Here is a 110841-nt window from a genome sequence, read left to right on the forward strand (position 1 = left end):
GTACGTGAGCTGGGTTCAGAACGTCGTGAGACAGTTTGGTCCCTATCTGCCGTGGGTGTACGAAGCTTGAGAGGATCTGTCCCTAGTACGAGAGGACCGGGATGGACACACCTCTGGTGGACCTGTCATGGCGCCAGCTGTGCAGCAGGGTAGCTAAGTGTGGAATAGATAACCGCTGAAAGCATCTAAGCGGGAAACTAACCTCAAAACAAGGCTTCGCCGAGAGCCGTAGTAGACCACTACGTTGATAGGCCAGGTGTGGAAGTGCGGCGACGCATGTAGCTTACTGGTACTAATCGCTCGATCGGCTTGATCGTTCTTAGTTGAACTCATGGGCGCTCTGGTTTGAGCTTCCCAGACATTGATGTCTTCACTGCATCCGTTTCGTTGACCTGGTGGCTATGCCGAGGAGTCCCCACCCGATCCCATTCCGAACTCGGTCGTTAAGCTCCTCTGGGCCGATGGTACTTCGTCTTAAGGCGCGGGAGAGTAGGTCGCCGCCAGGTCTACCAAACGGATGCACGTTCAGACCCTTCAATCACGATCACCGACACCGGCTTCGCCGCGGGGTGGAGCAGCCCGGTAGCTCGTCAGGCTCATAACCTGAAGGTCACAGGTTCAAATCCTGTCCCCGCACCCAAATATCGAAGGCCGTCCTGCGAATGCAGGGCGGCTTTTTTGCGTTTGGGGCCGGCGAAAGCCCGCGGCCGTCAAGGCGACGCAACAATCGGCCGGTATCTGACCCGTTCGGCTTTCGAATGGGGGATTCCTTGGCGAGATATGTTTGGGCGAGCCTGATCTGGCTCGGCGTTTTCCTGGCTTCCGCGGCCGGCGCGCAGGCCGCGCCGCCGCCGCAGCCGAAGCTCGTCGTGGCCCTCGTCATGGACCAGTTTTCCCTCGAGCTGTTCGAACGCTATCGGCCGACCTTCACCGGCGGGCTGAAGCGGCTCTCCGACGGCTGGTCCTTCGCCGGCTACCAGAGCCATGGGGCGACCGAGACCTGCCCCGGCCATTCCACCATCCTGACCGGCGACCATCCGGCCCGCACCGGCATCGTCGCCAACAACTGGTACGACCGCGCGACCGGCTCGAACGTCTACTGCGTGTCCGTCCGCGGCGTGGCCGATCTCACCGCCAGCGGCTCGGCGCTGCTTCGGGTGGACACCCTGGGCGACTGGCTGAACGCGCAGAAGCCGGGCTCGCGCTCGTTCGCGGTGTCCGGCAAGGATCGCGCGGCCATCATGATGGGCGGCCACCACGCCGACGCGGTCTACTGGTGGGCCAACGGCGTCGGCTTTTCGACCTCCCAATACGCCGGGCCGGCCACCGACGAGGTGCTGGCGCCGGCCAAGGCGTTCAATGACAAGACGTTCGCGGCCTGGCGCGCGACGCCGCCCAAGCTCTGGCCGGCCGAATACCCGGATCGCTGCAAGGCCCTGGAGACGCCGCACACCTTCGGGCGCTACGCCTCCGCCGGCGCCCTGCCGCCGCCGATGTCCGAGGGCGCGGAACTGACCGACCTCAACGCGGTCGAAGGCGTGTTCGCCGACCAGCTGCGCGTCTCGCCGCTGTTCGACCCGCTCACCCTGGCCTTCGCCGAGGACATTGTCGAAAGGCGGAAGCTGGGCCGCGGTCCAGGCGTGGATCTGCTGGCCGTCAGCCTGTCGGCCACCGACCACATCGGCCACCGCTATGGCAACGGCGGCCCGGAGATGTGCGTCCACCTGGCGGTGCTGGACGCCGCCCTCGGGCGTTTCTTCGACCAGCTCGACGCGATCGGCGCACCCTATGTCGTGGTGCTGACGGCCGACCATGGCGCGGTGGATGCGGCGGAGCGGCTGGAAACGCCGGCCGAGCGCGTCGACGTCTACCGGGTGGTCGGCGGCCTCAGCGCGCATCTTCGCGAGCGGTTCGACCTGGCCTACGACCCGCTGGCCAACAACGACGCGCGCCAGATCATCCTCAACCTCGGCCCGGCCGACGAGCCCAAGCGCCAGGCCATGATCGACGAGGCGCTGGCCTGGCTGAAGGCCAGACCCGAGGTGGCCGAGGCCTATTCCGCCGAAGAGATCGCCAAGGCGGCCCCGCCCGTCGGCAAGCCGGTGACCGACCTGACCATGGCCGAGCGCTTCAACGAGAGCTACGACCCCGAACGGAGCGGCGACATCATGGTGGCCTACCAGGAGCGGGCGAGCCTGGGCGTTCCGCTGTCGCCGGCCGACAACGTCGCCGGCCACGGCTCGCCCTGGGATCACGACCGCCGCGTGCCGATCCAGTTCTGGTGGCCCGGCGTCGAGGCCGAAGCCGGCTCCGCGCCGATCGAGACCGTCGACATCGCCCCGACCCTCGCGGCCATGATCGGCGTCTCGCCGCCGGCGGTCGACGGCCGCTGCGTCGAGCTGGGGCAGGGCTGCCCGCGCTAGCCCGCCAGCGGACGAGAACGCGCCGCCGCCCCTTCCCGGGCCGGGACGGGGCGGCGGTCGGTCTCTCCTACGCCTGGTTCAGCAGCGCCGTGGCCTCGTCCAGCCGCGCCGCATAGGCCTTCAGGGCGTCCGCGGTGACGCCGATATAGGTGGTCACGTCGTCCCAGCGCTCCTGCTCGATCGCCTCGCGCACGCCCGGCAGGGTCTTGGCGCCGTAGCCGGAGTAGCGCCCGGGCGCGTCGATCATGTTCTTGTACCAGGGCCGGCCCGGCAGGCCCTTGTCGTTCAGGAGGGTCTGGCTGATCGAGCCCATGATCGCCTGCAGCTTGGCGGCCTTGGCCGCCGAAAGCCCGGCGCCCTTGGCGGCGAGCGCCGCATTATAGGCCTCGGCGCTCTTGGTCAGGCCCGCCACCGCCGTGTCGAGCGGCGCGAAGTCGAAGGCCGGAACCGGCTTCAGCGGCGTCGGATCGGCGTGCGACAGCGTCGGGTCCGACGCCAGCTCGAACGCGTGGTCGGCGAGCAGCTTGGCCTGCGCCTGCGCGGCCTCGCGCTTGGTGTCGGCCAGCTTCTCCACCTCGCCGACATAGCGCGCCATCGTCGAGGCCATGTCCGCCGGGTCCTGCAGGGGCAGGGTCGAGTCGGCCGCGGCGATCACCGCGTGGCCCACGGTCTGCGACAGCACCTTTCCGTAGACGAAGCCCGGATCCATGAACTTGGACTGGTGCTCGAAGGTGTCGTAGCGCGAGTGGTAGACGCCGCCGCCGGGCGTCTCGCCGCCGAAGCCCAGGTTCAGCGTGGCCACGCCCAGATGGTCGGCGAACGAGGAATAGTCCGACCCCGAGCCCAGCGGGCCGAGCGGCAGCGCCGAGGACGGATCGGCGGCCGCCTTGGCCATGGCCTTCACCGAAGGCGGCGCGCCGGGGGCGGCGGCTTCCACCATCAGCCTGGCCCGCGCCCGCTCGGTGACCGGCGCGTTGGTCTCCGGATCGGTGACCGTCGCGGCGGTCGTGGTGATGAACTTCGCCAGGTCCGGATGGCCCGAGGCGTGCAGATAGCCGCGCCCGTTGCCGTCGGTGTTGATGTAGATGATCGCCTTCTCTTTCAGCTCGTCGGCGTGCGTCTCGGCCCATTCGGTGGAGCCCAGCAGCATCGGCTCCTCGCCGTCCCAGCTCGTGTAGACGATGGTGCGCTTGGGCTTCCAGCCGGCCTTCACCAGCGCGCCGAGCGCCTTGGCCTCGTCCATCAGCGCCACTTGCCCCGAAAGCGGATCGCCCGCCCCGAACACCCAGCCGTCGTGGTGGTTGCCGCGCACCACCCACTGGTCGGGCCAGGTCGAGCCCTTGAGGGTGGCGATCACGTCGTAGACGGGCTTGAGGCTCCAGTCGGACTTGACGGCCAGGTGCACGGGCGGGCCGCCCGATCCCACGCGGTAGGTGATCGGCAGCGCGCCGCGCCAGCTTTCCGGCACGACCTGGCCGTCCATCGCCGCCATCAGCACCTGGGCGTCGCCGTAGGAGATCGGCAGGGCGGGGATCTTCAGCACGCTGGCGGCCGTCTCCCGCGTCAGCCGCTTGGCGTCCTTGGTCGCGCCCACGCCCGGCGTCAGCGGATCGCCCGGATAGATCATCATGTCCATGGCCGAGCCGCGCTGGATGCCCTGCGGCGGGCGCATCGGCCCGTCCGGATAGACCGCTTCCTGCGCATAGCCGTCGTCGGCCGGGTCGGAATAGATGATGCAGCCGATCGCGCCGTGATCCTGCGCCAGGCGCGGCTTCAGCCCGCGCCAGACCTTGCCGTAGCGGGCGATGACGATCTTGCCCTTCACGCTCACGCCCATCCGCTCGAGGTCCTTGTAGTCCTCGGGCGTGCCGTAGTTGACGTAGACCAGCGGGGCGGTGACGTCGCCGTCGCCCTGATAGGCCAGATAGGCGGGCAAGGCCGGATCCTTGGCCGTGGCGCTGGTGTCGCCGGGGATCGGCTTCTCCTGCAGGGTCGCCGTGAACGGCTTCGGCCCCAGCATCTCCACCGTCTCGCTGATCGGCGTGGGGAAGAGCACCTCGAAGGTCTCGATGCGGGCGTCCCAGCCCCACTTGCGGAACTGCTCCACCTGGAACTCGGCCAGGAACTTGTCGTGCGGCGATCCCACATGGTTGGGCTCGGCGGCCATCAGCTTCATCCAGTCGCGCTGGTCGTCGGCGCTCAGCTTGGCGTCGAAGCTTGCGTTGAGGTCGGTCGGCGGCCCCTTCGCCTGCGCCACGCTCGCGCCCATCGGCGCGGCGAGACCGGCCGCGATAATCAGGGCGATCAGCGGGCGTTTGGACAGGTTGATCATGGGGGCATCCTCCTCAGACTGGCGGCGCCTCGCCGGGCGCCGTGGTGATCCGGCGTGCAAGGCTCGGCGCTCGGCGCACTGGTGGCAACCTTTGATCAGCGGGCTCGCGCCGGCTGTTGTTCTTGATGATCTTGGGCGCGTTTTGGGCGAACTGGTTCGAATTCGAGCGCGCTGCGCGTCGGCCTGATCAAAATCCGTCTCGCCCGGGGCCGGGCCGCCCCGCCCACCGATGCTCAGGACTTGGCGCGGAAGACGACGTATCGCGCGGCCGTGAAGTTCCACATCAGCACCGTGCCCGTGGCGATCACCTGGGCCAGCAGGTAGGGCAGGCCGGCGCGGGCGAGGCCGCCGACGATCAGGGCGTTCAAGCCGAGGCCCACCAGGCCGACCGCGATGAACTTGAACAGGCCCGCGCCGAAGTGCGGCTGGTGGCTGAAGGTGTAGCGGCGGTTGAGCGTGTAGCTGACGGCCGCGGCCACGGCGAAGCCGGCGCTGGTCGCCGCCACCAGCGGCGCGTGCGCCAGCTCCACCAGCGAGATCAGGATCGAATAGTGCACCACCGTCGCCACGACGCCGACCGAGGCGAACCGCAGGAATTCATGCGCCAGGCGGCGCAGGCGCGGATTGTCGGCGAGGAGGGGCAGGGGCGGCATCGGGCGCAATATGGTCCAGACCCGGGCCCGCCGTCATCAACAGAGCTTGACCGTCCAGAAACTTTGTCGCGCGGGCCCGCGGCCCGGCGGGACAAATGGAAAGGGCCGGCGTTTCCGCCGGCCCTCCCACGTTCGATGAACGCGCGATCAGCGCTGGGCCAGCTTGGCCGAGTCGGTCGCGGCCATTTCGCCGGCGCCGTACACCTTGGCCATCGCGGCCTTGACCGTGTCCTTCTTGCAGCGGCCGTAGGCTTCCAGCCGGAAGCTCTCGCTCGAGGTCGCCCGCAGGCACACGCTGCGCGCGGCGGCGGTGATGTCGGACTGGATCTGTTCGGGGGTCTTCGACGTCAGCGACACGCGGACTTCGTGGGCGCTCGCGGGGACGGCGATAGCAGCGGCGACGGCCGCCAGAGCAACAAAACGAACCATTTTTTGCATTCCCGGAAAGGGGGTTGAGATCAACCACCTCCCGGCGCGTTCCTCCGGCCGTGATCTCAACTGAACGTCGATCACTTTGCCTGAGGCGTGAAATGCCGCCGTTCGCGGGCCGCATCAAGCGAAGATTTTGCGATGCAGCATTGCGATGTTGCGGTGCGGCGCAATTGGGCGCCGCTGTCTGTCCGCTAGGCGCCGGTGATCCAGTCGCCCGTCAGGCTCGACAGGGTCACCCCCACCAGGATCATCTGTCCGCCGCCGGTCATGTCGATGACGACGTCCGCGCCCACCTGGCTGACGGTATAGGTCGTGCCGGCGTCCACCAGCACGCTGTCGCCTTCCGCGCGGCTGAAGTCGATCACGCGGTCGATCCCCGCGTCGCCGGAGGTGTGGAAGGTGTCCGCGCCGGCCCCGCCGGAGATGGTGTCGTCGCCCTTGTCGCCCGAGAGCCAGTCGTTGCCGTCGCCGCCGGAAAGGCTGTCGTTGTTCTGGCCGCCGCGCACCCAGTCGTCGCCGGCGCCGCCGTACACGGTGTCCAGCCCCATGTTGCCGTTGACCACGTCGTTGCCGTCGTCGCCGTAGAGCAGGTCCTGGTCCTTGCCGCCGACCACCCAGTCGTCGCCCGCGCCGCCGTGCGCGGTGTCGTTGCCGGCGTTGCCGTTGATGTTGTCGAAGTCGGCGCCGCCCTGGATCACGTCGTTGCCGTCTTCGCCGCGCAGGTAGTCCTGGCCGAGGCCCCCGGACAGGCTGTCGTCGCCCGCCCCGCCGCGCAGGGTGTTGGCCACGTCGTTGCCGGTGATGGTATCGTTCCCCGAGCCGCCGATCGCGTTCTCGATCACCGTCGAATAGGCGATGCCGACGTTGTTCGACCAAGTGTAGGGGCTCTGCGCCAACTGGGTGGCGATGAAGTCGGAGGCCCAGCCGTACTTGCTGCTCCAGTAGGCCACCTGGTCGGCCTCCGACCAGTAGCCGATGCTCGAATAGGCCCCCGGCGTCAGGTCCACGATCGAGCCGCGGGTGAAGTTCGAAAGGTCGAACGTGTCGTTGCCGCCCGCATCGTAGATCGCCTGTACCCACGCGTTCGACTGCGACCAGGTGTAGGTGGTGTCGCCGGCCTCGGTGTTCGGATCGGCGCCGTAGCGCGCCTGGATCGCGGCGATGTCGTAGACCATCGGCGTCGACGGGTAGACCTCCGTCGGAACCGACTGGATGCCGGTCTGGGTCGTCTCGAAGGTCCAGTGAACGTAGCTGTCCCCGTCGGTGTACGACATCACCGTGTTGTTGATGTTGTCGTAGTCGGTCGGCAGGGTCGCGCCGTCTTCGAAGGGGTGCTTCAGGCCCAGCGCGTGGCCGAGCTCGTGGATCAGCACCATGTAGTCGTAGCTGCCCTCGGCGAAGGTCGAGGAGCCGTGGTTGTAGTCGATCCAGACGTCGCCCTGGTATCCCGTGCCGGTCCCCGAGCCCTGGTAGGGCGGGGCGTAGGCGTAGCCCCACACGTTCTCGCCGGCCAGGGAGTCGGTGTTGGTGAACGCCACGCGGATCTGGCCGGGCTCGGTGTCGCTCACCTGCACCAGGTCGATCGCCACCAGCTTGTCCCAGGCCGCCACCGCCTCGGCGAAGCGCGTCACCTGGAACGCGCTCAGGGTGGCGTATTCGGCCTGGTAGGGCTCGTCGCTGGGGCCGTAGCCCGACCACACGCTGGTCGCCGTGGCGGCGCTCCAGGTTACGGTCGATCCGCTCCAGTACTGGTTGGCGTAGAGCAGCGAGTTTACGATCGTGCTCTGGTCCGGAGCGGCCATCCAAGATCCTCAAAGGTGGGGCGGCGAGCGCCACGCCCGTACAACGCGGTCAATCTGCCACGGACAGGACTTGTCCGCCTAGCCGCAGCGGCGACGCAGTGTCCATCGGACGCTTCTGTTCAGTCTGGTCGCGACTGGTGAACAGTCCTTGAAAGTTTCGTCCACGCTGGACTGACGCAACGGCGCTTTCCGACTACTGAAACCGATGCCCGCGATTCCTCCGCCGACCGACGTCGAAGTCGTCATCGTCAGCCCGCCGCGACTGCCGCCCGCTCCGGGCGACGCGGCCTTCGCCGTGGAGCGGCTCGGCCAGCAGGCGCTGGCCCTCGCGCCTCGTCTGGATGACGCGCTGAAGCGGTCGCCCGGCGTCTCCCTGTTCCGCCGCACCGGCAGCGACGCGGCCAATCCCACGATCCAGGGCGTTTCGCTGCGCTCGATCGCGCCCTCCGGCGCCGGCCGCGCGCTGGTCACCCTCGACGGCGCGCCGCAGAACGATCCCTTCGGCGGCTGGGTGATCTGGTCGTCGCTGCCGCCCGAGGGTCTCGCCGGCGTCAGCATCGTGCGCGGCGCGGGCTCCGGGCCCTACGGCGCCGGGGCGCTGACCGGCGTCGTCGCCCTGGAGGAGCGTCCGGCCGTGGACGGGCTCCAGGCGCTGGAGGCTTCCGCCGGGTCCTGGGAGTCCTACCGCCTGGCCATGGCCGGCGGGACGAAGGGCCTGTTCCTCACCGCCGCCGGCTCCACCACCGAGGGCTACACGCCGGTGCGCGGCGCGGCGCGCGGCGCGGCCGATACGCGCGCCGACCTGCATGACGTCTCCGCCTCCGGCCGCTTCCAGCACGAGTTCGGCGACGCCGTCGCCGCCGTGCGCCTCGGCGTCTATCAGGAGCGCCGCGGCGCCGGCCTCGAGGGCGCCAATTCGCTCGATCGCGGCGCCTCGGCCGCCGTCTCGGTCGCCCGGGCGCCGACGCCCGACGCCGGCGGCTGGCGCGCCCAGGCCTGGCTGCGCTCCAGCGACCTGCACAACACCTCCGCCGCCGTCGCCGCCGACCGCTCCTCCACCACGCCGGCCAACGACCAGTATTCGACGCCGGCGGTCGGCTGGGGCCTGAACGCGGCCTGGCGCTCCCGCCTGGCCGATTTCACCTGGGAGCTGGGCGCCGACGCCCGCTTCGCCGAAGGCCGCACCCACGAGCGTTTCCGCAACCTGGGCTCCGGCTTCACCCGCGGCCGCGAGGCCGGCGGCCGCACCGCCGTGGGCGGCGTCTACGCCGAGGCGACCCTGGCCAGGGAGCGGCTGATCCTCACCGGCGGGGCGCGGGTGGACGCCTGGTCCAACACCGGCGCGGTCCGGCGCGAGACCGACCTTTCCACCGGCGCGCTGCTGCTCGACCAGGGCTCGGCCGACAACTCCGGCGTCACCCCCACCGGCCGCCTCGGGGCGCGCTACCGCCTTGTCGAGGGCCTGTGGCTGCGCGGCGCGGCCTACGCCGGCTTTCGCCCGCCCACGCTCAACGAGCTGCACCGGCCGTTCCGCGTCGGCAATGACGTGACCGAGGCCAATGCGGCGCTGAAGCCGGAGACGCTCTACGGCGCCGAGATCGGCCTGCAAGGCGAGGGCCAGGCGCCCTGGTCGCTCACCGCCTTCTACAACCAACTGCAGGACCCGATCACCAACGTCACCATCGGCGTGGGGCCGGGAACCTTCCCGGTCGCGGGTTTCATCCCGGCCGGCGGCGTGCTGCGCCAGCGCCAGAACGCCGGGTCCATCGAGGCCTGGGGGCTGGAGGCGAACCTAGCCTGGGACGTCTCGCCCCAGCTCTCCTTGCGCGCCGCGGCCTCGGCGACCCATGCGCGGGTCGACGGCGGCGCTTCCGCGCCCCAGCTCACCGGCAAGCGCCCGGCCCAGACGCCGGAGGTCACCGCCACCGCCGGCCTCGACTGGTCGCCGCTGGAGCGGCTCACCCTGTCCGCCGACGCGCGCTACGAAAGCATGCGCTACGAGGACGACCTCAACAGCCGCAGGCTCTCGCCCGGGGTGGTCGTCGACGCCCGCGCCGCCTGGAAGGTGCGCCAGGACGCCGAGGTCTATCTGGCCGTCGACAACCTCGCCGACACGGACCTGGAAGTGGCCGAGACCGCCACCGGCGTGGAAAGCTACGCCGCCCCGCGCGCCGTCAGGGTCGGCTTCTCCCTGAGGCGCTGAAAGCGGCCGGCGGCTATTCCGCCGGCGTCTTGGCGCTGTCGGCCTGCACCGCGGCGGTGATCGCCTCGACCAGCTCGGGGCGGATGTTCTGCGCGCCCTTCTCCATCATGTGCTGGGCGATGCGCGCGCCCACCGCCGCCTGCATGGCGGCGGTGAAGGTGGTCTTGTTCTCGCCCACCCAGGCCATCGAGGCCTCGCGGTTGACGTTCAGCTCCTGGAAGCGCGGCGCCACATAGCGCGCGATCAGCTCGTAGGAGCGCTTGGTCGCCTCCCAGGGCGCCCAGTTGTGCGCCATCAGCAGGAAGCAGCCGAAGCCGCCGGACTGGTCGGCCAGTTGCTGGATGCGCGCGGCCGCGTCGTCCGGCGTGCCGATGATCGCCATGCCGCTGTCCACCATGGCCGCGACCGGGTCGCTCACGCCCTCGGGCACCAGCGGCAGGTTGGCGATCTCCTTGAAGTAGTAGATCCACTTCTCCAGGCCGAAGCGCACGTCCTCCATGGCCTTCTCGCGGGTCTCGGCGATGTGCATCGGCCCCACCAGACGCCAGGCCGAGCGGTCCATGGTCTGGCCGAACTCGGCGGCCCGCTCCTCGGCGATCGCCCAGTTGGAGGCCAGGGCGTTGAACGCCGCCGTCGAGGTCGCGCCGATGGAGAGCAGGCCCGCCCCGTGCTTGCCCGCCGCCCGCGCGCCGGTGGGTGAGACCTGGCTGGCGACCGCGATCTCCACGCCGGGCCGCGAATAGGGCGTCATCTGTAGGCGCGCGTTGATCAGCTCGAACCACTCGCCCTTGTAGGTCACCGTCTCGCCACGCAGCAGCGGGACCAGCACGTCCAGCGCCTCGTCCATCCGGTCGCGCTGCTTGGCCACCGGAATGCCCATCAGGAACGCGTCGGACACCAGCGAGCCGGGGCCGACGCCGAACATCACCCGCCCGCGGGTCATGTGGTCGAGCTGGTTGATGCGGTCGGCCAGCATCATCGGATGGTGGTAGGGCAGGGACGACACCCCCGTGCCCAGGCGGATGTGCTTGGTGCGCTCGGCCGCTGCGGCGATGAACACCTCCGGCGAGGCGATCAGCTCATAGCCGGCCGAGTGGTGCTCGCCGATCCAGGCTTCGTCGTAGCCGAGCTTGTCCATCCACTCGACCAGCTCCATGTCCCGGTGCAGGGCCAGGGTCGGGTTCTCGTCGACCGGGTGGAAGGGCGCGATGAAGGCGCCGAAGCGCAGCTTGGGTCCGAACACGAATACCTCCCTGGAGCGCGGGCCGCGCCTTATCAGCGATCACCATAGCCGCGCGCTGCGGCGCTGCGCCAGATGCCGTCACGGCAATTCATGCTAGGGAGCGGCGCTCGAAGAGGCACGCCGAAGAGACACGGTTTGAACTATCGCCACGCCTTCCACGCCGGCAATTTCGCCGACATCGTCAAGCACGCCGCCGTCCTGGCCGTGCTGGAGCGCCTGACCGGCGCCAAGGGCCCGCTCAGCGTGATCGACACCCACGCCGGCCGCGGACTCTACGACCTGGCCGGCGCCGACGCGCGCCGTTCCGGCGAGGCGCGGGAGGGAATCCTGCGGCTGATGGACGAGGCCGCAGCGCCCGCCGCCTACGGTCCGCTGAAGGCCGCCGTGCGCGAGCTGAACGGCGCCGGCCCGGTCCGCCGCTATCCAGGTTCGCCCTGGCTGATCGCCCGCGCTCTGAGACCTGGCGACAGCTATCTGGGCTGCGAGCTCAATCCCGAGGAGCACGGCGCCCTGCGCGCGGCGCTGGGGGATCGGCGGGGCGTCGAGACGCTGCGCGCCGACGGCTTCGCCGAGGCGCCGGTCCGCTGCCCCGCCCGGGGCGCGGCGCTGGTGCTGATCGACCCGCCGTTCGAGAAGCCCGACGACTACCGCCGCATCGTCGAGACGGTCCGGGCCGTGCGCGCGCGCAACGCCGCGGCGGTCGTCGCCATCTGGCTGCCGTTGAAGGACCTGGAGACTTTCGACGCCTTCCTGCGCGACCTGGAGGACGCCGAGCCCGGCCCGGTGCTGGTGGCCGAGACGCGCATGCGCCCGCTCTCCGATCCCATGAAGATGAACGGCTGCGCGATGGTGTTCGTGAATGCGCCCGCCGGTCTGGAGGCCGACCTCGCCGACATCTGCGCCTGGCCCGCCAAGGCCCAGGGCGAGGGCGGCCAGGGCAAGGTCTGGCGGCTCTGACGCCGGTTTGATCACGCCGCCGCCGCAGTTCGCCTTTTGCGGTTGCGAGATCATCGGCTATGCTGTGCTGCACCGCACAATTCAGCGCAGATGCAGGAGCCGCCTATGGTCGAGTTTTCTGGCATGTGGAAGGAGCGGGCCGACGCGCTCGCGAAGTTGGAAACCGCGATGCGGCTTCCTGTTGGCGCGGTTTCACCGCTTTGGATGATGTTCGCCGGCGCCGCCTCGGCCGGCGTGGCCTACTGGTGGATGGCGCGCCTGGCCAAGCCCGTGAACCTGGAGGCGCTGATGGCCATGCCCCGGCGCCTGCCGCTGCTGGACGTCGCGCCCGCGGTGGACGCCGAGATCGAGACCGAAGCCCTCGAAGCCGAGGCCTTCGCGCCGGAGCCCGCCCCCGAGCCGGTGGTGGAGGAGCTCGCTCCTGCTGAGCCCGAGGCGCCCGAGCCCGCGGCGATCGTGGTCGAGGCGCTCGCCGAGGTCGTCGAAGTGGTCGCCGAGCCCGTGGTCGAGGCCGCTCCCGAGGTCGCCGAGCCGGTGGTGGAAGCCGCGCCCGAGCCCGCCGCGCCCGAAGCCGCCGTGGTCGAGCCGCCCGCGCCGGTCGAGGCCGCTCCCGCGCCCGTCGCCGAGGCCCCTGCGCCCGAGCCGGTGAAGGCCGCGCCCGCCAAGTCCGCCGCCGCCAAGCCGGCGACGACCAAGGCCGCCGCCGCGTCCAAGCCGCCGGCCAAGAAGAAGCCCGCCGCCGCCAAGCCGAAGGCCGCCGCCAAGCCCGCCTCGGAGAGCTAGTGGCGGCGCGCGCGCCGAGCGCGTAAGCATCTGGCCTCGAAGACGGGGCGGGAGGCGGCGCGGTCCTGGGCGTGAAGCGTGCGTTCGACATCCTGATCGCCACGGCGGCGCTGGCCTGCCTGTGGCCGCTGCTGCTGGCGATCGGCCTGATGGTGCGGGCGGATTCTCCGGGACCGGCCCTGCACTGGTCGCGGCGGGTGGGCCGCGACAACGTCATCTTCCGCATGCCCAAGTTCCGCACCATGCGGATCGACACGCCGGACGTGGCCACCCACCTGCTGGAGGATCCCGATCGCTGGATCTCCCCGCTCGGCCGCATCCTGCGCCGCACCAGCCTGGACGAGTTGCCCCAGCTCTGGAGCGTGCTCGTGGGCGACATGAGCCTGGTGGGCCCCAGGCCCGCCCTCTTCAACCAGGACGACCTGGTGGCCCTGCGCACCGAGGCCGGCGTCCACCGCCTGCGCCCGGGCGTCACCGGCTGGGCCCAGATCAACGGCCGCGACGAGCTGCCGATTCCGGAGAAGGTGCGCCTGGACGCGGCCTATCTGCAGCGCCGCTCCATGGCTTTCGACCTCTTCATCATCCTGCGCACGTTCTCTTCGGCGGCGAAGGGCGCGGGCGTCAGCCACTGAGCGCGCCGATCACGCACCTTTGGTCTCAACCTTCACCGGGCGGATTGACGCTGTATCGAACCGCCGGGCAATCTCGCGCGCCTGAGCCAAGACGCAGGAAAGGTGAGTGGATGACCAAGCTTACAGGCGGACGGCGTTTCGGATGGGTGGTCGCGGGCGTGCTTGTCGCGGCGAGCGCGAGCGCGGCTCTGGCGGCCACGGCGGCCCAGAACGCGGTTTCCGCGCGGCAGGAGAACTTCAAGCACCTGGGAGGCGCGTTCAAGACCATCAACGACGAGCTGAAGGGCGGCTCGCCGGACATGGCCAAGATCGGCGCCGCCGCGGCCCAGATGGATCAACTCGCCGCCAAGGTTCCGACCTGGTTCCCGAAGGGAAGCGGCGTGGAGTCCGGCGCCAAGACCCGCGCCCTGCCTGAGGTCTGGTCCGACGCCGCCGGCTTCGCCGCCGCCGAGCGCAACCTCCAGACCGAGGCGGCCAAGCTCGACAAGGTCGCCTCCAGCGGCGATCTGGCGGCCCTGCGCGCCCAGGTGAAGGCCACCGGCGGAACCTGCAAGTCCTGCCACGACAAGTACCGCGCGCCGGAGAAATGACCGACGCCGTCGCGCCCGCCGTCCGCGGCCGGCTCTGGGACCTGCCCACGCGGGTGACCCACTGGTCGCTCGTCGGCTTGGTGGCGTTCTCCTGGTGGTCGGCCGAGACCGGCCACATGGATTGGCACCGCTGGTCCGGCTACACGGTCCTGGGCCTGCTGGTCTTCCGCCTCTTCTGGGGCTTCGCCGGCTCGTCCACGGCGCGCTTCGCCAGCTTCGTGAAGGGGCCGGGCGCGGTGCTCGCCTATGCGCGCACGCTCGGGCGGCGCGAGCCGTCCGAGAGCGCGGGCCACAATCCGCTGGGCGCGCTCAGCGTCATCGCCCTGATCGCGGCCCTGATCGCCCAGGTGGTCTTCGGCCTCTTCGCGGTGGACGTCGACGGCCTGGAGTCCGGGCCGCTGTCGACCTTCGTCGATTTCGACACCGGCCGCGTGTTCGCCGAGCTGCACGAAACGAGCTTCAACATCCTCGTCGTCCTGATCGGGCTGCACCTGGCGGCGATCGCCTATTACCTCGTCTACAAGCGCGAGAACCTCGTGCGGCCCATGGTCACCGGCTGGCGGGCGTTCACGTCCGCCGCGCCGCAGGTGCGCTTCGCGCCGGCCTGGCTGGTCCTGGTCGGGATCGTCCTGGCCGTCGCGGTCGCCTGGTTCGTGGCCAAGGGCCTGAGGATCTAGCGGCGGCTCAGCCCGCCGCGTCGCGCAAGCAGCTCAGCCAGGCGTCCTCGCGCGCCTTCTCGGCGTCGCGCAGGGCGGCCTCGGCGTCGCGCACCGCCGCGTCGTGCTTGCGCCATTCCAGCACCGCGCCTTCACGGGCGGAGCGGGCCGCCTCCATGGTGGGGAAGCGGGCCAGCACCGCGCGCACGCTGTAGGTCACCGGCGGGCCCACGGTTTCGCGGTCGGGGTAGAAGCCCGTGACCGAGTCGCCGGTCTCCGTCTCCACGTGGAAAACGTCGGCCCAGCCCGCGTGGTGGCGCATCAATGCCCAAGGCCGTTCGATCCCTTTGCTCACCGCATTCTCCTTAGAACCTCGCCGAATCCGTCGCCGGTCGGCCGGTTGCAAACTAACGCGCCGTCGTGACGGGTCCAACGCCGCCGCGCCGATTTCCGCTTTGCCATAGTTCAGGTTCCATGGAAAAGCTCGGTCATTGCATTGATCCATTTCATTGATGCTTGGAGCGATCATGACGGATTTCGTCGTCGGCGCCCGGTTCTGCGGGCCGCCCAATTCCGGCAACGGCGGTTATGTGGCGGGTGTTCTGGCCCGCGACCTGGAGGGGCCGGTCAAGGCCGTGATCCGCGCCCGCGTGCCGCTCGATACGCCCCTGAGCCTGAAGACCGAGAACGGCGAGACGCTGATGCTCGACGCCGAGGGCGCGCTGATCGGCAAGGGCGAGGCCGCCGACGCCGGCCAGCTTCCCGAGCCTCCCGCCGCCCCCGGCCTGGAGGCGGCCCAGGCGGCCGCGGCGCGCCATCCGGGCCATGGCCAGCGGTTCCACCCCATCTGTTTCTCCTGCGGGCCCGAGCGCGAGGAGGGCGACGGCCTGCGCGTGTTCGTCGGCCAGCTTGAAGGCGCCGAGCCCGGCGTCAGCGCCGGCCCCTGGACGCCGCACGCCGCCTTCGCCGACGAGGACGGGCTGACGCCGGTCGAGGTGATCTGGGCCGCGCTCGACTGTCCGGGCTACTTCGCCTGGGTGATCAAGGAGGGCCGCCATGGCGCGCTCCTGGGCACCATGACCGGCGAGGTCCTGCGCCGTCCCGCGGCCGGGGAGCCCTGCATCGTCACCGCATGGCCGCTGGAGCGCGACGGGCGCAAGGAGTTCGCGGGCGTTGCCTTGTTCAGCGCCTCGGGCGAACTTCTCGCCCGAGCCCATCAGGTGTGGATCATGATGGGCCCGCCGCCCCAGGCGGCCGCGGCGCCCGTCGTGGCGGCGCAGGCCTGAGGCGCGAACGGGCGAAAGCAACAAGAAGAGGGCAGGGCGGATGACCCCGGCGTCGGTTTCGGATTATCGCGAGCTGGCGCGGCGGCGCCTGCCCCACATGTTCTTCGAATACATCGACGGTGGCGCCTACGCCGAGGTGACGCTGGCCCGCAACGTCGCCGACATGCAGGCGCTCGCCCTGCGCCAGCGGGTCATGCGCGACATGACCGAGGTGGACATGAGCGTCGAGGTGGTGGGCCAGAAGCTCGCCATGCCGGTGGGGCTGGCGCCGGTGGGCATGGCCGGCATGTACGCCCGCAGGGGCGAGGTGCAGGCGTCGGCCGCCGCCGCCGAGGCCGGCGTGCCCTTCTGCCTGTCCACCGTCGGCGTCTGCACGCCCGAGGAGGTGGCCGCCGGCTCGGGAACCCCGCCCTGGTTCCAGCTCTACATGCTCAAGGACCGGGGCTACATGAAGGAGCTGCTGGCCCGCGCCCGCGACGTGGGTTGCCCGGTGCTGGTGTTCACCGTCGACCTGCCGCTGCCGGGCGCCCGCTACCGCGACGCCCGCTCCGGCTTCGCCGGCAGGGGCCTGAGCGGCCAGATCAACACCGCCTGGCAGGGGATCACCCACCCCGACTGGACCTGGGACGTCTTCGTGAACGGCCGGCCCCACACCCTGGGTTCGGTGGCCGGCGCCATTCCGCAGGGGCGCAGCGTCACCGACTTCCTCGGCTGGATCGCCCGCAACTTCGACCGCTCGGTCACCTGGGCCGATATCGACTGGGTGCGCCAGATCTGGGACGGGCCGATCATCATCAAGGGCGTGCTCGACGCCGAGGACGCCCGCGACGCGGTCAAGGCCGGCGCCCAGGGGATCGTGGTCTCCAACCACGGCGGCCGGCAGCTCGACGGCGTGCGCTCCAGCGTCGCGGCCCTGCCGCGCATCGTCGACGCCGTCGGCGCGGACCTGGACGTGTTGATGGACGGCGGCGTGCGCTCCGGTCTCGACGTGCTCAAGGCCCTGGCGCTGGGGGCCAAGGCCTGCCTGGTCGGCCGCGCCTGGGCCTTCGCCTTGGGCGCGGGAGGCCGGCCCATGGTTTCGCGGATGCTCGGCACCCTGAAGAGCGAGTTGGCGACCGCCATGGTGCTGACCGGCTGCAATCGCGCGCGAAACGCCGATCGGACGCTGCTGGACGCTGCAGATTAGAAGATCATTTCAATGTGATGGGCTGGGCCCCATCGACAAGGCATGATCTTGCCGGGTAAATGCCCGTTCCAGCAGCGCATTGGACGACCGGTCACGCCGGCCGTCTAAACGCGCGCCTATAGCAGTGGGAAGGTCCGAATGGGGGCGCCTGAACGGCAAGGTCTGTACGACCCGCGTAATGAACACGACGCATGCGGCGTTGGCTTCGTAGCCAATATCAAAGGCCGCAAATCGCACGACGTGGTCACCGCCGGGCTGCAGATTCTGCTGAACATCGACCACCGCGGCGCCGTCGGCGCCGATCCGCTGGTGGGCGACGGCGCCGGGATTCTGCTGCAGATTCCGGATGCGCTCCTGCGCGACTGGGCGTCCAAGGAACAGGTGGAGCTCCCCCCGCCCGGCGAATACGCCGTGGCCATGTGCTTCCTGCCGAGCGACGCGGCCGCCCGCAGCCTCGCCGTCGAGAAGTTCGAGCACTTCCTGCGCGTCGAGAAGCAGCCGCTGATCGGCTGGCGCGACGTGCCGGTGAACACCGACGGCCTGGGCAAGGCCGTGCTCGACGAGATGCCGGTGATCCGCCAGGCGATCGTCGGCCGCGGGCCGAACGTGAAGAACCAGGACGCGCACGAGCGCAAGCTCCTGGCCGTGCGCAAGCAGACCCAGAACCCGCTGGCCCAGCTCGCCGAAAAGAACAACCTGCCGGGCCTGACCGACTTCTACATGCCGTCGTTCTCGACGCGCACGGTGGTCTACAAGGGCCTGCTCCTGGCCGGCCAGGTGGGCGGCTTCTACGAGGACCTGTCCAACCCGCTGACGGTGTCGGCCCTGGCGCTGGTCCACCAGCGGTTCTCCACCAACACCTTCCCGTCCTGGAAGCTGGCGCACCCCTATCGGTTCATCGCCCACAACGGCGAGATCAACACCGTCCGCGGCAACGTCAATTGGATGAACGCGCGCCGCCGCACCCTGGAATCCGACCTCCTGGGGCCGGACCTGGACAAGATGTGGCCGCTGATCCCGCACGGCCAGTCCGACACCGCCTGCCTGGACAACGCCCTGGAGCTCCTGCTCGCCGGCGGCATTCCGCTGGCGCACGCGGTGATGATGCTGATCCCCGAGGCCTGGGCCGGCAATCCGCTGATGGATCCCAAGCGCAAGGCCTTCTACGAGTATCACGCCGCCCTGATGGAGCCGTGGGACGGCCCCGCGGCCGTGGCCTTCACCGACGGGCGCCAGATCGGCGCGACCCTCGACCGCAACGGCCTGCGTCCGGCGCGCTTCGTCATCACCGACGACGACATGGTGATCATGGCCTCCGAGGTCGGCGTGCTGCCGGTTCCGGACGAGAAGATCGTGCGCAAGTGGCGCCTGCAGCCCGGCAGGATGCTGCTCATCGACACGGAAGAGGGCCGCATCATCGAGGACGAGGAGATCAAGCGTCGCCTCGCCGAGGAAGAGCCCTACGAGGAGTGGCTGGCCGAGACCCAGTTCAAGCTGGAAGAGCTGCCCGACGTCGACGAGCCGGAGCCCGAGCTGGTCAACGATCCCGCCCCGCTGCTCGATCGCCAGCAGGCCTTCGGCTACACCCAGGAAGACATCCAGTTCTTCCTCGAGCCCATGGCCAAGGCCGGCGAGGACCCGATCGGCTCGATGGGCGCGGACACGCCGATCGCCGTGCTCTCCAAGCGGCCCAAGCTGCTCTACGAGTACTTCAAGCAGAACTTCGCCCAGGTCACCAACCCGCCGATCGACCCGATCCGCGAGGAGCTGGTGATGAGCCTGGTGTCGATGATCGGCCCGCGCCCGAACCTGCTGGGCCGCGAGGCCGGCACGCACAAGCGCCTGGAAGTGGCCCAGCCGATCCTCGCCAACGCGGACGTGGCCAAGATCCGCTCGATCAGCGAACTGCTCGACGGCTCGTTCCGCACCGAGACGCTGGACGCCACCTGGCCGGCCGAGGAAGGCGCGGTGGGGCTGGAGCGGGCGCTCGAGCGCCTGTGCCGCGAGGCCACCGACAACGTGCTGGCCGACAAGAACATCCTGATCCTGTCGGACCGGGCGGTTTCGGCCGACCGCATCCCGATCCCGGCGGCCCTGGCCACCGCGGCGGTGCACCACCACCTGATCCGCCAGGGCCTGCGCATGCAGACCGGCCTCGTCATCGAGACCGGCGAGGCGCGCGAGGTGCACCACTTCTGCGTCCTGGCCGGCTACGGCGCCGAGGCGGTGAACCCCTATCTCGCCTTCGAGACGCTGGAGCAGATCCGCGTGCGCAGCGGCCTCGAGCTGTCCGCCTACGAGGTGCGCAAGAACTACATCAAGGCCGTCGGCAAGGGCATGCTGAAGGTGATGTCCAAGATGGGCATCTCCACCTACCAGTCCTATTGCGGCGCGCAGATCTTCGACGCCGTGGGCCTGTCTTCGGCGCTGGTGGAGAAGTTCTTCACCGGCACCGCCACGACCATCGAGGGCGTCGGCCTGTTCGAGATCGCCGAGGAGGCGGTGCGCCGCCACCGCGACGCGTTCGGCGACAACCCGATCTACAAAACCATGCTGGACGTGGGCGGCACCTACGCCTTCCGTCTGCGCGGCGAGGCCCACGCCTGGACGCCGGAATCGGTCTCCAAGCTGCAGCACGCCGTGCGCGGCAATCTGCCGGACGAGTACCGGCAGTTCGCCGCGAGCATCAACGAACAGTCCGAGCGCCTGCTCACCATCCGCGGCCTGATGAAGTTCAAGCCGGAGGCGGGGCCGATCCCGCTGGAGGAGGTCGAGCCGGCCAGCGACATCGTCAAGCGCTTCTCCACCGGTGCGATGAGCTTCGGCTCGATCAGCCGCGAGGCCCACACCACCCTGGCGCTGGCCATGAACCGCATCGGCGGCCGGTCGAACACCGGCGAGGGCGGCGAGGAGCCTGATCGCTTCAAGCCCCTGCCCAACGGCGATTCCATGCGCTCGCGGATCAAGCAGGTGGCGTCCGGCCGCTTCGGCGTGACGACCGAGTACCTGGTCAACGCCGACGACATCCAGATCAAGATGGCCCAGGGCGCCAAGCCCGGCGAGGGCGGCCAGCTTCCGGGCCACAAGGTCGACAAGAACATCGCCCGGGTGCGCCACTCCACCCCGGGCGTGGGTCTGATCAGCCCGCCGCCGCACCACGACATCTATTCGATCGAGGATCTGGCCCAGCTCATCCACGACCTGAAGAACGTCAATCCGGCCGCCCGCATCTCCGTGAAGCTGGTCTCCGAGGTGGGCGTGGGCACCGTCGCCGCGGGCGTCTCCAAGGCGCGCGCCGACCACGTGACCATCTCCGGCTTCGAGGGCGGCACCGGCGCCTCGCCGCTGACCTCGCTCACCCACGCCGGCTCGCCCTGGGAGATCGGCCTGGCCGAGACCCAGCAGACCCTGCTGCTCAACGGCCTGCGCACCCGCATCGCCGTGCAGGTGGACGGCGGTCTGCGCACCGGCCGCGACGTGGTGGTCGGCGCCCTGCTCGGGGCCGACGAGTTCGGCTTCGCCACCGCGCCGCTGATCGCGGCCGGCTGCATCATGATGCGCAAGTGCCACCTGAACACCTGCCCGGTGGGGGTGGCCACGCAGGATCCGGTGCTGCGCGCGCGCTTCACCGGCCAGCCCGAGCACGTGATCAACTACTTCTTCTTCGTGGCCGAGGAAGTGCGGGCGATCATGGCCGAGCTGGGCTTCCGCACCTTCAACGAGATGGTCGGCCGGGTCGACCGGCTCGACATGCGCGAGGCGCTGGACCACTGGAAGGCCTGCGGCGTCGACCTGTCGCGCATCCTGCATTCGGCCCCGATGGAAGCCGCCAAGGGCCTCTGGAACCTCGACCGCCAGGACCATGGCCTCGACAAGGCCCTGGACCACAAGCTGATCGCCGAGGCCGAGCCGGCCCTGGAGCGGCGTGAGCCGGTGCGGATCGAGACCACGATCCGCAACATCAACCGCACGGTCGGCGCGATGCTCTCCGGCGAGGTCGCCAAGCGCTACGGCCACGCGGGCCTGCCGGAGGACACCATCGCCGTGCGCCTGACCGGCACCGCCGGCCAGAGCTTCGGCGCCTTCGCCGCGCGCGGCGTCTCGCTGGAGCTGACCGGCGACGCCAACGACTACGTCGGCAAGGGCCTGTCCGGCGGCCGCGTCGTCGTGCGCCAGCCGACCGGATCGAGCCGCAAGCCGACCGAGAACATCATCGTCGGCAACACCGTGCTCTACGGCGCCATCGCCGGCGAGGCCTACTTCGAGGGCGTGGCCGGCGAACGTTTCGCCGTGCGCAACTCCGGCGCCGTGGCGGTGGTCGAGGGCGTGGGCGACCACGGCTGCGAGTACATGACCGGCGGCGTCGTGGTGGTGCTGGGCGAGACCGGCCGCAACTTCGCCGCGGGCATGAGCGGCGGGGCGGCCTACGTCTACGACCCCGAGGGCCGCTTCAAGGATCTGGTGAACCCGGCGATGGTGGACCTGGAGCCCGTCGCGCCGGCCACCTCCAACGACGATGAGGACGCCGAGGGCCGGCCCAGCCAGCGCTCGGTCTCGGCCGAGAACAGCGGCATGGGCGACATGCTCGCCTACGACGCCGAGCGGCTGAAGATCCTGATCGAGCGCCACCTGCTCTACACGGGCAGCGAGCGCGCCCGGGAGATCCTGGACAACTGGGACGAGGCGGTCGGCCGCTTCGTGAAGGTCATGCCCAGGGATTACCGCCGGGCGCTGAAGGATCTGGCGGCCGAACGGGCCGCCGCGTCCGCCGTCGCCGCCGAATAAGCATTCAAGTTTAGGAGAAACCGAGATGGGCAAGCCCACCGGCTTCCTCGAAGTCGAGCGCCATGACCGCGGCTACGAGCCGGCCAAGGAACGCCTGAAGACCTGGAACGAGTTCGTCGTCCCGCTGCCGGCTCCCGAGCTGAACCAGCAGGCGTCGCGCTGCATGAATTGCGGGATTCCGTACTGCCACCAGGGCTGTCCGGTGAACAACCAGATCCCGGACTTCAACGACCTGGTCTATCGCGACCAGTGGCGCGAGGCCCTGGACAACCTGCAGTCCACCAACAACTTCCCGGAGTTCACCGGCCGGGTCTGCCCCGCCCCGTGCGAGGCCTCCTGCACCCTGAACATCCAGGACACGCCGGTGACCATCAAGACGATCGAGTGCGCGATCGTCGACAAGGGCTGGTCCGAAGGCTGGATCGCCCCGCAGATGTCGCCCCGCGGCACCGGCAAGCGGGTGGCGGTGGTCGGCTCGGGCCCGGCGGGCCTGGCCTGCGCCCAGCAGCTCGCCCGCGCCGGTCATGCGCCGACCGTGTTCGAGAAGAGCGACCGCATCGGCGGGCTGCTGCGCTACGGCATCCCCGACTTCAAGATGGAGAAGCACCTCATCGACCGTCGCATCAAGCAGATGGAGTCCGAGGGGGTGATCTTCCGCACCAACTTCGAGATCGGCGTGACCGTCTCGGTGGAGCGGCTGCTGGACGACTACGACGTGATGGTGATGGCCGCCGGGGCCGAGAACCCGCGCGACCTGCCCGTGCCGGGCCGCGAGCTGGACGGCGTGCACTTCGCCATGGACTTCCTGCGCCAGCAGAACAAGCGCGTGGCGGGCGACCCCGAGGACGTGGCTGCGCCTGGCGGCACGATCTCGGCCAAGGGCAAGCACGTGGTGGTGATCGGCGGCGGCGACACCGGCTCGGACTGCATCGGCACGTCCAACCGTCAGGGCGCGGCCTCGGTGACGCAGCTCGAGATCATGCCGCAGCCCCCGGTGAAGGAGAACAAGCAGATGACGTGGCCGGACTGGCCGCTGAAGCTGCGCACCTCCTCCAGCCACGAGGAGGGCTGCGAGCGCGACTTCGCCGTGGCCACCAAGCGGGCGCTGGGCTCGAACGGCAAGCTCGAGGCCATCGAGTGCGTCCGCCTGGAGTGGGTGGACGGCAAGATGACCGAGGTCGCCGGCAGCGAGTTCCAGATCAAGGCCGACCTGGTGTTCCTGGCCATGGGCTTCGTCGGCCCGCGCCATGAAGGGCTGGTGAGCCAGGCCGGCTGCGAGCTCGACGGCCGCGGCAACGTCAAGGCCGACACCAACGACTACCGCACCTCCACGCCCAAGGTGTTCGCCTGCGGCGACATGCGGCGCGGCCAGTCGCTGGTGGTCTGGGCGATCCGCGAGGGCCGCCAGTGCGCCCAGGCGGTGGACGCCTACCTGATGGGGGCGAGCAAGCTGCCCCGATAGGGCGGCCCCCGCTCAGGGCTGCAGGACGTAGGTTCCCGGCGCCGGCTCCAGCGGCGGGCAGCCGGCGTCCGCCGCGCCCATCGGCGGCGGGGCGACGCGCCCCGAGCTCGCCGTCTTCAGGAAGTCCGACCAGGCGAGCCACCAGGAGCCCTCGCGCATCTCCGCCAGGCCGAGCCAGGTGTCGGGCGGGATGTAGCGGCTGTTCTCGGCGCGCCGGCCGATGCGGTAGCGGCGGCCGCGGTGGCCGGGCTCGGAGACGATGCCGGCGTTGTGCCCGCCGTTGGTGAGCACGAAGGTCGTCTCGTTGTCGGTGAAGAGCTGCACCTTGTAGACCGAGCGCCAGGGCGCGACGTGGTCGGTCTCGGTGGCCACCACGAACAGCGGCGCGGTGATGTCGTTCAGCGCCACCACCTGTCCGTCGACCGAATAGCGGCCCGCCGTCAGCCGGTTCTCCAGGAACAGGCCGCGCAGGTACTGCGAGTGCATGAGGTAGGGCAGGCGGGTCTGGTCGGCGTTCCAGACCATCAGGTCGATCACCTCGTCGCGCTCGCCCTGCAGGTACTGGCGCACCATCTTCGACCAGACCAGCTCGTTGCTGCGCAGGGCGCTGAAGGCGCCGGCCATCTGGCGCGGCTCCAGCACGCCCTGGTCCCACATCAGGTCCTCGAGGAAGGCGATCTGGCTCTCGTCGACGAACAGCATCAGCTCGCCCGCCTCGCTGAAGTCGACCTGCCCGGCCAGAAGGGTCAGCGAGGCCAGGCGCGCGTCGTCGTCGCGGGCCATGGTGGCGGCCGCGATCGCCGCGGTGGTCCCGCCCAGGCAATAGCCGGCCAGGTGCACCCGCCGGTCCGGAACGATCCGGCCGACCGCGTCGAGCGCAGCCATCACGCCCTTGGTGCGATAGTCGTCGAAGCTGACGTCGCGGTCCGCGGCGGTCGGGTTGCGCCAGGAGATCATGAAGACCGTGTGGCCCTGGCCGACCAGCCAGCGGACCAGCGAGTTCTCCGGCCGGAGGTCGAGGATGTAGTACTTCATGATCCAGGCCGGCGTGATCAGCACCGGCTCAGCCTCGACCTGATCGGTCGTGGGCGAATACTGGATCAGCTCCATCAGCTCGTTGCGGAAGACCACGCGGCCGGGCGTGACGGCCAGGTCACGGCCGACCTTGAGGGTCTGGGCCTCGTCGTCCGGCTCCTTGGCCAGGGCGCGGCTGGCGTCGTCGGCGTAGTTGATCGCCCCGCGCACCAGGTTCATGCCGCCCTGGGCGAGGGTCGCCTTCAAGAGCAGCGGATTGAGCAGCAGGTTGTTGGAGGGGGAGAAGCCGTCCAGCACCTGGCGGCTCATGAACACCATGCGGTCGGCGTGCTTGGGCGACATGCCGCGCAGCCGCCGGGCCGAGCGCTCCCAGAAGTCCTCGAGCGCCAGGAAGCCCTGGGCGTAGAGGTTGAAGGGCGCCATGCGCCATTCGGGCGCGTCGAAGCGGTGGTCGCCCGGCCGCGGCGGGAAGGGCTCGTGGCCGGGCTCGCGCATCAGCGAGCGCCAGGCGAACCGCTGCAGGCGGAAGAGGCTGGTCCAGGCGGTGGCGTAGAGCTCGGTCTGGCGGCCCGGCGCGCGCGCCAGGTGCGAGGCCCAGTCGAAGAACGACGCGGTCATGGCGTTCGGCGAGACGCCCTGGGTGACGCGGGCGAGCGCGGCGCGGGCGCTGCGGTCGATGTTCTCCAGGCTGGGTTCGCTCGCCACCCGCGCCGCGGCCGGCGCGGCGGCGGCCCAGGCCGGCCCGGCGTGGGGCGTGGACACCATCAGGGAGCCGGTTGCGCCGGCCGGCGCGCCAGGGGCGTCCACACTCATCAATCGTCCTCCGGCGCGGCGCTCACGGCGAACGTTCCGCCCCCGAGGCCCGGAAACCGCTTTTAGAACCGTGGTCTGACAGCCGTGCGACAGCGGCCGCCGGGCGCGACGGGCTCTGTCCTTGGGGGCGCGCGCCGGCCGGGCGGGTTCATTCTCCTCCCCTTCTGGGGGAGGTGGACTGCGACTCATCTGGGCGTGTTCCGAGCCCAAGAGTCAAAGTCCCCCTCAGTCCCTTCGGGACAGCTCCCCCAGGAGGGGAGCATCTGGAGGGCGTGCGTCCGCTTCCCTGGGAGCGCTTCGCCCATCCCTCATCGTCTTCCCCGGGCTTGTCCCGGGGATCCATGGGGCGGCTGGCCTGTGAGCGGGCTGGCGCGGCGTCCACCGTCACCACCAGACGGGCGGCGATCGGGGGTGCGCTCGTTTTCCCTCTCCCCTTGCGGGAGAGGGTGGCCCGGCGGAGCCGGGTCGGGTGAGGGGTCGTGCTGGTCTATCCGCTCTTCAGGCTGAACGGTTGGGCGTCGGCGGAGGGTTTTGAGAGACCCCTCATCCGACCTTCCTCCGGAAGGCCACCTTCTCCCGCAAGGGGAGAAGGATCGAGACCCTCGGCTTGGCCCAAATCGTTCGCCGGCAGGCCAAGGTCCTGGCGGACGCGGGCGATGGCGGCCTCGACGGGACCGGTGGCGAGGCGCTCGAAGAGGACCTCGTCCTCGATCAGGGCGTCGAGGGATTCCAGCAGCGCCTCGGCCTCGTCTTCGCGCCCGTCGGTCTCGGCCCAGATCTCGCGCCAGACGGCGGTGCGCACCTGTTCGGCGCGCTGTTCGTTGCGGCGTTCGACCTCGATGCGGCGAATGCGGGCCACCTCGCCCTGCTCGCGGGCGAGCCTGGACTCCAGCGCCAGGGTCAGGCGCACGGTGCGGGCGATGCGATGGAAGGCGAGCGCCAGGCCCTCGGCCTCACCAACGCTCTCCACCTTGCCGACTGTGAGGGGACAGATGGTCTCGGAGTCGCGGGATGAGGCGGGACAAGGTGGGACGTCATGGGACGAAACCCAAGGCGCGCAACGGGTTGTGGCGTCTGAGGGGGCGATCGGGACGCGGCGGGCGTTGTCCCGCCGGAACCGCCAGGGCGCGCGCGTTGCGGCGTTCTAGACAGTCGAAACCGGAGGGCGGGTTAGACACCGCCTTCGCGTTCGAAGTGGCTTCGAAGGGCAGACGCGCCCGCGTCACGCGAACCATTGTCGGGAAAGGGTTTGAACGGTCTCGAACACGGTCAAATGGGCCGCTGCGGACGCGGTCGATCGGCGCGCGGTGGCCGTGCTTCGTGCGCTGATCTGGGAGGTGAACTGGGAATAGGCGGCCCCAGTTAGATGCGCCGTTCCCGGTTCAGAAAACTCACAACAGATACAGCATGTTGCGGGAATTTTCAGCTTGCGCCGTTGCCGCGAGAGCCTTGTGCGAAGTGGGAAGCAGTTCGGGACCAGGAAGCAGAGCGCTCAGCTAACACCCTGGCTGTTCAGCGGCGCGGGGACGAGGTCCTCTAGTTCGCTGACGGGCTATCTGCAGCCAAGCTGCATTCGCGGCGGATGATGCCGCCATTCCAAATCTCATCGCCCTTGTCCGTCAGCATGCCGACGACCTCGCCGTTGTCGACGACGAAAAGAAAGGGCCGAGTTCCCGTGTAGGCGCCGTAGGAGTTCTTAGCGTTGATCGAATAGCAGATCGCCGCCCCTGCCCAAGAACGCCAGACGTCCGGGTGGACGACAGCCCGGCGAGGCCCTCGGGTTACTGTCTTCACCGCTGACATTGGGTCCTTGAGATAGCCCTCAAGGTAGCGGTCGACCGCGCCTTGCCAGTCTCCTGCAGCGCCTGGCATCAGCATCGTAACGCCGGGCACGTCCAAGTCTTCAGCGCCTGCGGCCATGCTGTTCGTGATGTTCGACATTGGGGCTGCATCTTGTGCCGCCAGAGCAGTCGCGGGCATGAAAAGCAGCGCGGCAGCAGCAGAAATCGCCTTCAAGGTTGCGCTCCGACTAGGCGACAGCGGGGAGTCTTCACACCCGCTGAACGACTGAAAGGACGTGACCAATTACCTGAAGTTTAGCGAGGTCATCACCGCGAACAACCTCCGGGGGATACGCCTCGTTGTCGGAGATCAGCAGCAGGCCGTCCGTAGATCGCCGGAAGCGCTTCACACGAGCCTCACCGCCGAGCACGAACGCGAACACCGCGTCGAACGGCTCAGTCTCGGCCTCGTCGATAATCACCCAAGCGCGGTCGGCGATCGTCGGCTCCATGGAATCGCCCCGAGCAATCAGCACCGCGAGGTTCGAAGCCGACTGCCGCCCCAGTTGATCCCTCACGAAGCTCGTCGTGAACGGCACGTCCTCGACCTTGCGCCTACCGTCATTCCAAGCCCCGGCTCCTGCCGCCAAGTGTGCGTCATACCTCGGGATTTTCACCAAGTCGTGGCTCCCTGGCCCTTCGCCCCGGCCGTAGACGAGCCAGTCGAGGGTCACGTTCAGGCCGTCGGCCATCCGCGCCACAATGTCGAGCCGCGGCCCCGCTGTACCGCCGGCTGACAGGTACTTCGAGACGGTCGCCTGGGGCAGGCCGATCCGGTGCGCGAAGGCTGTGATCTTCTCGGGGAACATCGCCTCCCGCGCTCGCCGGGAGAAACCCTCGTAGTCAAAATCGCTAGCGAATGTGTCCATGCGATCACGCTCGGCGAAGCCGGCTTGAACGATCCGCACGTTCGTGTATCAGTTGTTCACGAACGTGATCAAACTGACTCGAACGTGATTATGGCGGCCCAGAAGAACGGCAGTCGGCGCAAGCGCTGGCACCCCGAGGAGATCAAGGCGGCCGTGCGCATGAAGGGCACGACCCTGAGCAAGCTCGCGACCGACAACGACCAGCACGACAGCGTCTGTCGTGCAGCCCTCATCCGTCCGTGCGCTGTGGGCGAGCGGATCATCTCCAGCTTTCTGAACGTCTCCCTTCATGAGCTTTGGCCGGATCGGTATGCGCCGGACGGCCGACGCCTCTCGCTCCGTCACGTTCGTGATGAAGATACGGCTGGTCGTGCTGAGCCCCAACGTCAATTCGCTGGAGCCCGTTAGACATGGGCGCCCAGGGTAGAGCGAAGGACGCTGGTGCCGCTCAGAGCGGCGAAATGGGACGCGCGAACGCTGCGACGACCCCGAATCGATCAGTGAACGAGGCCGCCGCGTGGGCGGCGCTTCCCCTTGATCTGATCGACGTGCCGCCACGGCTTCGGCCGGTGGAAGCGGCGGCGGTCGCGAACATGGCGGTGGCGATCCAGGAGAGCGGCTTCACGAGCACGATCCTGGTCCGGCCCCAATCCGGCGAAGAGGACACGACCCGCTATGAGCTTGTGGCGGGCGCCCACCGCCTAGCGGCGATGCGCCAGCTTGGCCGCCCCACCATTCCGGCCACCGTGCGCATCCTGACTGACGACGAGGCTCTGCAGGTCGAGATCGACGAGAACCTCGTCCGGCGCGATCTCACGCCGCTGGAACGGGCGGAGATGTTGGAGGCGCGCTTCTCTGTCTGGGCGCGACGGTTCCCGCACCTCGTCGCCGGCGACGAGGGCGGCGCGCGGCCGAAGCGCGGACGGCCGAGTAATTCCGTCAAAATGACGGAGTTTCTCGGCGGCGCCCCAGCCACCATGGGCTTCGCCGAAGGCACCGCCGCAGAGCTGGGCCTCTCCAAGAGCACCGTCGAACGCGCCTGGCGCACGGTCTCGGGCGTGCCCGCGCCCCTTCGTCAGCGCCTTCGTGGCACCTGGGTCGCGAAGAGCGAGGGCGCGCTGCGCCAGCTCGCGGGCGTCGCCGACGCGAAGCTGCAGGCGAAGACAGCCGACGTCCTCCTGAGCGGCAAGACCAAGTCGGTCGCCGACGCCCTGGCCTATGCGTCGGGCTCCGCGCCCGCGAAGCCGGCGGCGACGCCGGTGAGCGAGCTTCAAGCGGCCTTCGACAAGCTTTGGAAGGCGGCTTCGGCCAGCGAGCGGGCGGCGGTCATCGAGAGCCTCGCGACCCGGCAACTGCCGGGCGGCTGGGCGCTGATCCCGTCCGATGCGCCGGAGTTCGCGGCCTATCGCGAGCGCGTCGATCCGACGCCTGAAGCGACCGACGACGACCTGCTGCAGGGGCTCGGCGATGAATAGGCGGGGACTGGCCCATGGCTAAGGACCGCCGCGACGACCAGACCGGCGACCTGTTCGACGTCGCCCACATGTTCCCGGTGGAAGCGCCGCGCGACATGCTGCGCTCGCTGGACCTGAAGCGGCAGATCGCCCGCGACATGGGCCGCGCCCTGCGCGAGTGCGGCAAGACCGCTGAAGTCGTCGCCGCCGAGATGACGGAACTGCTTGGCGGCGAGGACGAAGACCTCGTCACCCGCGGCCAGCTCTACGCCTACACGGCCGAGAGCCGCACCAGCCACACGATCAGCATCGTGCGGTGGGTCGCCTTCGTGCGGGCGACCGGCTGCACCTGGCTGTGGGGCAGCCTCCTGCGTGACGAGGGCATGATCGTGCTGGAGGGCGAGCAGGCGCTGCTGGCCCAGGCCACCCAGGCCGAGAAGCTCGCCCAGCACTACGCCGACCAGGCCAAGGCCCTGCGCAAGCGCGCGCCTCTCGAAATCAAGGTCCCGAGGAAACGCTGATGACGGCAGGCCAGGGGAACCTCATCGCGAAGGAGTGGTGGTCGGCGCAGGAGCTCGCCGATCTCGCATTGCCGGGCATGCCGACGACGAAGCGGGGTGTGAACCAGCTCGCAAATGGGGCGGGATGGAACAACGCCTGCTGCGCACACCGAGGCGCGCTGTGCCGCCCGCGCAAGGGGCGCGGCGGCGGGTCGGAGTATCACTACAGCGTCCTACCGGAGAAGGCGCGCGCGGCGCTGCTGCTCCGCGCCGGCCGCCCAGCGGCGGCCGAGACCCAGCGGCCCGACCGGGCGGCGGCCTGGGCCCGCTGGGAGCGCACGCCCGACACGCTGAAGGCCGAGGGCAAGCGCCGGCTGGCCGTCCTCGACCAGGTCGAGCAGCTGGTCCGTTCCGGGATGAAGGTCTCCAAGGCGATCACGCTGGTCGTCGAGCGGGCCGGCGTGGAGGCCGCCCTGCGGGCGCGGCCCGCGCCGTTCTCGGAGAGCACCGTCTACGCCTGGATCGCCCGCGTCCGCGGCGTCCGGCGCGATGACCGGGTGGTGTACCTGACGCCCGACTACGTCGGCCGGACGACCACCAGCGAATGCGAGCCGGCGGTCTGGCGAGTGTTCAAGAACGACTACCTGCGGCCGCGCCGCTCGTTCGCCGCCGCCTACCGGCTCGCCTCGGACCATGCCCGCGAGCTGGGCGTCGAGATCCCCGCCTGCAAGACGCTGCAGCGCCGGCTGGAGCGCGAGGTCTGCCGCTCGACGATCGTGTTGCTGAAGGAGGGCGAAGAGGCCCACGCGCGCCTCTTCCCATGGATCGAGCGCGACGAGACCGGCTTCCACGCCATGGAGGCGGTCAACGTCGACGGCCACAAGTGGGACGTGATGGTGGACTTCGGCGACGGCAAGCCCGCGCGCCCGATGATGACCATGATCCAGGACGTCTACAGCCGCCGCGTCCTGGGCTGGCGGATCGCCCGCTCTGAGAATGCCGACGCGGTGCGCATGGCCTTCGCGGACGTGTTCCGCACCTACGGCATCCCGCGCCACTGCTTCTTCGACAACGGCAAGGCGTTCGCGTCGAAGTGGCTCACCGGCCAGACGCGGCACCGCTTCCGCTTCCAGGTGCGCGAGGACGACCAGATCGGCCTCCTGGTCCAGTTCGGCGTCGAGGTGCACTTCACCACGCCCTACTCGGGCCAGTCCAAGCCCATCGAACGCTCCTTCCGTGACCTGGAGGGCGAGATCGGCACGTCGGCCGAGTTCGAGGGCGCTTACGTCGGCAACAACCCGCTGAACAAGCCCGCCTCCTACCGCGAGGGCTACGGCGTGCCGCTGGAGGTCTTCGAGCAGGTCGTCGCCAACGGCATCCGCCGCCACAACGCCCGCCTCGGGCGCCGCACCAAGGCCGCGGGCGGCCGGCTCAGCTTCGACCAGGTCTTCGCCGAGAGCCTGAAGACCGCCCTGGTCGCCAAGCCCACCGATGAACAGATGCGCCAGGCGCTGCTCTGCGTCGAGGGGATGACGGTCCGCGGAAACGGCCACGGCCTGCAGCTGGCGGGCAACCGCTATTGGGCCGAGTTCTTGATCCAGCACGAAGGCCAGCGCGTCGCCGCCCGGTTCGACGCCGACGACCTTCACGCCGGCCTGCACGTCTACGACCTCAGCGGCGTCTATCTCGGCCTGGCCGAGTGCCTGGAGCCGATCGGCTTCGCCAACGCCGAGGAAGGCCGCGACTTCAAGCGCCTCGTGAAGCGCCAGGTGCGCGCCGCCAAGGAGCTGGCGCTGGCCGAACAGGACATGACCGCAGCCCAGCTCGCGCGTGTGACGCCGCAGCTGGCCGACCCCGATTTCGAAGACGGCTCGAACGTCGTTCCCGGCGTCTTCGGAAACCTCGCCCTGCGTCCGCAACCCGAACCCGAGGGCCTGTCGGAGGCCGAAGTCTTCGACTTCCACGCCCGCGCGCTCCGGAAGATCGCGGCCGCCGAGTGAGCAAAGCAAAGGCCCGCCGGCGGCAACCGGCGAGCCCGAAAAGTGCAGTCTACAAAGGAGTTCTACATGAACATCGACCACGGGAAAAGAACCTGGTCCGACGGTGAGCTGGAGGAGCTTAGGCAGCTCCTGCGCAGCCACATGGCCGAGGCGTCGATCATCCAGGCGCAGGTCTCTCGCGGCAGCGGCGTGGCGTCGGCGACGCTCAGCCAGTTCCTCTCGGGCAGCTACGCCGGCGACAACATGAAGATAGCCAGCCAGCTCGCTCGCTGGTTGGACGCGCGCCACCGCGAAGCCGAGGTGCTGGAGACCGCGCCGCCCGAGCCGACCTTCGTCATGACGCCCACGGCGACGAGGGTGATGACCGCCCTGCAGCACGCCCAGGTGCTCGGCGACATGGCGCTGATCGTCGGCGCGCCCGGCGTCGGCAAGAGCGCCGCGGCGCGCCAGTACGCGGCCAAGACGCCGCGCGTGGTCACCGCCACCGCCTCGCCGGCGGTGCGGTCGGTGAGCGCGATCCTCGCGACGATCATCACCGCCATCAGTGGGCGCGCGCCTACCTATCGCGTGCGTATCGAGTGCACGAACTCCATCCGCCAGAACCTGTCCGCCGGCTGGCTCCTGGTGGTCGACGAAGCCCAGTGGTGCGACTTCGAGGCGTTGGAGGAGCTGCGCGCCATCCACGACGCCACCAAGTGCGGCCTGGTGCTGATGGGCAACGCCTCGGTCCTCTCGCGCATCGAGGGCGCCGCCCGCGACCCGGCCTACGCCCAGCTGTTCGGCCGGGCCGGCTGGCGGGTGAGGCTCGACCGCAGCGATCTCGCCGATGTGGCGCCGGTGCTGGAGACCATGGGCGTCACCTCGCCCGAGGTGGTCGACTACTGCAAGCAGATCGCCGGGCGGGACAGCCTGCGCGTCGTCATCAAGGTCGTCCGGGGCGCGCTGATGGTCAGCCGCGGCGCCCGCGAAGACCTCAACCCCCATCACCTCGCCGCCGCCTACCGTCTGCTCGGCGGCACGGCGCAGCGCGCCTGACCGTGGAGCCCAAGCACATGTCCACTTCCCTCGACAAGGCCCGCCTGGGGGCCAGCGCCGCCCGCCAAATCCGCGCCCAGATGCGCGCCGGCGTCCTCACCCAGCCCGAACTCGACCGGCTGATGAAGCAGGTGGAGGCCGGCTTCGAACAGATGATGGGGCCGGCGCCCGTGCTGCCGAGGTCGCGCACGCCGTTCACCGTGATCCGTGGAGACCGGCCGTGAAGGGGCCGCTGCGCCGCTGGCTGGCCTTCCTGCGCGTCGTGCACGGCCGCCGCCCGCTCATCGTCACCCGCCACAACCGCGCGCCCGTCGGCGCCGCCTCTGGAGACCTGTCATGACCGAAGTCGCCACCCAGCCGGTGACCGTCGAAGCCGCCCTTGCCGAGGGCCGCGAGGACGTCAACGGCAAGACCTATCTCGTCGGCATGAAGGGCGAACTGGTCCCCCAGGAGATCATCAGCGCCCAAGACCTGCTGATGGACGAGACGGTGCGGAAGATCTTCTTCTACGCCCGCGAACTCTCCGACCAGGTCGCGCGCTTCAAGAAGCACACCGCCGACGACATCTACGCCCACCTGGCGCTGCTCGCCCAGGAATACGGCGTGGTGCGCGGCGGGCCGAAGGGCAACGTCATGCTGATCAGCCATGACGGCCTGAAGCAGATCAAGGTCCGCACCGCCGATCGGGTGACGTTCGGCCCCGAGCTGCAAGCGGCCAAGGCGCTGGTCGACGAGTGCCTGCGGGACTGGTCGGCCGACGCCGTGGCCGAGCTGCGCGGCTTCGTGACGACGGCCTTCCAGGTGGACAAGCAGGGCGACGTGAGCCCGGCGCGCATGTTCGCCCTGCTGCGCCACAACAGCACCGACGAACGGTGGCAGCGCGCCATGCGCGCGATCCGCGACAGCATCCGGCCGATCGGCACCAAGGAGTACTTCAACTTCTACCAGCGCGCGTCGCATGGCGCGCCCTGGACCGCCGTCACCATCGACCTGGCGGCCGCGTGATGGGCGTCGTGATCCGCATGCCCAAGCCGGCCGCCAGCACGTCCGCCCCGCGTCTGCGGGCGGAGGTCAACTGGCGGCTGATGCTCGTCCTGGCGGCGAACGTGGCGGCCTGGGCGCTGATGTTCGGCGGCTTCGCGGCCCTCTGCGGCGGGGGGAAGTGATGGCCTTGAACGACGCCCAGGTGGTCACGCTCTCCCGCGCTTCGGTGCTGATCAGCCGCCACTGCGGGGTGCTCTCCGAGTTCGAGCTGGAGACGGTGGCGAACGTCGGCGCCCGCTTCCTGCGCCATGGCCGCGAAGCGGCGACGACCGAGGCCGAGTGGGCGGTCGTCGAGGCGTCCGTCGAGGCCATGGCGCAGGCGCAGACGGCGAGGACGGGCCAATGATCATCCGTTGCGCCCTGATCCTGCGGATCGCCGCGGAGGACGCCGGTCTGCCCGTGCGCGACCTGGTCGCCGACAAGCGCGACGAACCGACCGCGCTCGCGCGGCACCGCGCCTTCTACCTGGCGCGGACGCTGCGCGCCGACCTGAGCCTGCCCCAGATCGGCCGGCACATGGGCGGGCGCGATCACACCACCGTCCTTCATGGCGTCCGCCGGATCGCCGAGCGGGTCGTCAACGACACGGACGGCGAGGCGCGCCGCATGGAGCGCCTGCGGGCGCGCCTCGTGCTCGCGGCCTCGATGGACGTGCCGACCAACGACCTCGTGAGCGCGCTGGACGCCGCCATCGAGGCCGCCGAGTTCCGGCTGGCCGCGGTGCGCGAAGCGCGCGCCAAGATCGCCGAGGGGTTCTGATGGCGCGCGACGCTCTCACCCCCGCCGAACGCACGGCGATCGACGCGGCCGTGAAGGCCGGGAAGGTCACCGTGCTTCCGTCTGGCCCGGCCGCCGGCCTGTCGCCCCTGGAGGCCGTCCACGGCGCGGTTCCGCCTCGCGAGCCCAAGCCCTGGCGGGAGGGCAACAAGGCGTTCCACGTGCTCGCGCACCGGCATGCCAAGGGCGGCGGGGGGCGGTCATGAGCGAGCATGTGATCGCCACCGAGAGCCTCGCCAAGCGCACCGTCGGCGTGCGCTTCGACCCCGACACCATCGACGAGATCCGCGCAGTGGCGAGCCGCCACCGGATCAAGATCAGCGAGGCCGTGCGGATGCTGGTCGAGTGGGGCCTGGAGAGCCAGGAGGACCCGTCGTGAGCCGCACCGCCCGGCAGTCCGGCGTGACGCCCTGGAGGCCCGCGCACCGCGAAATCTTCCGCCTCGCCAACGACGACTGGACGCCGCCCACCCAGGTGAAGGTGATGATCTCGGCCGGCGGCCAGACCATCACGTTCAAGGGCACCTTCCGCCAGCCGAACGGCGGCGAGGTGGCGATGAAGACGCGCTGCAGGCGCATGCGCGACGGCAGCGTCGAGATCGCCGAGGAGACCCTGTCCTTCCGCTTCTTCGTCCGGAGCGAGAAGCCCACCCAGGGTGGTGGGGCGGCCGCCGGAACCGCTGGGCGCACGGACGTCGAACCCATCGCGAACGGAGGTGCAACGTGATCACCGCCAAGTCCATCGCCGTCGCACACTGCGACTGCGGTAACGTCCACATCGCCCTGTTCGACGCCGAGGGGGCCGAGGTGGCGCGCGCCACCCTGCCGCCGATCGAAGCCAGCGAGTTCGTTGGCGAGATCGCGACGGCGATCGAGGCGGCCGTCGACGTCCAGTTGGCCCGACGGAGGCCGAACTGATGGGCCACCGCACACCCGAACCTGCGCTCGAAGCTGCGCTAGTCGCCTTCCAGGAAGGTGACGAGGCCCGGCTCCAAGCGCGCCTCGATGGCGAATATGAAGGCGACCTCCCAGCGATGCTGGCCGCGGCCTGGAGCCTCGGCGCGAAGGTCGTCGCCAACATGGCGGCGGGCAGGCACGTGTGCCGCGTCTGCGGCTGTTGGCAGCTCGCGGCCTGCGACGACGGTTGCTGGTGGGTCGAGGACGACCTCTGCAGCAGCTGCGACCCGGCCGAGGACGCCTGATGACAGCCTGGTCGGACACCGCGCGCAGGACGATCGAGGCAGTGGCCGCGACCCTGCCGGATCAGATGACGCTGAAGGCGCGCAAGGCGGCGATCGACGCGGCCTATCCGTTCGGCCCGCGCTCACACTGGCCCTATCGGGCGTGGTGCAAGGCCCGCAGGGCGTACCTCGCGAACTTCGACCGCAATGGGGTGCGCCTGGCGCACGCGCGGCCGACCGGCCTGGAGCACCTGCCGCGCGATCCCAAGACCGGGAGGCCGATGATATGAGCCGTCGTCTCTCCGTGTGCAGCCGCGATCCCAGGGCGGGGCCTGGATCATGTACGTGGTGGTGGGACGGATGCCCGCCGAAGGTTCGCGACTGTCATCAACGCCGCAGGTCGGCGCTTGTCTCGGAGCTGCAAGCGCGGTTCCGCGCCTTGATCAGCGTCGATCCCTTCACCAACGGCGCGCCGTACTTCGCCGCTCTCGATCATCTCCGCGCCGAGGCGATGATCGCTGATGAGGCGCTGTCGTGAACCCCGCCCGCCGCGCCATGCTCGCCAAGGTGCATCTGGCCGCCAAGGAGCTGGGGCTGGACGAGGAGACGCGCCGGGACGTGCTGGAGCGCGTCACCGGCCACCGATCGGCCGGCGACTGCTCGGACGACCAGCTCGACCAGGTGCTTGGAGAGTTCAAGCGGCAGGGCTGGAAGCCGAAGGTCATCCAGGGCGGCGGGCCCACCGCGTCGCGCCCTTCGAAGGGCTTTCAAAGGGCCGCCGATCACGCCGTCGCCCGGAAGGCGCGGGCCATGTGGATTTCGCTCCACCAGCTCGGCGTCGTGCGCGATCCGTCCGAACGGTCCCTCGAAGCCTTCGCCAAGCGCCAGCTCGGCGTGGAGCGCCTGCAGTGGGCGGACCAGGGCCAGGGCTACCGCCTGATCGAGGCGCTCAAGGCGATGGCCGAGAAGGCCGGCTGGTCGCAAGACCTGGCCGGGATCAAGCCGCAGCGGCATGTGCGCACCCTCAAGCTGCGCCTAGTCAACGCCCAGCTGGAGAAGCTCGGCCTGCCGTTCCTGAACAGCCATGGCCTGGGCGAGGCGGAACTCGACGCCATGGCGCGCGAGCTGGCGATCGCCATCCACGAGGCCGGCGCGCCATGAGCCCGGCGGACCTCTTCACCTGGCGCGAGGAAGCCGACGCCGCCCAGGCGGTGGCCGCGGCCGAAGCGCTGCGCGCGCTCGCAGAGCGCAAGCGCCGGGTCGCCCCGCATGGAGAGGTCCGCAACCGCCAGGCGCGGCTGGAGGCGGCCACCGCCGCCGCGCTCCGCGCAGAGGTGGAGCTGGAGCGGGTGCAGCGGGAGGAGCGCCCGTGAGCCTGCCGGGCATCCTGGGCGAGATCGAAGCCGTCGCCGGCGTCAAGGTGGCGCTGAAGTTCGCGCAGCGGTTCGGAGGGACGGACATCAAGCTCTCCGCCGCCGAAGGGTCAGCCTTGTGCGAGGCCCTGGGTGCGGAGGCGGCGCAGCTGATCGTCCAAGCGCTCGGCCACGGCCGCGTGACTGTCCCCATGGCGAATGTGCGCGGCCAGCGTGGCCGACGCGCAGCGGTGGCGCAGCTCGTCGAGAAGGGCCTTTCGGCCCGTGACGCGGCGCTGGCCTGCGACGTCCACGAGCGGACGGTCTGGCGGGTGAAGGCCGATCTGAAGCACCCAAAGCAGCCCACGTTCTTCGACGACGACTGACAGCTGTCAGGGGCTATGCGGATGGCCGGCTCAGCCATGCTGCTCACGACATTTCGCCCGGCGCAAGGCCGGGATTTCTCGTGGGACCGCCGCAGCCTTGACCGACCCGATCGCCATCACCGCCGAGCGCCTGCGCCTCGTGTGCCCGCGGCTGACCGCCGACCAGGCCGAGGTCCACGCCCAGGCGCTGGAGGCCGCCCGGCCGATCGCCTCGCTCAACATGGCGGCGCGCGTCCGCCACTTCGTCGCGCAGTGCGCCCATGAGACGGGACAGTTCCGCCGGCTGACCGAGAACCTCAACTACCGCGATCCAGCCGCCCTGGACCGGCTCTTCAGAGCGGTGCGCGGCCAACAGGACGCGCGCATGTTGATCGCGCAGGGGCCGCAGGCCATCGCCAACAGGGTCTACGCCGATCGGGGCGGCAACGGCGACGAACAGTCCGGTGACGGCTGGCGCTATCGTGGCCGGGGCTATCTGCAGATCACGCTGCACGACAACTACGCCCAGATGGAGCAGGTTTCGCGCCTTCCGCTCAAGGCGCATCCGGAGCTGCTGGAAGACCCCCACAACGCCGCCGTCGCCGCCGCGCACTTCTGGCGTTGGCACGGCATCAACGGGACCGCGGATCGGGACGACACTCGCGCCGTCACCGCCCACATCAACCCGGCGCTGGCCGGTCTCGACGATCGCATCGCCATGGTCGGCCTGGCCCGGAAGGTCTGGCCGTGAAGGACCTCGATCTGTTCGACGACGAGCGCTGGACCACGTTCCGGCGCTTCTGGCGCGGCGGCTGGCGATCGACGGCCGCCTGGGTGTGCGTGGCCGCCTTGGGCGTCAACGGCGTCTTCCTGCCCCTGAGCCGCGTGTTCGGCGTCCAGATCGAGGCGATCGACTGGCAGGGCATGGCTGTGTTCGCAGCCACCATCGCCTCGCTCGCCGTCTTCCGCAGCCGCGACCTTGAACACGGAGTGACTACGTGAACGTCCGCATCTTCCTGGCCCTGGCCAGCGCCGCCGTGACGATCGCGGCCGGCCTGGGCTTCACCTCCCAGCTCAAGCGCGCCGACCACCTGGCGTCCGAGGTGGCCAAGCAGGAGGCGTGCGTCGCCTCGGTCGAGGGGCGCAAGGGGGCCAAGCCCGCCGCCCAGGTCTGCGCCAAGCCGATCGCCGAGGCCGACCGCCTGGCCGACCAGGCCCTGCAGTGCGAGGCCGAGCTGAAGGCCAACGTCACCAAGGCCGACGGCAAGGAAGTCACCGCCACCAACGGCGTCGGCGTCATGGCCGCCTGCCTGCCTCAGGTGCAGCGCCTGTTCGGCCAGAGCCTGGCCAACGCCTCCACCATCCTCGACCTGCGCGGCCAGATCGCCGTGGTCGAGCGCGACCGCAACAGCGCCGTCGCCCGCGCCGAGGCGCGGGGCCGCGCCCTAGCCAAAAGGGACCTCCATGCCCAAGCAGTACGCGAGAGTGCGCCTCTCGATAGCGACGGCCTGCGCGCTTACGATGCTGAGCGCCTGCGCCAGCGATTCGAAGCCGACCCGCCTGTCGCACCCTGACGCGGCCCTGACGGTCCGCACCAAGCGCGAGCTGGTCTGTCCCGCCGAGGTGCTGCTCGACCTGCCGCCGCGCGCCGATCCCGCGCCCGGCGCGGACCTGCGCGCCAATGCCGAGGCCGACGACTACCTGGACGACAAGGACGGCCGCGAAGACCTCCTGGAGGCCCGGCTGCGCGACGCCAAGACCGCCTGCGCCAAGGCCGCCGAGGCGCGATGAGCGACGACTTGGACCTCGCCCAGCGCCATGAGGAGTTCCGCCGGGGCCACGCGCTCAGCGCGGCGCAGGCGCGGGCCCGCCAGGTGCTGGGGCCGGCAGCGCCAAACGCCTGCGTCGACTGCGGCGACGACATCGACGAGGAGCGCCGCGCGGCGGCTCCTGCGGCCCGTCGCTGCCTGACCTGCCAAGAGGCGCTTGAGCGCCGCCAACGCCTGCATTCGGGGGCCTGTTCGTGACGACCGCTCAGTTCATCGGGATGACCCCGGCCATCGTCGCCGCGGCGTGCGCCCTGTTCGTCGCCTGGCGCAACGGAAAGTGGCGGGAGACCGACGAGGCCAAGGCGCTGATCAAGCGCATGGGCGAGGTCGAGGGCCGCGTCGATAAGGTCGAAGGCCGGGTCGGGACGCTGGAGGACGATATCTCTGACCTGCCGACCAAGGCGGACATCGCGCGCCTGGAGGGCGAGCTGAAGACGGTGGGCAACGACGTGCGCGCCGCCAACGCCGGCATCGACCGTATCGAGGGCTTCTTCCTTGCCAAGGGCGTGGGGCAGTCCTGATGAACAGCTTTGCGGAACACCTCGCCGCCGATCGGCGCCTGGTCATCCTCCGCCTCCTCGTGGAAGCCCGCGGCGAGGCCGGCGAGAGCGCTCTGGAGAAGGGGCTCCTGATGCTCGGCCATCGCGCCGGCGTCGATCGCCAGGCGGTGCTGGACGACCTGGCGCTGCTGGCCGACGAAGAGCGCGAATGCGTGGTGTTGGATCGGTACGACGGCGCGGGCGGGACCGTGACCATCGCCGCGATCACCAAGCGCGGCGTCGCCGTGGCCGAGGGCCGCATCAGCGTGAAGGGCGTCGCCAGCCCCTCGCTCGGGCGCTGATCGATGGCGGGCAAGCCTTCCAGCATCGACCGGCTGCCGCAGGAGGTGCGCGACGCGATCGCCGCGCTGCGGCGCAACGGCCGCACCATCGACGAAATCCTCGACCACCTGCAGCGGCTGGACGTCGAGGTCTCGCGATCGGCGCTGGGGCGGCACGTGAAGAGCCTCGCGGAGATCGGCGAGAGCATGCGGCGCGCCGAGACCATGGCGCGCTTCATCGTCGACAAGTTCGGCGAGGACGCCGACGAACGGGTCGGCCGGGCGAACATGCGCATCCTGCAGGGCGCGCTCCTGGAGATCCTCACCGAGGACCGGGTCGACGAGGACGGCAACCCGATCACCCTGACCGCGGGCGAAGCCAAGGAGCTGTCGCTCTCGCTGCAGCGCCTGGTCTCGGCCCAACGCATGGATGCGGAGCGCCAGCTGCGCCTGAAGGCCGAGGCCCGCGCCGAGGCCGTGCGGGAGGCCGCCAAGGCGGTCGACACGCTCGGCAAGCGCCTGGGGTGGTCGGCCGACACAGCGCAGACCGTCCGCGCGCAGATCCTCGGCGTCAGGACGGACCAGGTCTCCGCCAATGTCACACCGACCGGGGGCTGACGTGGAACCCGCGCCGATCGCCGTGGACGAGGACGACGGCCGCGCCACCCGCGCGGCCGAAATCGTCGAGACGCCCAAGGTCACCCAGGCCGTCCTGGACGCGGTCTCGCTGCTCGGCGCGCAGGGTGTGTTCCACGAGTACCAGAAGCGAGCGATCGCCCTGTCGCACCAGGTCGAGCTGCTGGTGGTCGAGAAAAGCCGGCGCGTCGGCATCACCTGGGCCTTCGCCGGCGACGACGTGATCACCTCGGCGACGGCGCGGGGCCAGGGCGGCGACGACACGCTCTACATCTCCTACAGCCAGGACATGGCGCGGGAGTACATCGAAGCGTGCGCCGGCTTCGCGAAGGCGTTCATGGGCATCGACGCCCACGTCGGCGAGTTCATGTTCGACGACGAGATCTCGGGCAAGGACGAGACCCGGCAGATCAAGGCCTTCCGGATCGACTTCGCCTCAGGCTTCTCCATCCAGGCCCTGTCGAGCGCCCCGCGCTCGCTGCGCGGCAAGCAGGGCCGGGTGCGGATCGACGAGGGCGCTTTCGTCAACAGCCTCGACGAGCTGGTCAAGGCGGCCATGGCGCTCGTCATGCTCGGCGGCTCTGTGGTGATCATGTCGTCGCACAACGGCGTCGACAGCGAGTTCAACAAGATCATCCAGCGCATCCGGGCCGGCGAGCAGGAAGGCCGGGTCCTGACCATCACCTTCCAGGACGCGATCGCGGACGGCATGTACGAGCGCATCGCGAAGATTCGTGGTTTGGAGCTGACGCCGAAGGCCCGCGACGCCTGGGTCGCGAAGATCTACAAGCTCTACGGCGCCCACGCCTCCGAGGAACTGGACTGCATCCCCTCCAAGGGCACCGGCTCCTGGCTGACGTTCGACGAGATCGAGCGGGCGGAAGACCCGGCCGTGAAGGTGCTTCGATTGGCGTTCGAAGACGCCTTCACCTTCCAGCCGGACCACCTGCGCCAGGCCGCCATCCGCGAGTGGTGCGAGGCGTTCCTCCTGCCGGAGATCCTGAAGCTCACCGCCCATGACGTCCTGGGCGTCGGCGGCGACTTCGCGCGCATCACCGACCTGTCGGAGATCTGGCCGCTCATCGAGGCGCAGGACCGCAGCCTTCGCACGCCTTTCGTCGTCGAGATGCGCAACGTGCCGTTCACCGAGCAGGAGTTCGTCTGGAAATTCCTGCTGAGCCGGCTGCGCCGCTGGCGTGCGGCGATCGACGCCCAGGGGAACGGCCTCTATCTCGCCGAGCGTCTGGTGCAGGCCTTCGGCTCGCGCGTATCCGCCGTCGCCAACACGAACGCCAGCTGGTGGCGTGAGCACGGCCCGCCGGTCAAGCAGCGCTTCCAGGACGACCGTATCTCGATCCCCAGGGACAGCGACATCGCGGCCGACCTTCGCGCGGTGAAAGTCGAAGGTGGGGTGCCGACGATCCCCAAGGAACGGAACACGGCCAAGGGCGAGGACGCCGCCCTGGCGAAGGCCGGGGCCAAGCGCCACGCGGACGCCGCCGTCGCGCTGGTGATGGCGGTGTTCGCGATCCGCCAGGGCGTCGCGGGCGAGATCGACTTCCGCTCCACCGGCTCGGCGCTGCCGCCGAGCACCCTGCAGATCGAAGACCGCGGCTTCGGCGTCGCCGCCTCCGAGCTTTCCTTGAACGGGTACTGACATGGCCGACGACACGCCCACGAAGCCCGACCTGAACGAGATCGCGACCTCGGCCGACGGGCGGGACATCACCCGGCCGTACTTCGGGCCGCTCCTCGATCCCAGCGACAGCGTGCTTCGGAGCCTCGGCTCCCGCTGGGAGGCCTATCGCGAGATCCGCCGCGACGGCCAGGTGCACTCCACCTTCCAGCAGCGCCGGCTGGCGATCATCTCCCGCCCGCTCGTCGTCGAGCCGGGAGCGAAGGACGCCAAGAGCGTGGCGGCCGCCAAGCAGCTGCAGGCGAACCTGGAAGCCATCGCCTACGACCGTGCGACCAAGGGCATGAGCTGGGGCTTCTTCTACGGCTTCAGCGTCGGCGAGTGCATGTGGGCGATCCGCGACGGCAAGGTCTGGCTGGACACCGTGAAGGTCCGCACGCCCTGGCGCTTCCGGTTCACGCCCAAGGGCGAACTGCGCCTGCTCACCCGCGCCGCGGCGTTCGACGGCGAGCAGCTGCCCGCGCGCAAGTTCTGGGTCATGTCGTCCGGTGCGGACAACGACGACGATCCGTACGGCCTCGGCCTGGCGCACCACCTCTACTGGCCGGTCTACTTCAAGAAGAACGGCCTGGCCTTCTGGCTGCGCGCCCTTGAGAAGTTCGGCTCTCCCACCGCCGTTGGAACCTACGAGCCGGGCACGTCGCTGGAGGACCAGCGCAAGCTGCTCGCTGCGGCCATGGCGATCCGGATCGACGGCGCGGTGATCAAGCCGGCCGGCACGCTGCTGGAGCTGCTGGAGGCCACCCGCGGCACCGTCGACCAGGCGACCTTCCAGAGGTTGATGGCCGGCGAGATCTCGAAGATCGTCCTCGGCCAGACAATGACCACCGACGACGGCGCGTCGCTCGCCCAGGGCCAGGTGCACTTCGACGTGCGCGAGGAGCTGACCGACGCCGACGTCGAAGAGCTGTGCGAGAGCTTCCAGCAGGGCCCAGCGCGGTGGCTGACCGAGTGGAACTTCCCCGGCGCGGCGATCCCCATCCTGCGCCGGCCCAGCCCCGAGGACGCGGAGCGGGCGTCGAAGCTGCGCAAGGAAGGCGCGGAGGAGCTGAGGACCATGGACAGCGCCGGCTACGAGCCGGACGAGGTCACCCTCGCGGCCCGCTTTCCGGGATGGCGCAAGAAGGCGGCGTCGCCAGCCGCGCCGGAACAGCTCGGCCACAACGGGGGACCGCCGTTGGACCCTGCCTTCGCGGAGGCGGCCGCCGGCGATCCGATCGAGGCGTTCGTCGAGGGCCTGGACTGGGAGCCGCTCGTCGCGCCGGTCGTCGATCGCGTGACGGAGCTGGTCCGCAGCGCGCCCTCCCTTGAGGTCGCCGCCGAGCGTCTGGCCGCCCTGTTCGCCGAGCCCGCGCCGGGCGTGGAGGCGATCGCCCGCGCCGTCTTCCAGGCGCGTCTCGCCGGCGAGGGCGGGCTCGCGCCTTCCGATCGGGAGGCCGGCGACCAGGCGGCCGAGGGCTGAGCATGCCCGAGCTGGTCTTCGAACCCCGCACGCCGGCCGAGGCCGTCGACTACCTGGAGCGCAAGTCGGTCGGCGGGCGCTTCTCGTTCGACTGGCGCGACGTCTGGCGCGAGGAGCACCTGAACAGCTTCGTCGTCGCCAAGGCGATGCAGGCCGACCTCCTGGCCGACATCCATGGGGGCCTGACCGCGGCGCTGCGCGACGGCTGGACCAGCGAGCGCTTCATCCAGGAGCTGACGCCGATGCTCCAGGCCAGGGGCTGGTGGGGGAAGAAGCGGATGGTCGACCCGGCGACGGGCGAGGAACGCCTGGTCACGTTGGGCACGCCGCGCCGGCTGCGGGTGATCTTCGACACGAACATGCGCATGGCGCACTCGGCCGGTCGCTGGGAGCGCTTCATGCGCTCGGCGAAGACGCGGCCGTTCGGCGTCTATCACCACACCCCGCAGGAGCACCCGCGCGAGCAGCACCAGGCGTGGGACGGGATCACGCTGCCCTGGACGCATGCCTTCTGGCGCACGCACTACACGCCGAACGGCTGGGGCTGTAAGTGCTACACCACCTCGGCGCGCCAGGCGCAGGTCACCAGCGAAGACGAGCTGAAGCGCCGCGGCGTCTACGACCAGGTTCCCTGGACCAACAAGCGCACTGGCGAAACGACGATGGTCCCGAAGGGGATCGACAAGGGCTTCGACTACAACGTCGGCCAGGCGCGCCTCTCCGGCCTGGCGCCGCCCCTCATGCCCGAACCCCAGCGCGGCTATGTCCAGGGCGATCGCCAGCCGCGCGCGCTCCCGCCGCTTCGCGTGGCTCGACCGCTGCCGGCGGACGTGAAGGTGCGGCCGGACCTCGCGGCCGATCCGGTGGCCGTCTTCGAAGCCATGTCGAAGGTGATCGGCAAGGGCGAGGGCGAGGTCTTCATCGACCGCGCCCAGGTTCCGCTGGTGGTCGGTCGGCGCATGTTCGAGCAGCACGACCAGGCCGGCGAGCCGATCGGCTCGAAGCCCGGCCTGGGCTCCCGCGCCGAGCTGGCGGAGATCTTCGGCGCGACGCTGCGCGACCCGGACGAGATCTGGATGTCGCTGCAGCAACGGGATGATGGGACCTCGGTCATGGTCCGCACCTTCATCGCGGCCTTCGACGCGACGCAGGACGTCGGCCGCCAGCTTTTCGTGCTCGCCTTTCATGAGGGCGCCCAGCGCGGCGTCTGGATGGGGACGACGGCCTTCGGGCCGGGCAAGCGCGGAAAGCCCCGCACCCAGGAGGCGGCGACCAGCCAGGGCTTCCGGATCGGCACGCTTGTCTACAGGCGAAAATGAAAGAGGCCCGCGCGGGGCGACCGCCGGGCCTCGTTGGCGCTGCTCTGGAGCCCGTCGCCGGGGGCGACAGCGCATCCTCAATATGCGCTCCGGGGGTTTCGATTTCAACTGGGCCGCCAGGGCGCTCAGGAGCCCCAGGAGCGGCGCTCCGCCTCTGTGGCGCGAGGCGACCCCCTCTCGGCCGTCCTGCCCCCTTTGAAGGCGTTCGAAGCGCGTTTGAAACTACGAGCTAAGCGCGGCCACGACGAATTCCACGGGGTCCTTGAGGTAGATGCGCTGAGGTGCCTCCGCCTGGGCACCAATGATCACAGCACACCCGTTGCCTCGGTCTTCGACCGCAATGACTAGCTCCGGGTTCACATAGATGGGGCCGGATGCGCCGTTGCACTTCACGAACTTCGCCATCGATCCCTCCCCAGCGCCTGACAACTGTCAGGGGCTACGGCCCGCCTGACGCAATCCACAGTGACGCTCAACACGGCGGTCGTCCAGAGGCGACCGCGGACCCGTCCGAAGAGTCGTCACGTTCATGCTCGACACCATCCAGGCCTTCAAAGCCGGCAAGCACCGCGCCATCGACGGCCGGTTCTACGAGTTCTCCGAGGCCGACGTCGCCGCGATCGCCGCCGGCTACGACCCGTCGCTGCAGGCCGCGCCGATCGTGCTCGGCCACCCGAAGACCGACGATCCCGCCTGGGGCTGGGTGAAGGGCCTCTCGGTCCAGGACGGCCACCTGGTCGCCGAGACCGAGCGCGTGGACCAGGCGTTCGCCGAGGGCGTCGACGCCGGCCGATACCGCTACGTCTCCGCCGCCTTCTACGCTCCGCAGGACGCGGCCAACCCCAAGCCCGGCAGCTGGTATCTGCGCCACGTCGGCTACCTGGGCGCCACGCCGCCGGCGGTGAAGGGCCTGCAGCCGGCGTTCGCCGCCGGAGCGGGCGAGTTCGTGGCCTTCGGCTCGGCGGACGGCTTCTGGGTGAAGGACGTGCTGCGGGGCATCCGCGACTTCTTCATCGAGAAGTTCAGCCTGGAAGAGGCCGACCGGGTTATCCCCTCCTACGCGATCGACAACATCGAGCGCGAGGAGGACCGCCCGGCCTTCGCCGAAGCCGGCGCCGAGAGCATCGCCGCCTCGGATGACGCCGGCACCGTCCAGGGCGCCGCCGGCGCGGACACGGTCGAGGGCGCCGCCGCAGACGACCGCCTCGCCGAACGCGAGGCCGCCCTGCAGGCCCGTGAGGCCACCGTCGCCCAGCGAGAGGCCGCCTTCGCCGAGACGGCCCGCACCGACGCCCGCGCTGAAGACGCCGCCTACCTCGACGGCCTGGTCGCCGCCGGCCGCTTGCCGCCGGCTCAGCGCGACCGTGTCGCCGCCATCTTCGCGCGGCTTGGGGGCGACCAAACCGTCGCCTTCGCCGAGGCGGACGCCGATCCGCGCGCCGAGCTGCGCGGGCTGCTCGACGGCCTGGGAACGTCCATCGCCTTCGCCGAGGTCTCGGCCGGCGACGGCTTCGACGCCACGAGCGCGGACGCCGCGCCGCAGATCGCCAGCCGGATCGAGGAGATCCGCGCAGAGGCGGCCGGCCGCGGCGAGCACCTTTCCTATTCCCAGGCGGCCGCCCGCCTCGGCCGCTGACTTCAGCTCCCAAGAGGACCCTAAACGCTCATGCGCACGCTCCCCGCCATCCCGCTGACCGCCGGCGCCGCGATCGCTCCGCGCCGGTACGTCAAGTTCAGCGCCGACCGAACCGTCATCCAGGCCACGGCGGCCACTGATGCGATCATCGGTGTCTCCGACAGCCTGGGCGCCGCCGCCCAGGGCGACCGCGTCGAGGTCTACGTCCTCGGCGCCGAGCTGGAGGTCGAGGCCGGCGGCAACATCACGCGGGGCGACGAACTCACCTCGGACGCCAACGGCAAGGCGGTCGCCGCCGCGCCGGCCGCCGGTGCGACGTGCCGCACCGCGGGTGTCGCGATGGGCTCGTACGTCGCCGGCGACGTGGCCGAGTACCTGGCCGCGCCGGGGTCGAAGACCACGCCCGCGTAACCCTGACCCGACAACCACACTAGGACCCTGACGCCCATGGCCGACGCGCCTTTTCCGATCCACCCGACCTACACGGGGATCGCCCTCGCTTACAAAAACGAGGAGATGATCGCCGACCAGGTGCTGCCCCTCGCCACGCCCGTGGCGAAGAAGGAGTTCACCTACTACGAGTACCCGGTCGAAGAGGCGCTGACCGTGCCGGACACGGCGATCGGCCGCCGCTCGGAAGCCAACACCATCGAGGTGACCGCGACCGAAGAGACCGCCAAGACGGCGCCCTACGCCCTCTCGGACCTGGTCCCGAACGACGACGTGACCAATGCGCCGGAGGGCTACGATCCGCTGGCCCATGCGACCGAGACGGTCACCGACCTGATGGTGCTCGCGCGGGAAGTCCGCGTGTCCAACCTGGTCTTCGCCGCGGGCACCTACGCCGCCGGCAACAAGGTGCAGCTGGCCGGCACCGATCAGTGGTCGGACTTCGACAACTCCGATCCGTTCCAGGACCTCTGGGACGCCCTCGACGTGCCGCTGATGCGGCCGAACATGGCGGTCTTCGGCCAGCCGGTGTGGAACAAGCTGGCCACCCACCCGAAGATCATCTCGGCGCTCTATGGCTCGGCCTCGACGATCGGCAAGGCGCGCAAGGAAGACCTGGCCGACCGCCTGGAGATCAACCGGGTCATCGTCGGCAAGGCTCGTGTGAACACCGCCAAGAAGGGCCAGGCCGCCGTCCTGTCGCGCACCTGGGGCAAGCACGCCTCGCTGCTCTACATCAACCCGCTCGCCAACAACGAGCGCGGCCTGACCTTCGGCATGACCGTGCCCAAGGGCCAGCGCCGGGCGACCCGAGTCATCCCCGAGCCCAAGATCGGCATCGGCGGCTCGCAGCGGGTCCAGGTCGAGGAGGAGCTGAAAGAGCTGATCGTCGCGACCAGCTGCGGCTACTTCTTCCAGGACGCGGTGGCCTGATCCATGCGCGTGCGGGTCGTCGCCATCGCGCTTCGCCATAGCGGCAAGCGCTTCGAGGTCGGCGAGGTCATCGACCTCGCCGAACACCCTGAACTCGCCGCCGCGGTTGAGGCGCGCCTGCGCAACCGGACGGCGGAGGTGGTTCATGGCGATGGCGGGACGCCTGCCGAGATCGCCAACGCCGTGGCCGCCATCGAGGCGGCGGTCGGAGGTCTGGCCGCCGCCTTCGAGGTGGCCCTCGATGTGATCGAAGCCGGCCCGACCGGCTACCCGCAGACCTTCCTCGACGCCATCGAACAGGCCGGCGTGTTCGCTGTGCCCGATGGTCTCGGCGTGCGCCTGGAAGCCCTGCAGATGCGCGCCGCGCGCGAACGCCGGGACGCCATTGAACAGGTCGCTCCTGCCATAGAGGCGGCCTCGGACGCCGCCGCCGTTGACGGCCCGGCGGCGGCGTCCACCCAGAATTCCGGGGCCCCCAAGGCGGAGGCGACCGGGTCGGATGCGGCCGTCGCTGCTCAGCTGGGGGCGCCCGAGGCGGGAGACACCGTCTCGGCGGACGGCGCGGGGGCGTCCCCCGCGTCGAACGATACTGCCCCGAAGAGCGACGGCACGGGGGCGCGGGCCAAGTCGCCCGCGCCCCGGAAGTCGCGCACGAAGGGGACCAAGGCCTGATCCATGGCTTACGCGACCGTCGACCAGTTCGTCGCAGCCGTCAGCGAGGCGGAGGCCAAGGCGCTCGCGCCGGTGGTCCAGCCCGAGACGGGCTATGACGACGTCCGCATCCAGGACGCCCTGGACACGGCGTCGGCGACGCTCGACACCTACTTCGCCAGTCGCTACGCAACCCCGCTCGACCCCGCGCCGCTGACCGCGCGCGATGGGGCGATCGCCCTGGCGCGCGAGGCGCTGGACCGCAACGGCCGCGACCATGTGAAGGCCGCCGCCGACCGCGTGCGGTCCTGGGCCAAGGATGTTTCGCGCGGCGTGGCGGTGCTCGCCGGCGGCGTCGTCGGCGAGGACGTGCCCGCCGCCGAGACGGCCGGCGGCGTCCAGCACGATGGTCCGGCGCGGGTCTTCACCACCGACCGCCTCGGCGGCTTCCTGGGCGACTGCTAATGACCGGCGTCGCGATCGTCATCTCCTACGAGGACATCTCGGCCGGCCCGGCGATCGACGCGCTGCTGGCCGCGACGAGCGACCTGCGCCCGCTGATGGAGGACATCGGCGCGGAGCTGGAAAGCTCCACGCTCGACCGCTTCGAGACGAACATCGCGCCCGACGGCACGCCGTGGCAGCGCTCGCTGCACTCCATGGTCACGGGGCAGCCGACGCTCGTGGACCGCGGCTACCTGCGCGACAGCGTTCACTACGTCCTGGACGGCTCGGACGCCGTGGAGGTCGGCGCCGGCGGCATCGCGGCCGCCTACGCCGGCATGCATCAGACCGGCGGCGTCATCACGGCCAAGGGGCCGGGCGGCCTGGCTTTTCATCTGGCCACCGGAGAGTTCGTCAACGTCCAGAGCGTCGAGATCCCGGCGCGGCCGTACGTCGGCCTCTCGTCCGCCGACGACCAGGCCATCCTGGATATCGCCTTCGAGCACCTGGCTCGCGCCGCCGGCGCGACCTTCCAGGGAGGCGTCTGATGGACGACTTCTTCGAGACGGTCGCGCGGCGGATCGATGATCGCTGCGACCTGGTCGGCCAGGCCGAGACCGGCATGAACCCGGCGGCCGCCTTCGAGATGCTGGCGCTCTCGGCGGCCAGCGTGACCGCTCTGGTCTCGCCTCTCGCCGACCAGGCCGTGCCGATCCGCGAAGCCGCCATGCGCGTCACCCAGGCCGAGGTGTGGCGCTTCGGCGTGACCATGGGCCTGTCCTATCCGGCCGGCTTTTCTCTGTTCATGCCCGCGCGCCGCCAGATCAAGGCCGCGCTGCGCGGCTGGGGGCCGGACTGGGCGTCCATGCCGGTGGAGTACGCGGGCGGGCGGCTCCTTCAGTACTCGCTCAGCCGGGACGGCGGCCGCTGGCTCTGGCTCCTCGAGTTCCGCCTCGCCCTCCAGGAAACCTACGAGCACCAGCAATGAGAAAGGCCCGTCACGTGCGCCGCACCGACGAACCCACCGAACAGCCGACCAAGCCCGCCGCGATCGCCGAAGGTCGCGGCCGCTTCAAGCTCACCGCGGACTCCGCGCGCGCGATCGCCGCGGCGACGAAGAAGACCGGCTTCCCGGTCCCCGCCCACGTGCAGGCCGTCATCGACGCCGAACGTCAATCCGCGCCAGCGACGACCTCGCCGGCCGAAACGAAGGAGGGCTGAGCCCATGGACCGCCAGCTCCTGCTCGCGAAGAAAGAGACCATCTACGGGACAGACGCCGTCGCGGCGGCGATCGATACGATCCTGGCCGAAGAGGTTTCCTTCAAGCTGACGGGCCAGCGCGTAGCGCCCGATCCGGCCAAGCCCGGCGTCGGCCCGGTGGCCAGCCATGTCTACGGCGAGCACGTCGAGATCGGCTTCAAGGTGCCGCTCGCGGCCTCCGGCGTGGTCGGCGTGGCGCCGAACTGGGGCAAGCTGCTCAAGGCTTGCGGCTGGGCGGAGACGATCGTCGAGGATACGTCGGTCACCTACGCGCTCGTGCCCAACCCCAAGGGCGGGGACTCGATGTCGCTCATCTGGCGCGATGACCGCCGGCTGCACAAGGTGCTGGGTTGGCGCGGCCGTGTGGGGCTGGACCTGAACGCTGGCGCTCGCCCGATGCTCATCTTCAATGGCCGCGGGCTGCACCAAGACGTCGCCGACGGCGCCGCTCTCGTGCAGGCGGACGCCACCTGGACCGACTGGAATGACGCGCGGCCCGTGGCTCAGGGAACCACCGCCTTCACCTTCGACGGCGTCACCGGGCTCGGCATTCGGCAGTTCAACTTCGACCAGTCCGACAACGTCCGGTTCATCGACGTGCCCGAGCAGGAGAACGTCGACCTGGTCGGCAAGCGCGCCTTCACCGGCCGCTGCCGGATGACCACGCCGCCTGCGTCGGTCCTCAACCTGGAGACCGCCTGGAAATCTGGGGCGAAGAAGGTCTTCGCGGTCACCCACGAGTCCACCCCCGGCAAGATCGCCACGGTCAACGGACGCACGCAGGTCGTGGAGCCCACCTATAGCCGCGACAATGGCGACGACGTCGTCGAGTTCGGCACGGAACTGGTGCCCAGCGCGTACGACACCGACGACGACCTCTCCATCGTCCTGACCTGACGCCTCGCGCGCCGCCCATCCCAACGGCGCGCGGGGCCAAGCCCCGCGCGCCGCTCGTCTTCACCGATCGGATCGCAGAAGGACCGATGATCCATGACCGTCAAATTCAGCTTTGCGACCCTCGAACAGCCGTTCGAGGCGGACTGGCCCGTGAAGGTGGCCGTTCCGCTGGACGGGGGCGGCGTCGAGGAACAGGTGTTCATGGCCCGGTTCCGAATAGAGTTGGCCACCTCGGACGAAGCGGAGGCGTCGCCAACGCCGCAGGCCGAGGCGACGGACGCCCCCAAGGATTTCCCGTTCATGGTGGGGCTCGGCAAGGGCGAGGGCGAACTGACGGACGCGATGCGGGCGGCCATGGCTGCGAGGGGGTATGTCCGTCTCGCGATCTATCGTGCGTGGCAGGAGTTCCAGCACGGGGTCGTCCCAAAAAACTGACCGAGGCCGCGCGGGCCTGGGCCCTCGGCCGCGTGGACGAGGTCTCCTGGACCACCGCCGACGTCGATCGGGTCCTTGAGGACATGCGCGCCATGGGCGCGCCCGAGACGGCGATCGCCGAGACCCGCGCGCGCCTGGCTCAGCAGGCGATCGACCCAGTAGTCGTCGTTCATCCCTCGAACGTTCCAGCGGTGCGGATGCTGATGGTCCTCGCAAGTCAATGGCGAACCGTTGCGCTCGGCACCTACAGCAAGGCGCAGCTGGTGCGGGTCGGACTTGACTACGGTTCGATCGAGCCGGCGGCTCGCCTCGCTGGCCTTGCACTGACCGCAGACGACTTTGGGCGGCTTCGGTTCCTGGAAGCCGCCTGCCTGGAGGCCTGGGCCGAAGCCCGGCGGCTTGAGCGATGAACGATCTGGTCGCCAAGCTCCGCCTTGAAGGCGACGCGCGAGGCGCGGTGAAGGCCGCGAACGACGCGGGCGGTGCGGTTGAGGGTTTGGGGCGCAAGGGGAGCGCCGCGAAGCGTGGCCTGGACGACGCGAACGCCGGCGTCGAGAAGCTGGAGCACAACAGCAAGGCGGCGGAGCGCGCCATGCGCGCGCTGCAGGTGGCGTTGGGCTATCTCGGGTTCCGGGAACTGCTCCGCAACATGACCGACGCAGCCGTGGCGGCGAAGGGCGTGGAGATCGGCCTGGGCGCCGTCGCCGGCGGCGCGTTGGGCGCCCGCGCCGAGCTTGGTTGGTTGCGAGACGAGGCGGGCCGCCTCGGTTTGGACCTTCGCGTGGCGCAACGTTCGTTCCTGTCCTTGGCCGGCGCCACCAACGGCACCGCCCTGGCCGGCGAGAAGACGCGCGAAATCTGGCGAGGCGTCATGGAGACCGGCCTCGCCATGGGCCGCTCCAACGAGCAAATCAGCCGCGGTCTTGAGGCGATCTCGCAAGTCGCCTCAAAGGGCGTCGTCTCCATGGAGGAGATTCGAGGCCAACTGGCGGAGGCGATTCCAGGCGCCATGAACATCGCCGCGCGGGCGATGGGTGTCGGCACGGCCGAGCTGAACAACATGATCGCCTCCGGCCAGATGCTGGCCAGCGACTTTCTGCCGAAGTTCGCGGCGGAGCTGCGCTCCGAGTTCGGGCCGGCCGTTGAGAAGTATCTGACCACGGACATCGGGCGCGCGCGGGTCGCGATCGGCGAACTTCAAACGGCTCTCTACGACCTTTCGGCCGCCGGCGGCGAAGCCTTCCTCGCGGGCGTGGTCGACGGCTTCACGGACCTCGATCGCTCCCTGACGGAAGCGGAGCTTGTTGAGGAGGTGCGAGCCCTCGCCCATGAGCTGGGTGAGTTGGCCGGACAGGGAGGCCGAGCGCTCGCCTTCCTCGCCGACAACCTCGATCTGGTCGTCGCCGCCGGCGGCGCCTTGATCGGACTCCGCGCCGGCGTGGCGTTGGCCGAGATCGGCACGAAGGCCGTGGCCGCGGCCGAGGGCGTTGGGGTGCTGTCGGCCGCCATGGGCGCGCTGGGCGGGCCGGTCGCCATCGTCGCTGGTGTCGGCGTCGCAGCGGTGGCCGAACTCGAAGCCTCGTTCGCGAAGCAGGAAGAGCAGGCGCGTGCTTCTGCGGCGGCGCAGGAGGAGCACAACCGCGTCATGGCCGATGCGGCCGGTCTGATGGAGGAGGCCGGGCTCAAGGCCGGTGATTGGTCGCGGCACGTCTCTGACAGCATCGCGCCGACCGACGACCTCGCGACCTCGACGCGCGGACTGGCCAACGAAACCTTCCGCCTCGCCGACGCTCGGCGCCAGGCCGCAGTGGAGTCGCTGCGCGAGAACTCGGCGAAGCTGCAGTCTGAAATCGACCAAATCGGGAAGCGCATGGATCGGCGCGCCGCGTTGGCGACGCCGGGCTGGATTCAGCTCTTCGGCACCGACCAACAGAAGGCGGCCTCATTCGCGCAGCTCAACAAGGACGACCTGGCGAAGGTCGATGCGCTCAGGAGCCAAGCCGCCGCGAATGACGCTGCGGCGATCCAGCTCGTCCTGGCGCCGCCGGCGAAAGCCAAGGTCGAGGAGCACCAAGCCGTCGCCGCAGCGGCCGGGCAGCGGGCCAAGAAGACCGACGAAGCCAGGGAAGCGGAGCGCCGCCTGGCCGCGGCGAATGACATTCAGGTCCAGGCTGCGCTGCAGGCAAAGGCGTTCGCCGCCCGCACAAAGGCGGCCGCTGAGGGCGAGGCGGCGCTTGAGGCCCTACGGATCAAGGAAGCGGGTCTGCAGGTGCTCGAGCGTCAGGGCGTGCAGAGCCTTGACGAGCTCACCGGCAAGGTACGCGAGCAGACGGCCGCCGCCATCGACGCTGCCGAGGCCGCCGAGCGGCAGGCGATCGTCGCCGAGAAGGCGGAGCGGGTCGCATCGGCGTCGCGGGAGCTGGATCGGTCCATCGCCTATGAACAGCGCCGCGCCCAGGCGATCGCCCAGGGCGAGACCGCGCTGATCGGCTTCAACCAGGCCGAGGACATCCGCCAGCAGATCGAGCGGGTTGGCCTCACGCTCACCGCCGACCAGGTCAAGGCGCTGCAGGACAAGGCGACCGAACTCGCGCAGATTCAGGCGATCAACGACAACGCCGACTTCTACCGCCAGCAGGCCGAGGAGCTGCGGCTCCTGCAGCTGACCAACCAGGAGCGGGACCTCGAAGAGCGCAAGCTCCGCATTCGCAATGAGCTGCTTTCCGCCGGGCGCGACATCGTCGAAGCAGAGGTGGAGGCGCGCGCGAAGGTCGAACAGGGCGCTTACGAGAACGCTCGGGCGATCGGCGGCCTGCGCGAAGATCTCCGCAAGGCGTTCGTCGAGACGGGCCACCTGAGCTTCGACGACGTGGCGGACTACGCCGAGCAGAAGCTGCGCCAGGCCGTCTACGACGCGCTGCTGGCCGAGCCGATCAACATCATCATCAACGCGGTCGTCGGCAGCATCTCCGGCGCTGGCGGTCTATCGAGCGGGCTCGCCGGGTTGCTCAACGCTGGCGGCGGTACGAGTTCCTCGGGGCTGATCGGCAGCCTATTAGCTAAGAACATTCCCGGCATCGGCTCCACCGTCGGCGGTCTCCTTGGAACAGCTGGCACGGGTGCGCTCCTCGCCTCCGCGTTGGGCGTTCAAGGCTCGGGCAATCCCCTGATCGACACCGGCGCAAGCCTCGCCGGCGGTGCGCTTGGAGGCGTCGCGGGGTCAGCACTGATCGACGCGGCGTCGATGGGTGCACTCGGGGCGTTCGGCTCAAGCGGCGCGGCGTTCGCGCTGGGCGGAGTGCTCGGCCCGATCGGCGCGTTGGCGGGGATTGCGCTCGCCGGCCTGTTCAAGGACGACCAGCGGCCCTACGCCCGTTCCGACATCGGCATCGTCAACGGCCAGTTCGCGGTGACGGGCGGGCAGCAGCTGGATAACGGCCCGCTGAACCAGATCAGCCAGGCGGCCGGCTCGATCGTCGACAGCCTCAACGCGGCGGCCGACCTCTTCAAGCTCGATCTGTCGAAGGTCTCCAACCTGCCGACTTCGGTCGGCTACGTGCAGGGCAAGAACACCGGCGCGCTGAGCCAGGGCTACTTCGGCGGTGACGGCGGCGGCTTCTCCACGGGCGCCCAGCTGGAAGGCTACAGCGACCTCTCTGCGCTCGGCGCGGACATCGTTCGCGAGACGATCATCCGCGCCATCCAGGCGGGGGCGTCGGACCTGTCCGAGGCCGAGAAGCAGGTGGTGCTGCAATCCTCCAGCCTGGAGGACGCCGCCACCAAGATCGCCAACGGCCGCTCGATCGTCGAGACCATCAACGACGCGATCCTGCAGCTCACCGACCCGGCCGCGTTCGAGCGCAAGCAGGCGCTCGACGCTATCGAGTCCAGCTACCAGGCCCTCAAGGCGCAGGCGCAGGAGCTGATCGACGCGGGCCTTGTGTCCGGCGACGTGCTGACCAAGCTCGACGAGCTGAAGCAGTTGCAGGTCGACGACGCGCTGAAGCAGCTCACCACCGGCGTGACCGACGCCCAGCAGGCCCTGCAGACGGCGTGGCAGAACGAGAGCGCCGCCCTCAGCCAACACGCCGCCCAGCTGCAGCGCTACGCCGACGACATCGCCTCCTATCGCAAGGGGCTCTACCTCGGCACGGCCGCCGGCCTGTCGCCGGAAGAGCAGTACAAGGCGACCAAGGCCGAGTACGAGCGGGTCAAGGCGGCGGCGCTGGGCGGCGACGAGACGGCGCTGGCCAACCTGCCGACCACCAGCCAGCAGTTCCTGGACGCGAGCCGGGCCTATTACGCCTCCACGGCCGGCTACTTCCGCGACCTGGAGGACGTGCGCAACGCGACGGCCGCGGCCGAGCAGATCGCCCAGAGCCAGGCGGACGCCCTGCTCGAACAGCTGGAGATCGAGAAGGAGAGCCTGAAGACCCTCATCGAGATCAACGACAACATCCTGGCGCTGCCGGATGCGATCGCGAACCTGATCAACGCCCAGGCCGCCGGCGGCGTGCTCGACACGAGCCAGCAGCTGCCTTCGTGGTTCGACTGGCAGAAGTACTCGGCCGACAACCCCGACCTGGCCGCCGCCTACTATGGCGGGACGGCGCTTCAGGAGTTCAAGGATCTCCAGGAGGCGGTCACCCAGCATTGGCTGCTGAAAGGTCAGTACGAGGTGGCGGACGGCACGCGCTACTACGCCTCGGGCGGGGTCTTCACCAACCAGGTCGTCACGACGCCGACGACCTTCGACATCGGCATGATGGCCGAGGCCGGCCCCGAGGCGATCATGCCGCTCTACATGGGTCCGCGCGGCCTGGGCGTCGTCGTGACCGCGGGCGCGAGCAGCCAGCGCACCGACGCGCTGCTGGAGATGGTGATCGTCCACCTGCAGGCGCTGGTCAGCCAGGGCGGCCTGGCGGCCAACGCCAACCTGTCGGCGCTGCGCGATCTCAGCGAAGAGATCGCGTCGGCCGCAAGGCTGGGAGCGGCGGCATGATCCTGATCGAAGCCCAGGCCGCCGTCGACGCCGCCGGCACGGTGGAGACGCTCTACCTGTCGACCGCCCACTTCATCACCCGGCCGACCGACACGCCGGCCAATGTCGCCTTCCAGGCGGCGCTGACGGACCCCGGCAAGATCGGGCTGTCGGCCTACGGCGACGGGAGAACGAGCGGCGGCACCCGCCTGCAGGCCGGGGAGATCACGGTCACCAACGTGGACGGCCGTTTCGACCGCTGGCTGAACTACAGCTTCGGCGGCCGGCCGGTGACCATCCGCGAGGGCGACGCCGGCGGCGCCTATCCGGCCGACTTCCCGATCCTGTTCCGGGGCACGGCCGAGGGCGTGACGGGCGACCTGAGCCAGCTGGTGATCCGTCTGCGGGACAAGCAGTACCTCTTCGACAAGGCCGTCCTGACCAACCGTTACGCCGGTTCGAACGTACTTCCAGACGGGCTCGAAGGCGTTTCGAGCGACCTGAAGGACCAGTTGAAAGGCCGGGTGTTCGGCGCGCCGCCGAACATCGCGCCGCCCTGCGTGAACACGTCGAAGCTCACCTTCCAGGTCAACGACGGGCCGGTGGCGGACATCGCTGCGGTCTATGACAAGGGCGACGCCCTGACCAAGGGCGCGGACTATGCCACGGGCGCGGCCCTCAACGCCGCCACGGGGCTGACGCCGGGCTACTTCTACACCTGCCTGGCGGAGGGCTATTTCCGCCTGGGCGGCGCCGCGGCCGGGCAGATCACGGCCGACCCGGTGGAGGGCGAGACGGCGGCCGAGCGGACCACCGCCCAGGTGCTGAAGCACCTGGCGCTGGCCTCGGGTCTGTCTTCGGAGGAAGTCTCGGCCGCCGATGTCGAGGCGCTGGACCTGGCCGCGCCGGGCGTGGTCGGCCTGCGTATCGAGGGCGAGACCACCTTCCAGGAGGCGATGGACCAGGTCGCCGCCAGCGCCGGCGCCTACTACGCCTTCGACGACGACGGCGTGCTGCGCATGGGCCAGTTGCAGGAGCCCGCCGGCGAGCCGGTGGTGACCCTCGGCCGAGACGCGATCCGGGGCCTGGAGCGCCGGCTCGCGCGCGACAACGGCCAGCCGCTCTGGAAGGTGACCGTCCGCTACGGGCGCATCTGGACCGTGCAGGACACCGACGTGGCCGGCGAGGTCTCGGCCGACCGCCGCGCCTACCTCGCCCAGGAGTACCGCAGCGCCGTCGCCGAGGACGAGACCGTCAAGGACCAGTTCCTGCTCGCCGACGAGGCGACGATCGACACGCTCCTCGCCGACGAGGCGGCCGCCCAGGCCGAGGCCGACCGTCTGCTGGCCCTGCAAAGGGGCCGCCGCGAGATCTATGACGTGACCGTCGAGCCGAAGGTCCGCAGCCGCTACGGCGTGCAGCTGATGAAGGAGGTGCGGCTGAAGCTGGATCGCTTCGGCCTGTCGGCCGGCAAGGACTTTCGCGTGATCGGCATCCGCGCCGAGCTGGGCCGCCGCCGCGTGATCCTGACGGTGTGGGGCTGACCATGGCGAACGGTCTTCTCGCCTACGGCAACCTGGTGGACGACGGCGTCGTCCAGGACGGCTTCTGGATGGAGGAGCTGCCGCTCGCCAACCTGCAGGACCGCCAGCTGGGCGTCGTCGCCCGCAGCCGCGACCTTGCGCTCTCGTCGACCAAGTTCGTCTTCGACGCCGGGCCGTTCCCGACGATCCGGGTAATCGACCTGGTCGGCCACAACCTGTCGCTCGACGCCAAGGTCCGCGTGCGCTCCAGCCCCGTGTCGAACTTCGCGTCCATCGGCGTCGACACCGGCTGGCTGGACGTGTGGCCGACCGTCTACCCGTTCGGGACGATCCCGTGGGGCGCGCCGAACTGGTGGGACCGCCGCTACACCGCCAAGCAGGTGGCCAGCTTGAAGCGCGAGAAGATCATTATCCTGTCGCAGGACAGCTTCGACCAGTACTGGCTGGTGGAGTTCGACGACCAGACCAACCTCGACGGCTATGTGGAGCTGGCCCGCCCGTTCTTCGGCCCAGCGATCCAATGGACCACGAACTTCAGCTTCGGCGCGGGTCTCGGCGTCGAGGACGTCTCCCAGATCGACCAGGCGCTCTCCGGCGCTGAGTACTTCGACGAGCGCACGAAGCGTCGGTCGACGGCGTTCAACACCGACTGGCTGGAGGAGGACGAGGCGCTCGCCGAGGTGTTCGAGATGCAGCTCGCGTCCGGGATCACCAAGGAGGTGGTCTTCGTCTGGAACCCCGACGACACGATCCACTTCCAGCGGCGCTCTTTCCTCGGCCGGCTCGGCAAGCTCGACCGCATCACCAACCCCTACGTCTCGGTCCACAAGGCCGCCCACGAAATCAAGGAGCTGATCTGAATGGTCGACAGCGTGACCTTTCCGGAGGAGCTCGGCGGCGACGGCGAGACCTACAGCTCGGGCAACGACCCGATCACGGGCCTGGGCAACGGCGGGTATCTGACCCGCTTCTTCAAAATCCTCGCCAACATCATCAACCTCTCGGCTTTCACCAAGACCAGCGCCGCCTCGGCCGCCGCCTCGGCGCTGACGGCGCTCAATGCGCCGGGCACGATCTGCACCAGCACCAGCAACCGCACGATCACCGACGCCGGGTCGGTGACGTTCGAGGTTCAGGCCGGCAAGTCGATCACCCAGGGCATGGCCATGCGCGCCGCCGTGGACGGCGCGGCGGCCACGACCTGGATGGAAGGCATCGTCACGGCCTACGACGGCGTCTCCGGCGACCTGACCATCGCCATGACCGCCAAGGGGATCGTCGAGGGCGCCTTCAACAACTGGCACATCAGCCTTTCCGCCACCGGCGCCGGCGCGGTGAACAGCGCGCGGGAGATCGCCACGACGGGCCTCCTGACGGGCGGCGGCGACTTCACCGAAGACCGCACCTTCGACGTGCCGGCGGCCACGCTCGCCGAGGCCCGTGCCCTGGCGTCCATGACCAAGGCGCTCACGCCTGGCCAACTCGGGGCTTCGCTCGACCTGCAGCAGGTCGACGACGCTGCGGTGATCGACAACGACCTGTCGCTGAAGCCCAACTTCTACGTGATCCTCGCCGGCATCCGCACGATCAACCGGTTCACCGGCGGGCAGAAGGGCCGCTGGTACTACGGCGAGCTTTGGCAGGACGAGACGGGCAACCGCACCGTGGCCTGGGACGGCGCCTACAATCACCGCCGCACCGGCACGCCGCTGCTCTCGACCAGCCCCAACGCCCGCGACGCCGTCGCCATGCTCTGCACCGACGATACGCCGGCCGCGAACACCTTCGACGTCTATTTTTCGAGGGCCGAGTGATGCTGCCGTCGGCGATGGCGATGATCATGGGGGCGGTCTCGCCGCAAGACGTGACGCCGGTCTATCTCGGCGGTGGAAAGCGTCGCAATGGCGACTCCGCGATCCTCACCTTCCCGGAGACGGCCGAGCCTGGCGACCTGGTGGTGGCCGGCGTGCGAAGCACGGCCACGATCACCGGGGGCGCCGGAGGATGGCTCTATTCAACGCCGGTGGGAAATGGGAAGGCGGCGGTCAAGCGGCTCGAAATCGACGACCTGTTGAACGTCGTTCAGTGCGCCGCCACGCCCTGGGTGTTCGGCGTCTATCGCGAGCCACGTTCGACCCTTCAGCGGACGAGTGGTTCGATCGCTGGCACCGGCCCGACGCTGGCTGGGTTCGAAAAGAGCTTCTTCTGCGTTGGCCTGGTCGGCTTGGGCTGGTCGAGCGGAGGCACCGCGGAGCCGATCTTCCCCGCGCCTTGGACGCAGCGCCAGACTGTCAGTTCGCCGGACTCCAACAACACGCCCTTCGCTCTCTACGACCTGCTCGACCCGTCCGACTACGTCGACGACGCGACGATCCACATGGGCGGGTCCAGCAGCGGCACGACATACGGCGTCGTCCACGAACTCCTGATCTGAGGTCTCCATGCCCCGCTACGCCTTCGTCGACACCGTCGCCAACACAGCCTTCGAGGTCAGGGGCGCCTTCACCGCCCCTGATGGAAGGAACTATCCGCGCAACTGGCTTGCTCTGAGTTCAGCCCAGCAGAGGGCGGCGATCGGGCTGAAGGTGATCACGCCGGCGGGCGAGCCGGTGGTCGGCAAGCGCGAGAAGGGCAAGGTGCTTGTGGTCATCGGCGGCGCGCCGATCGAGCAGCTGCTGACCGAGGACATCCCCATCGCCGAGCTGTTGGACGGCAAGATCGCCGAGATCGACGCAGAGCGCGACCGCCGCCAGCAGCTCGACCTGGTCCACGACTTCGCGGCCACCACGGCGATCGACGACTTCGGCAACGAGATCGAGGCTGGCGCGCGATCGCTGCAGATGCGCGCGATCGACCAGGCTAACTGGACCGTTCTGAACGGCCAGGCGCTGGCGGCCGTCGCCGGCGGCGCGCCCGAGACCGTGATGGCGATGCGGGCCGAGGACAACTGGAACATCCAGACGACGGCCGCCCAGGTGCTGACCGTCTGCGCCGCCATGGTGGCGCGCAACGGGGCCATCCTCTTCGCCGGCGGCGCGCTGAAGTCGCAGGTGCGCGAGCTGGCGGCCGCCAACGACCGGGCGGGCGTGCTCGCCTTCGACCCCCTCAGCGGATGGCCGGAATGAGCATCGGGCGCATCGCCGGCAAGATCGAGATCCCGCTGGACCAGCCATGGGCCAAGGACGTGCGCTTCTGGACCGGCAAGAGCCCGCGCGTGGCGCTGGCGCTCGCCTCGGGCTCAGCCTGGCTGCGCAAGCGGGGCGGCGCGTCCAGCGCGCCGGCGGAGCCGCTGGAGCTGACGGTCGCCAACGGCCGCATCCAGATCACCGACAACGTCGTCGGCCTGCGGCTGTCGCAGGCGGATCTCGATGGTCTGTCGGCCGGCGACTACGACCTGGAGGTTCAGGCGGTCGACGAGCAGGGCCGCTACCGCCAGGTCCGCGGCATCGCGACCGGCGTGAAGGGCCTCGGCCAATGACGATCGACGTCTACATCCTGGACGACCTGGGCGTCGAAGCGGGCGAGGAGCCCATCGAGGTCGTCGAGAACCTGGAAGGCCCCATTGGGCCGGCCGGCCCACCTGGTCCGGCGACTGCACCTGACATCCTGGACGGAGGCAATTTCTGATGAGCACCGATCTGCGCGTGAAGCGCCGGGTCACGGGGGCGGCCGGCGCGCCGGCCGCCCTGAAGACCGGCGAGATCGCCTACAACATGGTCGACGGCTATTTCTACGTCGGCTTCGGCGACGACGGGTCCGGCAACGCGACCTCGATCAAGACGTTCGCCAACGACAACTTCAACATCTCCAAGCTGCTGCCTGTCGGCGGTGGAGTCGGGCAGGCCCTGGTCAAATCGAGCGGCGATGACTTCGACGTGGCTTGGACCACGATCGCCGAAGGTGCGACCTACACCGCCGGCACGGGTCTGGTGCTGGCCGGGGCGGAGTTCGCCGTCGACTTCGCCGTGGTGGCCCCAAAGGCGAGCCCGGCGTTCACGGGCAACCCCACCGCCCCGACGCCGGCGGCGGCCGACAACTCCACCAAGATCGCCACCACGGCCTACGTGCAGGGCGAGCTGGGGAGCTACGCTCCGACCAATTCGCCGGTGATGACCGGGACGCCGACGGTGCCGACGGCCGCGACGGCCACCAGCAACACCCAGGCGGCTTCCACCGCGTTCGTGCACGCCGTTGTGGCCGCTGTGATGGGCGCGGCGCCCGAGGCCCTGGACACCCTGCAGGAGCTGGCGGCGGCGATCGGTGATGACGCGGACTTCGCCGGCACGGTGACCGCTTCTCTGGCGGGAAAGCTGACCAAGACCAGCAATCTCTCAGACCTGCCCAACATCGCCAGCGCGCGGACCAACATGGGCCTCGGCACCATGGCCACGCAGAACGCGGCGGCGGTGGCTATCACCGGCGGCACGATCGACGGCGTGACCCTCGACGGCGGGACCTTCTAGGGACCTCGGCGCATGGGCAACCTCATCAAGCTGAAGCGCTCGGCGACACCGGGCAACGTGCCTGCGGCGCTGGATGTCGGCGAGGTGGCCATCAACGAGGCCGACGGCGTGCTGTTCTGGCGGGACGGCGCTGGCGTGGTGCAGGCGGTCAGCCTGAAGAACACCCCCTATGTGACGATCCCCTTCGTCTTCGACGGTGGCGGCGCCGCGATCACGCCGGGCTTCAAGGGCGTCCTGCCGATCGACTTTCCCTGCGTGATCCTGGGCTGGACCCTGCTCGGCGAGCAGGCCGGCTCGATCGTCATCGACGTTTGGAAGGACACCTTCGCCAACGCCCCGCTCACGGCGGCCGCCAGCATCACCGCCGCGGCCAAGCCCACGATCTCCGACGACGTGAAGGCTCAATCAACCACACTGACCGGGTGGACCACCGCGATCGCGGCCGGCGACGTCCTGGCCTTCAACGTCGATTCCGCCAGCACGCTGGAGTTCGTGACGTTGGGCTTGAAGGTCCGGAAGACCTGAGATGGCGCTCTGGACACCGGCCGGCTACGGCTCAGCGCTCAAGCACTGGTATGACGCCGCCGACGGCGCGACGATCACCGAGGTCAGCGGCAAGGTCTCGGCCTGGGCGGACAAGTCGGGCAACGGCTATCACCTGGCGCAAGCCACCGCCGCCAAGCGGGGCACGCTCACCGCCGCCAACGCCAACTTCCAGGACATGCCGACCATCGCCCTGCCGAGCGGCGGCGGGATGGTCGCCTCGGGCCACTACGGCGCCGCGGCGCTGCTGGACGCCTTCGCCTGCGACTACGACGGCTATTCCGGCGACAGGCCGCTCCTCAACTACAACGGCGTCTACGTGGACATCGCGGCCACGTCCTCGGACTTCCCGATCAAGCTGTTCGCGACCATGCGCGTGCCCAGCACCGGCATCGACATGTCGACGACCGGGATGTTCAGGCTCAATGGCTCGGCCAAGGCCGTCTACTACGACGACGGCAACGATGACCCCACCAGCTCGTTCACGGTGGTGTTCTGCGGCCGGATCAAGTCGCAGGGCCAGGGCACCGGATATGGCCGCATCTACGAGGCGCGGAACGACGAGTTCACCCTCGGCAACCGCTCGTCGGACTGGTCGCGGACGGCCGACATCGACTTCGCCGAGCTGCACCTGATCGACGGCTATATCGCCGACGCCGACATCGAGACGTTCGAAGGCTATCTGGCGTGGAAGTGGGGCCTGCAGGGCTCGCTTCCCGGCGGCCACCCCTACAAGGCGGCCGCGCCGCAGCTGGCCGCCGCCGCGACGCCCAGGGCCTGGGGCGCGATCATCGGATGAACCCGCTCGCCGGCGCCATGCTCCTCGTCGCGGCCTTCCTGCTGGTCCTGAGCGGGTTCTACGCCCAGCGCGCGGAGTCGGCGCGGGCGCAGTACGCCTGCACGGGATTGGCGCTCTACGAGCTGCGCAGGGGCCGGCCCGAGCGCTCGGCCGCCTACCTTCGCGCCGCCCACGTGGCCTACATCACCGGCCACTGCGACCCGGCGCTGAGCCTGGAGATCGAGGTGGCCAGGTGAGCAGCTTCACGAGCCCCCTGGAGGTGGAGATCACCCAACAGAAGGTGCGCGGCCGGCCCCTGGCGCGCCTGCTGGCGGCCTTCCGCTATGAGGTCGGGGCATTGGGCTCCGGCGACCTGGTCGAGGTCCCCATCGGCTTCGAGACTGACTTCGCGAGCCTGCCGTGGTTCCTGTGGAGCCTGGAGCCGCCGCTGGGCGACGCCGGTAAGGCGGCCGTGATCCACGACCGGCTCTACGTCACCCGCGAGCGCCCGAGGCGGGAGGCGGATCGGATTTTCCGGGAGGCGATGGCGGTGCTGGGAGTGCCGGCGTGGAAGCGGGCGCTGCTGTGGGCGGGGGTGCGGCTGTTTGGGGCGCGGAGCTGGCGGGATGCGTGAGCGGCGGCTGACTCCGCGTGGCAGCCAGGCCAAATGCGCCCCATGTCATGACGGCGAGGCCGATCACGAACAGCCCGGCGGAACCGGCAGCGAGGGTCCAGGCGGTGCGTTTCCGGGAGAAGTGCAGCGCGAATGGGATGGCGCCGGCCAGGCAGACGCCGAGTGCCACCGCAGCCAGGGTCCAGGCCGCATCCGTGGCGAGCTGATCGGTCAGCGCCGGGTCGAGCAGGTGGGTGGCCAGCGCCAGGAACGCACCGCCGTTGCCAATCGCCAGCGAGGTGTGGAAGCGGCGGAACCAGTAAGTCTGCTCCTCGGTTGTGATGCGTGCCAGATCGACAACTTGCGCACCGTTTTCCTTCAGCGCCTTGGCGACCTCGGCTGTAGCTTCGGCCTCTTCTGCAGCGGCGGCGGCATCCCACACGACGAGGCGCTGGACTTCGTCGAGGGCGGCGGCCTTTCCTGCGGCCCGGCTGCGTTCCGCCCTCAGCTCGGACAGGTTCGCATACAGCCGCGAGAGTTGGTCGTTGAGGCGTGCGAGTTCGGCGCGTGCGACCTTCTTGTCGCTTTCGTATTCCGGCTCAGTGATGCGGCGCCCGCGACCATCCCGGTTAGCGAATATGTCGCTCTGCTTTACCAACTCCGCCTCCGTCTCATCGACGGGGGCCGGGGCGCGCCAACGCCCCGAGCCGCGGGCCGTAAACCCGCACGTCCGGGGGGTGCACGCCCCCTTCCGCCCCGCCACCGGCCAGACCGGCGGGGCCAATCGAGACCACAACCTGTATGGAGTCGAGTCCCCTGTTCACGCCCGTGGCCCCCACTAAGCCCGCGTCGCCCTATATCGGCGGCAAGCGCTACCTCGCTCGCCGCCTTGTCCAGCTGATCGAAGAGATTCCTCACCGCACCTACGCCGAGCCATTCGTGGGCATGGGCGGAGTATTCTTGCGCCGGCGCTGGAGACCAGCCGCCGAGGTGATCAACGACTGGAGCTGGGAGGTGGCCACCTTCTACCGCATCCTGCAGCGGCACTATGTGGCGTTCCTGGACATGCTGCGCTTCCAGATCACCACGCGGGCCGAGTTCGAGCGCCTCACGGCCGTCGATCCGGCCACGCTGACTGACCTGGAGCGGGCGGCGCGCTTCCTCTACCTGCAGCGGACCGCGTTTGGCGGCAGGGTCGATCAACGCCATTTCGGCGTCTCCCCCGGCCGGCCCGGCCGGTTCGACGTGACCAAGGTCGGGCCGATGCTGGAAGACCTTCACGAGCGGCTCGCCGGCGTCGTCATCGAGCGCCTGCCATGGGCGGCCTTCCTGGACCGCTACGACACGGATGAGACCCTGTTCTACCTCGATCCGCCGTACTTCGGCTCCGAGGGCGACTACGGCGAGGGGATGTTCTCGGCAGCGGATTTCGAGCCCATGGCGGCGAAATTGAAGGGCCTTCAAGGGCGCTTCATCCTGTCGTTGAACGACCATCCAACGGTGCGCGAGATCTTCGCCGGGTTCGAGATCAGGGGTGTGGAGACCCACTACGGGCTCGCTGGCCAGGGGGCGAAGAAGGCGGGCGAGGTGATCATCTGCGGCCCAGTGTCGGCGTAACCGTGAGGTGGGTCTTGGCGGGCTGACAATGAGCGGAAACCTCCTCGAAGGACCGTCCATGAAACCTGCCCGCCGGCTCGACCTCATCATCGCCCTGATCATCTTCCTGACCGAAATCTTGAGACACCTGCCGCGCGCGTGACGGCCGCCTTGCGCGCCGGCCTGGGGCCACGTAGGAGTCCGCCTGGGTTGGCGCTCACGATGGAGCCGCCCATGCCCGACCTCGATCTCTCCACCACCACGATCGGCGACTGCCTGGACGCGTTCGAACAGGTCCACTTGCTGTGCCGCGGTTGCGGCCGGTGGACGGCCTGGCGAGCGCCCGATCTGGTCCACCGGCCACGGGCGCTCAGTCTCGCAGCCCTGTCACGCCAAGCCGCTTGCACGGCCTGCGGCCACGTCGGGGCTGGCGTGCGGGTGCAGCCCGATCCGCTCGCGCAACGGGCGGCCGACCCGTCCGCCTGGACGCCCAGCCGTCGGCGGCGCCGGGGCGGAGGGGAATTTGAAGGGGGGTGACGGAAAATCCGCTAGGCGTGCGCTATCGAGGCGATGCGAATTTCGGAAGCGCTCCGGAACCATGTGTCCCGCGCTCCGAAACCAAGTGGCGCGCTACACCGACCTGGCCCTTCAGCTCGCGGGCGAAGTCCATGCCAAGCTCGGCCAGCTCGCCGAGGAGACGACCTTGCCTGTCCTGCATCTCCTCAAGGTCGGCCATGAACAAAAGGAGAACATAGGTCGAGCCTGGAGTCAAGAATTTCCGCCGTGCGCGCGGCCTACCAGCGGTTCTCCACTTCCTCGGCGAAGCCCACGAGGTCGCGGATGGAGAGGCGCTGGCCGTCGTCGAGCACCACCTCGCCGCTGAAGCGGCCGAACACCTGGTGCTGGATCGAGCGGATGATCCGAAGGTCGGTGGCCGAGGCGCGGTCGACGATCGGCGTGAAGGTCATCTCGAAGCGGCCGTCATCGCTGGTGAACCGCCATGGGCCGCTGTCGTGCGCCCCCTGCGGCAGGTGGAAGGTCACTTCGCCGAGCTTGTGGGCGATCCCGTCGACGAAGACCATGTTCTCGCTCGCCGCCGAGGTGTCGCCGAAGCCGTGGCCGATGTTGAAGCCGAACCGCCGGCCGTCATGCAGGCCCGAGGCCGAGCCCCAGTACCAGGTGTTGTCGTAGGTCCACACGCCCCGGCCCCAGTCGAGCACGGCGAAGGCGCTGTCCGGCGAGAAGCGCCGCGTCTCGCCGCCCAGCACGACCTCGCCCTCGGCCCGCAGGCAGTTGATTTTCTGATTGTAGTAGAAGGCGCGCGGCGCGTTCGGGAACGGCGTGGCGATGACCATGCGGTCGCGCGGCGCGTCGGACAGGAAGATCTCGCCCTTCAGGCCCCGGCCGCGGCCGAACCCGGGATCGTCGACGATCAGCCGCCGCCCGCCCGCCTCGTGCCGGAACTCCAGGGCGATCCCGCCGAAGGCCGCCTTCACGTCGCCCGCGTCGGCGCTGGCCGGCAGCCCCATCCGGCCCATGGGAAAGCCGGTCGTCGCCGCGTCGTTGACGGCCGTGCGCGCGGCGAAATCCATCCAGGCCGTGCCGAGAAAGCCCATGTAGCCGTTGTCGGCCACGGTCAGCGCCAGGGCGAAGTCCTCGGTGGTGACGCAGTAGTAGTCCCACTCCTTCAGCCGCCACTTGGGCGCCTTCACGCCGGCGCGGCTGTAGCGCTTGACCTCGGCCGTCGCCCAGCCGGGCTCGGCCAGCCGGCCCTTTGCGTCGTGCAGGGGGCCTTCGCCCATCCGGTGCTGCATAGCGTCCTCCCAAGGCGGCTTTGGTACGGCGATTCCGCGCGCGGGCTGAGCTTGTCAGCCTGAACGCCACGCGCGGGCTCGCCCGCGAGACGCGACACGCGCGATGAGGAGCGGATTCGACAGCGGGCCGCGTCGGTTTCGGGCTTTACCGGACGCGGCGGCGAGGCTACCTGCACGGCCATGTTCGAACGCCGCCAGATGACGAGCTCGACCGCCGCCGCCCCGTGGGGCGGGGGTCGCCGCGCGCGCGTCTAGCGCTCGAGCATCCCCCAAAGGCCCCGCCGCGACGGACGGGGCGAGGAGGCCTCTCCGGCGGCTTGACGGAGAGGACCCATGCAAGACCATCCCAACGCCTTCTACGACGGCGGCCTGAGCGTCGCGACCTACGACCTGTTCGCCGCCGGCGGCGCGCTGGAGGGCGACGTGGCGTTCTACCTGTCGCTGGCCGAGCGGACCGGCGGGCCGGTGCTGGAGCTGGGCGCCGGGAGCGGGCGGGTGCTCCTGGCCCTGGCCCGCGCCGGGCTGAAGATGACGGGCGTGGACCTGTCGGCGGCGATGCTGGCGATCGCGCGGGCCCGGCTGGAGGCGGAGGGGCTGGACGCCGAACTGGTGCAGGCGCCGATGCAGGACTTCGAGGCGGACGGCCGCTTCGCCCTGGCGCTGATCCCGGCGCGGGCCTTCCAGCACCTCGTCGAGCCGGCGGACCAGCGGGTTTGTCTGGAGCGCGTGCGGCGCAGCCTGCGGCCGGGCGGCCTTCTGGCGGTCGACCTGTTCGACCCGCTGCTGGAGGCGGTGGTCGGCGAGCCCGCGCCGGCGCCGGCGCGCGAGGCGGCCGACCCGGCGACGGGCCGGCGCTTTCGCCGCCGCTCGATCGGCCGCTGGACCGATCCCTTGCGCCAACTGGTGGGCGAGCGCCTGCGGCTGGAGGCGCTGGGCGACGATGGACGGGTGATCGAGGCGCAGGAGACCTCCTGGGCCCTGCGCTGGAACACGCGCCAGGAGATGGCCTGGCTCCTGGAGCTGTGCGGCTTTGCGGTGGAGGCGCAGTACTCGGACTTCCGCGGCGCGCCGCCGGCCTACGGCAAGGAGCAGCTCTGGGTGGCGCGCGCCGTCTAGGACGGGCCTGGCGCCAGGCGCACCGGGTCGAGCGGGGTGCCGGGCGGATAGTGGTCGCCGAGCCAGAACATGCCGTCCATCAGGATCGTCGCCGGCAGGGCGAGGCCGCCGGTCTCGCCCGGGGCGGCCGCGGCGAGGTCGAGCCGGGCGACCTCCACGCGGCGGTTGCGCGCGCTGGTGTCGGCGATGGTCAGCACCGCGCCGGACGGGCCGATCTCCAGCACCGGATCGGCGAGGAAGACCGCGAGCATGCCGCCGTGCGCCTGGAAGCGCACCTCGCCGAGGAACCGGCCGGTTCCCCGCGGGGCGCCGGCCGCGTCCAGGTGAAGATCGCTGTCGGGCGCGGCGGCGAAGACGAAGGCTCCGTCCTCGGCGCGCTCGGCGCCGGCGGCCGTCTCGGTCGCGCCGCCAGCGGCCTCGACATAGTTCCGGAAGCTGTGCTTCACGCCCCAGACGAGCGCCGCCACGCGCGCGGGCTGCTGATCCTCGGCCATCGGTCCTCCCTTGGCGCCGGCGTCGATGCCGGTCGCCCGCGACGTTCTAGCCTGGCGGGAGGCGTGGCGTCGAACGCCAGTTTCCGGTTGGCGTCGAGCGCCCGGACCGCCAGCAAAAAAGGCGCCCGGATGCCCCCAGGCGCCTTTCGGCATCCGCCCGCACCGAGCTCTTGCTCGAAGATCGGTCCTTAGCGATCCAGGGTGTTACAGAGCCGGCGCATGGTTGGCCAAGACACCAGACGATACGCCAAGCAAGATTGCCCCGGTGCGGGTGGATGGATTGGTGACGGTCTGCATCATCTTCAGGATCCCCTTTCTGTTCAAATAAGCAAAGGCGAGGACTGTTCCGATAGCCGCCGGTATGAAAGGCCAGATCGCTCCAGCCGTACTCGTTAGACCCTCCAAAAGCGCCGGGATCGCCGGCTTTGTAACACCCTGTCCGAAGCCAGTTTAACCAAGGGCGAGTTCAAGATAGCGAATATTGCGATTTAGTCAAGTATATGTGCGAAGGTATGTTTCGGTGTGATCTCGTCGTGAAGTTGTCGTCGGCTCGAACTTCGAGGATAATTCTGGAGAACTCATCGGAAGCGCGGAATCCAGACGGCGAAGGCCTCCAGGAAAGCGGTGAGGAACTTGGCGGTGGCCTCGTCGGTGAGGCGGCCCTCGGCGTCGAACTTCTCGTGGGCGCGGAAGACCAGGAGCTCGGGCTGGGGCATGGCGTAGGAATTGGTGAACTCGAAGGCCTGGCGAAGCTGGCTCTGGCCGCGGGCCGTGCCGGTGATCCCGGGCGAGGCGCCCATGATCGCCACCGGCTTGCCGTCGAGCACGGCCTGGCGCGGCGGGCGCGAGGCCCAGTCGATGGCGTTCTTGGTGACGCCCGGAACGCCGTGGTTGTACTCGGGCGTGGCGATCAGCACGCCGTCGGCGGCGCGGATGGCGTCCTTGAAGCGCGCCACGCCGGGCGGGTCGCCGGCGGCCTCGACGTCGCCGTTGTAGAGCGGGACCTCGGCCAGGTCGAAGATCGTGATCGTCATGCCGGCGGGGGCGAGCGCCTGGGCGGCGCGGACGAGGGCGCGGTTGTAGGAGCCGGCCCGCAGGCTTCCGGCGAAGGCGAGCACGTTCAGATCGGCCATGGTCTTCTCCTTTAAGATCGGCGCGGCGGGATCATAGGCGAACGCGCGCGGCGGGGGAGGGGGCGGCGGCCTAGTCAGGCGCCTGCGCGCGCCTGCGCCGCGCGGGCGCCGACGCCTTGGGCGGCGACTTGGGAACCAGGGCGATTTCCAGGTCCATGGCCCACATCAGGCGGGCGGCGGCCCGGAGGGTCAGGCGCCTGGGATTCGACAGCCAGACGTTGACCTGCGGGCGCGAGACGCCGAGCCGCGCGGCCAGATGCGCCTGTTTCAGGCCCTGCGCCTCGCGTGCGCGGAACTGGGCCACGAGCACCTCCCAGAGCCGACGCTGCAGGCGTTCGACGGCGATCTCGGCATCATCGCGCCTGTCTTTCACGCGTCCGGCTCCCCGTTCGGGCCGCCCCGAAGAAGAGGGCTTGTGAGATGTTATGATATAACATACGAGTCCGCGTCTTCACAGTTCGAGGGGTGTTGTCATGCGACGCGGATTGATCCTTTTGGCCGCCACGAGCGCGAGCGCGCTCATCGCCGGGTCGGCCTGGGCGCAGGCCGATCTCGGCCATGCCGTGTCCGAGGTGGTGGTCACCGCCTCGCCCCTGGGCGGCGATCCGGACCGGTTCGCGACCATCGTCGAGCAGGTCAGCCGCGACGACGTCCTGAGCAACGGCGGGGCGAGCCTGGCCGACGCCCTGCGCGACGCCCCCGGCGTGGCCGGCACCGGCTTCGCCGCCGGGGCCAGCCGCCCGGTGATCCGCGGGATGGACGCCCAGCGCGTGAAGCTGACGGAGAACGGCCTGTCCAGTTCGGACGTGTCGGACGTCGGCCCCGACCACGGCGTGCCGATCGATCCCCTGGCGGCCCAGCGGATCGAGGTGGTGCGCGGCGCGGCGACGCTGCGCTACGGCAGCCAGGCGATCGGCGGGGTGGTCAACGTGATCAACAACCGCATCCCCCTGAAGCAGATCACCGGCATCGAGGGCGAGGCCACGGCCGCCTACAGCTCGGCCGCGAGCACCGGCGAGGGCACGCTCAGCCTGGACGCCGGCCAGGGCCCGTTCGCCGTGCACCTGGACGGCTTCGCCCGCCGCGCCAGCAACTACGACATCCCCGACGGGACGCAGCCGAACTCCTTCTTCCGCGGGAACGGCTATTCGGCGGGCGGCTCCTACTTCTTCGGCGACAGCCGGATCGGCGCGGACGGCACGCACTACGAGGCCAAGTACGGCATCCCCTCGGACGACACCTTCATCCGCATGCGCCAGAACAAGGGCGCGCTGGGCGGCTCGTTCGCCATCGGCCAGGGCGCGTTCAAGACCCTGAACGTGGACGCCAGCTACGCCGACTACACCCACAGCGAGATCGATCCCGAAGGCAACGCGGTGCTGTCGACCTTCAACAACAAGGAGTGGGAAGGGCGGGCCGAGGCGCTGTTCGACGCGATCGGCCCGCTCTCGGCCTCGGCGCTGGGCGTGCAACTGCAGGACCGCAAGTTCAGCGCCCTGGGCGAGGGGGCGGACTACCTTCTGCCGACGCACACCAAGAGCGCGGCGGCCTTCGTGTTCGCCGAGGCGCCGGTCGGCCCGCTGCAGACCCAGGCGGGGCTGCGGGTGGAGCGCACCAGGATCGACGGCACGCCGGCCACCGGCCTGGCCGCCTCGCGCAGCTTCACGCCGGTCAGCGTCTCGCTCGGCTTCACCTACGACCTGACCGGCGGCGTGCGGCTGGGCCTGACGGCCTCGTCGGCCGCCCGCGCCCCCGCCCAGACCGAACTCTTCGCCCGCGGGCCGCACGACGGACCGCAGACCTACGAGACCGGCGATCCCAGCCTGAAGATCGAGCGGGCGAACTCGCTGGAGGCGACCGTGCGCTACCTGTTCGGCGGCGAGGGCCGGCTCGAGGGCTCGCTGTGGGGCGCGCGCTTCCAGAACTACATCTACGGCGCGCTCACCGGCCGCATGTGCGACGAGGCCGGCGTCTGCGCCGTCGATGGCGACGGGGACCTGAAGGAGCTGAACTACGGCCAGCGCGACGCCGAGTTCTGGGGCGTGGAGCTGAAGGGCTTCGCCCCGATCGGCCAGGTGGGCGGCGGCAAGCTGGCCGCCCAGGTGCTGGGCGACTATGTGCGCGCCAGGTTCACGGGCGGCGGCGGCGACGTGCCGCGCATCCAGCCGGGGCGCTTCGGCGGCGGACTGCACTGGGAGAACGACAGCGTCGACGCCAGCTTCCTGGTGCTGCAGGTGGCCAAGCAGGACCACGTCGGCGTCGCCGATCCGACCACCGACGGCTACACCTCGGTGGACGCCCAGGTCGGTTGGCGTCCGTTCAAGGAAAAGCCCGCCCTGGAGTTCCTGCTGGTGGGCCACAACCTGGCCGACGAGACGATCCACAACGCCACGGCGCTGAACAAGGACGTCGTGGTGATGCCCGGCCGCGACATCCGCCTGGTGATGACCACCAAGTTCTGACCGGCGGCTCCCCGCCGCGGCGGCCGCGGCGGGGGACGGCTCGAATCGTCCTAAAGTCTGGCGCCTGCCGGAGCCTGGGATTCGATGAAGCGGCTCGTGTTCGACCTGGACGGAACCATCGCGCTGGACGACCCGGCGCGGGGCTACCCCGAGCGCGAGCCGAATCAGGACGTGATCGAGAAGATCAGAGAATACAAGGCCCTGGGCTTTGAAATTATCATCGCGTCTGCGCGCAACATGCGCACCTACGGCGGGCGAATCGGCCTGATCAACGCCAACACCCTGCCGGTGATCATCGACTGGCTGGCGCGCCACGAGGTGCCCTACGACGAACTCCATGTCGGCAAGCCCTGGTGCGGAACCGAGGGCTTCTACGTGGACGACCGGGCGGTGCGGCCGAGCGAGTTCGTCTCCCTGAGCTTCGAGGAGATCACCGCCCTGATCGGCGCCGAGGCCCGGGACGCGGAGCGCTAGGCCGATGGAGCCGGTGCGCCTGATCATGTCCGGGGCGGTGGTGGGCCAGGAACTGGCGGCCGAGTTCGGCCCGCTGCCGCCGTCCCTGCTGCCGGTGGGAACCCAGCGGCTCTACGAGCTGCAACTCGCGGCCCTCGGCGGGACGCGCCAGCACCTGGTGCTGCCGGAGACCTTCGAGCTGTCGGCCTTCGACCGCGAGCGGCTGGTCGAGCTGAACGTGGAGATCGCGCCGATCCCGGAGGGCCTGCGGCTGGGCGAGGCGGTGGTCTATGCGCTGAACTCGATCGGCGCGGGGGATACGCCCGTGCACATCCTGCACGGGGACACCCTGATCGCCGAGCCGCCGCTTTCCGAGGCCGACGTGATCGTCGGCGGGCGGCGCTCCAACGAATACGCCTGGGCCGAGATCGACACCGACGGCGAGGGGCGCATCACCGCCCTGGTGGACACGCGCGCAGGCGAGGAGGGGCGGGAGCACCAGCCGGTGGCGGCGGGCTATTTCGCGTTCGGCTCGGCGGTGGACCTGTTGCGGTCGATGACGCGGATGCGCGGCGACTTCGTGGCCGGGGTGAACCACTACCTGGCCGGCCATTCGGTGAAGCTGGCCCGCGGCGGGCGCTGGCTGGACTTCGGCCACCTGCAGACCTTCTTCCAGTCGCGGTTGGCGGTGACCACCGCCAGGGCCTTCAACACCGTGCGGATCGACGGGCTGACGGCGCGCAAGTCGAGCCAGGACGAGGCCAAGATCTGGGCCGAGGCGCACTGGCTGCAGGAGGCGCCGCCGGCCGTGCAGGTCTATTGCGGCCGGCTGCTGGGCTTCGGCGCGGAGGACGGCAAGAGCTTCTACGAGACCGAATACGAGTACCTGCCGGTGCTGTCCGAGCTGTTCGTCTACGGCGCGCTCGGCCGCCAGCCGTGGCTGCGCATCCTGGCGAGCTGCGAAGACTTCCTCAGAACCTGCGCGGGGATCACCGGAAGCGGCTCGGGCGATGCGGCGCTGAAGGCCCTGGCGGCGGACAAGACCCTGGCGCGGCTGGAGCGGTTCGCCCGGGAGACCGGCTTTCCCATCGACGCGCCCTTGAGCTTCGAGGGCCGGGCCTGCCCCTCGCTGGTCTCGATCGCCGAGCGGCTGGTCGCCGCCTACGACCTCCAGAGCGGGGCGCCGGAGAGCGTGTTCCACGGCGACCTCTGCTTTTCCAACATCCTCTACGACAGCCGCGTGCGGCGGATCAAAGCCATCGATCCGCGCGGGCTGGTGGGCGAGCGGCCGACCATCTACGGCGACCTGCGCTACGACCTGGCCAAGCTCGCCCACTCCGTCGTCGGCCGCTACGACCAGATCATCGCCGGACGCTGCCGGGCCGAGCGGCATGGCGAGGACTTCTCGCTGGCCTTCGAGCCGATCGCCTGCCAGCCGTGGCTGGAGGCGGCGCTGGGGGACCTGTCGGTGCGCGGCGTCGGCGGGCTGTCGCCGGCCGTGCGGGCGGTGACGGTGAGCCTTTTCCTCTCCATGATCCCGCTGCACGCGGACAAGCCCGAGCGGCAAAAAGCGTTCGTCGCGAACGCCTTGAAGTTGTTTCTTCAGATGGAACGTCAATGATCGTCATCCCGATGGCCGGGCGCTCGCAGCGCTTCTTCGACGCCGGCTACGATCGGGCCAAGTTCATGCTGGAACTGGACGGCGAGAGCGTGTTCGCCCACGCTGTGGGCGGCTTCGCGGCGCAGTTCTCGACCCATCCGTTCCTGTTCATCACCGCCAACGACGCGTCGGCCGAGGCGTTCGTGCGGGCCGAGTGCGCGCGGATGGGCGTGGGCGATTTCGAGGTGGTGCGGCTGGCCGCGCCGACCGCGGGGCAGGCCGAGACGGTGGAGGCCGGGCTGAAGGCGGCGGGCGTTTGCGGCGATCCGGCGCTGACCATCTTCAACATCGACACCTTCAGGCCGGGCTTTGAATTCCCCGGCGCCTGGTTCGACGGCCTGGACGGCTGGCTGGAGGTGTTCCGCGGCGCGGGGGCGAACTGGAGCTATGTGCGCCCGGCGCCCGGCGAGGCGCCCCTGGCGCTGGAGACGGCGGAGAAGAAGCCGATCTCGGACCTGTGCTGCACCGGCCTCTACCACTTCGCCCGCGCCTCGGACTTCGCCTGGGCGCTGGAGCGGGAACGGGCCGCGCCGCAGGCGAAGGAGCTCTATGTGGCGCCGATCTACAACCACCTGATCGGCCGGGGCGCGCGGATCGGCTACAGCCTGATCGGCCGCGAGGAGGTGATCTTCTGCGGCACGCCGGCCGAATACGAAGGGCTTATTGGACGGACCTGATGGTCTCGACGATGGTCGCGGCGCGGGCGCGCCAGGTGTGCTCGGAAAGCGCCTTGGCCGCCCCGGCGCGGGCCCGGTCGGCGAGGGCCGCCTCGTCGGCCAGGAGGGCCTCGATCCGGCCGGGCAGGGCGGAAAGGTCGGTCCAGGAATAGGTGGCGAGCTCTTCGGGGGTGAAGGCCTCGGCGTACCAGGGGTTGGCGTCGCTGATCACCGCCGCGCCGCCGCACATGGCGGTGAGCACCCGCTCGTGGCCGCCGTCGACGAAGCCGTTGTTGATGTTGAGCACCAGGCGGGCGCGGCGCAGCAGGCCCAGCGTCTGCTCGAAGCTGCCTTCGCCGCCCCAGGTGAAGCTCGGGAAGCGCTCGACGAGCGGGGCCCAGCCGATTCCGTAGACGCTCAGGGGAACGGCGCCGGCGCCCAGGGTCTCGATGACGGCGTTCCTGTGGAAGGCCTCGGCGTAGAGCTGCGGCTGGTGCAGGACCGGGGCGAACTTGCCGAGGAGATCGGGCGTCAGCTCGGCCTTCAGCACGCTCTTGAGGGCCGCGCGCAGGGCCTTCAGGATCGGCAGGCGCGCATCGGCGGCCATGCGCCGGGCGGTCTCCTCCATGATCGACTTGACCGGGCCGTCCGGCTGGCCGCGCCAGGGCGTCGCCGGCGCGCCGCGATAGGTGCCGGTGAAGAGCAGGCCGATGTCGCGGCCGGCGAAGGCGGCGTCGGTGGTGTCGGCCGGCTCCGGCAGTTCGTTGGCGCCGGGGGGCAGGTGGACGGCGGCGGCCAGGCCGGCCCCGCCCGGCCAGGCGCGCACGAACTCGACATGACTGCGGTCGAGGAAGAAGGCGACGTGCTTGCCGATCGGCGTGGCGAGCCGGCCGATGTGATGGACGGGATTGTCCACGTGCATGGTGGCGTAGACGCAGCCGAGGACGTCGTAGAGCGAGGCGCCGTTGGCCTTGATCTCCGCGCCGACGCCGCCGAAAGCGAAAAAGGCGTCCGGGCGGGGATTGAAGCTGGCCTTCAGGGCGGCGTCGGCGTCAGGCGCGGTGAGGTCGACGATCACCGCGTCGTGGCCGAGCTCGGTCAGGGCGGCGGCGAGCTGGTCGGCGTGCAGGCGAAGCGAGCCGTATTGCGACTGGCCCTTGAACAGAATGATGCGCACCGGCGGCCTCCTGGAACGAGGCCGGAAGGGTGGGCCGATTCGTCCCGCCAGCCGGCGCGGCGGGGCTGAAGAGGGGTGTTGAGTCAAAGTCCCCCTCAGTCCCTTTGGGACAGCTCCCCCAGAGGGGGAGCATCTTTGAGGCTCGGGCGGCGAGCGGGGAGAAGATCCTCCCCTCTTGGGGGAGGTGGATCGGCGCGTGAGCGCCGAGACGGAGGGGGACTTTGAAGGTTCCGGCATTGGCGGCCGCGGGGGGCGTGGAGTCGTAGGTCCCCCTCAGTCGGCTACGCCGAAAGCTCCCCCAGAGGGGGAGCATCTTCTTGGGGCTCGGGCGGCGAGCGCCTTCAGGGGCGCGGCGGGGGCGGGCGGATCAGGGCGTCGCGTTCGGCGGGGGTGAGGGCGCGCCACTTGCCTTGGGGCAGGTCGCCGAGCTTGAGGGGGCCGACGCGGATGCGCAGCAGGTCGACCACCTTCAGGCCGACGAGATCGCACATGCGACGGATCTGGCGGTTGCGGCCCTCCTTCAAGACGAAGCGCAGCCGCCCGTCGCCGGTGCGCGTGACCTTGGCGGGCTTCAGGCGGCGCCCGTCCAGGCTGAGGCCGTGGCGCAGGCGCGAAAGCCGGCCTTCGTCGACCTCGCCGGCGACGCGCACGAGGTATTCCTTCTCCAGGTCCGACTGCGGGCCGATCACGGCCTTGGCGACGACGCCGTAGTCGGAGAGCAGCAGCAGGCCCCGGCTGTCCATGTCGAGCCGGCCGACGGGGGCCAGGCGCGTGGAGGCGTCCGGGATCACCGGGCTTTCGCCGACGAGGGCGGAGCGGGTGAGCAGGCGCACGGCGGGCGTCTGGCCGGGCTCGGGCTGGCCCGAGACGATGCTGACCGGCTTGTGCAGCATGACGGTGAAGCCGCCGGCGACCTTGTCCTCGGCGCGGCCCTCGAGGGTGAGCGTCTGGCCCCGTTCGATCTTGCGGCCCGGATCGGAGACGGTCTCGCCGTCGATAGAGACGAGGCCCTCGGCGATCAGGGCCTCGGCCTCGCGGCGCGAACAGACGCCGGACTGCGCCAGCCACTTGTTGACGCGCTGGGGTTCGGGCTCGTCGTAGCGGCGGGTCCAGGCCATGGGCCGGGTTTAGCAGGTCGGCGGGCTGGCGCCAGCGCGGCGCGCTAGCGACAGGTCGCGACCGGGCGCGGCGCGCTCTCGAAGCGATAGAGCCACACCGGCGGGCCCCAACCGAAGCCGTGCGGGAAGTGGGTCAAGAGCTCGCCGCCGGAAAGCCGGGTCTCGGAGATCACGTACTGCGCCCCGTCGCGGGCCACGTGCTCCAGGGGCGCGCCCACCCGTTCGTGCGGATAGTCCCAGCGCACGAAGGTGTTCAGGCAATCCTTCTCCAGATTGATGGTCGGCTTGCCCGTCTCGAGCGTGAGCAGCGTGCCGGCCCTGCCGGGGAAGGCGGCCCAGGTCGCCTGGTCGAGGCGGTGCGCGCGCAGCCAGGCGCCCAGCGCCCTGCTGTAGGTGAAGGGCAGGGTCTGGGCCGCGACGAGCTGGATGACGCCGCAGGCGGCGACCAGGGAGAGCCAGATCCAGGCGGCGGGGTTCAGCCGCCGGCCGCGCTCGAGCCCGATCCAGAGCGCGCAGACGAAGAAGAGGTAGAGCACGCCGGCATGGCGGTTGGAGAGCTGATAGACCGCCATGGCCATCACAAGCAGGGCCAGGAACAGGGCGAAAAAGCCCAGGCGCAGCCTGCGGTCGCGCACCGCCAGGACGAAGAGGACCGGGACCATCAGGCCGACGCCGACCCCGTAGAAGCCAGGGGCCAGGTGCTGCCAGCGATAGGGATCGGACGGCAGGCCGGGGAGCAGGACGCCGGAGAGCTGGCTTAGACCGACCAGAACCCGGATCGGGATGGCGCCTCTCGGCGCGCCGCTGGTGGGATAGAGATCGGCGGCCTGGGGAAAGACCGTGAGGACGGCGAGGGCGAGGCCCAGCGCCAGGATCGCCGGCCCGCGCCACTGTGGACGTTCCAGGAGGTAGACGCCGCCAAGGACGCCCGCGGCCAGCGCCACGTGGGCGGCGGTGTTGGCTGCGAGCGCCAGGCAGACCCAGCCCCACAGCGACCGGCGCAGGGGGACCGAAGCGAGGAGCAGCAGGGCGCCGAGGCCGTAGCTGCGTGAGATGACCGCGTATTCGAAGCCGAAGTAGTAGCCCGCCGACAGCAGCAGCTTGGCCGCCAGCGGAAACGGCGAGCGGAACCAGATCAGCGCCAGAAGGCCGAGGCTGATCGGCGCCTGGGCAAGCGGCAGGCTGTGCGGCGAGCCGCCGAGCAGCCGGTCGATCGAACCCAGCCAAAGATACCAGAGGGCCGGGTGGCCTTCATACTTGAGGTTGTGCAGGAGGTCGCGCCAGGGCGCGCGGGCGATCAACAGGGCGTGCGCTTCGTCGAACCACGGCGCGTGGCGGTGGATCAGCCATAGCGCCAGGACGGCGAACGCAGAAAAGCCCGCGACGTCACGGCGTGAGATCGGCTGGCGGGGGGGCGACGAGACGGCTGAACTCACGCGCCTTTCTGAGCATGGGCGGCGGATTCGAACAACTTCAGATAGGACGGTCGCGGGCCTGGCGCGGCCGGGCGCGGGCCGTCATGACGAATGCGGGCGCTCGGGCGCTCGGGCGCTGTCGCCCGGCGAGGGCTTGCTGTAGGGCTTGCCCTGGGGAGGACGCCGCCAGATGGCTCGATACGACCGCCGCGGATTGCCGCTTTCGACCAGCTCCGACGCGGCGGCGGCGCGCTACGCGGAGGGCGTCGACCTGCTGTTCAGCGCTTGGCCGGACGCGGGATCGGCGCTGGACGCGGCGATCGCGGCCGACCCGGACTTCGCCCTGGCCCACGCCGCGCGGGCCCGCGCGCACGCCAGCCGCAACGCGCCGGCCGAGGCGAGGGCGAGCATCGCCAAGGCGGCCGAGCTTGTCGCGAAGACCGGGGACGAGCGCGAACGCAGCCATGTGGAGACCCTGTCGCTGGCGCTGAGCGGCCAGTCGGCCAAGGCGCTGGAGCACGCCCTGGCGCACGCCGACCGCTGGCCGCTGGACGCGCAGATCCTGTCGCTGCCGATGGGCGCGTTCGGCCTCTTCGCCTTTTCCGGAATGGCGGACCACGACCAGGCGCGGGTGGACCTGTGCGCGCGGCACGCCGGCCATTACGGCGCCGACGACTGGTGGTTCCTGTTCACCCAGGGCTGGTCCAGGGCCGAGAACGGCGAGGCGGCCGCCGGGCGCGCGCAACTGGAGCGGGCCTTCGAGCTGCGCCCGGCCAACGCCAACACGGTCCATGGGCTGGCTCACGCCATGGTCGAGGGCGGCGACTTCGCCGGCGCCGGGACGCTGATCTCCGGCTGGCTGCCGGGCTACGACCGCAGCGGCGTGCTGCACGGGCACCTGGCCTGGCACGCGGCGCTGGTCGCCCTGGAGCGCGGCGACGCGGACGAGGCGCTCTCGATTTACGCCGCGCAGGTGAGGCCCTCGGTCTCGGCTGGACTGCCGATCAACGTGGTCACCGACTCCGCGTCGCTGCTGTGGCGCCTGCGGCTCTACGGCCACGAGGCGCCGGCCGAGCTCTGGGCGCCGGTGGCGACCTTCGCCAAGGCGTCCTTCCCCAGGCCCGGCCACGCCTTCGTCGACGCGCACATGGCGCTGATCGAGGCGGCGAGCGGCGAACGAACCGCGCTGGAGCGGCGCATCGCGGCGCTGAGCGGACTGGTCGAGGCCGGCGGCCTGGGCGCGGGGGCGGTGGTCCCGGCGATCTGCCGCGCGGCGCTGGCCTTCGCCGAGGAAGACTACGCCGGCTGCGCGGCGATCCTGGAGCCGGTCGCGGCCGAGGTCGCGCGCATCGGCGGCAGCGGCGCCCAGCGCGAGATCATGGAAGACACCCTGATCGCCGCCTGGCTGCGGGCGGGCGAACTCGGCAAGGCGCGGGCGCGGCTCGAGGCGCGGCTGGAGCGGCGCCCGTCCAGCCGCGACCGGCGCTGGCTGGCGCAGGCCGCCTAGGGCGCAAGCGGCCAGGTGCGCGGGAGAGGCGGGGTGGATCGGTACGACGTGGTGGTGATCGGCGCGGGCGCGGCGGGCATGATGTGCGCCGCCGAGGCGGCCGGGCGCGGCCGCAGGGTGCTGGTGGTCGACCACGCCAAGAAGGCCGGGGAGAAGATCCGCATCTCCGGCGGCGGGCGCTGTAACTTCACCAACGTCAACGCCGGCCTGCGCTCCGGGCCGGCGACGTTCCTGTCGCAGAACCCGCGCTTCTGCATCTCCGCGCTCAGCCGCTATGGGCCCAAGGACTTCATCGGCCTCGTCGAGGCGCACGGGATCGCCTGGCATGAGAAGACGCTGGGCCAGCTCTTCTGCGACGACAGCGCGACGCAGATCGTCGACATGCTGCTGGGCCTGCTGCGCGCGCGGGGGGCGGAGCTGCGGCTGGGCGTGGAGGCCGCCGGGATCGAGAAGACGGCGGAGGGCTTCGAGCTTTCCATCGGCGGGCGGGCGACGGCCTGCGCTTCGCTGGTGATCGCCACCGGCGGCAAGTCGATCCCGAAGATGGGAGCGAGCGGCTTCGGCTATCAGGTCGCCGAGCAGTTCGGCCTGACGGTGACCGAGACGCGGCCGGCGCTGGTTCCGCTGACCTTCGAAACCGGCCTCTTGGAACGGCTGAAGCCGCTGGCGGGGGTGGCGGTGGACGTGACGGTGAGCTGCGGCAAGACGCGGTTTTCCGAGGCCATGCTGTTCACCCACCGGGGGATCAGCGGGCCGGCGATCCTGCAGATCTCGTCCTACTGGCGCGAGGGCGAGGCGATCGTCGTCGACATGGCGCCGGGAGTGGACGTGTTCGAGGCGCTGAAGGCGGCCAAGCGGGCGCACGGCCGCCAGGGCGTGGCCGCGGCGCTGGCCGAGCATCTGCCCCGGCGGCTGGCGCAGCTCATCGCCGAGGAGGCCGGCGCGGCCGGCAACCTGGCCGACACGCCGGACAGGACGCTGCGGGCGATCGGCGAGGCGGTGAACGCCTGGCGCGTCAAGCCGGTGGGCTCGGAGGGCTACCGCACCGCCGAGGTGACCCTGGGCGGGGTGGACACGGCGGGGCTGGATTCGCGGACCATGGAGGCCAAGGCCGCGCCCGGCCTCTACTTCGTCGGCGAGGTGGTGGACGTGACCGGCTGGCTCGGCGGCTACAATTTCCAGTGGGCCTGGGCCAGCGGCTGGTGCGCGGGGCAGGCGGTCTAGGCGCCCGCGAGTCCCGTCCCGGTCAGGGGCGGGGTATGACAGGCGAACGCGGCTGGAGGGGACGATGATGGACAGGCGGCGCGCCATGCAGGCGCTGGGACTGGCGGCCGCGGGGGCGGCGCTGCCGGCGGCGATCGGCGGCGCGGCGCTGGGCGCGACCCGGACGGCCGCGCCGGTGCGCAAGGCCCCGCGGCTGCGCGAGGGCGACACGGTGGGGCTGGTGGCGCCGGCCACCTACTCGGACGATCCGTTCAAGCTGGAGCTGGTCGAGGAGGCGATCGCGGCCATGGGGCTGAAGCCCAAGCGCGGCGCCCACGTGCTGGACCGCTACGGCTATCTGGCGGGAACCGACGAGGACCGGGCCGCCGACATCAACGCCATGTACGCCGATCCGGAGGTGAAGGCGGTGTTCGCCGTGCGCGGCGGCTGGGGCTGCGCGCGGGTGCTGCCCCACCTGGACTGGGACGTGATCTCGGCCCACCCGAAGCTCCTGGTCGGCTACAGCGACATCACCGCCCTGCACATGGCCTTCGCCGCCAGGGCCGGCTTTGCGACGATCCACGGGCCGATCGGCGCGAGCGCCTGGACCAAGATGTCGTGGGAGAGCTTCCGGGCGGTGGCCTTCGAGGGGGCGACGCCCACCTGGCGCAATCCGCCGGGCGACGAGGACCGGCTGGTGCAGAAGGAGGGGCGCACGACCGCCTTCAGGCGCGGGGTGGCGCGCGGCCGCCTGCTGGGCGGCAACCTGACGGTGCTGACCGCGCTGGTCGGCACGCCCTATCTGCCGGACTTCAAGGGCGCGATCCTGTTCATCGAGGACGTGGACGAGGCCGAGTACCGCATCGACCGGATGCTGACCCAGCTCGGGCTCGCCGGAATCCTGGGCCAGCTCTCCGGCGTGGTGTTCGGCCAGTGCACCGACTGCACCGCCAAGGACGGCTCCTCGGCGGGCGGCTTCACCCTGTCGCAGGTGCTGGACCAGCACCTGACGCCGCTGGGCGTGCCGGCGTTCCAGGGCCTGGAGTTCGGCCACGTGGACGACCAGTTCAGCCTGCCCGAAGGCGTCATGGCCGAGATCGACGCGACGGCGGGCACGGTGAAGCTGCTGGAGCCGGCGGTGGCCTGAGGGCGCGGCGTCGTGCGAGACCCGCCCGCCGGCGCCGAGGCGGACGGCAAATGGCCGAATTGGCAGCCGGCCCGGACCCTTTCGACTTGTCTCGCGGGGCCGTGCAGCCGACGCAGGACATCCAATCCCCAAGGGAGGCGAATATGCGCCTGGACCGCCGCCTGCTGCTTACCCTGGCCGCCGCGCTGCCGGCGGCCGCCGAAGCCCAACAGCCGCATTTCCCGCCGCCCGTTCCCGATATCCCGACGAGCCACGTCGAGGCGACCGCCCTGGCCGCCCGCAACGCCGCGACGATCCGCCGGCACCACGCCCTCCTCAACGAGGGCAAGATCGCCGAAGCGGTGCAGACGTTTGCGCCGGACACGCTCAATCATGGCGTGGCGGTGGGCCGGGCCGGCGTGCTGCGGGTGCTCACCGATATCTTCACGACCTTCCCCGACTGGAGGACGGACGAATTCGACCTGATGGCCGCCGGCGACGAGGTGGTGGTGCGCCACTTGAACACGGGCACCCACAAGGGCGTCGGAAAGATTCCGGTGAATGGGGGGCTGCTGGTCGGCGTTCCGCCCACGGGCAAGAGCTTCAAGGTCCAGTCGATCCACTGGTACACGCTGAAGGACGACCTGATCGTCGAACACCGGGCCAGCCGCGACGACATCGGCATGATGCAGCAATTGGGCCTGCTGCCGATGAGCACCCGGTACGATCTTCCGAAGGTCTAGGCGCGCCTGGCGCGGCGGCTAGTCCACCCGCCGGGCCGCGAGGATCTTCACGGGGGCCTTCAGCATCTCGCCCTTCATCGCGCCGGTCCCGCCGGTGGGCGACTGGGGCAGGGCGAGGATCTTCTTCACCACGTCCATGCCCTCGACCACCTGGCCGAAGGCGGCGAAGCCCTGGTTGTCGCCGGGGGCCTTGGGATCGGCGTCGAACTCGGGCGCGTCGCCGACCATGATGAAGAAGTCGGAGGTGGCCGTGCCCGGCGCGAAGCGGCCCATGGAGATGGTTCCGTCCTTGTGGGAAAGGCCGGTCTTGCTGGTGGGCTCATGGGCGATGGGCTTCATCACCTTCTTCGGATCGCCGTTCAGCCCGCCCTGGATCAGGCCGTACTGCGGCGCGCCCGGCGCGCGGGAGACCCGGTAGAAGCTGGCGCCGTCGTAGCGCTTCGTATCGACGTAGCGCAGGAAGTTGGCGGTGGTGATCGGAGCCTGGGCGGTGGCCAGCGCGATGACGATGTCGCCCTCGGCGGTGGAGAGCTTGACGCGCACCGGCGGCGGGGCGGCCGGCTTTTCGTCACTCGTCTGGGCGAAGGCCGGGGCGGCGGCCAGCGCGAGACCGGCGGCGAGGAGATGGCGGCGCTTCATCAGAGGACTCTCCCGGCGACGGCGGCGAGCTTGCGCACCAGCTCCGGGTCGCGGTGCTCGGGGGCGGTGACGATGGCCGCGTCCAGGCAGGTGTCGATGGGCGAGGGCGCGCGCGGGCCGGTCATGGCGGCGGCCAGGCGGCGGACGAGGTCCTTGGCCTTGGCGGCGTTGTCGTTCAGGCAGGCGACGATGTCGGCGACCTCGACGTGGGCGATGTCGTCGCGCCAGCAGTCGTAGTCGGTGACCATGGCCACGCTGGCGTAGGGCAGCTCGGCCTCGCGGGCGAGCTTGGCCTCGGGCATGTTGGTCATGCCGATCACGTCGCAGCCCCATAGCCGATAGACCTCGCTCTCGGCCTTGGTGGAGAACTGCGGGCCTTCCATGGCCAGATAGGTTCCGCCCTCGACCACCGGCGCGCCGGCCGCCCGCGCGGCCTCGGCGGCCATGGCGGCCAGCCGTTCGCAGACGGGATGGGCCATGGAGACGTGGGCGACGCAGCCGGTTCCGAAGAAGCTCTTCTCCCGGTCGAAGGTGCGATCGATGTACTGGTCGACGACGACGAAGGTCCCCGGCGCCAACTCCTCGCGAAGGGAGCCCACCGCCGAGAGCGACAGGATGTCGGTGCAGCCGGCGCGCTTCAAGGCGTCGATGTTGGCGCGGGCGTTGATGCGGCTGGGCGGGGTGCGGTGACCGCGGCCGTGGCGGGGCAGGAACGCCAGCTTCACCCCGCCGATGGTCCCGAGCGTCAGGGAATCGGACGGCTCGCCCCAGGGGGTTTCGATCTCCACCGTGCGGCGCTCCTGGAGCCCGTCGATGTCGTAGAGGCCCGATCCGCCGATGATACCCAGCACCCAATCGCCCACGTCGGTCTCCTCAACTGTCCGGTTCCAGGGAACCGTCGCCAAATGGCCCCGCAAAGCATGGCCTTGGACGCCCGGCGGCCATGCGCGTAGGGTGGCTTGCGCACCTAGCGGCAGCCAGATCGCGATGACCGACGCCCGCCCGCCCGCTCTCACAGAGGACGTCTTCCGACGGCTCCTGGAGTCGATGAACAAGGGCGTCGTGCTGGCGGCCGACGACGGCGTGATCCTGTACACGAATCCGGCCCTGGATCGAATGTTCCGTTACGAGCCGGGCGAGCTGATCGGCGAGCCCATACGCCGGCTGAGCGGCATGCCGTCGGAGAGCTCCGGGCGGCCGAGGGGCTGGGTCGGCTTCACCGAGGCCATGAACGAGCAGGGGGGCTGGCGCGGGCAATGGCGCCAGCGGCGCAAGGACGGAACCGAGTTCGTCTCGAGCGTCCAGATCTCGCCGCTCTACCTGGACGGCGTGCGCCACTGGTTCGCGGTGCAGGACGACGTCACCGAGGCGCAACTGGCCGAGGACGCCCTGCGCGCCAGCGAGCAGCGGCTGGAGCTGGCCGCCGCGACCGGCGAGATCGGCATCTGGGACTGGGACCTGCTGACCGGCGAGGTGACGGTGTCGCAGAAGGTGCGCGCGATCTTCGGCCTGGCGCCGGACGCGCCAGTGTCGATCGACGTGCTGCGGGCCGCCCAGCATCCGCAGGACCACGAACGCGTGCTGGCCCAGTCGGCGCGGGCGATCGATCCGGCGATCCGCGAGCGCCAGATCTACGAGTACCGGATCGTGCGCCCCGACGGCGCGACCCGGTGGATCGCCGGCAGCGGCGAGGCGGTGTTCGCGCGCGGCCCCGGCGGCGGAGAACGGGCGGTGCGCTTCGCCGGCACGGTGCAGGACATCACCGAGCGCAAGGCCGTGGAGGAGAACCTGCGCGAGTCCGAGGCCAGGCTGCGGCTGGCGGTCGACGTCGCGCAGATCGGCGTGTGGAGCATCGACCCCGCCACGCGGACGCTTCGCACCACGCCGGAACTGAACCGGATCCTGGGCTTCGCCGACGAGGCCAAGCCGACGCTGGAAGAGGTGCGCGCGCGCTACCTGCCCGGGGAGCTGGACAAGGTGAGGGCGGCGGCGCAGGACGCGGTGGATCGCGGGGAGCGCCATTTCGAGGCCGAGTTCCGCGCCCTGGGACCCGGCGAGGCCGTGCGCTGGCTGGTGATGCGCGCGGACGTGACGCCGACGCCGAAGGGCCGGGCGCGCGCGAGCATCGGCGTGCTGTTCGACGTCACCGAGCGCAAGGAGGCCGAGGAGCGCGTGGCGCTGCTGGCCCGCGAGGTGAATCACCGGGCCAACAACCTGCTGACCGTCATCCAGGCGACGATCGCCCTGACCCAGGCGCCCGACGTGGAGACCATGAAGGCCGTGCTGTCGGGCCGGGTCGCGGCCCTGGCGCACGCCCACCAGCTCCTGGCCGACGCGCGGTGGGAGGGGGCGGACCTGCGGCGGCTGGCGGAGGAGGAACTGGGCCCCTATCGCCTGGGCGACGCCTCGCGCGCCACGATCGACGGCGGTTCGGTGGAGCTGCATCCGCACGCGGCGCAATCCCTGGCGATCGCCCTGCATGAGCTGGCGACCAACGCGGCCAAGCACGGCGCCCTGTCGGTGGAAGGCGGCGCGGTGGCCGTGCGGTGGAGCGGCGGCGCGAGCGAACGGCTGGTGATCCGCTGGTCGGAACACAACGGCCCGCCGGTGTCGCCGCCGACGCGCGAGGGGTTGGGGTTGCAGGTGGTCGAGCGCGCGCTCGGCGGCTCGATCGGCGGCGAGGTGCGCTTCGACTGGCGCGCCGAGGGGCTGGTCTGCGAGATGACGGTGCCGCCGCCGGCCAGCCGGCCGAGCGCGTGAGGATCCGGCGTCCACGGCCTTGTTTCGTCATGCGGACCTGACATGGTGCGCCGACTCGTCCGCCAGCCACAGGTGATCCATGAAGACCCGCGCCGCCGTAGCCTTTGAAGCCAAGAAGCCGCTCGAAATCGTCGAGGTGGACCTGGAGGGCCCCAAGGCGTTCGAGGTGCTGGTGGAGATCAAGGCGACGGGGATCTGCCACACCGACGCCTACACCCTGGAAGGCTTCGATTCCGAGGGGATCTTCCCCTCGATCCTGGGCCACGAGGGCGCGGGCGTGGTGGTGGAGGTCGGCCCTGGGGTGACCAGCGTCAAGCCCGGCGACCACGTGATCCCGCTCTACACGCCCGAGTGCCGCCAGTGCAAAAGCTGCCTGTCGCGCAAGACCAACCTGTGCACGGCGATCCGCGCCACCCAGGGCAAGGGCCTGATGCCCGACGGGACCAGCCGGTTCTCCTACAAGGGCCAGACCATCTTCCACTACATGGGCTGCTCGACCTTCTCGAACTACACGGTGCTGCCCGAGATCGCCGTGGCCAAGATCCGCGAGGACGCGCCGTTCGACAGCTCCTGCTACATCGGCTGCGGCGTGACCACGGGGGTGGGCGCGGTGGTGAACACCGCCAAGGTGGAGCCGGGCGCCAACGTGATCGTGTTCGGCCTGGGCGGCATCGGCCTGAACGTGATCCAGGGCGCCAAGCTGGTGGGCGCCAACATGATCGTCGGCGTCGACATCAATCCGGACCGCGAGGAATGGGGCCGCAAGTTCGGCATGACCCACTTCGTGAACCCCAAGGAGGTGTCCGGCGACGTCGTCGCCCACCTGGTGGAGCTGACCGGCGGCGGGGCCGACTACACCTTCGACGCGACGGGCAACACCACGGTGATGCGCCAGGCGCTGGAAGCCTGCCACCGGGGCTGGGGCGAGAGCGTGATCATCGGCGTGGCCGAGGCCGGCAAGGAGATCTCCACCCGGCCGTTCCAGCTCGTCACCGGGCGGGTGTGGAAGGGCACGGCCTTCGGCGGGGCGCGCGGGCGCACCGACGTGCCGAAGATCGTCGACTGGTACATGGACGGCAAGATCGCCATCGACCCGATGATCACCCACAAGCTGCCGCTGGAGCGCATCAACGAGGCCTTCGAGCTGATGCACGCGGGCGAGAGCATCCGCTCGGTCGTCGTCTACTGATGGCCGCCGAAATCCTGCAGCAGCACCGCGTGCACGGCGGCACGCTGAGCTATGCGCGCCACGCGAGCGGCGCGACGGGCACGCCGATGCGGTTCTCCTTCTTCCAGCCGGCGGGGGAGGGGCCCTTTCCCGTGCTGATCTGGCTGTCGGGCCTGACCTGCACGGAGGAGAACTTCACCACCAAGGCCGGGGCCTATGCCGCGGCGGCGCGCCATGGCGTGGCGATCGCCGCGCCGGACACCAGCCCGCGGGGCGAGGGCGTGGCGGACGATCCGGCCTACGACCTCGGCCAGGGGGCGGGCTTCTACGTGGACGCGACTGAGGCGCCCTGGGCGGCGCACTTCCGCATGGAAAGCTACGTCACCGCCGACTTCCTGGCGGTGCTCGAGGAGAGCTTTCCGGTCGATCCGGCGCGGCGTTCGGTGTTCGGCCATTCGATGGGCGGGCACGGGGCGCTGACCCTGGCGCTGCGCCACCCGCAGCTCTTCCGGTCGGTCTCGGCCTTCGCGCCGATCTCATCGCCGACGCAGTGCCCGTGGGGCGAGAAGGCGTTCCTAGCCTATCTGGGCGAGGACCGGACGGCCTGGGCCGAACACGACGCGGCGCTGCTGATCGAGGCCGGGGCGGCCAAGGGGCGCTTCGACGACATCCTGGTGGACCAGGGGACCGCCGACAGCTTCCTGGAAGGCCAGCTCAAGCCGGAACTGCTCGAGGCCGCCTGCGCCAAGGCCGGACAGAAGCTGACCCTGCGGATGCAGGCCGGCTACGACCACTCCTATTTCTTCATGACGAGCTTCATCGACGACCACGTCGCCTGGCACGCCGAACGGCTGTCGGCCTGATCGGCGTTGGCGGGGGCGGCGCTCTCGCCTAAGTACGGACGAACGCCGCCTCGGCGGCCTCCGGAAAGGGACACCACGCCTCGATGACCAATCCCGCCCGTGTACGCCCGCTCTCCGCAGCACGCGAGTTCCTGCAGAGCGAGGCGGCCGGAGGCGTGGTGCTGATGGTCGCCGCGGCGCTGGGGCTCGTGGCCGCCAACTCGGCGTGGGCCGAGGACTATTTCCACGCCCTGCACATCGAGATCGGCCCGTTCAGCCTGCTGCACTGGATCAACGACGGGCTGATGTCGATCTTCTTCCTGCTGGTCGGGGTGGAGATCAAACGCGAGATGCTGGACGGCCAGCTCGCCACCTGGCCGCGGCGCATCCTGCCGGGCCTGGCGGCGATGGGCGGCATGGCCGCGCCGGCGCTGATCTACCTGACCGTGACCCAGGGCGACGCCGAGGCGATGCGCGGCTGGGCCACGCCCGCGGCCACCGACATCGCCTTCACCCTGGGCGTGCTGGCGCTGCTGGGGCCGAAGGTGCCGATCTCGCTGAAGATCTTCGTGACCGCCCTGGCGATCCTGGACGACCTGGGCGCGGTGCTGATCATCGCGATCTTCTACACCGACGACCTGTCGCTGCTGTGGCTGGGCGGCGGGGCGGCGATCGTCGCGGTGCTGGCCGTGCTGAACTGGCGGGGCGTCAGGCTGCTTTGGCCCTATCTCCTGCTGGGCCTCGGGCTTTGGGTGTGCGTGCTGCAGTCGGGCGTGCACGCCACGGTGGCCGGGGTGATCCTGGCGATGACCATTCCGCTGAAGCGCTCGCCCGCGCGGCCGGACGATCCGAGCTCGCCGCTGCACAAGCTGGAGCACGCCCTGGCCGGGACCGTGGCCTTCGCCATCGTGCCGATCTTCGGCTTCGCCAACGCCGGCGTCAGCCTGGAGGGGCTGGGCCTGGAGGCGCTGCTGGCGCCGGTGACCCTGGGCGTGGCGGCCGGGCTGTTCGCCGGCAAGCAGGTGGGCGTGTTCGCGGCGAGCTGGCTGACCATCAAGCTGAAGCTGGCCGACCGGCCGGACGACGCCTCGATGCTGCAGCTCTACGGCGTGGCGCTGCTCTGCGGGATCGGCTTCACCATGAGCCTGTTCATCGGCCTCCTGGCGTTCCCCAGCTCGGAGACCCTGCAGTCGGAGGTGAAGCTCGGCGTGCTGGTGGGCTCGGCGCTGTCCACGCTCGTGGGGGTGGTGGTGCTGTCCCTGGCCAGGGGAGACGGCCGCGCGGCGGCGCCGGCGTCATGACCGCGCCGCGCGGCGCCCGCCGACGGCTGCCGCGCCTGCGCGCCCGGCTGCACGAGCTCTACCTGGGCAACAGCCGCCGGGCCGTGCGGTTCAGGATCGGCGTGATCGCCGTCGACTTCGTGCTGATCGGCTTCTTCGTCGCCGCCCCGTTCCTGCGCAAGAGCGCGGCCTTCCTGGTGATCGACTACGTGGTGGCGCTGGTGCTGGCCGCCGACCTCGCCGCGCGGGCCCTGGCCTGGCCGGACTTCAGGAGCTGGCTCCGGCGGCCGATCGTCTGGGTGGACCTGTTCGTGCTGGCGACGCTGCTGGCGCCGCAGTGGCTGTTCAACCTGGCCTTCCTGCGGGTCTTGCGGCTGTGGACGCTGTTCCACAGCGACTTCTTCTGGCGCACGGTCGGCCGGCGCTACGACGAGACGCGGTGGGAGGACGTGGCGCGGGCGGCCGCGACCCTGGTGACTTTCGTCTTCGTGGCGACCGGCTTCGTCTACACCAGCTTCGCCGGGCGACATCCCGGGATCGCCGGCTATGTGGACGCGCTCTACTTCACCGTGGCGACCCTGACGACCACGGGGTTCGGCGACGTCACCCTGCCTGGGACCTGGGGCAAGGTGATCTCCATCGTCATCATGATCTGCGGGATCACCCTGTTCGTGCGCCTGGCCCAGACGCTGATGCGCCCGCCGAAGGTGCGCTTCCCGTGCCCGACCTGCGGACTTCTGCGGCACGACCCGGACGCGGTGCACTGCAAGGCGTGCGGCACGCTGCTGAACATCCCCAACGACGAGGGCTGACGAGCCCCGCCCCGCGCGCGTGGCCCTGCGCAGATTTCTCATCGCGGCCATGGCGCGGCGGCGCGCCGTGTCCTAGAGTTTTTGCGGGCGGCCGTGCGGCTGCACAGGCTGACGGCCGACTGACGTGTTTGTTGCGCTGAGACGGCGCGCACGCGGAACGGCGATGGGCGCCATCCCAGCTTCCGGAAGCGATGGGAGGTTGTCCTATGCCAAACAACAAGGCGGGCCATGTCCGGGCCCTAGCGCTCGTCGGACCGACGGGCGTCGGCAAGACCGCGCTGCTTGAGGCCATGCTGCTCGTCACCGGCGCGGTCGATCAGCGAGCCGGCGGCGGAGCAGCGGAAAAGATAGGCGATACGAGTCCGGAGGCCCGAGCGCGCGGCCATTCGGTGGAGCTGAACATCGCCGGGTTCGACTTCCTGGGCGACCGCTACGCGGTGATCGACTGCCCCGGGGCGGTGGAGTTCTCCGCCGAGGCGGACGCGGTGCTGCCGGCCGTGGACCTGGCCATCGTGGTGGCCGACCCCGATCCGGCCAAGGCGATCCTGCTGCAGCCGACGCTGCAGGCGCTGGACCGGGCCGGCACGCCGCATGCGGTGTTCGTCAACAAGATCGACCAGGCGCGCGGGTCGCTGCAGGAGCTGATGAACGCGCTGGCGCCGATGAGCGGCGAGCCGCTGGTGGCCCGGCAGATCCCGATCTCGCAGGGCGACCGCGTGACCGGCTTCGTCGACCTGGCGCTGGAGCGCGCCTTCGTCTACCGGCCGGGCCAGCCCTCGCAGCAGACGCCGCTGACCGACGACCTGCAGGCGGTGGAGGCGGACGCCCGCTTCCACATGCTCGAGCAGATGGCCGACTTCGACGACGAGTTGATGGAGCAGCTCCTGAGCGACGTCGCTCCGGCGCGGGACCTGGTGTTCGCCGACCTGGCGCGCGAGCTGAACGCGGGGCAGATCGTGCCGGTGTTCTTCGGCTCGGCGCAGAACGGCTTCGGCGTGCGCCGGCTGCTGAAGGCGCTGCGGCACGAGACGGCGGACCCGCGGGCGGCGGCCGGGCGGCTTGGCCTGGACGGCCCGGCCGGCTGGGTGCTGAAGGTCTCCCACGCCGGACAGGCGGGCAAGCTGGCCTACACGCGGGTGTTCGGCCAGGCCCTGGCCGACGGCGCCGAGCTGACCCTCGGCGACGGCGAGAAGCGCCGCGCGGGCGGGCTCTTCGCCATCCAGGGCGGCGGCCTGAAGAAGGTCTCCGAAGGCCGGGTGGGCGACCTGGTGGCCGTGGGCAAGGTCGAGGAGGCCGCGCCCGGAACGGCGCTGTCGCTGGACGGGATCGCGCGGTCCTCGGCGGTGACGCCGCCGGACCGGACGCCGCTCTACGCCATGGCCGTGGCCGCCCTCAGCCGCAAGGACGACGTGCGCCTGTCGGGGGCGTTGGCCAAGCTGGTGGAAGAGGATCGGGGCCTGTCGCTGATCCACGACGCCGAGGGCCGCCAGGTGCTGCTGGCCGGGCAGGGAGAAGGCCATGTGCGCCTGGCCCTGGAGCGGCTGAAGCGGCGGTTCGGGGTGGACATCGCCACCGACAGGCCGCGCACGCCCTATCGGGAGACGATCCAGAAGCCTGTCGTGCAGCACAGCCGCCACAAGAAGCAGACCGGCGGGCATGGGCAGTTCGGCGACGTGACGGTGGAGATCCGCCCGCTGCCGCGCGGGGAAGGGATCTCGTTCTCGCAGAAGATCACCGGCGGGGCCGTGCCCAAGCAGTGGATTCCGGCCGTGGAGCAAGGGGTGCGCGACGGGCTGGCCAAGGGCCCGCTGGGCTTTCCGGTGACCGATGTGGAGGTCGTGCTGGTTGACGGCGCCCACCACAGCGTCGACTCCTCGGAGATGGCGTTCCGCGCCGCCGGGCGTCTGGCGATGGAGGAGGGGCTGCGCGCGTGCGGCTCGATCCTGCTGGAGCCGGTGGACCGCCTGGCGATCTTCGCGCCCTCTTCGGCGCTGTCCAACGTCAACTCCGCGATCGCCGCTCGGCGCGGGCAAATCCTGGGCTTCGAGCCGCGGGAGGGCTGGCCCGGCTGGGAGCGGATCGAGGTCTACCTGCCGCAGAGCGAGCGCCACGACCTGATCGCCGAACTGCGCTCGATCACCCAGGGGCTAGGCGCCTTCGAGGCCGGTTTCGACCACATGTCGGAGCTGACGGGCCGGCTGGCCGCGGAGGCGGCGGCCTAGGGCTCCGGGCGGGCCGCCGGCGTCAGGCGCGCTGGCGGTCCGCCTCGGCCGCCACCACGCATTCCAGGAAGCGGACGAGTTGCTGGCGCGACGCCTGGTCCAGGTCGGCGAAATAGCTCAGGAGGTTCTGCGCGTCGGGCCGGGCGGCCCGATTGAGCATCTCCATGCCGTCGTCAGTATAGACGTCGAGATTGTCGAGCGGGCCGACAAGGTCGGTCACCCGGCATTTGAGCGCGTCGGAAATCTTCACGAGCCGGGAGAAGGAGATGCGGTTCGAACCGTTCTCGTATTTCTGGATCTGCTGGAACGTGACGCCGCTGAGTTCGGCCAACTCGCTCTGCGACATGCCCAGGGAGCGGCGGCGCAGGCGGATCGTCGTCCCCAACGCCAGGTCCATCGGTTCAGCTTTCTTGGGCGTAGCGTTCATCCCCAATCGGCGTCCTTCTCTTATTCGATGCGGACGCCCAGGCGGGCGTCGCAACATAGTCGACACCGCCTGCGTTTGAGAACAAATTGCATCTGAACTCTTGCGTAACAGCGTCTGGTTGCATCTACGTGCAGTAAGACTCTGCGAATACACAATGGCATGCGCCCGATAGTGAGGCGCAAAACTACCCATTTTGAGTTCCGGACGGCCCCGGCGCCCAGCGTCAGGGCATGACGATCTGGAACCAGAAGTCGAAGCGGTCGAGCCAGGACAGCAGCTTTTCAAGGGGTTCGGCCGATCCCTCGGCGGTCGTCTCGCCGGCCGCCAGCGAAGCCTCAAGGCTCGTCTCGCCGATCACCAGGCGCACGAGTTCGTTGCGGCTCAGGGTCACGGTCGGCGCGCCGGGCAGGGTCTTGGCCTGCGCGTGGTGCAGCACCGCGTTCTCCACGCTGACGGCGAAGCGCTCGCCCGTGTCGGAGAAGGCCAGGTTGAAGCCGATCGCCTCGGCGCCGGCCTTGGGCCCGTTCAGGCGCACCGACAGGGATTCCAGCAGGCGCTCGGCCGGCAGGCCTCGAAGCTGGCCGGCGGCGCCCTGGCGCGGCGTCGGCGAGGCCGGCATCGGATTGCGCAGCTCCTGGGCGCCGGTCAGGTAGAAGGCCCGCCAGGGACCGGACTCGGCCTGGTAGCCCATCTGCTCCAGGGCGTCGGCCTGCAGGGCGCGGGCGTCCGCGTTGGCCGGGTCGGCGAAGACCAGATGGTTCACGATCTCGGCCACCCAGCGGTATTCGCCGCGGTCGAACGCCTCGCGGGCCTTGGCCATCAGGGCGTCGGGACCGCCGGCCAGGTCGACGTAGCGGCGGCCGGCCTCTTCGGGGGGCAGCCTGTGCAGATTGGCCGGATTGCCGTCGAACCAGCCGAGGTAGCGCTGGTAGACGGCCTTGGCGTTGTGGCTGAGGGTTCCGTAGTAGCCGCGGGTGTACCACTCGGCCGCCAGAGTGGGCGGCAGGGCCATCTCCTCGGCGATTTCCAGCGGCGTCAGCCCGTGGTTGGCCAGGCGCAGGGTCTGGTCGTGGATGTACTTGTAGAGGTCGCGCTGCTTCCTCAGGAAGTCGACGGCGCGGCCCTGGCCCCAGCGCGGCCAGTGGTGGCTGGCGAACAGCACCTCGGTGTCGGCGGCGAACAGGTCGATGGACTCGCCGATGTAGTGGCTCCAGGCGCGGGCGTCGCGCACCTGGGCCCCGCGCGGGGTGTAGATGTTGTGCAGGTGGCACGAGCAGTTCTCGGCCATGCACAGGGCCTTGAACTGCGGGAAGAAGAAATTCATCTCCGCCGGCGCCTCGGTGCCGGGGGTGACCTGGAAGATGATCTCGACGCCGTCGATGGTCATGCGCTCGCCGGTCCGGCCGATCGAGCGGGTGGGCGGGACCAGGCTGACCTGGCCGAGGGAGACGGCCTTGCCGAGGCCGGCGTCCACGTGGCCCTTGGGTCCGCGCGGCAGGAGCGAGCCGTACATGTAGGTGGCGCGCCGGGCCATGGCGTTGCCGGCGACCACGTTCTCGCTGACCGCCTCCTCCAGGAAGCCCTCGGGGGCGATGATCTGCAGGCCCTTGGCGATGTCCTCGTCGGAGAGGACGCCCTTGATCCCGCCGTAGTGGTCGACGTGGCTGTGGGTGTAGATCACCCCGGTGACCGGCTTGTCGCCGCGATGCTTGCGCATCAGCGCCAGGGCGGCGGCGGCCGGCTCGGCCGAGATCAAGGGGTCGATCACCAGATAACCGGTGTCGCCCTCGATGAAGGTGATGTTCGACAGGTCGAAGTTGCGCACCTGGTAGACGCCGGGCGTGACCTCGTAGAGGCCATGGGCGGCGTTGAGCCGGGCCTGGCGCCAGAGGCTGGGATTGACCGTGTCCGGGCACGCCTCGGCGAGGAAGCCGAAGGGCTGCATGCTCCAGACCGGCCGGCCCTCGGCGTTGAGGACGGTGGCGTCGGGGATGGTGCCGATGAAGCCGCGGGCCACGTCCTCGGCGTCCTGGCCGGTCTCGGCCGGCAGGCTGGCGAGCACGGCGGCCTGGGCCGCGCGGGTGGCTTCAGTGGCGTCCTTGGGTCCCGACATTCCCCGATCCTTTTGCTGTTTCGCGCGGTATTGGCCGCCCGCGCGCCATTTGTCGGACTCGTAGCACCCGCCGGGCGGCGCGTAAGCCCGCCAAGCGACGTCGATGTGGAAATCCTCGGCGCGAGGGTCGAATGACGCGGCGAGGGCGGCTAAGACTGCGCCGTCAGAATTGGATCGCGGGAAACTCGCCGGATGATCATCGCAGGCTGGATCCTGGCCCTGCTCGGCCTGGCGCAGGTCGTCTACTCGGGCACGCTGGACGTTTCGCACTTCGTCGAGGGCAACCGCCTGCTGGGCATCGCGCCCAGCATCGTGGCCGACCCGGACCTGGTGGCGCAGCGAAGCATGATCCACGAGGCCGGCTGCGCCACCTTCCTGGCCGGCGCGATCTTCCTGGCGGCGGCCTATCTGAAGCCCGCGCCCACGGGGCCTGAGGCCAAGTCGTGGACCTCCATGGGCGCGATCGCCGCGGGCGTGCTGGTGCTGGCCGCGGCCGGCGGCTTCGGCGCCTTCCTCTACGGGCTGCACACGCGCAACGCCGACCAGCGGCTGCTGGAAGAGGCGCAGATGAAGAACGTCAAGGCCGAGGCCACCACCAGCGCCCAGAGCGAGGCGGACCGGCGGGCGCGCAACGAGGCCGAAGCGGCCAAGGCCTCGGGCGGCGCGGCGCGCTAGCCGCCCGGGTCGGGGGCGGCCGTCGCGGCGGACTATTCGGCGGCGGCGCGCAGGGCGGCCTCGGTCTTCTCGATCTCCTCGGTGATCCAGTCGTGGCCGTTGTGCGACAGCACCCCGTCGATGGCGGCGATGTGGATCCTCAGGCGCTCGCGGATCTCCGGATCGACGTCCGTGCGCTCGGACATCCACTTGGCGATCTGATGCAGCCCGAAGGCGCTGTGCAGCGCCAGGCGCTCAAGCTGATCCTGCGGCAGTTTCATAGGGCCTCCTCCCACCTTGCGGCCCCCCGACCAGGGAAGTTGGCGCTCGCCGCACCGTGCGGTCAAGCCGCGCCGGGCCGGTCCTTCATGGCGGCGAAGGCGTCCAGCGCGCGCTTGCGGGCCTTGGCGTGGTCGACGATCGGGCGCGGATAGTCCGTCCCCAGCCGGACGCCGGCGCCGGCCAGGACGGCGGCGGGCGCGTCCCACGGCTTGTGGAGCCAGGCGGCGGGCAGGCGGGCGAGCTCCGGGACCCACCTGCGCACATAGGTCCCGTTGGGATCGAACTTCTCGCCCTGGGCGACGGGATTGAAGATGCGGAAGTAGGGCGCGGCGTCCGCGCCGCCGCCGGCGACCCACTGCCAGGAGGCGGCGTTGTTCGCCAGGTCGGCGTCCACCAGGGTGTCCCAGAACCAGGCCTCGCCCTGACGCCAGTCGATCAGCAGGTGCTTGATGAGGAAGGAGGCGGCGATCATCCGCACGCGGTTGTGCATCCAGCCGGTGGTCCAGAGCTCGGCCATCCCGGCGTCGACGATCGGATAGCCGGTGCGCCCGCGCCGCCAGGCGTCGAGGCCGGCCGGATCGTCGGCCCAGGGGAAGGCGTCGAACTCGGCGCGGAAGTTGGCGGCGGGCAGGGCGGGGAAATGGAAGAGGAGGTGGTGGCAGAACTCGCGCCAGCCGAGCTCCTGCAGGAACTTCTCCGCGCCGGGCGAGCCTGCGCCCAGGGCCTGGACCGCGGCGAAAACCTGCCGGGGGCCGATCTCGCCGAAATGCAGGTGCGGCGACAGGCGCGAGGTTGCGGGCAGGTCCGGCCGGTCGCGGGCGGCGGCGTAGCCCTCCAGCCCCTCGGAGAGGAAGCGCTGCAGCCTGGCCTGGGCGCCCGCCTCGCCCGGCGTCCAGGCCCGGCGCAGGCCGCCGGCCCAGTCGGGGGCGCGGGGAAGCAGGCGCCAGTCGTCCAGGGCCTCGCCAGCCGGCCAGGCCGGGGGCGCGGCGATCGACGCGGGCGGGGCGAGCGGGGCGGGCGGCGCAGGCGCGCCCAGGCAGGCGCGCCAGAAGGGGGTGAACACCTTGTAGGGCCCGCCGCCGCCGGTCCGGATGGTCCAGGGCTCGAAGAGGAGGGCGGCGTTGAAGCTTTCGGCCGCGACGCCGGCGGCCTTCAGCTCGGCCTTGACCCGCGCGTCGCGGGTCGCGGCGGCCGGTTCGTAACGGCGGTTCCAGACGACGGCGCCGGCCCCGGTCTCGCTGACGACCTCCCGCAGCGCCGCCAGGGCCGGGCCGCGGCGCAGGACGAGCCGCTGGCCCAGGCGCTCCAGGCTTTCAGCCAGGGCGGCCAGGCTCATGTGCAGCCACCAGCGCGACGCGCCGCCGGCCGGCCAATCGCCTTCGCCGGCCTCGTCGAGCACGTAGAGACAGACGACCGGGCGTCCGCCGGCGGCGGACGCGAGCAGCGCGGGATTGTCGGCCAGCCGCAGGTCCTGGCGGAACCACATGATCGCGGGGGAGGAATCGCGCCCAGACATCGCCTCACGATAGCCGTGGTCCTGGTTCACGTCCTTGCCCGTCGGCGCCCGCGCCGCGCGGCGAGGCGCTGGACAAGCGAAGAAAATTCGCGCCTTAGGAGAAGTTAAAAGCGCGGAAACCTTGATTGGACGCGCCGGCTCCGCCCGGCGCCTGCGCGCCAAGGGGGTGTGCTTGCCGACCGTCGCATTCGTCAATCCGAAGGGAGGCGCGGGGAAGACCACCGCCGCGCTGCTGCTCGCGCTCGGCCTCGCCGAGCGGGGCCATCGGGTGGCCATGGTGGACGCCGACCCGAACCGGCCGCTGGTGCACTGGGCCTCGCTGCCCGCCCGGCCGGAGACCGTGACCGTCCACCCCGCGCCCATGGAGATGGACCTGCCGGACGCCCTGCGCGAGGCGCGGAGCAAGGCCGACTGGGTGATCCTGGACACCGAGGGCTCGGCGCGGGCCGGGCTGGCGTTCGCCGTCGCCAAGCCGGACATGGTGATCACCCCGCTGGCCTCGTCCACGCTGGAGGCGCTGCAGGCGCTGAAGGCCGCCGAGATGGTGCACGAGGCGAGCCGCAAGCTGCGCCGGCCGATCATCCATGCGTGCCTGTTCACCCGCCTGCCGGCGGCGATCCGGCCGAAGTCGCTGCGCCAGGTGGTCGAGCTGCTGAAGGGGAAGGGGATCGCCATCCTGCCGACGGCGATCGTCGAGAAGGAGGCGTTCCGCGCGCTGTTCGCCGCGGGCGGCGACCTGGCGGCGCTGGAGGCCTGCGGAACCTACGGCGCGGGGGCGGCGCGGCGCAACGCCGAGGGCTATGTGGACGCCGTGCTGGCCCTGCTGGACGGCGACGCCGACGACCGCAGCCCGAGCCGGGGCGAAGAGGCCAGGGCCGCCGGACTCTGAGGCCGCCGGCCCGGCCGCGGGCATGAATCTTGCCTGTCGGGACGAGACCTTCACGGGACGTCCCGCATCATGGCCCAGCACAGTTTCCCGCGCGACAGCGCCACGCGGCCCGCCGCCGGACGGGCCAGGCTGGCGATCGTCACCGCCGAGCCGCGGCCGGGCGTGCTGGCGCCGCTGCTGAAGCGCCTGCGCCGCGCGCGGCCCTGGCTGGCCGAGCGGACCGTCGTGCTGGACGCCGCCGCCGAGGCGGACCTGGCCGACGTGCGCCTGGTGCTCTTCGTGCTGCCGCCGGCGCTGGAGGCGCGCGATCCGGCCGCCTGGGCCGGCGCGCGGCGCATCGCCCTCAAGGCCGACACCCACTGGATTCCCGTGCTCAACCGGCCCGGCGGCGCGCGCACGACGCGGCGGCTCGGCGGGGGCGGGCCCGACTCGCGCGAGGGCCATCCGCCCGGCTCGCTGTTCGCCCGGCTGCACCATCGCAAGCGCGCCTTCGTGCTGAACGGCGAGGTGATGAACGGCGAGCTGCTGCTGTCGGCCAGCGGGGTCTTCACGCCCTCCGCCAGCATCTTCGCCGGCCGCATCGGCAAGCGGCGGCTGCGCCGCGAGGCGCGGGCCGCCGACCAGGCCTATTTCGACGCCGCGCCGGAGGCGACGCCGGCGCTCGCCCAGGCCGCGCGGGGCCATGGCCTCGACTTCGCCTCGGTGGAGTTCTGCATGACGCCGCAGGGCCAGGCGCGGCCGACCCGGATCGAGCCGATCGGCGAGCTGGGCGGAACCCTGGCCCTGGCGGCGCGCAGGCGCGGGGTGAAGGCGCGGATCGAGCGGCTGCTGGACCGCTACGCCGAGGCGCTGGAAGCGGTGTTCCTCGCCGAGCTGGAGGCCGGCGTTCCCGGGCGCTCGGCGGCCTAGCCGACCGTCGCGGCGGGCGGAGCGCCGCGCTTGATGGTGCGAAAGCCCAGATGCGAGGCGCCGGTGTCCGGCGGGCCGGGCTGGCGCGCGGCCGGGCGATAGCGGAAGCAGAAGTCGTCGGCGCAGAGGAACGAGCCGCCCTTGATCACGTGCTTGGGCAGGGCCGAGCGCGGTTCGGCCGGATCGAACGCCTGGGAGACGTCCGGGCCCAGCGGATCATCCGCCGTCTCGTCATCGTGGCCGGGCCTGTACCAGTCGCTGGTCCACTCCCAGACGTTGCCGGCCATGTCGTAGAGGCCGTAGCCGTTGGGCGGGAAGCAGCCGACCGGGGCGGGGCGGATCTTGTAGCCGTCGGCGCCGGTGTCCACGGCCGGGAAGACGCCCTGCCAGTAGTTGGCCTGCGGATGGGCGGGATCGGCGGCCCGGTTCCCCCAGGAATATTTGGCGTCCTTCAGCCCGCCGCGGGCGGCGTACTCCCACTCCGCCTCGGTGGGCAGGTCGCGGCCGCGCCAGCGGGCGTAGGCCAGGGCGTCCTGGTAGGCGATCTGGACGACGGGCTCGCGGTCCTTGCCGGCGATAGAGGTCTTCGGGCCCAAGGGATGGCGCCAGTTCGCCCCGTCGACGATGCGCCACCAGCGGCTGGGGTCGTTGTGGTCGGGGTCGACGTCGGCGCCGACGAAGACGATCGCCGAGGGATGCAGGAGCTTGGGATCGACGCCGGGATAATCCTTCGGGTCGGGCTGGCGCTCGGCCAGGGTGACGTAGCCGGTGGCCTTCACGAAGGCGGCGAACTCGCCGTTGGTGACCTCGGTGCGGTCGATGGAGAAGGGGCCCACCGTGACGCGGTGGGGCGGGCCCTCCTCGGGCCGGACGCCGGCCGCGCCGAGCAGGAAGCTTCCGCCCGGCAGGGCGACCTCGCCCCTGGGCTGGGCCGGGCAGGGCGGCGCGGCGTTCGCCGTCTCGACGGCGCGCGGCTTGCCGGCCGGGCCGCAGCCGGCCAGGGCGAGCGCGCCGCCGAGGACGAGAAGCAAGGTGCGCACGGGCAGGAGCCGCCAGAAACCCATCAATTGGCACGCATAGTGCACAATTTCCGGGCGGCGGAAACCCCGCGCGCGCCTGCGCTCTAGGTTCAGACCTGGGCGAGCGCCTGGTCGAGGTCGGCGATGATGTCGTCCACGTGCTCCAGGCCCACGGACAGGCGCACCACGTCGGGCCCGGCGCCGGCGGCCGTCTGGGCGGCCTCCTCGAGCTGGCGGTGGGTGGTGGAGGAGGGGTGGATGATCAGGCTGCGCGTGTCGCCGACGTTGGCCAGGTGGGAGAAGAGCTTGACCGCGCCCACCAGCTTGACGCCCGCCGCATAGCCGCCCTTCAGGCCGAAGGTGAAGACCCCGCCGGCGCCGAGGGGCGCGTAGCGCTGGGCCAGGGCGTGATAGCGGTCGCCGGGCAGGCCGGCGTAGGAGACCCAGGCCACCTTGGGATGGGCGCTCAGCCAACGGGCCACGTCGAGCGCGTTGCGGCAGTGACGCTCCATGCGCAGCGGCAGGGTTTCGATCCCGGTGAGGATCAGGAAGGCGTTGAACGGCGAGAGCGCCGGGCCCAGGTCGCGCAGGCCGAGCGCGCGGCAGGCGAGGATGAAGGCGACCGGGCCGAACGCCTCGGTGAACACCTTGCCGTGGTAGCTGGGGTTGGGCTCGGACAGGTACGGGTACTTGCCGCCGGCGGTCCAGTCGAAGGTTCCGCCGTCGACGATGATCCCGCCGAGCGAGTTGCCGTGGCCGCCCAGGAACTTGGTCATGGAGTGGACGACGATGTCGGCGCCGTGCTCCAGCGGGCGCACCAGGTAGGGGGTGGCCAGGGTGTTGTCGACGATCAGCGGCACGCCCGCGGCGTGGGCGACCTTGGCGATGGCGGCGATGTCGCTGACCACGCCGCCCGGATTGGCGATGGATTCGATGAACACCGCGCGGGTGTCGGCGTCGATGGCGTCGGCGTAGGCGTGAGCATCGTCGCCGTCGACGAAGGTGACGCCCCAGCCCATCTTCTTGAAGCTCTGGCTGAGCTGGTTGATCGAGCCGCCGTAGAGCTTGCGCGAGGCGACGATGTTGCGGCCCGGCTCCATCAGCGTGTGGAAGGCGATGAACTGGGCGGCGTGGCCGCTGGCGACGGCCAGGGCGGCCGCGCCGCCTTCCAGCGCCGTCACGCGGGCTTCCAGCACCCCGGTCGTGGGGTTGCCGAGGCGGGTGTAGATGTTGCCGCCGGCCTCCAGGTTGAACAGGGCCGCGGCGTGGTCGCTGTCGTCGAAGACGTAGGAGGCGGTCTGGTAGATCGGGGTGATGCGCGCCTTGGTGACGGGGTCAGGCTCGGCCCCGGCGTGGATGGCCAGGGTTTCAGGGCGCAGGCTCGGCTTCTCGATCATGGGGTTCCTCGCACGTCAGGGCTCCCGGGGCCCCGTTTCGGGCGCCCAGATAGCGTGCGCGAAGGCCGCTGTCTTCCCCCTCAGCTTTCCGGCGGCGTGAGCGAGAAGGGCACGATGGAGCGCTCGAAGCGCGGCACGCTGAAGCCGCGGTCCACCGGCGGGAAGGCGCGCTGGGTGCAGTCGTCGCGCTCGCAGATGCGGCAGCTCACGCCGATGCGGGCGGCTGGGCCGGCCAGGTCCACCCCCTGGGAATAGACCAGGGCGTCGGCGTACTGGATCTCGCAGCCGAGGCCCAGGGCGTAGCGCCGGTCCGGCTGGTCATAGGCGCCGGAGCGCTTGAGCACGCTGCGGGCCAGGCACAGGTAGCGCGCGCCGTCGGGCATCTCGGCCACCTGCACCAGGGTGCGCCCGTCGTGGCCGAACGCCTCGTGGATGTTCCACAGGGGGCAGGTCCCGCCGAAGCGGGCGAACTGGAAGCGGGTGGCGCTGTGGCGCTTGGTGATGTTGCCGGCCATGTCCACGCGCACGAAGTAGAACGGCACGCCGCGGGCGCCGGGCCGCTGCAAGGTGCTGAGGCGATGGCAGACCTGCTCGAAGCTGGTCTGGAAGCGCAGGGCGAGCTGGTCGAGGTCGTGGCGCAGGTCGGCGGCGGCGGCGCGGAAGGTCTCGTAGGGCAGGAGCAGCGCGCCGGCGGCGTAGTTGGTCAGGCTGATGCGGCAGATCTCGGCGGCCGAGGCGCTGCGCAGGCCGGCCTCGGCCAGCTCCTTCTCGATCAGGCCGCCGAGGTCGGCCGCGACGATCTGGCAGGCGGTCTGGAAGGCGCGGGTCTCGGCCGGCTGGACGGTGTTGAGGGTGAGGGTGCGGCTGGCCGGATCGTAGCGGCGCATCAGGTCGCCGCCGGAGACGCGCCGGATGGCGACGCCCTGGGTGTCGCGCAGGTAGGCCTCCAGCGCCTGCTCGACCGGCGCGTCCGGGCCCAGGCCGCAGCGGGCGGCGAGCGCCTCGGCGGCCACGTCCAGGCTGTCGACGTAGTTGTTGCGATAGTGGAAGTAGTCGCGCACCTCCTCGTAGGGCAGGAGCGCGCTGGCCGCGACCGTCTCGTCCAGCGAGATGGCCTCCTCGGTGGTCTTCAGCCGCTCGTCGATGCGCCGGTGCGCCCGGTGCAGGTTGAGGTAGTGCCGCGCGAAGTTGGGGGCGAGGGTGGCCACCTGCTTGAGCTCGGCCAGGGACGGGTGGGGGCCTTCGTCCAGCGGGTCGGCGCTGGCCTCGCGCAGGTCGGCCATCAGCCGCTGCTCGTCGTCGGCGTCCAGCGAGGCGGCGTCCACGTCGAACACCTTCATCATCGCGATCAGCACCCGGGCGGTGACCGGCCGCTGGTTGGCCTCGATCTGCGACAGGTAGCTGGTGGACAGGCCCAGGCGCTGGGCGCAGGGCTCCAGCTTCCAGCCGCGCTCCTCACGCAGGCGGCGGATCTTCGGGCCGATGAAGAGCTTCTGTTGCATTTCGCAATTTCACATACGGAGCGTCATGTGAAGCGAAGGCTTCACAACTCAACTCGGTTTCATGTGACGAAGCGGGAGGCAAGCTCTTTATTCACCGGCAAATCGAATTCCGGGGAGGAAGCGGCTTGCGGCTTTGCGACGCGATTTCCGAACTTCACAGCTTCCCAATTCGCAACCTGGATAGCGACGGTCACCTGGCGTGAGCAAACCCCTGTTCGATAAGCTTCTGATCGCCAACCGCGGCGAGATCGCGGTGCGGATCATCAAGACCTGCCGCCGGCTGGGGATCGCCACGGTGGTGGTCTATTCGGAGGCCGACGCCGACTCCATGGCCGTGGAGATGGCCGACGAGACGGTGTTCATCGGCCCCGCGCCGGCGTCCGAGAGCTACCTGATCGCCGACAAGATCGTCGACGCCTGCCGCCAGACCGGCGCCACGGCGGTGCACCCCGGCTTCGGCTTCCTGTCGGAGAACGCCGGCTTCGCCCGGCGGCTGGCCGACGAGGGCCTGGTGTTCGTCGGGCCCAACGCCGTCGCCATCGAGGCGATGGGCGACAAGATCGAGTCCAAGAAGTTCGCCGCCAAGGCGGGCGTCTCCACCGTGCCCGGCCACGTGGGCGAGATCGGCGACACCGCCGAGGCGGTGAAGGTCGCCGAGGCAGTCGGCTATCCGGTGATGATCAAGGCCTCCGCCGGCGGCGGCGGCAAGGGCATCCGGGTGGCCTGGAACCGCAGGGACGTCGAGGAAGGCTTCCCGGCGGTGCGGGCCGAGGCCAAGGCCAGCTTCGGCGACGACCGGATCTTCATCGAGAAGTTCATCGAGAGCCCGCGCCACATCGAGATCCAGGTGCTGGGGGACAAGCACGGTAACGTCGTGCACCTGTTCGAGCGGGAATGCTCGATCCAGCGCCGCAACCAGAAGGTCATCGAGGAGGCGCCGAGCCCGCTGCTGGACGCGGCCACCCGCAAGGCCATGGGCGACCAGGCCGTCGCCCTGGCCAAGGCCGTGGGCTACGATTCCGCCGGCACCGTCGAGTTCGTCGCCGGCCAGGACAAGAGCTTCTTCTTCCTGGAGATGAACACCCGCCTGCAGGTGGAGCATCCGGTGACCGAGCTGATCACCGGGATCGACCTGGTGGAGCAGATGATCCGCTCGGCGGCCGGCCTGCCGCTGGAGTTCAGCCAGGACGACCTGAAGATCGACGGCTGGGCCATGGAAAGCCGGATCTACGCCGAGGACCCCTACCGCGGCTTCCTGCCCTCGATCGGCCGGCTGGTGCGCTACAGCCCCCCGCCGGAGGGCGATGACGGCCTGGGCGCGGTCGTGCGCAACGACGCGGGCGTGCGCGAGGGCGACGAGATCTCGATGTTCTACGACCCGATGATCTCCAAGCTGTCCACCTGGGGACGCAGCCGCGCCGAGGCGGTGCAGGCCATGGGCCGGGCGCTGGAGGAGTTCCACATCGAGGGGCTGGGCCAGAACATCCCGTTCCTGGCCGCGGTGATGGACCAGCCGCGCTTCCAGTCGGGCAAGCTGTCGACCAACTACATCAAGGACGAATTCCCCGAGGGCTTCCACGGCCTGCCGCCGTCGGACGCCCAGCGCGACCTGTTCGCGGCGACGGCCTGCGCCATGCACCGCATCCAAACCGAGCGGGCCTGCCCCGAGCAGGTGCGCGACGAGTGGACCGTGATCCTGGGGCAGGAGCATCGCCACGTGCGCCTGTCGAACGGCGGCGACGCCTTCCAGGTGACGATGGTGGAGGAGGGGCGCGCCTGCGTGCTGACGGACATCGTCTGGCGGCCGGGCCTGCCGACGTTCTCGGCCAAGCTGGACGGGGCGGCCTTCACCTGCCAGGTCAGGCCGGCGGCCGAGGGCTTCACGATCCGCCACCGGGCGGCGACGCTGAAGGTGCTGGTGCTTTCGGCGCGCTCGGCCGAACTGCACGCCAAGCTGCCGCCCAAGACCGCCGGAGCCTCCGCCAAGCTGGTGCTCTCGCCGATGCCGGGGCTGGTGGTCTCGCTCGACGCCGCGCCGGGCCAGGAGGTCAAGGCCGGCGAGCCCGTGGCCGTGATCGAGGCCATGAAGATGCAGAACATCATTCGCGCCGAACGCGACGGGGTCATCAAGTCCGTCGGCCCCAAACCCGGCGACTCCGTCGCCGCAGACGACGTCCTCATGGAGTTCGTGTGATGCTAGCTCTGAATGAAACGACCTCTGGATTGGCCACCATCACCGAGCTCGGCCAGCTCTTCGGCCTGTCGGCCCGCGCCATCCGCTTCTACGAGGAGCGGGGCCTGGTCGAGGCCCGCCGCGACCGGCTGAACCGGCGCCGCTACGACCGGCGGGCGCGCTCGCGCCTGCAGGTGATCGCCCAGTTCCGCCGCGCGGGCCTGGCCCTGGACGACATCGAGGAGATCCTCGCCCTGCAGGACAGCGGCGACGGCTCGGTCGATCCCATCGCCCGCGCCATGGAAAAGCTCTCCACCCGGCTCGCCGCCATCGAGCAGGAGAAGAGCGAGGTCGAGGCGGTGATGGCCGCGCTCGGCCAGCCCGGGTCCAAGGCCGCGGCCTGACCCCGGCCGCGCCCCGAGCGGCGCGGCATCAAGCATTTTTCCCAGGCGCCCGCGCCGCAGTCTTCGGGCTGTGACGCGGGCGTTGCTTTTTTCGTGCATACCTGACAAAACTTTTTGCCATAACGATGATTTGTTTCTATTCTGCATTTATATTGCTGACCAGAAGTACAAAAATCGTATTACGAAATATTCAGCCCTGATTTCGCCGCATATTGGCGGTGCTCTCCCCATGTTGTCGCGCCATGCCGACGACCAAGCACAATGAGGGGAGTTCAGTGCCCAGGACCATTTTGATCAGCGGTGTCGCAATCGGCGCCGTGATTTTTGCCACGGCTGCTCAAGCGCAAACCGCGGAGGGCCAGGAGGCGCGCACGGTCGACGAAATCGTCGTCACTGCGCAGAAACGCGAACAGAGCCTGCAGGACGTGCCGATCGTGGTGACCGCGGTCGGCGCCAAGGCGCTGCAGGACGCCGGCGTGCACGACATCAAGGACCTGACGGTTCTGACGCCCGGCCTCACCGTGACCTCCACGGCCAGCACCACCTCGACCACCGCGCGGATCCGCGGCGTGGGCACGGTGGGCGACAACCTGGGCCTGGAATCGTCGGTGGGCGTGGTGATCGACGGCGTCTACCGGCCGCGCAACGGCGTGGGCTTCGGCGACCTCGGCGAAATGGAGCGCATCGAGGTGCTGAAGGGGCCGCAAGGCACCCTGTTCGGCAAGAACGCCACCGCCGGCGTGATCAACATCGTCACCAAGAAGCCCGACTTCACCTTCGGCGCGCGCGGCGAGGCGACGGTCTCCAACCTGAACGGCTACGGCCTGTCGGCCTCGGTGACCGGGCCGATCATCGAAGACCAACTCGCCGGCCGCTTCTTCGTGGCTCGGCGCAAGCGCGACGGCTACGTCGACGTGGTGACCGGCAAGGGCCCGCGCACCTTCGACACCGACTACGACCAGAACTACTACACCACGCGCGGGCAACTGCTGTGGACGCCGACGACCGACCTGGATGTGTCGTTCAGCGCCGACTACACGCAGAAGGACGAGCGCTGCTGCGCGGCGCTGCAGGTGGTGAACGGGGCGGCGACGAACCTGCTCTCGACGGTGTTCCCGGGCGCGCTGGCCAATCCGCCGAAGTTCGACGACTACACCGCCTACTACAACCGCGACACGCGCAAGCGGATCACCGACGGCGGCGTCTCGGCCGAGGTGAACTGGGATCTGGGGCCGGCCAAGCTGACCTCGATCACCGCGCTTCGGAAGTACGTCACCAAGAGCGGCGCCGATTCCGACGTCTCCAACGCCGACATCATCTGGTCGGACATCGGCTGGCAGGGCGCCCAGTTCAAGGACTTCAGCCAGGAAGTGCGCTTGGCCGGCGACACCGACAAGCTCAACTGGCTGGTCGGCGCCTTCTTCAGCCACCAGGACCTGACCTCGCGCGTGGGCACGGTCTACGGCTCGGATTTCGAGACCTATCTGTCCAGGCTGATCACCAGCGGCGCCAGCTCCGCCTACCTGGCCTATCTGGCCGGCGCGCCCTCTGGAACGCTCTACCGCACGGGCTACGGCCAGCACGACCAGTATGACCAACAGGAGCAGAGCTTCGCGCTGTTCACCAACGAGTCGTACAAGATCACGTCCAAGCTCGAGCTGACGGTGGGTCTGCGCTACACCTGGAACACCAAGGGCCTGGACGCGCACTACGACAACACCGACGGCGGCGCGGCCTGCGCGGCGATCGCGGCCAACCCCGCCGCGCCCGGGGCGGTGATCTCGGCGGCCTGCCAGACCTACCAGAACCCGGCGTTCACCAACCTGAACACCCACCAGAGCGACAGCGAGCAGGCGTTCACCGGCACGATCAAGGCGGCCTACCGCTTCAATCCGCAGGTGATGACCTATCTGTCCTACGCGCGCGGCTACAAGGCCGGCGGCTTCAACCTGGACCGGCTGGCCTATTCGTACTCGGCCACCAGCGCCACCTCGCTGCAGCCGATCACCGACACCAGCTTCGCGCCGGAGTACGCCGACTCCTACGAAGTGGGCGTGAAGTCGACCCTGTTCGACCGCCGCCTGCTGCTGAACGGCACGGTGTTCTACCAGTCGTTCACCGACTTCCAGCTCAACGCCTACAACGGCCTGGCCTTCACCGTGACCTCGATCCCCGAGGTGGTGTCGCGCGGGGTGGACGCCGACTTCGTCTTCCTGCCGATCAAGGGCCTGTCGGTGCAGGGCGGCGTGACCTACGCCGAAACCCAGTACAGCAAGGACAGCGTCAGCGTGCTGGGAACCAGTTCGCGCCTGCCGGGCACGCGCCTGTCCTTCGCGCCGCTGTGGTCCGGCTCGGTGGCGGCCTCCTACGAGCATGACCTGACCGACTCGCTGATGGGCCGGGTCAGCCTGTCGGCCAAGTACACCTCCAGCTACAACGCCGGATCGGACCTCAATCCGCTGAAGGTGCAGGACGCCCTGACCATCTACAACGGCCGGATCGCGATCGGGCCGCAGGACGAGCGCTGGGCGCTGGAGCTCTGGGGTCAGAACCTGACCGACGAGCGCTACTACCAAGTGGCCTACGACGCGACCTATCAGTCGGGCAGCATCGCGGCCTTCCCGGCCCCGCCGCGGACCTATGGGCTGACGCTGCGCGTCAAGTACTAAGCCTCACCAGTTCGGGCTGAAAAAAGGAGGGGCGACGTTCACGCGTCGCCCCTTCAACACATCGCGACGGGGGAAGGATCGTCGCGGATGATCGAGGAAAGCGTCCTGGGCTGGAGAGTGGACGCGCCCTCAATGGGTTCGCCGGACCGCCGGCTTCAGTCCCGCAGATCATCCCCCCGCGGGTCGACGGCGTCCTTCAAGGCTTCGCGGCAGGCGGTGCGCGCCAGCGCGCCGGCGGCCGGGTCGCCCCAGCCGCGGCCGGGGCCGAACGCCGTCGGATCGTAGCCGTCGCGATAGGCCGAATAGCCGTAGGGCCCGCAGGCGGAAGCGTCGGTGGACGCATCGCCCAGCGCCAGGCTGAGCGCCATGGACTTGTAGGTGCCAGAACCGAAGCCGGGACCGCGGTAGCG

The 110841-nt window shown here is 70.2% G+C and carries 115 protein-coding genes, 1 tRNA gene and 2 rRNA genes (1 of these 118 only partly in view); 90 read left to right on the top strand and 28 right to left on the bottom strand.

All coding sequences use genetic code 11. The annotated features are described in order from the left end of the window. The 4 genes from ACE3TA_RS00005 to ACE3TA_RS00020 form a co-directional block, all read left to right on the top strand. Positions 1 to 317: ribosomal RNA gene (locus ACE3TA_RS00005) — 23S ribosomal RNA — on the top strand; the annotation flags it as partial. Between the two features lie 74 nt (positions 318 to 391). Next, positions 392 to 506: ribosomal RNA gene (gene rrf / locus ACE3TA_RS00010) — 5S ribosomal RNA — on the top strand. 57 nt (positions 507 to 563) lie between these two features. Next, positions 564 to 640, top strand: a tRNA-Met gene (locus ACE3TA_RS00015). Positions 641 to 770: 130 nt separating this feature from the next. Beyond that, on the top strand, positions 771 to 2423 hold the full coding sequence (locus tag ACE3TA_RS00020; protein ID WP_374569626.1) for an alkaline phosphatase family protein: 1653 nt from the start codon (positions 771 to 773) through the stop codon (positions 2421 to 2423). Between the two features lie 67 nt (positions 2424 to 2490). Here the strand turns inward: ACE3TA_RS00020 and ACE3TA_RS00025 are convergent, their stop codons facing one another. The 4 genes from ACE3TA_RS00025 to ACE3TA_RS00040 form a co-directional block, all read right to left on the bottom strand. Then, positions 2491 to 4755: a transferrin receptor-like dimerization domain-containing protein gene (locus tag ACE3TA_RS00025; protein ID WP_374569627.1), complete on the bottom strand. Its 2265-nt coding sequence runs from the start codon at positions 4753 to 4755 to the stop codon at positions 2491 to 2493. 233 nt (positions 4756 to 4988) lie between these two features. Further along, complete coding sequence (locus tag ACE3TA_RS00030) at positions 4989 to 5408, bottom strand: GtrA family protein (protein ID WP_374569628.1); 420 nt, start codon at positions 5406 to 5408, stop codon at positions 4989 to 4991. A 147-nt stretch (positions 5409 to 5555) separates the two neighbouring features. Beyond that, entirely contained in the window at positions 5556 to 5765 is a 210-nt protein-coding gene (locus ACE3TA_RS00035) for a hypothetical protein (protein ID WP_374569630.1), read from the bottom strand. 266 nt (positions 5766 to 6031) lie between these two features. After that, positions 6032 to 7642 carry a M10 family metallopeptidase gene (locus ACE3TA_RS00040; RefSeq protein WP_374569631.1) on the bottom strand — a complete coding sequence of 537 codons (1611 nt, stop codon included), beginning with the start codon at positions 7640 to 7642 and terminating at the stop codon, positions 6032 to 6034. A 205-nt stretch (positions 7643 to 7847) separates the two neighbouring features. On the opposite strand from ACE3TA_RS00040, the gene ACE3TA_RS00045 reads away from it, so the two are divergent. Continuing rightward, the gene (locus ACE3TA_RS00045; protein WP_374569632.1) at positions 7848 to 9845 is read left to right on the top strand and encodes a TonB-dependent receptor; all 1998 of its coding nucleotides are present in this window, start codon (positions 7848 to 7850) and stop codon (positions 9843 to 9845) included. Positions 9846 to 9858: 13 nt separating this feature from the next. Here ACE3TA_RS00045 and ACE3TA_RS00050 read toward each other — a convergent pair whose 3' ends face one another. Further along, on the bottom strand, positions 9859 to 11088 hold the full coding sequence (locus tag ACE3TA_RS00050; protein ID WP_374569633.1) for an LLM class flavin-dependent oxidoreductase: 1230 nt from the start codon (positions 11086 to 11088) through the stop codon (positions 9859 to 9861). A 135-nt stretch (positions 11089 to 11223) separates the two neighbouring features. Here ACE3TA_RS00050 and rlmJ point away from each other — a divergent pair, with 135 nt between their 5' ends. The 5 genes from rlmJ (at position 11224) to ACE3TA_RS00075 (ending at position 14727) form a co-directional block, all read left to right on the top strand. Further along, positions 11224 to 12045 carry a 23S rRNA (adenine(2030)-N(6))-methyltransferase RlmJ gene (rlmJ, locus tag ACE3TA_RS00055; RefSeq protein ID WP_374569634.1) on the top strand — a complete coding sequence of 274 codons (822 nt, stop codon included), beginning with the start codon at positions 11224 to 11226 and terminating at the stop codon, positions 12043 to 12045. Between the two features lie 168 nt (positions 12046 to 12213). Beyond that, on the top strand, positions 12214 to 12828 hold the full coding sequence (locus ACE3TA_RS00060) for a hypothetical protein (RefSeq protein ID WP_374569635.1): 615 nt from the start codon (positions 12214 to 12216) through the stop codon (positions 12826 to 12828). Positions 12829 to 12899: 71 nt separating this feature from the next. Beyond that, complete coding sequence (locus ACE3TA_RS00065) at positions 12900 to 13460, top strand: sugar transferase (protein ID WP_374569636.1); 561 nt, start codon at positions 12900 to 12902, stop codon at positions 13458 to 13460. A gap of 110 nt (positions 13461 to 13570) precedes the next feature. Continuing rightward, a complete protein-coding gene (locus ACE3TA_RS00070; RefSeq protein ID WP_374569637.1) occupies positions 13571 to 14050 on the top strand; it encodes a cytochrome c in 480 nt (159 codons plus the stop codon). Then, positions 14047 to 14727: a cytochrome b/b6 domain-containing protein gene (locus ACE3TA_RS00075; protein WP_374569638.1), complete on the top strand. Its 681-nt coding sequence runs from the start codon at positions 14047 to 14049 to the stop codon at positions 14725 to 14727. The genes ACE3TA_RS00070 and ACE3TA_RS00075 overlap by 4 nt, the downstream gene beginning before the upstream one ends. 7 nt (positions 14728 to 14734) lie before the next feature. On the opposite strand, the gene ACE3TA_RS00080 is transcribed toward ACE3TA_RS00075, so the two are convergent. After that, positions 14735 to 15061 carry a hypothetical protein gene (locus tag ACE3TA_RS00080; RefSeq protein ID WP_374569639.1) on the bottom strand — a complete coding sequence of 109 codons (327 nt, stop codon included), beginning with the start codon at positions 15059 to 15061 and terminating at the stop codon, positions 14735 to 14737. A gap of 172 nt (positions 15062 to 15233) precedes the next feature. Here ACE3TA_RS00080 and ACE3TA_RS00085 point away from each other — a divergent pair, with 172 nt between their 5' ends. From ACE3TA_RS00085 to ACE3TA_RS00100, 4 genes are all read left to right on the top strand, one after another. Continuing rightward, positions 15234 to 15992 (top strand): hypothetical protein, encoded by a 759-nt coding sequence (locus ACE3TA_RS00085; RefSeq protein ID WP_374569640.1) that lies wholly within the window; start codon positions 15234 to 15236, stop codon positions 15990 to 15992. A 40-nt stretch (positions 15993 to 16032) separates the two neighbouring features. After that, positions 16033 to 17178 carry an L-lactate dehydrogenase gene (locus ACE3TA_RS00090; RefSeq protein WP_374569641.1) on the top strand — a complete coding sequence of 382 codons (1146 nt, stop codon included), beginning with the start codon at positions 16033 to 16035 and terminating at the stop codon, positions 17176 to 17178. Between the two features lie 138 nt (positions 17179 to 17316). Next, on the top strand, positions 17317 to 21963 hold the full coding sequence (gltB, locus tag ACE3TA_RS00095; protein ID WP_374569642.1) for a glutamate synthase large subunit: 4647 nt from the start codon (positions 17317 to 17319) through the stop codon (positions 21961 to 21963). Positions 21964 to 21988: 25 nt separating this feature from the next. Beyond that, complete coding sequence (locus ACE3TA_RS00100) at positions 21989 to 23425, top strand: glutamate synthase subunit beta (RefSeq protein ID WP_374569643.1); 1437 nt, start codon at positions 21989 to 21991, stop codon at positions 23423 to 23425. A gap of 12 nt (positions 23426 to 23437) precedes the next feature. On the opposite strand, the gene ACE3TA_RS00105 is transcribed toward ACE3TA_RS00100, so the two are convergent. The 4 genes from ACE3TA_RS00105 to ACE3TA_RS00120 all read right to left on the bottom strand — a co-directional run bounded on the left by ACE3TA_RS00105 (position 23438) and on the right by ACE3TA_RS00120 (position 28022). Continuing rightward, positions 23438 to 25273, bottom strand: a complete 1836-nt coding sequence (locus ACE3TA_RS00105) for a PHA/PHB synthase family protein (protein WP_374569644.1) — start codon at positions 25271 to 25273, stop codon at positions 23438 to 23440. Positions 25274 to 25760: 487 nt separating this feature from the next. Next, a complete protein-coding gene (locus ACE3TA_RS00110) occupies positions 25761 to 26243 on the bottom strand; it encodes a hypothetical protein (RefSeq protein WP_374569645.1) in 483 nt (160 codons plus the stop codon). 566 nt (positions 26244 to 26809) lie between these two features. Further along, positions 26810 to 27289 (bottom strand): hypothetical protein, encoded by a 480-nt coding sequence (locus ACE3TA_RS00115; RefSeq protein ID WP_374569646.1) that lies wholly within the window; start codon positions 27287 to 27289, stop codon positions 26810 to 26812. Between the two features lie 34 nt (positions 27290 to 27323). Beyond that, positions 27324 to 28022, bottom strand: a complete 699-nt coding sequence (locus ACE3TA_RS00120; protein ID WP_374569647.1) for a S24 family peptidase — start codon at positions 28020 to 28022, stop codon at positions 27324 to 27326. Here ACE3TA_RS00120 and ACE3TA_RS00125 point away from each other — a divergent pair. From ACE3TA_RS00125 to ACE3TA_RS00270, 30 genes are all read left to right on the top strand, one after another. Continuing rightward, entirely contained in the window at positions 28008 to 28391 is a 384-nt protein-coding gene (locus tag ACE3TA_RS00125; RefSeq protein WP_374569648.1) for a helix-turn-helix domain-containing protein, read from the top strand. The genes ACE3TA_RS00120 and ACE3TA_RS00125 overlap by 15 nt on opposite strands. Positions 28392 to 28483: 92 nt before the next feature. Then, positions 28484 to 29458: a ParB/RepB/Spo0J family partition protein gene (locus ACE3TA_RS00130; protein WP_374569649.1), complete on the top strand. Its 975-nt coding sequence runs from the start codon at positions 28484 to 28486 to the stop codon at positions 29456 to 29458. A 14-nt stretch (positions 29459 to 29472) separates the two neighbouring features. Then, complete coding sequence (locus tag ACE3TA_RS00135; protein ID WP_374569650.1) at positions 29473 to 29958, top strand: hypothetical protein; 486 nt, start codon at positions 29473 to 29475, stop codon at positions 29956 to 29958. Next, positions 29958 to 31937 carry a transposase domain-containing protein gene (locus tag ACE3TA_RS00140; RefSeq protein ID WP_374569651.1) on the top strand — a complete coding sequence of 660 codons (1980 nt, stop codon included), beginning with the start codon at positions 29958 to 29960 and terminating at the stop codon, positions 31935 to 31937. The genes ACE3TA_RS00135 and ACE3TA_RS00140 overlap by 1 nt, the downstream gene beginning before the upstream one ends. 66 nt (positions 31938 to 32003) lie before the next feature. Then, positions 32004 to 32972 (top strand): AAA family ATPase, encoded by a 969-nt coding sequence (locus ACE3TA_RS00145; protein WP_374569652.1) that lies wholly within the window; start codon positions 32004 to 32006, stop codon positions 32970 to 32972. A gap of 17 nt (positions 32973 to 32989) precedes the next feature. Further along, positions 32990 to 33196: a hypothetical protein gene (locus ACE3TA_RS00150; protein ID WP_374569653.1), complete on the top strand. Its 207-nt coding sequence runs from the start codon at positions 32990 to 32992 to the stop codon at positions 33194 to 33196. A gap of 112 nt (positions 33197 to 33308) precedes the next feature. Continuing rightward, positions 33309 to 33977: a DUF3164 family protein gene (locus tag ACE3TA_RS00155; RefSeq protein ID WP_374569654.1), complete on the top strand. Its 669-nt coding sequence runs from the start codon at positions 33309 to 33311 to the stop codon at positions 33975 to 33977. Continuing rightward, positions 33977 to 34138, top strand: coding sequence for a hypothetical protein (locus tag ACE3TA_RS00160; protein WP_374569655.1), 162 nt, complete (start codon positions 33977 to 33979; stop codon positions 34136 to 34138). The genes ACE3TA_RS00155 and ACE3TA_RS00160 overlap by 1 nt, the downstream gene beginning before the upstream one ends. Beyond that, positions 34138 to 34362, top strand: a complete 225-nt coding sequence (locus ACE3TA_RS00165) for a hypothetical protein (RefSeq protein ID WP_374569656.1) — start codon at positions 34138 to 34140, stop codon at positions 34360 to 34362. Before ACE3TA_RS00160 ends, ACE3TA_RS00165 begins: the two co-directional genes overlap by 1 nt. After that, on the top strand, positions 34359 to 34775 hold the full coding sequence (locus ACE3TA_RS00170) for a helix-turn-helix domain-containing protein (protein WP_374569657.1): 417 nt from the start codon (positions 34359 to 34361) through the stop codon (positions 34773 to 34775). Before ACE3TA_RS00165 ends, ACE3TA_RS00170 begins: the two co-directional genes overlap by 4 nt. Next, positions 34775 to 34999 carry a hypothetical protein gene (locus ACE3TA_RS00175; RefSeq protein ID WP_374569658.1) on the top strand — a complete coding sequence of 75 codons (225 nt, stop codon included), beginning with the start codon at positions 34775 to 34777 and terminating at the stop codon, positions 34997 to 34999. Before ACE3TA_RS00170 ends, ACE3TA_RS00175 begins: the two co-directional genes overlap by 1 nt. Then, positions 34996 to 35172, top strand: a complete 177-nt coding sequence (locus tag ACE3TA_RS00180) for a hypothetical protein (RefSeq protein ID WP_374569659.1) — start codon at positions 34996 to 34998, stop codon at positions 35170 to 35172. The genes ACE3TA_RS00175 and ACE3TA_RS00180 overlap by 4 nt, the downstream gene beginning before the upstream one ends. Next, positions 35169 to 35519, top strand: coding sequence for a hypothetical protein (locus ACE3TA_RS00185; protein WP_374569660.1), 351 nt, complete (start codon positions 35169 to 35171; stop codon positions 35517 to 35519). The genes ACE3TA_RS00180 and ACE3TA_RS00185 overlap by 4 nt, the downstream gene beginning before the upstream one ends. Further along, complete coding sequence (locus ACE3TA_RS00190; RefSeq protein ID WP_374569661.1) at positions 35516 to 35710, top strand: hypothetical protein; 195 nt, start codon at positions 35516 to 35518, stop codon at positions 35708 to 35710. The genes ACE3TA_RS00185 and ACE3TA_RS00190 overlap by 4 nt, the downstream gene beginning before the upstream one ends. Next, positions 35710 to 35994: a hypothetical protein gene (locus tag ACE3TA_RS00195; RefSeq protein ID WP_374569662.1), complete on the top strand. Its 285-nt coding sequence runs from the start codon at positions 35710 to 35712 to the stop codon at positions 35992 to 35994. The genes ACE3TA_RS00190 and ACE3TA_RS00195 overlap by 1 nt, the downstream gene beginning before the upstream one ends. Further along, positions 35994 to 36263 carry a hypothetical protein gene (locus tag ACE3TA_RS00200; protein WP_374569663.1) on the top strand — a complete coding sequence of 90 codons (270 nt, stop codon included), beginning with the start codon at positions 35994 to 35996 and terminating at the stop codon, positions 36261 to 36263. The genes ACE3TA_RS00195 and ACE3TA_RS00200 overlap by 1 nt, the downstream gene beginning before the upstream one ends. Before the next feature lie 244 nt (positions 36264 to 36507). Then, positions 36508 to 37134, top strand: coding sequence for a gp16 family protein (locus ACE3TA_RS00205; protein ID WP_374569664.1), 627 nt, complete (start codon positions 36508 to 36510; stop codon positions 37132 to 37134). Further along, the gene (locus tag ACE3TA_RS00210; protein ID WP_374569665.1) at positions 37131 to 37346 is read left to right on the top strand and encodes a hypothetical protein; all 216 of its coding nucleotides are present in this window, start codon (positions 37131 to 37133) and stop codon (positions 37344 to 37346) included. Before ACE3TA_RS00205 ends, ACE3TA_RS00210 begins: the two co-directional genes overlap by 4 nt. Then, a complete protein-coding gene (locus ACE3TA_RS00215; RefSeq protein WP_374569666.1) occupies positions 37343 to 37711 on the top strand; it encodes a helix-turn-helix domain-containing protein in 369 nt (122 codons plus the stop codon). Before ACE3TA_RS00210 ends, ACE3TA_RS00215 begins: the two co-directional genes overlap by 4 nt. A 97-nt stretch (positions 37712 to 37808) precedes the next feature. Further along, positions 37809 to 38441 (top strand): glycoside hydrolase family 19 protein, encoded by a 633-nt coding sequence (locus tag ACE3TA_RS00220; protein ID WP_374569667.1) that lies wholly within the window; start codon positions 37809 to 37811, stop codon positions 38439 to 38441. Continuing rightward, positions 38438 to 38692 carry a hypothetical protein gene (locus ACE3TA_RS00225; protein ID WP_374569668.1) on the top strand — a complete coding sequence of 85 codons (255 nt, stop codon included), beginning with the start codon at positions 38438 to 38440 and terminating at the stop codon, positions 38690 to 38692. Before ACE3TA_RS00220 ends, ACE3TA_RS00225 begins: the two co-directional genes overlap by 4 nt. Then, on the top strand, positions 38689 to 39264 hold the full coding sequence (locus tag ACE3TA_RS00230) for a hypothetical protein (protein ID WP_374569669.1): 576 nt from the start codon (positions 38689 to 38691) through the stop codon (positions 39262 to 39264). Before ACE3TA_RS00225 ends, ACE3TA_RS00230 begins: the two co-directional genes overlap by 4 nt. Next, on the top strand, positions 39212 to 39481 hold the full coding sequence (locus ACE3TA_RS00235; RefSeq protein WP_374569670.1) for a hypothetical protein: 270 nt from the start codon (positions 39212 to 39214) through the stop codon (positions 39479 to 39481). Before ACE3TA_RS00230 ends, ACE3TA_RS00235 begins: the two co-directional genes overlap by 53 nt. Continuing rightward, entirely contained in the window at positions 39478 to 39717 is a 240-nt protein-coding gene (locus tag ACE3TA_RS00240) for a TraR/DksA C4-type zinc finger protein (RefSeq protein WP_374569671.1), read from the top strand. The genes ACE3TA_RS00235 and ACE3TA_RS00240 overlap by 4 nt, the downstream gene beginning before the upstream one ends. Next, on the top strand, positions 39714 to 40040 hold the full coding sequence (locus ACE3TA_RS00245; RefSeq protein WP_374569672.1) for a DUF2730 family protein: 327 nt from the start codon (positions 39714 to 39716) through the stop codon (positions 40038 to 40040). Before ACE3TA_RS00240 ends, ACE3TA_RS00245 begins: the two co-directional genes overlap by 4 nt. Next, positions 40040 to 40360, top strand: a complete 321-nt coding sequence (locus ACE3TA_RS00250; RefSeq protein ID WP_374569673.1) for a hypothetical protein — start codon at positions 40040 to 40042, stop codon at positions 40358 to 40360. Before ACE3TA_RS00245 ends, ACE3TA_RS00250 begins: the two co-directional genes overlap by 1 nt. A gap of 3 nt (positions 40361 to 40363) precedes the next feature. Beyond that, positions 40364 to 40957 carry a phage protein Gp27 family protein gene (locus tag ACE3TA_RS00255; protein WP_374569674.1) on the top strand — a complete coding sequence of 198 codons (594 nt, stop codon included), beginning with the start codon at positions 40364 to 40366 and terminating at the stop codon, positions 40955 to 40957. A gap of 1 nt (position 40958) precedes the next feature. Next, a complete protein-coding gene (locus tag ACE3TA_RS00260; protein WP_374569675.1) occupies positions 40959 to 42632 on the top strand; it encodes a hypothetical protein in 1674 nt (557 codons plus the stop codon). A gap of 1 nt (position 42633) precedes the next feature. Continuing rightward, a complete protein-coding gene (locus ACE3TA_RS00265) occupies positions 42634 to 44133 on the top strand; it encodes a DUF935 domain-containing protein (protein WP_374569676.1) in 1500 nt (499 codons plus the stop codon). A gap of 2 nt (positions 44134 to 44135) precedes the next feature. Then, complete coding sequence (locus ACE3TA_RS00270) at positions 44136 to 45452, top strand: phage minor head protein (RefSeq protein ID WP_374569677.1); 1317 nt, start codon at positions 44136 to 44138, stop codon at positions 45450 to 45452. A 222-nt stretch (positions 45453 to 45674) separates the two neighbouring features. On the opposite strand, the gene ACE3TA_RS00275 is transcribed toward ACE3TA_RS00270, so the two are convergent. Next, positions 45675 to 45857: a hypothetical protein gene (locus ACE3TA_RS00275; protein WP_374569678.1), complete on the bottom strand. Its 183-nt coding sequence runs from the start codon at positions 45855 to 45857 to the stop codon at positions 45675 to 45677. A 124-nt stretch (positions 45858 to 45981) separates the two neighbouring features. Between ACE3TA_RS00275 and ACE3TA_RS00280 the strand changes: the two genes are divergently transcribed. The 25 genes from ACE3TA_RS00280 (at position 45982) to ACE3TA_RS00400 (ending at position 66698) form a co-directional block, all read left to right on the top strand. Then, complete coding sequence (locus tag ACE3TA_RS00280; RefSeq protein WP_374569679.1) at positions 45982 to 47088, top strand: hypothetical protein; 1107 nt, start codon at positions 45982 to 45984, stop codon at positions 47086 to 47088. 30 nt (positions 47089 to 47118) lie between these two features. Then, positions 47119 to 47499: a capsid cement protein gene (locus ACE3TA_RS00285; RefSeq protein ID WP_374569680.1), complete on the top strand. Its 381-nt coding sequence runs from the start codon at positions 47119 to 47121 to the stop codon at positions 47497 to 47499. Positions 47500 to 47535: 36 nt separating this feature from the next. Beyond that, entirely contained in the window at positions 47536 to 48471 is a 936-nt protein-coding gene (locus ACE3TA_RS00290; protein WP_374569681.1) for a hypothetical protein, read from the top strand. Positions 48472 to 48474: 3 nt separating this feature from the next. Further along, on the top strand, positions 48475 to 49143 hold the full coding sequence (locus ACE3TA_RS00295) for a hypothetical protein (protein WP_374569682.1): 669 nt from the start codon (positions 48475 to 48477) through the stop codon (positions 49141 to 49143). A 3-nt stretch (positions 49144 to 49146) separates the two neighbouring features. Continuing rightward, positions 49147 to 49587: a phage protein Gp36 family protein gene (locus ACE3TA_RS00300; protein WP_374569683.1), complete on the top strand. Its 441-nt coding sequence runs from the start codon at positions 49147 to 49149 to the stop codon at positions 49585 to 49587. Next, on the top strand, positions 49587 to 50114 hold the full coding sequence (locus ACE3TA_RS00305) for a phage virion morphogenesis protein (protein ID WP_374569684.1): 528 nt from the start codon (positions 49587 to 49589) through the stop codon (positions 50112 to 50114). The genes ACE3TA_RS00300 and ACE3TA_RS00305 overlap by 1 nt, the downstream gene beginning before the upstream one ends. Beyond that, complete coding sequence (locus ACE3TA_RS00310) at positions 50114 to 50554, top strand: hypothetical protein (RefSeq protein WP_374569685.1); 441 nt, start codon at positions 50114 to 50116, stop codon at positions 50552 to 50554. The genes ACE3TA_RS00305 and ACE3TA_RS00310 overlap by 1 nt, the downstream gene beginning before the upstream one ends. A 14-nt stretch (positions 50555 to 50568) precedes the next feature. Continuing rightward, positions 50569 to 50787, top strand: a complete 219-nt coding sequence (locus ACE3TA_RS00315) for a hypothetical protein (RefSeq protein ID WP_374569686.1) — start codon at positions 50569 to 50571, stop codon at positions 50785 to 50787. A 4-nt stretch (positions 50788 to 50791) separates the two neighbouring features. Beyond that, positions 50792 to 51724, top strand: coding sequence for a hypothetical protein (locus ACE3TA_RS00320; RefSeq protein ID WP_374569687.1), 933 nt, complete (start codon positions 50792 to 50794; stop codon positions 51722 to 51724). 93 nt (positions 51725 to 51817) lie between these two features. Further along, the gene (locus ACE3TA_RS00325) at positions 51818 to 52159 is read left to right on the top strand and encodes a hypothetical protein (RefSeq protein WP_374569688.1); all 342 of its coding nucleotides are present in this window, start codon (positions 51818 to 51820) and stop codon (positions 52157 to 52159) included. Positions 52160 to 52191: 32 nt separating this feature from the next. Continuing rightward, a complete protein-coding gene (locus ACE3TA_RS00330; RefSeq protein ID WP_374569689.1) occupies positions 52192 to 52569 on the top strand; it encodes a DUF1799 domain-containing protein in 378 nt (125 codons plus the stop codon). Beyond that, entirely contained in the window at positions 52566 to 57161 is a 4596-nt protein-coding gene (locus ACE3TA_RS00335; RefSeq protein ID WP_374569691.1) for a tape measure protein, read from the top strand. Before ACE3TA_RS00330 ends, ACE3TA_RS00335 begins: the two co-directional genes overlap by 4 nt. Then, a complete protein-coding gene (locus ACE3TA_RS00340; protein WP_374569692.1) occupies positions 57158 to 58684 on the top strand; it encodes a hypothetical protein in 1527 nt (508 codons plus the stop codon). The genes ACE3TA_RS00335 and ACE3TA_RS00340 overlap by 4 nt, the downstream gene beginning before the upstream one ends. Positions 58685 to 58686: 2 nt before the next feature. Further along, positions 58687 to 59544, top strand: coding sequence for a hypothetical protein (locus ACE3TA_RS00345; RefSeq protein WP_374569693.1), 858 nt, complete (start codon positions 58687 to 58689; stop codon positions 59542 to 59544). Beyond that, on the top strand, positions 59545 to 60498 hold the full coding sequence (locus tag ACE3TA_RS00350) for a hypothetical protein (protein WP_374569694.1): 954 nt from the start codon (positions 59545 to 59547) through the stop codon (positions 60496 to 60498). Next, complete coding sequence (locus ACE3TA_RS00355) at positions 60495 to 61118, top strand: hypothetical protein (protein WP_374569695.1); 624 nt, start codon at positions 60495 to 60497, stop codon at positions 61116 to 61118. Before ACE3TA_RS00350 ends, ACE3TA_RS00355 begins: the two co-directional genes overlap by 4 nt. Positions 61119 to 61125: 7 nt before the next feature. Continuing rightward, positions 61126 to 61809 (top strand): hypothetical protein, encoded by a 684-nt coding sequence (locus ACE3TA_RS00360; RefSeq protein ID WP_374569696.1) that lies wholly within the window; start codon positions 61126 to 61128, stop codon positions 61807 to 61809. Beyond that, entirely contained in the window at positions 61806 to 62162 is a 357-nt protein-coding gene (locus tag ACE3TA_RS00365; protein WP_374569697.1) for a hypothetical protein, read from the top strand. The genes ACE3TA_RS00360 and ACE3TA_RS00365 overlap by 4 nt, the downstream gene beginning before the upstream one ends. Continuing rightward, positions 62159 to 62311, top strand: coding sequence for a hypothetical protein (locus tag ACE3TA_RS00370; RefSeq protein WP_374569698.1), 153 nt, complete (start codon positions 62159 to 62161; stop codon positions 62309 to 62311). Before ACE3TA_RS00365 ends, ACE3TA_RS00370 begins: the two co-directional genes overlap by 4 nt. Continuing rightward, entirely contained in the window at positions 62311 to 63147 is an 837-nt protein-coding gene (locus ACE3TA_RS00375; protein ID WP_374569699.1) for a hypothetical protein, read from the top strand. The genes ACE3TA_RS00370 and ACE3TA_RS00375 overlap by 1 nt, the downstream gene beginning before the upstream one ends. A gap of 12 nt (positions 63148 to 63159) precedes the next feature. Then, the gene (locus tag ACE3TA_RS00380) at positions 63160 to 63672 is read left to right on the top strand and encodes a hypothetical protein (protein WP_374569700.1); all 513 of its coding nucleotides are present in this window, start codon (positions 63160 to 63162) and stop codon (positions 63670 to 63672) included. A gap of 1 nt (position 63673) precedes the next feature. Next, a complete protein-coding gene (locus tag ACE3TA_RS00385; protein WP_374569701.1) occupies positions 63674 to 64489 on the top strand; it encodes a hypothetical protein in 816 nt (271 codons plus the stop codon). Then, the gene (locus ACE3TA_RS00390; protein WP_374569702.1) at positions 64486 to 64725 is read left to right on the top strand and encodes a hypothetical protein; all 240 of its coding nucleotides are present in this window, start codon (positions 64486 to 64488) and stop codon (positions 64723 to 64725) included. The genes ACE3TA_RS00385 and ACE3TA_RS00390 overlap by 4 nt, the downstream gene beginning before the upstream one ends. Positions 64726 to 64769: 44 nt before the next feature. Continuing rightward, entirely contained in the window at positions 64770 to 65102 is a 333-nt protein-coding gene (locus ACE3TA_RS00395) for a DUF1353 domain-containing protein (protein WP_374571084.1), read from the top strand. 780 nt (positions 65103 to 65882) lie between these two features. Beyond that, positions 65883 to 66698, top strand: coding sequence for a DNA adenine methylase (locus ACE3TA_RS00400; RefSeq protein WP_374569703.1), 816 nt, complete (start codon positions 65883 to 65885; stop codon positions 66696 to 66698). A 773-nt stretch (positions 66699 to 67471) separates the two neighbouring features. Here the strand turns inward: ACE3TA_RS00400 and ACE3TA_RS00405 are convergent. Next, entirely contained in the window at positions 67472 to 68491 is a 1020-nt protein-coding gene (locus ACE3TA_RS00405) for a DUF2804 domain-containing protein (RefSeq protein WP_374569704.1), read from the bottom strand. Between the two features lie 333 nt (positions 68492 to 68824). On the opposite strand from ACE3TA_RS00405, the gene ACE3TA_RS00410 reads away from it, so the two are divergent. After that, the gene (locus tag ACE3TA_RS00410) at positions 68825 to 69607 is read left to right on the top strand and encodes a class I SAM-dependent methyltransferase (protein WP_374569705.1); all 783 of its coding nucleotides are present in this window, start codon (positions 68825 to 68827) and stop codon (positions 69605 to 69607) included. Here the strand turns inward: ACE3TA_RS00410 and ACE3TA_RS00415 are convergent. From ACE3TA_RS00415 to ACE3TA_RS00425, 3 genes are all read right to left on the bottom strand, one after another. Continuing rightward, positions 69604 to 70101: an HtaA domain-containing protein gene (locus ACE3TA_RS00415; RefSeq protein ID WP_374569706.1), complete on the bottom strand. Its 498-nt coding sequence runs from the start codon at positions 70099 to 70101 to the stop codon at positions 69604 to 69606. The two genes, ACE3TA_RS00410 and ACE3TA_RS00415, sit on opposite strands and share 4 nt — an antisense overlap. Positions 70102 to 70679: 578 nt before the next feature. Beyond that, a complete protein-coding gene (locus ACE3TA_RS00420; RefSeq protein WP_374569707.1) occupies positions 70680 to 71234 on the bottom strand; it encodes an NADPH-dependent FMN reductase in 555 nt (184 codons plus the stop codon). Between the two features lie 70 nt (positions 71235 to 71304). After that, positions 71305 to 71607 (bottom strand): helix-turn-helix domain-containing protein, encoded by a 303-nt coding sequence (locus tag ACE3TA_RS00425; RefSeq protein ID WP_374569708.1) that lies wholly within the window; start codon positions 71605 to 71607, stop codon positions 71305 to 71307. A 121-nt stretch (positions 71608 to 71728) separates the two neighbouring features. Here ACE3TA_RS00425 and ACE3TA_RS00430 point away from each other — a divergent pair, with 121 nt between their 5' ends. From ACE3TA_RS00430 to ACE3TA_RS00445, 4 genes are all read left to right on the top strand, one after another. Further along, positions 71729 to 73696, top strand: coding sequence for a TonB-dependent receptor (locus tag ACE3TA_RS00430; protein WP_374569709.1), 1968 nt, complete (start codon positions 71729 to 71731; stop codon positions 73694 to 73696). An 84-nt stretch (positions 73697 to 73780) separates the two neighbouring features. Beyond that, positions 73781 to 74170 carry a capsular biosynthesis protein gene (locus tag ACE3TA_RS00435; protein ID WP_374569710.1) on the top strand — a complete coding sequence of 130 codons (390 nt, stop codon included), beginning with the start codon at positions 73781 to 73783 and terminating at the stop codon, positions 74168 to 74170. A gap of 4 nt (positions 74171 to 74174) precedes the next feature. Further along, positions 74175 to 75770 carry a hypothetical protein gene (locus ACE3TA_RS00440; RefSeq protein ID WP_374569711.1) on the top strand — a complete coding sequence of 532 codons (1596 nt, stop codon included), beginning with the start codon at positions 74175 to 74177 and terminating at the stop codon, positions 75768 to 75770. Continuing rightward, positions 75767 to 76486, top strand: a complete 720-nt coding sequence (locus ACE3TA_RS00445) for a capsular biosynthesis protein (RefSeq protein WP_374569712.1) — start codon at positions 75767 to 75769, stop codon at positions 76484 to 76486. Before ACE3TA_RS00440 ends, ACE3TA_RS00445 begins: the two co-directional genes overlap by 4 nt. Here ACE3TA_RS00445 and ACE3TA_RS00450 read toward each other — a convergent pair. The 3 genes from ACE3TA_RS00450 to ACE3TA_RS00460 all read right to left on the bottom strand — a co-directional run bounded on the left by ACE3TA_RS00450 (position 76470) and on the right by ACE3TA_RS00460 (position 80196). Continuing rightward, positions 76470 to 77642: a glycosyltransferase gene (locus ACE3TA_RS00450; protein WP_374569713.1), complete on the bottom strand. Its 1173-nt coding sequence runs from the start codon at positions 77640 to 77642 to the stop codon at positions 76470 to 76472. The two genes, ACE3TA_RS00445 and ACE3TA_RS00450, sit on opposite strands and share 17 nt — an antisense overlap. Positions 77643 to 77983: 341 nt before the next feature. Beyond that, positions 77984 to 78760, bottom strand: coding sequence for a pseudouridine synthase (locus tag ACE3TA_RS00455; RefSeq protein WP_374569714.1), 777 nt, complete (start codon positions 78758 to 78760; stop codon positions 77984 to 77986). A 44-nt stretch (positions 78761 to 78804) separates the two neighbouring features. Then, the gene (locus ACE3TA_RS00460) at positions 78805 to 80196 is read right to left on the bottom strand and encodes a hypothetical protein (RefSeq protein ID WP_374569715.1); all 1392 of its coding nucleotides are present in this window, start codon (positions 80194 to 80196) and stop codon (positions 78805 to 78807) included. Between the two features lie 169 nt (positions 80197 to 80365). Between ACE3TA_RS00460 and ACE3TA_RS00465 the strand changes: the two genes are divergently transcribed. The 4 genes from ACE3TA_RS00465 to ACE3TA_RS00480 all read left to right on the top strand — a co-directional run bounded on the left by ACE3TA_RS00465 (position 80366) and on the right by ACE3TA_RS00480 (position 84754). Further along, on the top strand, positions 80366 to 81682 hold the full coding sequence (locus ACE3TA_RS00465) for a tetratricopeptide repeat protein (RefSeq protein ID WP_374569717.1): 1317 nt from the start codon (positions 80366 to 80368) through the stop codon (positions 81680 to 81682). 33 nt (positions 81683 to 81715) lie between these two features. Continuing rightward, positions 81716 to 82906, top strand: coding sequence for an NAD(P)/FAD-dependent oxidoreductase (locus ACE3TA_RS00470; protein WP_374569719.1), 1191 nt, complete (start codon positions 81716 to 81718; stop codon positions 82904 to 82906). 64 nt (positions 82907 to 82970) lie between these two features. Next, on the top strand, positions 82971 to 84032 hold the full coding sequence (locus ACE3TA_RS00475; RefSeq protein WP_374569720.1) for an LD-carboxypeptidase: 1062 nt from the start codon (positions 82971 to 82973) through the stop codon (positions 84030 to 84032). 143 nt (positions 84033 to 84175) lie between these two features. Then, positions 84176 to 84754: an ester cyclase gene (locus ACE3TA_RS00480; RefSeq protein ID WP_374569721.1), complete on the top strand. Its 579-nt coding sequence runs from the start codon at positions 84176 to 84178 to the stop codon at positions 84752 to 84754. Between the two features lie 18 nt (positions 84755 to 84772). Here the strand turns inward: ACE3TA_RS00480 and ACE3TA_RS00485 are convergent, their stop codons facing one another. Further along, complete coding sequence (locus tag ACE3TA_RS00485) at positions 84773 to 85393, bottom strand: peptidylprolyl isomerase (protein WP_374569722.1); 621 nt, start codon at positions 85391 to 85393, stop codon at positions 84773 to 84775. Beyond that, positions 85393 to 86256, bottom strand: a complete 864-nt coding sequence (locus ACE3TA_RS00490) for an S-methyl-5'-thioadenosine phosphorylase (RefSeq protein WP_374569723.1) — start codon at positions 86254 to 86256, stop codon at positions 85393 to 85395. Before ACE3TA_RS00490 ends, ACE3TA_RS00485 begins: the two co-directional genes overlap by 1 nt. Positions 86257 to 86380: 124 nt before the next feature. Here ACE3TA_RS00490 and ACE3TA_RS00495 point away from each other — a divergent pair, with 124 nt between their 5' ends. The 6 genes from ACE3TA_RS00495 (at position 86381) to ACE3TA_RS00520 (ending at position 94477) form a co-directional block, all read left to right on the top strand. Then, the gene (locus ACE3TA_RS00495; RefSeq protein WP_374569724.1) at positions 86381 to 88153 is read left to right on the top strand and encodes a PAS domain S-box protein; all 1773 of its coding nucleotides are present in this window, start codon (positions 86381 to 86383) and stop codon (positions 88151 to 88153) included. Positions 88154 to 88232: 79 nt separating this feature from the next. After that, positions 88233 to 89342, top strand: coding sequence for an S-(hydroxymethyl)glutathione dehydrogenase/class III alcohol dehydrogenase (locus ACE3TA_RS00500; RefSeq protein WP_374569725.1), 1110 nt, complete (start codon positions 88233 to 88235; stop codon positions 89340 to 89342). Further along, positions 89342 to 90184, top strand: coding sequence for an S-formylglutathione hydrolase (gene fghA, locus ACE3TA_RS00505; protein ID WP_374569726.1), 843 nt, complete (start codon positions 89342 to 89344; stop codon positions 90182 to 90184). The genes ACE3TA_RS00500 and fghA overlap by 1 nt, the downstream gene beginning before the upstream one ends. Positions 90185 to 90267: 83 nt before the next feature. Continuing rightward, positions 90268 to 91464, top strand: a complete 1197-nt coding sequence (nhaA, locus tag ACE3TA_RS00510; protein WP_374569727.1) for a Na+/H+ antiporter NhaA — start codon at positions 90268 to 90270, stop codon at positions 91462 to 91464. Next, positions 91461 to 92255, top strand: a complete 795-nt coding sequence (locus ACE3TA_RS00515) for a potassium channel family protein (RefSeq protein WP_374569728.1) — start codon at positions 91461 to 91463, stop codon at positions 92253 to 92255. The genes nhaA and ACE3TA_RS00515 overlap by 4 nt, the downstream gene beginning before the upstream one ends. Before the next feature lie 206 nt (positions 92256 to 92461). Next, positions 92462 to 94477 (top strand): elongation factor G, encoded by a 2016-nt coding sequence (locus tag ACE3TA_RS00520; RefSeq protein WP_374569729.1) that lies wholly within the window; start codon positions 92462 to 92464, stop codon positions 94475 to 94477. Positions 94478 to 94499: 22 nt separating this feature from the next. On the opposite strand, the gene ACE3TA_RS00525 is transcribed toward ACE3TA_RS00520, so the two are convergent. Beyond that, positions 94500 to 94874, bottom strand: a complete 375-nt coding sequence (locus ACE3TA_RS00525; protein WP_374569730.1) for a helix-turn-helix domain-containing protein — start codon at positions 94872 to 94874, stop codon at positions 94500 to 94502. A 253-nt stretch (positions 94875 to 95127) separates the two neighbouring features. Further along, on the bottom strand, positions 95128 to 97017 hold the full coding sequence (locus ACE3TA_RS00530; RefSeq protein WP_374569731.1) for an alkyl/aryl-sulfatase: 1890 nt from the start codon (positions 97015 to 97017) through the stop codon (positions 95128 to 95130). Positions 97018 to 97209: 192 nt separating this feature from the next. Here ACE3TA_RS00530 and ACE3TA_RS00535 point away from each other — a divergent pair, with 192 nt between their 5' ends. Continuing rightward, positions 97210 to 97692: a hypothetical protein gene (locus ACE3TA_RS00535; protein ID WP_374569732.1), complete on the top strand. Its 483-nt coding sequence runs from the start codon at positions 97210 to 97212 to the stop codon at positions 97690 to 97692. 32 nt (positions 97693 to 97724) lie between these two features. Here ACE3TA_RS00535 and ACE3TA_RS00540 read toward each other — a convergent pair whose 3' ends face one another. Both ACE3TA_RS00540 and ACE3TA_RS00545 read right to left on the bottom strand, forming a co-directional pair. After that, positions 97725 to 97952 (bottom strand): hypothetical protein, encoded by a 228-nt coding sequence (locus tag ACE3TA_RS00540; RefSeq protein WP_374569733.1) that lies wholly within the window; start codon positions 97950 to 97952, stop codon positions 97725 to 97727. Between the two features lie 62 nt (positions 97953 to 98014). After that, positions 98015 to 99499, bottom strand: a complete 1485-nt coding sequence (locus ACE3TA_RS00545) for a deoxyribodipyrimidine photo-lyase (RefSeq protein ID WP_374569734.1) — start codon at positions 99497 to 99499, stop codon at positions 98015 to 98017. Positions 99500 to 99641: 142 nt separating this feature from the next. Between ACE3TA_RS00545 and ACE3TA_RS00550 the strand changes: the two genes are divergently transcribed. Both ACE3TA_RS00550 and ACE3TA_RS00555 read left to right on the top strand, forming a co-directional pair. Continuing rightward, complete coding sequence (locus ACE3TA_RS00550) at positions 99642 to 100358, top strand: AAA family ATPase (RefSeq protein WP_374569735.1); 717 nt, start codon at positions 99642 to 99644, stop codon at positions 100356 to 100358. Positions 100359 to 100427: 69 nt separating this feature from the next. Next, the gene (locus tag ACE3TA_RS00555) at positions 100428 to 101267 is read left to right on the top strand and encodes a hypothetical protein (protein WP_374569736.1); all 840 of its coding nucleotides are present in this window, start codon (positions 100428 to 100430) and stop codon (positions 101265 to 101267) included. On the opposite strand, the gene ACE3TA_RS00560 is transcribed toward ACE3TA_RS00555, so the two are convergent. The 3 genes from ACE3TA_RS00560 to ACE3TA_RS00570 form a co-directional block, all read right to left on the bottom strand. Next, positions 101264 to 102331 (bottom strand): formylglycine-generating enzyme family protein, encoded by a 1068-nt coding sequence (locus ACE3TA_RS00560; RefSeq protein ID WP_374569737.1) that lies wholly within the window; start codon positions 102329 to 102331, stop codon positions 101264 to 101266. The two genes, ACE3TA_RS00555 and ACE3TA_RS00560, sit on opposite strands and share 4 nt — an antisense overlap. A 65-nt stretch (positions 102332 to 102396) precedes the next feature. After that, a complete protein-coding gene (locus tag ACE3TA_RS00565; protein WP_374569738.1) occupies positions 102397 to 103683 on the bottom strand; it encodes an O-acetylhomoserine aminocarboxypropyltransferase in 1287 nt (428 codons plus the stop codon). Positions 103684 to 103763: 80 nt separating this feature from the next. Then, positions 103764 to 105185, bottom strand: a complete 1422-nt coding sequence (locus ACE3TA_RS00570) for a short-chain fatty acyl-CoA regulator family protein (protein ID WP_374569739.1) — start codon at positions 105183 to 105185, stop codon at positions 103764 to 103766. Positions 105186 to 105396: 211 nt separating this feature from the next. On the opposite strand from ACE3TA_RS00570, the gene ACE3TA_RS00575 reads away from it, so the two are divergent. From ACE3TA_RS00575 to ACE3TA_RS00585, 3 genes are all read left to right on the top strand, one after another. Beyond that, positions 105397 to 107379, top strand: a complete 1983-nt coding sequence (locus ACE3TA_RS00575; protein WP_374571086.1) for an acetyl-CoA carboxylase biotin carboxylase subunit — start codon at positions 105397 to 105399, stop codon at positions 107377 to 107379. Further along, the gene (locus ACE3TA_RS00580; protein WP_374569740.1) at positions 107379 to 107762 is read left to right on the top strand and encodes a MerR family transcriptional regulator; all 384 of its coding nucleotides are present in this window, start codon (positions 107379 to 107381) and stop codon (positions 107760 to 107762) included. Before ACE3TA_RS00575 ends, ACE3TA_RS00580 begins: the two co-directional genes overlap by 1 nt. Before the next feature lie 317 nt (positions 107763 to 108079). Continuing rightward, positions 108080 to 110431 carry a TonB-dependent receptor gene (locus ACE3TA_RS00585; RefSeq protein ID WP_374569741.1) on the top strand — a complete coding sequence of 784 codons (2352 nt, stop codon included), beginning with the start codon at positions 108080 to 108082 and terminating at the stop codon, positions 110429 to 110431. Positions 110432 to 110586: 155 nt separating this feature from the next. Here ACE3TA_RS00585 and ACE3TA_RS00590 read toward each other — a convergent pair whose 3' ends face one another. Beyond that, on the bottom strand, positions 110587 to 110841 hold the final stretch of the coding sequence (locus ACE3TA_RS00590) for a hypothetical protein (RefSeq protein ID WP_374569742.1). Its footprint extends 360 nt past the window's final position; 255 of the gene's 615 nt are visible here — the last part of the coding sequence; the start codon falls outside the window, past its right edge — the gene reads right to left on this strand; the stop codon is at positions 110587 to 110589.

Source organism: Phenylobacterium sp. (genome assembly GCF_041916435.1).
In the GTDB taxonomy this organism is placed as follows: Bacteria; Pseudomonadota; Alphaproteobacteria; order Caulobacterales; family Caulobacteraceae; genus Phenylobacterium.

What these genes read in the sequence shown, in the direction of transcription:
- ACE3TA_RS00025 (WP_374569627.1), bottom strand. Translation starts at nt 4,755, where the DNA reads ATGATCAACCTGTCCAAACGCCCGCTGATCGCCCTGATTATCGCGGCC.
- ACE3TA_RS00030 (WP_374569628.1), bottom strand. Translation starts at nt 5,408, where the DNA reads ATGCCGCCCCTGCCCCTCCTCGCCGACAATCCGCGCCTGCGCCGCCTG.
- ACE3TA_RS00040 (WP_374569631.1), bottom strand. Translation starts at nt 7,642, where the DNA reads ATGGCCGCTCCGGACCAGAGCACGATCGTAAACTCGCTGCTCTACGCC.
- ACE3TA_RS00045 (WP_374569632.1), top strand. Translation starts at nt 7,848, where the DNA reads ATGCCCGCGATTCCTCCGCCGACCGACGTCGAAGTCGTCATCGTCAGC.
- ACE3TA_RS00060 (WP_374569635.1), top strand. Translation starts at nt 12,214, where the DNA reads ATGCGGCTTCCTGTTGGCGCGGTTTCACCGCTTTGGATGATGTTCGCC.
- ACE3TA_RS00070 (WP_374569637.1), top strand. Translation starts at nt 13,571, where the DNA reads ATGACCAAGCTTACAGGCGGACGGCGTTTCGGATGGGTGGTCGCGGGC.
- ACE3TA_RS00075 (WP_374569638.1), top strand. Translation starts at nt 14,047, where the DNA reads ATGACCGACGCCGTCGCGCCCGCCGTCCGCGGCCGGCTCTGGGACCTG.
- ACE3TA_RS00085 (WP_374569640.1), top strand. Translation starts at nt 15,234, where the DNA reads ATGACGGATTTCGTCGTCGGCGCCCGGTTCTGCGGGCCGCCCAATTCC.
- ACE3TA_RS00090 (WP_374569641.1), top strand. Translation starts at nt 16,033, where the DNA reads ATGACCCCGGCGTCGGTTTCGGATTATCGCGAGCTGGCGCGGCGGCGC.
- gltB (WP_374569642.1), top strand. Translation starts at nt 17,317, where the DNA reads ATGGGGGCGCCTGAACGGCAAGGTCTGTACGACCCGCGTAATGAACAC.
- ACE3TA_RS00100 (WP_374569643.1), top strand. Translation starts at nt 21,989, where the DNA reads ATGGGCAAGCCCACCGGCTTCCTCGAAGTCGAGCGCCATGACCGCGGC.
- ACE3TA_RS00105 (WP_374569644.1), bottom strand. Translation starts at nt 25,273, where the DNA reads ATGAGTGTGGACGCCCCTGGCGCGCCGGCCGGCGCAACCGGCTCCCTG.
- ACE3TA_RS00135 (WP_374569650.1), top strand. Translation starts at nt 29,473, where the DNA reads ATGGCTAAGGACCGCCGCGACGACCAGACCGGCGACCTGTTCGACGTC.
- ACE3TA_RS00140 (WP_374569651.1), top strand. Translation starts at nt 29,958, where the DNA reads ATGACGGCAGGCCAGGGGAACCTCATCGCGAAGGAGTGGTGGTCGGCG.
- ACE3TA_RS00145 (WP_374569652.1), top strand. Translation starts at nt 32,004, where the DNA reads ATGAACATCGACCACGGGAAAAGAACCTGGTCCGACGGTGAGCTGGAG.
- ACE3TA_RS00150 (WP_374569653.1), top strand. Translation starts at nt 32,990, where the DNA reads ATGTCCACTTCCCTCGACAAGGCCCGCCTGGGGGCCAGCGCCGCCCGC.
- ACE3TA_RS00155 (WP_374569654.1), top strand. Translation starts at nt 33,309, where the DNA reads ATGACCGAAGTCGCCACCCAGCCGGTGACCGTCGAAGCCGCCCTTGCC.
- ACE3TA_RS00160 (WP_374569655.1), top strand. Translation starts at nt 33,977, where the DNA reads ATGGGCGTCGTGATCCGCATGCCCAAGCCGGCCGCCAGCACGTCCGCC.
- ACE3TA_RS00165 (WP_374569656.1), top strand. Translation starts at nt 34,138, where the DNA reads ATGGCCTTGAACGACGCCCAGGTGGTCACGCTCTCCCGCGCTTCGGTG.
- ACE3TA_RS00170 (WP_374569657.1), top strand. Translation starts at nt 34,359, where the DNA reads ATGATCATCCGTTGCGCCCTGATCCTGCGGATCGCCGCGGAGGACGCC.
- ACE3TA_RS00175 (WP_374569658.1), top strand. Translation starts at nt 34,775, where the DNA reads ATGGCGCGCGACGCTCTCACCCCCGCCGAACGCACGGCGATCGACGCG.
- ACE3TA_RS00180 (WP_374569659.1), top strand. Translation starts at nt 34,996, where the DNA reads ATGAGCGAGCATGTGATCGCCACCGAGAGCCTCGCCAAGCGCACCGTC.
- ACE3TA_RS00195 (WP_374569662.1), top strand. Translation starts at nt 35,710, where the DNA reads ATGGGCCACCGCACACCCGAACCTGCGCTCGAAGCTGCGCTAGTCGCC.
- ACE3TA_RS00200 (WP_374569663.1), top strand. Translation starts at nt 35,994, where the DNA reads ATGACAGCCTGGTCGGACACCGCGCGCAGGACGATCGAGGCAGTGGCC.
- ACE3TA_RS00210 (WP_374569665.1), top strand. Translation starts at nt 37,131, where the DNA reads ATGAGCCCGGCGGACCTCTTCACCTGGCGCGAGGAAGCCGACGCCGCC.
- ACE3TA_RS00235 (WP_374569670.1), top strand. Translation starts at nt 39,212, where the DNA reads ATGCTGAGCGCCTGCGCCAGCGATTCGAAGCCGACCCGCCTGTCGCAC.
- ACE3TA_RS00240 (WP_374569671.1), top strand. Translation starts at nt 39,478, where the DNA reads ATGAGCGACGACTTGGACCTCGCCCAGCGCCATGAGGAGTTCCGCCGG.
- ACE3TA_RS00250 (WP_374569673.1), top strand. Translation starts at nt 40,040, where the DNA reads ATGAACAGCTTTGCGGAACACCTCGCCGCCGATCGGCGCCTGGTCATC.
- ACE3TA_RS00255 (WP_374569674.1), top strand. Translation starts at nt 40,364, where the DNA reads ATGGCGGGCAAGCCTTCCAGCATCGACCGGCTGCCGCAGGAGGTGCGC.
- ACE3TA_RS00265 (WP_374569676.1), top strand. Translation starts at nt 42,634, where the DNA reads ATGGCCGACGACACGCCCACGAAGCCCGACCTGAACGAGATCGCGACC.
- ACE3TA_RS00270 (WP_374569677.1), top strand. Translation starts at nt 44,136, where the DNA reads ATGCCCGAGCTGGTCTTCGAACCCCGCACGCCGGCCGAGGCCGTCGAC.
- ACE3TA_RS00275 (WP_374569678.1), bottom strand. Translation starts at nt 45,857, where the DNA reads ATGGCGAAGTTCGTGAAGTGCAACGGCGCATCCGGCCCCATCTATGTG.
- ACE3TA_RS00280 (WP_374569679.1), top strand. Translation starts at nt 45,982, where the DNA reads ATGCTCGACACCATCCAGGCCTTCAAAGCCGGCAAGCACCGCGCCATC.
- ACE3TA_RS00285 (WP_374569680.1), top strand. Translation starts at nt 47,119, where the DNA reads ATGCGCACGCTCCCCGCCATCCCGCTGACCGCCGGCGCCGCGATCGCT.
- ACE3TA_RS00290 (WP_374569681.1), top strand. Translation starts at nt 47,536, where the DNA reads ATGGCCGACGCGCCTTTTCCGATCCACCCGACCTACACGGGGATCGCC.
- ACE3TA_RS00295 (WP_374569682.1), top strand. Translation starts at nt 48,475, where the DNA reads ATGCGCGTGCGGGTCGTCGCCATCGCGCTTCGCCATAGCGGCAAGCGC.
- ACE3TA_RS00300 (WP_374569683.1), top strand. Translation starts at nt 49,147, where the DNA reads ATGGCTTACGCGACCGTCGACCAGTTCGTCGCAGCCGTCAGCGAGGCG.
- ACE3TA_RS00305 (WP_374569684.1), top strand. Translation starts at nt 49,587, where the DNA reads ATGACCGGCGTCGCGATCGTCATCTCCTACGAGGACATCTCGGCCGGC.
- ACE3TA_RS00310 (WP_374569685.1), top strand. Translation starts at nt 50,114, where the DNA reads ATGGACGACTTCTTCGAGACGGTCGCGCGGCGGATCGATGATCGCTGC.
- ACE3TA_RS00320 (WP_374569687.1), top strand. Translation starts at nt 50,792, where the DNA reads ATGGACCGCCAGCTCCTGCTCGCGAAGAAAGAGACCATCTACGGGACA.
- ACE3TA_RS00325 (WP_374569688.1), top strand. Translation starts at nt 51,818, where the DNA reads ATGACCGTCAAATTCAGCTTTGCGACCCTCGAACAGCCGTTCGAGGCG.
- ACE3TA_RS00335 (WP_374569691.1), top strand. Translation starts at nt 52,566, where the DNA reads ATGAACGATCTGGTCGCCAAGCTCCGCCTTGAAGGCGACGCGCGAGGC.
- ACE3TA_RS00340 (WP_374569692.1), top strand. Translation starts at nt 57,158, where the DNA reads ATGATCCTGATCGAAGCCCAGGCCGCCGTCGACGCCGCCGGCACGGTG.
- ACE3TA_RS00345 (WP_374569693.1), top strand. Translation starts at nt 58,687, where the DNA reads ATGGCGAACGGTCTTCTCGCCTACGGCAACCTGGTGGACGACGGCGTC.
- ACE3TA_RS00350 (WP_374569694.1), top strand. Translation starts at nt 59,545, where the DNA reads ATGGTCGACAGCGTGACCTTTCCGGAGGAGCTCGGCGGCGACGGCGAG.
- ACE3TA_RS00360 (WP_374569696.1), top strand. Translation starts at nt 61,126, where the DNA reads ATGCCCCGCTACGCCTTCGTCGACACCGTCGCCAACACAGCCTTCGAG.
- ACE3TA_RS00365 (WP_374569697.1), top strand. Translation starts at nt 61,806, where the DNA reads ATGAGCATCGGGCGCATCGCCGGCAAGATCGAGATCCCGCTGGACCAG.
- ACE3TA_RS00370 (WP_374569698.1), top strand. Translation starts at nt 62,159, where the DNA reads ATGACGATCGACGTCTACATCCTGGACGACCTGGGCGTCGAAGCGGGC.
- ACE3TA_RS00375 (WP_374569699.1), top strand. Translation starts at nt 62,311, where the DNA reads ATGAGCACCGATCTGCGCGTGAAGCGCCGGGTCACGGGGGCGGCCGGC.
- ACE3TA_RS00380 (WP_374569700.1), top strand. Translation starts at nt 63,160, where the DNA reads ATGGGCAACCTCATCAAGCTGAAGCGCTCGGCGACACCGGGCAACGTG.
- ACE3TA_RS00385 (WP_374569701.1), top strand. Translation starts at nt 63,674, where the DNA reads ATGGCGCTCTGGACACCGGCCGGCTACGGCTCAGCGCTCAAGCACTGG.
- ACE3TA_RS00390 (WP_374569702.1), top strand. Translation starts at nt 64,486, where the DNA reads ATGAACCCGCTCGCCGGCGCCATGCTCCTCGTCGCGGCCTTCCTGCTG.
- ACE3TA_RS00400 (WP_374569703.1), top strand. Translation starts at nt 65,883, where the DNA reads ATGGAGTCGAGTCCCCTGTTCACGCCCGTGGCCCCCACTAAGCCCGCG.
- ACE3TA_RS00405 (WP_374569704.1), bottom strand. Translation starts at nt 68,491, where the DNA reads ATGCAGCACCGGATGGGCGAAGGCCCCCTGCACGACGCAAAGGGCCGG.
- ACE3TA_RS00410 (WP_374569705.1), top strand. Translation starts at nt 68,825, where the DNA reads ATGCAAGACCATCCCAACGCCTTCTACGACGGCGGCCTGAGCGTCGCG.
- ACE3TA_RS00415 (WP_374569706.1), bottom strand. Translation starts at nt 70,101, where the DNA reads ATGGCCGAGGATCAGCAGCCCGCGCGCGTGGCGGCGCTCGTCTGGGGC.
- ACE3TA_RS00420 (WP_374569707.1), bottom strand. Translation starts at nt 71,234, where the DNA reads ATGGCCGATCTGAACGTGCTCGCCTTCGCCGGAAGCCTGCGGGCCGGC.
- ACE3TA_RS00435 (WP_374569710.1), top strand. Translation starts at nt 73,781, where the DNA reads ATGAAGCGGCTCGTGTTCGACCTGGACGGAACCATCGCGCTGGACGAC.
- ACE3TA_RS00440 (WP_374569711.1), top strand. Translation starts at nt 74,175, where the DNA reads ATGGAGCCGGTGCGCCTGATCATGTCCGGGGCGGTGGTGGGCCAGGAA.
- ACE3TA_RS00445 (WP_374569712.1), top strand. Translation starts at nt 75,767, where the DNA reads ATGATCGTCATCCCGATGGCCGGGCGCTCGCAGCGCTTCTTCGACGCC.
- ACE3TA_RS00455 (WP_374569714.1), bottom strand. Translation starts at nt 78,760, where the DNA reads ATGGCCTGGACCCGCCGCTACGACGAGCCCGAACCCCAGCGCGTCAAC.
- ACE3TA_RS00465 (WP_374569717.1), top strand. Translation starts at nt 80,366, where the DNA reads ATGGCTCGATACGACCGCCGCGGATTGCCGCTTTCGACCAGCTCCGAC.
- ACE3TA_RS00475 (WP_374569720.1), top strand. Translation starts at nt 82,971, where the DNA reads ATGATGGACAGGCGGCGCGCCATGCAGGCGCTGGGACTGGCGGCCGCG.
- ACE3TA_RS00480 (WP_374569721.1), top strand. Translation starts at nt 84,176, where the DNA reads ATGCGCCTGGACCGCCGCCTGCTGCTTACCCTGGCCGCCGCGCTGCCG.
- ACE3TA_RS00485 (WP_374569722.1), bottom strand. Translation starts at nt 85,393, where the DNA reads ATGAAGCGCCGCCATCTCCTCGCCGCCGGTCTCGCGCTGGCCGCCGCC.
- ACE3TA_RS00495 (WP_374569724.1), top strand. Translation starts at nt 86,381, where the DNA reads ATGACCGACGCCCGCCCGCCCGCTCTCACAGAGGACGTCTTCCGACGG.
- ACE3TA_RS00500 (WP_374569725.1), top strand. Translation starts at nt 88,233, where the DNA reads ATGAAGACCCGCGCCGCCGTAGCCTTTGAAGCCAAGAAGCCGCTCGAA.
- fghA (WP_374569726.1), top strand. Translation starts at nt 89,342, where the DNA reads ATGGCCGCCGAAATCCTGCAGCAGCACCGCGTGCACGGCGGCACGCTG.
- nhaA (WP_374569727.1), top strand. Translation starts at nt 90,268, where the DNA reads ATGACCAATCCCGCCCGTGTACGCCCGCTCTCCGCAGCACGCGAGTTC.
- ACE3TA_RS00515 (WP_374569728.1), top strand. Translation starts at nt 91,461, where the DNA reads ATGACCGCGCCGCGCGGCGCCCGCCGACGGCTGCCGCGCCTGCGCGCC.
- ACE3TA_RS00520 (WP_374569729.1), top strand. Translation starts at nt 92,462, where the DNA reads ATGCCAAACAACAAGGCGGGCCATGTCCGGGCCCTAGCGCTCGTCGGA.
- ACE3TA_RS00525 (WP_374569730.1), bottom strand. Translation starts at nt 94,874, where the DNA reads ATGGACCTGGCGTTGGGGACGACGATCCGCCTGCGCCGCCGCTCCCTG.
- ACE3TA_RS00530 (WP_374569731.1), bottom strand. Translation starts at nt 97,017, where the DNA reads ATGTCGGGACCCAAGGACGCCACTGAAGCCACCCGCGCGGCCCAGGCC.
- ACE3TA_RS00535 (WP_374569732.1), top strand. Translation starts at nt 97,210, where the DNA reads ATGATCATCGCAGGCTGGATCCTGGCCCTGCTCGGCCTGGCGCAGGTC.
- ACE3TA_RS00540 (WP_374569733.1), bottom strand. Translation starts at nt 97,952, where the DNA reads ATGAAACTGCCGCAGGATCAGCTTGAGCGCCTGGCGCTGCACAGCGCC.
- ACE3TA_RS00555 (WP_374569736.1), top strand. Translation starts at nt 100,428, where the DNA reads ATGGCCCAGCACAGTTTCCCGCGCGACAGCGCCACGCGGCCCGCCGCC.
- ACE3TA_RS00560 (WP_374569737.1), bottom strand. Translation starts at nt 102,331, where the DNA reads ATGGGTTTCTGGCGGCTCCTGCCCGTGCGCACCTTGCTTCTCGTCCTC.
- ACE3TA_RS00565 (WP_374569738.1), bottom strand. Translation starts at nt 103,683, where the DNA reads ATGATCGAGAAGCCGAGCCTGCGCCCTGAAACCCTGGCCATCCACGCC.
- ACE3TA_RS00570 (WP_374569739.1), bottom strand. Translation starts at nt 105,185, where the DNA reads ATGCAACAGAAGCTCTTCATCGGCCCGAAGATCCGCCGCCTGCGTGAG.
- ACE3TA_RS00580 (WP_374569740.1), top strand. Translation starts at nt 107,379, where the DNA reads ATGCTAGCTCTGAATGAAACGACCTCTGGATTGGCCACCATCACCGAG.